Source organism: Pararoseomonas baculiformis (assembly GCF_017813395.1).
Taxonomy (GTDB): domain Bacteria; phylum Pseudomonadota; class Alphaproteobacteria; order Acetobacterales; family Acetobacteraceae; genus Roseomonas; species Roseomonas baculiformis.
The window spans coordinates 1-109630 of record NZ_JAGIZB010000013.1 but is presented as its reverse complement, the minus strand read 5'-3'; the positions used below and the strand labels follow the sequence as shown (position 1 = coordinate 109630).

Sequence of the window (109630 nt, the reverse complement as noted above, 5' to 3'; positions counted from 1 at the left end):
GCCGTGACACCGGCTTCGCAGTGCTGGCCGGCCTTCCTGTCCTCGCCGCGCGCCTTGGGATCCCGCCAGACCAGGTGGTCGAGCTCAGGCCGCTGCAGCCCGCCGACATCCCCGCCTATGTCGCCGCGCGGACCGCCGGCATGGGGCTCGAGCAGGAAAGGTTGACCCAGGAGTCGGTCGCCGCTCTCGCCGATGCGTCCGGCCGCATTCCGCGCCTGCTGAACCTGCTGATCGGTTCCAGCTTCCTGATGGCCGATATGGCGGGATCGCGCGCGGTGAGCCCGGAGCATGTCCGCGAGGCCGCGGCGTTGCGCATGGACATGGCCGGAGCTGACGCCATTCCCGACGCGGCCGCCGGGCCGGAGCCGGGAGGATCGGTGGAGCAGGCGCCGGCCGAGAAGCCCGTGCTCGAAGCGGCAGCCGCGCCGCTTCCTCCCGATCCTCCGCCTGCAGCCCCGGAACCCGGCGGTGCCGAGGCCGTCGCGGCTTCCCCGCGCAGCCATCGCCGCCTGCTCGCTGCTGTGGCGGCGGTCGTGATCGGCGGCGGCATCGCCTGGGTTGGCCTGCAGGGGCAGGTCGAGCGGCCCGCACCTGCCGGATCCCGGGCGAACCAAACGCAGGCGGCCACGCTCGGCTCGTCCACGGAGCGCAGCGGTGCCGAGGCTGCACCCGCTCCCCCGAGAGGAGATGCCACGCCCGATGGCGAAGCGGTCAGCATGCCCGTCGGCGCATCTGAGGCTCCGGCGGCGGTGGCCGATGGGGCAGGGCGCGGGGAGGCGGGCACCGTGCCAGCCTTGCCCGCCGGCGCGATGGTGCGGGTCGTCGTCACCTATCCCCGCGCCGCGCCGGGCGCCGCGCAGCGCGCGGCGGCGCTCTCCTCCGAGCTGGGCCGGGCCGGGCTTGCTGTCGGTGTGCCTTTCCCGATCGCGAACGCCCCCGCGCGGCCCGTGCTGAGCTACTTCTTCCGCGAGGATCGCGCGGCGGCGCTCCGGATCCAGCATCTCGGCGGGGCGGAACTTGTTGGGGCCGCGCCGCGGCTCAGCCCGGCCGGTGCCACGCTGCCGCGGCCGGGGACCGTCGAACTTGGCCTGCCCGGCACGGCCGCCGCGCCCGAAAGCCGCCCGCCCGCCGCACAGGAAGCCGTGCCGGCCGGGCCGGAGCCCGCCATTCTCACGGGCCCGGCGGAAGGTGCCGTGATCCGCTGGGACGGCGGCGCCCGCAGCCTTACCCTTTCATGGAGCGTTCCCGGCGAAGCACGCCCGGATTGTTGCTTCGTGGAGGTGGTGATGCCTGGAGAGGAGAGCGGATTGCGGGAGGTCTTCGCCGCCTATGCCGAGGCGGGCGACCGCCAGCAGATCGGGATCGACCGGCCCGGCCGATATGCCTGGCGCGTGCTGACCGTATCGCGTGCCTCCAGCCGCTACACGGCAAGCGCCTGGCGCCATTTCACCGTCGGAGAGGCGGCCCCATGACCCGCGCGTGGTCGCTCCTGCTGCTGCTCGGGGTCGCGGCCTGCCAGGCGGCGCCGGCGCCTGTGCGGCCTGTCTCCCGCGCCCCGGCGCGGCCGGCCCAGGCTGTGCCGAGCGAAGTGGAGGGCGCCTGGTCCTTCGGCATCGCCGGGGGCCGCTGCACGGCACGGGTGGCGCACCGGGACATGACGCTGGGAATCACGGCTAGCGCTGGCCAGCCGGCGAATCTCTCCGTCACCGCGCCGGGGCGGAGCCTGCCAGCCGGCCGGCCGGTCCGGCTGGCATTCCGCGGCGATGGCGGCAGCTGGGAGCTGCCCGGCCGGACCAACGGGCGGCGCGTGGCCTCCGCCTCCCTGCCACCCGGCGAGGCGGGCCATGGCCGGCTGCGCGACCTGCTCGGCGGAGGCACGCTCAGGCTCCGCGGCGCGGGCGTCTCCGCCCCAGCCCTCGTGCTTCCGGATTCCGGCGTCTCCGGGCGGGACTGGTATGCCTGCGCGGCGCGGCCCGCGGAAAGCGCGCCGCCGCCCGCGGCCCGCGAACCCGGCGACGAGAGCTGAGGGGCACTGTCGGCCATCTCTCCGGCCTGCACAGCCCGGCCCGATCCGCTATAGGGACCGGCCCCGCACTGCGGGCGTGCGGGCGGAGAGGGGCATGACGATCGGTATCGAGCTGGGACGCACGAATACGGGTGTGCCCGGGATGATGGACCTGGAGGAGCTTCTCGCCACCCGCCTCCTGGTCCAGGGAAATTCGGGAAGCGGCAAGTCGCATCTCCTGCGCCGCCTGATGGAGCAATCCGCGCCCTGGGTGCAGCAGGCCGTGATCGACCCGGAAGGCGACTTCACCTCCCTGGCCGACCGTTTCGGGCACCTGGTCATCGATGCCGCCGCCCATACCGAGGACGCGATGACCGCCGCAGGGGACCGCGTGCGCCGGCACCGCGTCTCGGTCGTGCTGAACCTGGAAGGGCTGGAGGTGGACCGCCAGCTTCGCCATGCCGCCGCCTTCCTCAACGGGTTGTTCGACGCGGAGCGCGACCACTGGACCCCGATGCTGGTTGTGGTGGACGAGGCCCAGCTCTTCGCCCCCGCCGCGGGCGGCGACACCTCGGACGATGCCCGCCGCGCCGCCCTCTCCGCCATGACCGACCTGATGTGCCGCGGCCGCAAGCGCGGCCTGGCCGGGATCATCGCGACCCAGCGCCTGGCGAAGCTGGCGAAGAACGTGGCGGCGGAAGCCTCCAACTTCCTCATGGGCCGCACCTTCCTGGACATCGACATGGCCCGCGCCGCCGATCTCCTGGGCATGGAGCGGCGGCAGGCCGAGCAGTTCCGGGACCTGCAGCGCGGCCATTTCATCGGCCTGGGCCCGGCGCTCGCCCGCCGCCCCCTGGCCATCCGGATCGGCGCGGTGGAGACGCAGAGCCGCGGCAGCGGACCTTCCCTGACGCCCCTGCCGCAGACGGCGCCCGAGGAGGCGCGGGAGCTGATCCTGGCCGCGCCGGACCCGGTGGCGCTGCCCCGGCGCGAACGCCGTCCGCCAGCCGCGCCGCCACAGGACATCCTGGCCCAGCTTGCCCAGGCGTCCTCCGGCCCCCGCCCGGCCGCCGCCCGGCCCGCCGAGCCCGAGCCCTCCGCGGAAGAGGTCGCGGAGCGGGAGGCTCGGACGCGCGCCATCCTGCACGACATGCTGGCCGAGGAGGACGCGGCCTTCCGCCCGATCGGCGTGCTTTACCAGGATCTGCTCGTGCGGCTCCGGATCCATGCCGTTGCCGGGAAGCCGCCGGAGCTGCCGGCCTTCCGCCGCATGCTCGCCGTGGCCCGCGCCGGGGTTCCCCCGGAAGCCGCGAATGATCCGGCCTGGCCGGAAGCCGCGGCCCGCGCCGAGGGGCTGCCCGAGGACACCCAGGGCGTGTTCCTCCTGCTCGCCCATGCCGCGCGCCAGGGGCTGCCCTGCCCATCCGACACCGCCATCGCGCGGGCTTATGGCAGCCGCTCCGCCGGGCGTGCGCGGCGCCTTCTCACCTGGATCGAGGAGCAAGGGCTGATTGTGCAGCGCCCGGCCGCGGGTGGCAGGCGCATCGTTGCCCTGGTCGGGCTGGCCTGGGAAACGGCACCGGGCGATCCGGCAGCGGCCTGAATGGCGCCTGCGGGCGCCGGAACGGGTAGCATTTGTGTGATATCGTGGACACGCTGTGTCGCGGGCGCCATAACCCACTCAGCGGCAGGCCGGGGCCGTTCCCGTGCCTTCCCGCCGATGGAGATGTCCCGTGAGGAACCTCGTCTTGGCCCTGCTCGCCGCTGGTGGGCTGGCATGCAACGCCATTCCGACTGCCGTGGCCCAGCAGTACTGGCTACCCAATGGCTCGGGCGGAACCACCTTCAACAACCCCCAGGGTTCCCTGCTCGGCACCGCGAATGAGCGGATGCTGCAGCAGCATATGCAGCGCCAGCAGATGCAGGGCCGTTCCGGCGCCTCATCCTCGGCCGGTGCAGCCACCCAGGCTCCGCAGGCCGCAGCGGCCTCTCAGGATCCGTCCTTCCGCCTGGGCAACCGCGGCAAGCAGACGATTCAGGAGGTCTATGTCTCCTCCGCTTCGGAATCCCATTGGGGCCGTGACCAGCTCGGGCAGGACATCCTGAATCCCGGCGCGCGGGTCATCATCCGCCTGCCGCATGGCCAATGCCTGAATGACATCCGCGTGGTCTATGCCGGCGGCCAGGCCGAGGAGCGCCGCGGCGTGAACACCTGCGCCCTCACGGACCTGTCCTTTCCCTGACGCGATCCCATCGCGCCGCCCCGCCCGGAAGGGCGGGGCGGGGCCGGCTCACCACCGGTAGGAGATGGAGCCGAGCACGTTCAGCCGGTTGCCGTAGAAGCAGCCACCATCGCCCGAGCAGCGGCTGACATAGCGCGTATCCGCCAGGTTGCTCGCGGCCACGGCCAGCTGCAAACCCTTCAGCGCCGGCGTCATCTTCTCCAGGTCATAGCGGATCGTGGCATCGAACAGCGTGGTGGAGGGCACGACATTGCCGCCGGAATTAGCGGTGGTCGTGTTGCCCAGGAAGCGCACGCCCGCCCCGATCGTCAGGCCGGAGAGCGGGCCCGTGGCATGGACGAAGCTGTACTCGCCGTAGAGGCCGGCATTGTGGCGCGCGACGCCCGCCGGGCGGTTGCCGATCTCCGCCGCCGTGTTGCTCTTCGTGATCTCCGGGTCGAGATAGGTGTAGGAGCCGACGAGTGAGACGCCATTGCCCAACTCGGCCACCGCCTCAAGCCCCACGCCCCGCACCCGGACCTGGCCGACCGAAACCTGCTGGAAGACGTTCAGCGGGTCCGGGGTCAGCGTGTTCCGCTGCGTCAGGTGGAAGGCGCTGAGCTGCACGAAACTGCGCATGCCATTGGGCTGGAACTTCAGCCCCACCTCGTACTGCTCGCCCTCCAGCGGATCCCACGGCCTGCCCAGGCCGTCCGTGCCGATCTGCGGCTGGAAGGAGCGCGCATAGGAGGCATAGGGCGCGAGCCCGTTGTCGAAGAGATAAAGCGCGCCCGCGCGCCATGTGAAGGCGCGGTCATTCTGGTAGCGCCGCACGCCGCCGGCGTCCCGGTCATCCACATCCGACAGGGCCCAGTCCTGCCGGACGCCGCCGAGCAGCACGAGCCGGTCCCAGCGGATCTGGTCCTGCAGGTAAAGGCCGTACTGCGTGTTCACCTGCCGGACGCTGTCATAGGGCGTGGTCAGCGCCGGCACCGGGCTGCCATAGGCCGGCGCGAAGACATCCAACCCCTCCGCAAAGGCGAAGTACTGCGCATTGCGATAGTTTACCTGGCTATAGTCGAAGCCGCCCAGCACCGTATGGGCCACGGGGCCGGTGTTGAAATCCGCGCGGAGCTGGTTGTCGATCTGGAAGGTGGCGACATCGATATCGGCACGATAGGCGAAGCGCTTCAGCGTCCGCTGGTCCGCCTCCAGCCCGCCGCCATAGACCTGCCGCCAGGCAATGTCGGTATGGCTGTGGCGGGCATTCTGCTGGAAAGAGAAGACGCTGTTGAACCGGTGGGTGAACTCGTATCCCACCCCGTATTGCGTGCGGTCGAAGCGGTCGTAATCCGTCTCGCCCGTAAAGAGGCTGCGGCCGATCCGCCCGAAGGGCGTCGGCGTGACCGTGCCGTTATAGGGCAGGAACTGGTTCCCCGAGGTCCGGTCCGCCTGATAGTAGCCCAGCACGGTCAGCGATGTGTTCGCATCCGGGCGCCAGGTGAGGGCAGGGGCGATGAAGGCGCGGTCGTCATGCACCTCGTCCACCGCCGTCTGGCTCGCCCGGCCCAGGCCGGTGAGGCTGTAGGACCAGACGCCATCCGCCGTCAGCGGCCCGCTGGAGGTGCCCTGCACCTGCGTGCGGCCATAGGAGCCGGCTGTGAGCCGAACCTCGCCCTGCGCCGTCTCGGTTGGGCGGCGCTGCACCATGTTCACCAGACCGCCCGGCGCGATCTGCCCGTACAGGACCGATGTGGGGCCGCGCAGGATCTCGTAGCGCTCGAGCCCGTAGGTCTCGAACATGCTGCCGGCATAGCCCGTGTTGTAGCGCAAGCCATTGAGGAAGATGCCGTTGTCCTGCGCGTTGAAGCCCCGGATCTGGAACCAGTCCGTGCGGCTGTCCGTGCCGTAGTTCTCGCCCCGAACGCCCGGTGTGTAGCGCAGCGCCTCGCCGAGCGTCTGGGCCTGTCGCGCATCGATCTGGTCGCGCGGGACGACCGAGATGGATTGCGGGTTCTCCACCAGCGGCGTGTCGGTCTTGGTGCCGGTGATTTCCTGCCGGGCCACGAAGCCGCGCACGGGGTCCAGGGCGCGCTCGGCGCTGCCGGCCACGTCCACGCTGGGCACCGCCACCGGCTGGTCAGGCGCCTGTGCGAGGGCGGCTGCCGGCAGGGCGATACCGGACAGGGTAACTCCGGTCAGGGCCGTTGCGCTCATCAACCAGGCAAGCAGGCCGGCAGTGGAGTGGGGCTTGGGGGAACGCATCTTGGTCTCCGCGCGATTCCGGCGATCCGGCTTCGCGACCCGGTAGCCCAGAAACACGCGAATGAGAACGCCTTGCAAGTAAGATGATGCGAATTTTTCGCATTCGCCGGGCTGGAGCATTCCCGATGGCAAGCCCGGGGCCTTGGTCTATCCTTCCCGCAATGTCTAAGGAGGAAGAACCATGACGCTTTCCAGGCGCGCAGCCCTGGCGGGGCTTGCCGTGGCGGGCGTGGCCGGCCGGGCCAGCGCACAGTCGAACAGCATCACGCTCGTGGTTCCCACGGCCCCCGCCGGTACCACCGATTTCGCCGCCCGACTGCTGGCGGAGCCGCTCTCCCGCCAGCTGGGCCAGCCCGTGGTGGTGGAGAACAAGGCCGGCGCCAATGGGGCGCTGGGTACGCAGGACGTGGCCCGCGCGCGGCCGGACGGGACCCGGCTTCTAGTGCAGTATTCCGGCTACCATGTGGGCTCGCCCGCCATCGTGCCGAATATCGGCTATGACGTGCGGAAGGATTTCGCGCCGGTCTCCCTGCTGCTGGACGCGCCGCAGGTCATCTTCCTGCACCCCTCGGTCCCGGCCGCGAACCTGCAGGAACTGGTGGCCTATGCGAAGGCGAATCCGGGCAAGCTGAACTATGCCTCCTCCGGCACCGGCTCCCTCCAGCATCTCGGCACGGAACTGCTGAAGCTGCGCACGGGCACGGACATGATCCATGTTCCCTATCGCGGCACCGGCCCCGCCACGCAGGACCTGGTAGCGGGGCGCGTGCAGATGATGATGACCACCCCGCCGCCGCTGATGCCCTTCGTGCGCGAGGGCAAGCTGAAGGCCATCGCCATCACCGCCGGCACGCGCCACCCGGCCTTGCCGGATGTTCCCACCCTGGCCGAGGCCGGGCTGGCGGATCTGGAGGTAATCGGCTGGTTCGCGGTGTTCGCGCCGGCCGGCACGCCGGAAGCCACCTTGAGGCGCCTCACGGAGGCCTGCAACGCCGTGGTCAACACGCCCGAATTCCGCCGCCGAGCCGAGGAGCAGGGCGCGATCATCCGGATCCTGCAACCCGCCGAGCTCCAGGCGCGCGTCAACCGGGAGCTGGACGAATGGACCCGCGTGGTGCGGGAAGCGAAAATCCAGCCGGACTGAGGCCGGAGAGGCGTGGGGCGCCGCATCGTGCCCCGCCCATGCAGGAAAGGGGGAGCCGCCGGGGCTCCCCTTCAGGGGTGGGTCAGGCGGCCAGGGCGGAGCGCCCCGGAAGGGCGCCACCCCGCACCGCGCCGGGCGCCGTGGAGCCCCACTGCACCGCATGCCCCGCCGGAAGCGCCCGGCTGTTCGGCGTGGCCAGCCAGATCCGCATCAGCACGCGCGAGGCGCCGGACGCCGCGTCATCGGCATAGGCGGTGCGGCCATGATAGGTGACATGCTGGTTCATCAGCTGGATCTGCCCGGCCTCGAAGGGCAGCTGCAGGGACAGTTCGTCCGCGATGGCGGCCAGCATGTCCATCGCCTCGATCTGCTCGGGCCGCAGCGGCGGCACGCCCGGCTCGGCATGCGCCATCTCCACATAGGTGCGGGAATACTGGCTGGTGAAGGCACCGTTCGGCCCGCGCGAAAAGACCGGCATGGTGAAGACGCGTTCCGCATGGCCTTCGCCTTCCTCATCGGCCGGGCGCATGCGGTAAAAATCCTGGTAGAGGACGTCCAGCAGGTCAGGCCGCCGCTCCGCGAAGGCGTCATGGATGGCAACGGTGGAGACGATGCGGCTCTCCCCCCCGGCGATGCCGTTGGAGGCGCAGAGAAGCGCCAGCACGTCGCACTTGTCCGTATGGAAGCGCAGCGGGCCGGTGGAGCGGGAGCGCGCCCGCGCGGAAGGCACAGCGCCGGAAGCGTCCGGGCCCGTGATGGCGGCGCCCGTTCCCGTCTCGTCCTTCACCTCGGCCAGGATCTCGCCCCCGGTATTCTGCGGCAGCGGCGTGCCGAGATGGGCGCACAGTCCCCAGAACACCGTCCTGAGATCCTCAGCGGAATAGCGGTCCGCCGGCAGGCCGGAGATCCGGACCAGGCCGCGCCCTTCCTCCAGCTCCTTCGACACGGCGTCCAGCAGGGGCCGCGCGGAGGGCAGGGGGAAATCGGCCGCGCGAATGCGCGGGAGCGGCAGGCCGCGCTGGCGTATGCCCGCGAGGGCGGCGTCGATCTCGGCCAGCGCCGGCGCATCGAAGCGGAAGACCCAACTCGGGTCCTGGGTGAGTTCGGCGCCGGTCCAGGCGGCGCGGCCACCGATCGGCTTCAGATGTTCGCTCTGCATGGCGGAAACGGTCGCGCGCGCGCCGCGGCCGGTCAACCCGAAATGGCATGGCGGCTGCATCGCAGCGCGTCATCCGCGCTCCGGCGGCCTTGGGCGGCGCCCGCAGGCTGCGGCAAGATGCGCGAAACAGCGCCCATCCAGGGGATTCGATGACCGATCTGCGCCGCCGCGACCTCGCCGCACTTCTCTCTGCCTCCGCGCTGCCACCGGCTCTGGCGCGGCCGGCCCTGGCCCAGGCATCCTGGCCGGCCAAGCCCATTCGCTTCATCGTACCCTGGCCGCCCGGGGGGCTGAACGACCTGCTGGCCCGCGCCTTCAACGACCAGGTTTCCCGCATCCTTGGCGCCTCCGTCGTGAACGACTTCAAGGCGGGGGCGGGCGGGCGCATCGGCGTGGCGGAAATCGCCCGCGCGGCGCCGGATGGCTACACCATCGGCATGGGCAATCTCGGCCCGCTGACCATCTTTCCCAATCTCTATTCCAACCTGCCCTATGACGCACGCCGGGACCTCGTGCCGGTGACGATGTTCGCGGCCTCGCCGCTCGTGCTCGTGGCGAACAAGGACCTGCCGGCGAGCAACGTGGCGGAGCTGGTCGCGCTGGCGAAGCAGCGCCCGGGCCGGATGAACATGGCCTCCGTCGGCGTGGGCACGCCGCAGCACCTCGTTTTCGAGATGATCAAGGAACGGGATGGGTTGCAGATGGAGCATGTGCCCTATCACGGCCCCAACCAGACGCTGCCGGCCATCTTCGCCGGGGATGTGCACGCGATGTTCGACGCGCTCCCCCTGATGCTGCCGCAGATCCGCTCCGGCGCCATCAAGGCACTGGCGGTCACCACGCCGCAGCGCGTGCCGCTCCTGCCGGATGTGCCCACCCTGGCGGAATCCGGCTATCCGGAAGTGGATGTGGTCGGCTGGTACGCCGTCATCGCTCCGGCCGGCACGCCGCGCCCGGTCATCGAGCGGCTCTACACGGCCTATACCGAGGCCGCCGCCACGTCCGAGATCAGGAAGCTGCTGCAGGAGCAGGCGCTGATCTACCTGCCCAACACCCAGGCCGGATTCGCCGAGCGCATCGCGGCGGAGACGGAGCGCTGGGCGCGCATCATCAAGGAGCAGAACATCCGCGTGCAGTAGCCCGGGCGCTCAGCCCGGCGCCCGGACCTCGTTGGCCAGTTCCTCGCCACGCTCGAAGGCCGTGATGCTCTCGAGCGTGGTCGCGCAGATCGTCCCGAAGGCCTCACGCGTGAAGAAGGCCTGGTGGCCGGTCAGCAGCACGTTCGGGAAGGAGACGAGCCGCTGGATCAGGTCGTCATCGATGATGTCGCTGGACCGGTCCTGGAAGAACAGGCTCGCTTCCTGCTCATAGACATCGATGGCCAGCCCGCCGAGGCGGCGCGACTTCAGCGCGGCGATCACCGCCCTTGTGTCCACCAACCCGCCGCGGCTCGTATTGACCAGCAACAGCCCCGGCCTGGTGCTGGCGAGGAACGCCGCATTCACCACATGACGTGTGTCTTCCGTAAGGGGGCAGTGCAGGGATATCACGTCGCTCTCCCTCGCCAGCACCTCCCGCTCCACATAGCGGCCGCCCAGCGCCTCGAACCCGGGGTGGGGGAAGGGATCATGGCCCAGCACCCGGCAGCCGAAGCCTGCCATGATCCGGGCGAAGACGCGCCCGATCTTGCCCGTGCCGATCACACCCACCGTCCGGCCATGCAGGTCGAAGCCCATCAGCCCGTCCAACTCGAAGTTGCCGCTGCGGGTGCGCTCGAAGGCCTTGTGGATGCGCCGGTTCAGCGCCAGGAGCAGTCCCACAGCGAATTCCGCGACGGAATGGGGCGAGTAGTCCGCCACGCGCGTCACCCGGATGCCCAACCGGGCGGCGGCGCGCAGGTCGATCTGGTTGAAGCCGGTGGAGCGCGTGGCCACCAGCCGCGTGCCCCCGGCCGCCAGCGCTTCCAGCACGCCCGCATCCACCTGATCGTTGACGAAGACCGAAACGGCGGGAAAGCCGGATGCCAGGGCCACCGTCTCCGGCTCCAGCCTCGCCTCCTGGAAGGTCAGGGCATGGCCATGCGGTCCGTTCAGCTCCGCGAGCATCTGGCGGTCGTAGCGCTTGGCGCTGAACACGGCGACCTTCATCAGGCGGCTCCCTGGCGATGTCCTCCGCCCCTATCACGCCTCCTCCACCCCATGCGACCCTGCGGCCCCACCATGCGTTCCCCCGCGGTCAGGCTCGCCAAGGGGAGGGACGGGGTTGCCGCTGCTGACGCGTGAGGATGTCCGCCGACAATCCGCCTTCGCCTGGATCTGCATTCTCGCCCTCCTCGCCATGGCCGCGTGGTTCTGGGATCTGGAGAAGCGCAACGCCGCCATGGGCACGCTGCTGGCGCTGCTTGGCTGCCTCGGCCTGATCCTGCCCCCGCGGGAGCGGATGGAGGTCCTGCCCCACCGGATCCGAGCCCTGCCGCGCCGGGTGGATGCGGCCCCGATCCTCGCCACTCTCATCTCCAGCCCGGGCTATGGGCTGAACTGGTTCTATGGGGTGAATCCCTATGACGAGATCGTGCATCTGCTCAGCGGGTTCCTGGCCGGCATGGTCTTCGTCGCGCTGCTCCAGGCGGATGGGCGGCCGAGGGAACGGGCCGGGCTGGTGCTGGCGGCATCCGGCTTCGGCCTTGCCCTGGGGGCGGGATGGGAGGTGTTCGAATGGGCGACCGACCTGATCGGCGACTGGACGGATACCTGGACCGACGTGCTGCTGACGGGGGCAGGCGCCACCATCGCCGGCGCCGTCGCGCGCCGTTCCGTCCCACCGCGCTGAGGGCGATGGATGCTGGTCGCCACCTATAACGTGCACCGGGGCCGCGATGCCGCCGGGCTGTTCCGGCCGGATCGCATCGCCCGCGTGATCGCCGAGATCCGCCCGGACCTGATCGCCCTGCAGGAGGCGCAGCACTACTTCCACCCGGCGCGGCCGATGTTCGATGCGGCATGGCTGGCGCGCGAGACCGGCCTGCATCCGCTTCGCGTGGCGGAGCGGGAAGGGGAGCAGGGCTGGCGCAGCAATGTGGTGCTGCTGCGTGCCGGGGCGCGGCTGCTCGCCCCACCGCACGGGCTGCGCCTGGGCGGCATGGAGCCCCGCGGGGCTATCCTCGCGGAGCTGGACCTGGGCTGGGGCGGCTTCCGGCTGATCGCCACCCATCTCAGCCTCGGCGCCGGCCGCAGGCGGATCCAGGCGGAGAGACTGCTCGGCGCCATGCGGACCGGGGCGGAATCTGGCCTGCCCACCCTCGTCCTCGGCGACTTCAATGAATGGCGGCCGGGCCACTCGGTGCTGGGCGTGCTGGAGCCCGTCTTCGGCACCCCGCCGCCCGCGCCAAGCTTCCCCGCCTTCCGGCCCATGCTCTCGCTCGACCGCATCCTGGGCCATCCGAAAGGGCTGGTCCCGGTGGTGGAGGTGCATGACACGCGCCTGGCGCGCCGTGCATCGGACCACCTGCCGCTGAAGGCGAGGGTGGACACCGCGCTGCTGGCGCCGCGCGCGGCCGGGGTCTGAACCCGGGCCGCGCCGGCCGGAATCAGCCGATCCTGCGCTCGCTGGCGGGAGGCAGGAACCGCTCCGTGAACATCTCCGCCGCCTTGGGCGGGGTGGTGACGCCATAGGCCTCGGCGTTCACACGGATCAGCGTCTCGGCACGGCCCATGTCCACGGCGCCGCTCGCATTCGCCCGCACATGGGGAGTCAGGATCGAACGGTCGCGCGTCATGGCCCAGCGGCGCTTCTCCAGCGCCTCGTCGAAGAGCGGCTCGTGGCGCTTCAGCGCGGCCATGCCGGCATCGGGCTCGTTGAGGAGCATCTTCAGCCCTTCCACCGAAGCCTTCACGAAGGCGGCGGCCTGCTGCGGGTTCCGCTCCAGCCAGTCCACGCGGGCGACCACCGCGCTGCCATAGATGTCCAGCCCGTTCTCGGCATAGGGCCAGGCCATGATGTCCTCCTCCTTCACGCCCAGCCCGACCAGGTTGAAGAAGGTGGTGAAGAGGAAGCCCGTCACGGCATCCACCTGGCCCTGGGCCAGCATGGTGTCGCGAAGATTCGCCGCCATGCTCGTCCAGCGGATGCCCGATGCCTCGATCCCGGCCACGCGCGCGAAGGCGGGGAAGAGCATGCGGCTCGCCTCGCCCTCCGGCGCGCCCAGCCGCTTGCCGGCCACCGCCTTCGGATCGGTGATGCCGCTCTTCCTCAGGGTGATCAGCGCCGTCGCGGTGCGGTCGAGCACCTGGTAGATGGAGACCAGCCGCTTGTCCGGGTTCTCCGCGTTGAACTTCACCATGGTGGAGACGTCGGTGTAGCCGATGTCATAGGCGCCGGCTGCCACCTTCACGGCCGTGTCGCCCGAGCCGAATCCGCGATCCATCCGCACGGCCAGCCCCTCGCGCCGGAAGACGCCGCGGTCCTCCGCCAGGGCGAACATTCCGTGGTTCCCCTGCAGCGCCCAGTCCAGGCAGAAGCGGATCGGCGCCTGGGCGGCGGCGCTTCGGACGGCGGGCAGGGCCAGGGGCAGGCTTGCCCCGGTGGCCAGCAGCGTGCGGCGATGGAGGCTCATGATCAGGCGTTCTCCGGAGGACCGAGGGCACCGGCAAGCCGGCGTGGATGCACCGCCCATGCAGGAAGGATGCCGCGCGACGGCCCGAAGCGCCTAGCCCGGCAGCACCTCCGGCTCGTCCATGTCCACACCGACGGAGACCGAGTGGTGCCCTCCGCCAAGGATGACGCCCAGCAGCGGCGACACATCCCCGAAATCCCGCCCCCAGCCGAGCACCACATGCTCCTCCTCGACGAAGAGGCTGTTGGTCGGGTCCATCTCCACCCAGCCGGCCTCCTCGCCCAGCCAGGCGGCGACCCAGGCATGGGACTGGTCGGCGCCCACGCGCCGCACCCCGCCCGGCGGCGGGTGCGTGCGGACATAGCCGGAGACATAGCGAGCCGGGATGCCGAGCATCCGCAGCCCCGTGATCATCAGATGCGCGAAATCCTGGCAAACCCCGGCGCGGCGGCGCAGCACCTCCTCCACGGGGGTGGAAACAGTGGTCACACCCGCCCGGAAAGCCATGCCGTCCCGGAAGCGCGCGATCATCTCCAGCGCCGCCTGCCCAGCAGGGCGCCCCGGGGCGAAATAGGGGGCGAAGTAGTCGCGCGCTGCCTCAACGGGCGGCAGGGATGGGCTCGGGAACAGGAACTCGGCCACCTCCGGATGGCCAAGCGCCGCCTCTCGGATCGAGGCCCAGGGCGGCGTGACCTCCGGCATCCGGGGCGGGGAAGTCACATCGACGACGGACTCGGCCGTCACGCTGAACCGCGTATGGGGACGGTCCAGGTAGAGCCAGGCCGTGTGGTTGCCGAAATGGTCGGTGCTTTCCTCCCGCCGGGTTGGCACGGGGTCGCTGGTCAGCCTGGCCTTCAGCACGCGCTGGCGCTCCAGCGGGCGCGGCAGCAGGTGCAGGAGATGCGTCGCCATCTCCACGGGTGCCTCATAGGCGTAGGAGGTGACATGCCGGACGCGGTAGATCACGCCGCCCCCCGTTCCGCCGTGTCCACGCCGAGCAGCCGCGGCCCGGCGAGAAGCGTGAAGTAGCGCCGCCCGATCGCGTCCGACAGGGCGCCCACCGCGCCTTCCAGCGCGAGCAGCCGCCCGGCGATGCCATGGGCCGCCGCGGCGCCATCGGCCGCCCCGGCCACCTCCGCCGCCAGCGCCTCCGCATCTGATCGCAGCTGCCGGGCTGTGGCGGAGAGGATCGGGTCGCCCCCGCCCTCAACCCCGGCCAGCAGCATCTCGGCCGCGCCGAGCTGGAAGGAGAGCCCGCGCGGATTGGCCGGGTCCGCCATCACCAGGTCCAGCGCCGCGGCGGGCTGCAGCACATGCAGGTAGCGCGTGCGGTAGGTGATGACCGAATCACAGAGCTCAAGCGCGAGGACCAGAGCGTTCTCCACCCGGGCCGCCGGCTCCTGCAGAAGATGCCCGAGCAGGGCGGCCACGCTCGCCCCCCGTTCCAGCCTCCGGCCGAGATCGAGGAAGGCGTGCGCGCCGCCGCGGACCATGTTCTCCGCGGCCACCCCGGCAACGCCGGCGGCATAGCGCACCAGCCCTCCCAGCGCGGCGCCCAGAGCGGCCGGGTCCTGCGCCTCCACCAGCGCCGCCCGGCTCTCCCGCAGGGGCAGGGTGAAGGCCGCGTGCATGTCGCCGGTCAGGCGGTCGCGCGTGGCTTCCACCAGCCGCGCCACCTCACCGCTCAGCCGGTGCAGCCGCCCGCCCTCATGGCCCGCGGCCAGCAGGGCCCGGCGCAGCGCGGCATCATTGCCGGAGGTCGGCACCTCCTCCGGCAGGATCAGCCGCGCATCCAGCAGGCAGCGCGACAGGGCTGCCACCTCCGCCACGTCATGCGCCAGCATCGAGGCGCGGTTCAGCCGCGAAAGGGTGGCCCGCATCAGCCGGGCCGAATCATCCAGCCGTTCCACATAGCGGCCGAGCCAGAAGAGGTTGTCCGCCACGCGCGAGGGCAGGTCGCCCGAGGCACGGCGGATGGCGAGGGCGGCCATGCGCGGCGCTCCCGGCCCGCGGGTCTCGCCGCGCTCATCCGAGATCACCCAGACATCCTTGCACAACTCGGTCGGCCGCCCCTCCGCGTCCGTCACCCGTGCCAGCCCGCCAGGCAGGCAGCGCCAGGCGTGGCCATCATGCAAAAGAAAGAGGCGAAGGGTGACGGGCCGGGGCTCCAGGCCATTGCCCACGAGGCTGGGTGCGAGGGAGGGCCGGGGCCGGGCGGTTGCGGCCCAGAGCCGCGGGTCGCCCTGCGGCGCTGCGGCTTCCGCGCAGGCGCGGCCGGCGGGCCGGGCAAGATAATCCTCCGGCGCTGCCGCGTAGCGCCCCCGGCTGGCCTCGTTGCCCAACCAGAGCGTCTCCAGGCTGGGAAGGATCAGCCTCTCGCCCAGCACCGCCTGGCAGAGCCTGGGCAGGAAGGCGGGCAGGGCAGGGGCCTCGGCAAGACCGGCGCCGGGATGGTTGTGCAGCACCACGGTGCCTGCCCGCAGCGCGCCGATCAGCCCCGGAATGCCGGCGGAGGGGCGTCCGCCCAGTTCCAGAGGATCGAGCTGCGCGCCCGGCAGGCGCGAGAGCAGTACCCGCACGGGCTGGAGGCCCCGCAGGGTCTTCAGGAACAGCGATCCCCCGCGCGCGGAAAGGTCGCCCACCTCGGCCAGGGCGCAGGACAGCTCCCGGGCCAGGATCACATGCTCGCCCCATGCCGGGTGGCCGACCCCCGGTGTCAGCAGCGCCACCGTGGCCGCGCCGGCCGGCTCCGCCCCGGCGGCGCGCTGCAGCACCTCCCGCCAGGCATCCATGAAGGGCCGCAGCGCGCGCATGGGAACGGCGCGTGTGCCTTCCGGCAGGGCCCGCGCCATATGCGTGCGGTTGGCGAAAACCTGCGCCAGCCCCTCCATCGCCACCACGCTGTCGCCAGCCACGGCCCATGCACCGTCCGGGCCGCGGACAAGGTCCGCCGCATAGGCGTGCAGGTAGCGCCGCGCTGGCAGGTTGCGGCAGGGGCGAAGAAAGGCCGGGTTGGGAAAGACCAGTTCCGGCGGGATCAGCCCATCGGCCAGCAGGCGCTGTGGGCCGTAGAGATCCGCGAGCACGCCCTCCAGCACCTGGGCGCGCTGGGCCAGCCCCTCGGCCAGCGCGGCGAATTCGCGGGCGTCGAGGACCAGGGGCACGGGATCGAGCCGCCTTTGGTCGCGACGCGCGGCGGGGAGGAACCCGGCCGGCCCCTCCTCCTCGAAGGCGCGGTCGAGCAGACGGGCGCGCTGCGCCAGCCCACCTTCCGGCAGGCTGGAAAAGGCGCCGAGAAGCCCGCTCCAATGGGGGCGCACCCGGCCGCGCCCGTCCACCATCTCGTCGGGTGTGGTGAAGCTCACGCCGGCCTCGATGACCGGATGGGCGGGAAGAGGATGGCGGGGAACATGCGGGATGGGCCTGGAAGAGGGCTCTGGCAGAAGCGGGCGCAGCATACTGGCCGCCGCGCCGGGTGAAAGGGCGCTTCTTGCCCCGGCCACCGCCGGCGGCAGGACCTGGCGGCAGCCGGGCCCGCTGCCACCCGAACATGCCGGCCTTGCGACCGAACGGGCGCGATGCATGGCCGTGGGCACCCGCTCCCCGCTGGTGCCATCCCCGCCCGGCATGGCATCAAGGCTCCGGAACGCGCATCGGCGCGGGCATGGGGCCCGCGCGCGGAACCGGCATCAGGACAGAGAGCATCAGCATGGGCACCAGATACCGCATCGAGCGGCGCAGCCTCCTGGCGGGAGGCGCGGCCTTCGCCCTTGTCCCGGTGGCCGGGGCACGGGTTTCGGCGCAGAGCCTGGACAAGGTCGTCTTCCAGACCGACTGGCGCGCCCAGGCGGAGCATGGCGGCTACTACCAGGCCGTGGCCAAGGGCATCTACCGGAAGCACGGCATCGATTGCGACCTGCGCCAGGGCGGGCCGCAGCAGAACCCGGCGCAGATGCTGGTCGGCGGGCGGGCGGACATGATCATGTCCAACCCTTTCCAGGCGCTGAACTACGCGCGGGACAACATCCCCTTCCTCTGCATCGCGGCCATCTTCCAGAAGGATCCCGTCATCCTCATGACCCATGAGGAAGCAGGGATCGACAGCTTCGAGAAGATGCGCGGCAAGCCGATCTCGATCAGTGCCGCCGGGCGCGTGACCCATTGGCCTTTCCTGCGCAGCCGCTTCGGCTTCGACGACAGCCAGATCCGCCCGAAGGCCGTCAGCCTGCAGCCATTCATGGTGGACAGGACGAGCATCTACCAGGGCCTGGTCTCCTCGGAGCCCTTCTCGGCCATCCAGGCCGGCGCCAGGCCGCGCGTGCATCTTCTCGCCGATGCGGGCTACGAGGCCTACAACACCACCATCGACGTCTCGCGGAAGATGATCGCGGAGCGGCGCGAGGTGGTGCAGCGCTTCATCGACGCGACGATGGAGGGCTGGGCCGACTACATGAAGGGCGAGGACGTCGCCGCCGCGAATGCCCTGATCCGGCAGCACAACCCGGAGATGCCGGATGAGCTGATGGCCTATGGGCTCCGTGCGATGAAGGAGCGCGGCATCGTCCAGTCCAACGAGGCGCTGACGCTGGGCATCGGCGCGATGACCAATGAGCGCTGGGACCGCTTCTACGCCATCATGCGCGAGACAGGCGTGTACCCGGCCGGGCTGGACATCCGGCGCGGCTATTCGCTGGACTTCGTGAACCGGAAGGTGGGCCTGGGCTGAGCCCTGCCGGCCCGGGCGGGCCAGCCGCCCGGGCCTACCAGGGCAGGTCGACCCAGGAAAGATGGCCGCCCTTGCCGGCGCCCGTATCCATGAAGACCGCCGCCCCGCCGGCGGCACCGAGCTGCATCAGGGGGCGCCCGTTCCCGCTGCGCATCTCGTGGCCGCAATAGATGGTGAAGCCCTGGGGGATGCGGTCCACCCAGTCATGCAGGCGCTCCGGATAGCCGTTTTCCCGCATCCGGCTCGTCACCTGGCCAAAGAGGGCACGGGGCACCAGCCCTTCCGGCTTGCGGGCCCCGGCATCGGGCGGCGGGGCGGCGTGCAGCATGCGCGGGTGGAAGCCGCCATGGACAAAGAGCCGCTGGTCGATCCGCAGCCAGGCGGGCGCGCGGCCGATCTCCTCCACGGCGCGGCGGCGCAGGGTCCCGGCATCCTTCGTCGCCTCGATCTGCTCCAGCGTGCGGCCCAGCCCGTTCGGCTCGATCCGCAGCGGAGCGCCCTCCAGCGCGCGGCGCAGCTTGTGGTCGTGGTTGCCCAGCACGAAAAGGCCGCGGCCCTCGGCGCGCATCGCGAAGGCGCGGCGAAGCACGCCCGGTGCGTCCGAACCGCCATCCGTCAGGTCGCCCAGCTGTATGACGAAGAGGCGCTCCGACACCGCGCCGTCCACCGCGATATGGAATGCCTCCGCGTCGCCATGGACGTCGCCCACGACGCGGATGCCTTCGAAGCGCTCGCGCAGCTCCCTCAAGCGCCGGCCTCCTCGGGCAGGACGCCGCGGGCGGTGGCGCGCAGCGCGGCCAGGGCGCGCGCCCGGCCGGCGGCATGCTCCACAACGGGCCGGGGATAGGTTCCCTCGGCCAGGCCGGCGCCGGCGCGGATATCGGCGGGCGCATCCCAGGGGCGATGGATGAAGCGCGCGGGCATGGCGGCCAGCTCGGGCACCCAGCGGCGCACATAGGCGCCATCCCGGTCGAACTTCTCCCCCTGGGTCACCGGGTTGAAGACGCGGAAATAGGGCGCCGCATCCGTGCCGCTGCCCGCAATCCACTGCCAGGAGGCGCCGTTATTCGCCGGATCGGCATCCACCAGCGTGTCCATGAACCAGGCGAAGCCATCCTGCCAGGGCTGCAGGAGATGCTTCACCAGGAGCGAGGCCGCGATCATCCGGACACGGTTGTGCATCCAGCCGATCTGCCAGAGCTGCCGCATACCGGCATCGACGATGGGGTAGCCCGTGCGGCCGCGCTGCCACGCCCGCAGCAGGCGCCGGTCCGGCTCGAAGGGAAAGCGCGCGAACGGCGCGCGCAGGGCGGCATGCGGCATCTCCGGCCGGTGCCAGAGCAGGTGATGGGAAAATTCGCGCCACAGGATCTCCCGCAGGAAGGGCAGGGCCTCCTCGGCGCCTCCTTCCCGCGACGCCTGCCAGACCTGCCGCGGCGACACCTCGCCCCAGCGCAGATGGGGCGAAAGGCCGGAGGAACCCTCCACCGACGGGTCGTTGCGGCGGAGCGGATAGTCCGCCAATCCGCTCCGCGCGAAGCGCATCAGCCGCTCCCGCGCCCCGGCCTCACCTGGCTTCCAGGCTGATCCGAAGGCAGCGGCCCAGTCGGGCACGGGCGGGCGCGGGAGCAGGGCCAGCGCGGCGAGTGGCAGGCCGGGGGAGGGCGGGGACACCCCCTCCAGCCGCGCCGGTGCCGCAAGAGGCGGCGGCGGCTCGCCCATGGCGAGCAGCTTGCGTGCGAAAGGAGCATACACCGCATAGGGCCGCCCCGATCCGGCGCGAATGGCATCGGGATGGACCAGATGGGTGGAGGTGTGGAGGACGAGGCGACTTCCCCCCGCGGAGAGCCGCGCGGCCAGGGCCGCCTCCTGTGCCCGGGCCCAGGGCTCCGCCAGCCAGCCCGCATGCACCTCGCCCGCGCCGATCCTCTCGGCAAGGTCGGCAAGCAGGGCGACGGCATCGCCGCGCAGAAGCAGCAGCGGCGCACCCCGCGCGCCGAGATCACGCCCCAGGGCTTCCAGGCTGTGGTGCAGCCACCAGCGGGCAGCGCCGCCATAGGCCAGGTCCCCCGCCGCCGCGTCATCCAGCACGAAGACAGGAAGCACCGGCCGCTGCCGCGCCGCCTCCAGCGCCGGATTATCCGCAAGGCGGAGGTCCTGGCGGAACCAGAGGATGGCGGGCGCCGTCATCCCACCCGCTCCGGGCTGCGCTGAGCCGGGCGGCGCATCGGCGGCATGGGAATGCTGAACAGCCGGCCTTCGCCCAGCATGAAGGCCCTTCCTCCCCGAGGGAAAAGGCCGCCCAGCGCGGGATCGCGCACATCCAGCCCGCCCGTATAGGCGCCGAAGGCGGGCAGGATCACGCGGCGCGCATCGGTGGCGAAGCAGGGCCGGCTGATGGTGCCGGCCCGGGTGGCCAGGGCGGCCTTGGGGTGGAAATGCCCGCTCAACTCGCCCACCGCCCGGAAATCAGCCTCGTGCCGGAAGGTGATCGGCCCATCCGCCAGGCTCGCCGAAGCCATTCCGGGCAGCCCGACCGGCGCGACGGGGTCGTGATTGCCGAGCACCCAGACAACCTCCTCCACCTCGGCAAGCAGCCTGCCCAGCGCCGCGCAATCCGCGGGTGCCATGCGCTCGCATCCGCGCGGGTCATGGAAACTGTCCCCCAGCAGCACGAGGCGTGCCGGGCGATAACGGCGGACGGCCAGGGCGAGCCGGCTCAGGGTCTCCCGTGTGTCGTAGGGCGGAACAAAATGTCCGCGCGCGGCGAAGTGGCTGCCCTTCTCCAGATGCAGGTCGGAGACGACGAGGGTGCGGCGCGCGGGCCAGGAGACAACGCCCATGGGGTCAAGCATGAGCCGTTCCCCCGACAGGTGAAGCGGGGCGGGGGTCATGGCGCCAGCTCCCTGGCGCTGCGGATGAAACGGCGCGGCGGCGGCCTGCGCTTCCTGTCCTGTCTTCTCGGGCGGTCCACCACCCCAGAACGCACGCGGACCCCCTCCGTCACCTCGGCCAGAACATCGGCGAAATGCTCGGCGCCGCCGGTTGCCTCATCCACGAGCGCGGCGGCCTCGGCCAGCAGCGCGTCCTCCGCGCCGCCCGCCACCCATTCCCGGCCTTCCTCGATCAGGGCCGGAACGGCGAGCGGCGAGACGCGGTCCAGCCGCCGCACGCGGATGCTGCCCTGAACCCGGGAGAGGAGAGTGGCGATGCGCCCGACATCGGTCAGCCCGTGGGCGGCCTCCGCCCGGGTGGCGCGGAGGAGGATGTGGTCGGGCTCATGCTTGCGCAGCACGTCGTAGATCAGGTCCGAGTTCATGGTCATCTGGCGGCCGGATTTCTCCTGGCCCGGGTGGTTCTTCTCGATCAGCCCGGCGATCGTCGCGATGTTGCGGAAGGTGCGGCGGAGCATCGAGGATTCGGCGATCCAGTCCTCCAGCTCCTCGCCCAGGATATCCTCCTCGAAGAGGCGCTCGGGCTCGTCCGGCTCGAAGGCGCTCCAGGTCGCCAGCACGTAGTCGGTGCCGAGATAGCCCATGGGGGCGTAGCCCATGCGCTCCATGCGCTTGGTGACCAGCATCCCCAGTGTCTGGTGCGCCAGGCGCCCCTCGAAGCAATAGGCCACCATGAACCAGCGGCCGCCCTTGGGAAAAACCTCGATCAGCATCCCGTCCCGCTGCGGCAGCTCGGAGCGGTGGCGCTGCAGCCGCAGCCAGTCCCGCACCGGCTCGGGAAGGCCGCGCCACCGGCGGGGGTCCGCCAGGATGGAGCGCACGCGCAGGGAAAGACTGGTGGAAAGCGGCATCCGCGCCCCGGCATAGGCGGGCACGCGCGGCTCGCCCTCTCCCCCGCGTGTGACCACCATGGTCAGGGCGTCGATCCCCTCATAGCGCAGCGTCTGGCCCGCGAAGATGAAGCAGTGGCCAGGTTCCAGCGTGGAGGCGAACCACTCCTCCACCTCGCCCAGCACCGGCCCGCCGCGCAGCCGCACCTTCAGCATGGGCGTGTCCACGATGGTGCCGAGATTCATCCGGGCCTGCCGCGCGACGCGGAGATCGCGCACATGCACCATTCCCTCGCTGTCGCGGAACAGCCGCCGGAAACGGTCATAGGCCTGCAGCGCGTAGCCGCCATCCTCGACGAAGCGCAGCACGTCGTCGAAGTCGCGCCGGGACAGGGTGGAATAGGCGCCTGCCCGCGTGACCTCCGCGTAGAGTTCATCCGGGTGGAAGGGCGCCTGGCACGCCATGGCGAGGATATGCTGCGCCAGCACGTCCAGCCCGCCCGGCCGAGGCGGGTCGCCATCCAGCTCATGCGCGCGCACGGCCTCGGTGGCGGCCACGCACTCGATCACCTCGAACCGGTTGGCCGGCACGAGGACGGCGCGGGAGGGTTCGTCCATCCGGTGGTTGGCTCGGCCGATGCGCTGGAGCAGCCGCGAGACGCCCTTCGGCGCGCCCACCTGGATCACCTGGTCCACCGCCCCCCAGTCGATGCCAAGGTCGAGCGAGGCCGTGGCCACCACGGCGCGCAGCTTCCCGGCCGCCATGGCCGCCTCCACCTTCCGCCGCTGCTCGATCTGGAGCGAGCCATGGTGGAGCGCGATGGGCAGGTTCTCCTCGTTGATCTTCCACAGGGCCGCGAAGATCAGCTCCGCCTGGGCGCGGGTGTTCACGAAGACGATGGTCACGCCCGCCCCGGCGATGCGCTCCAGGATCCGCGGCGCGGAAGCCAGGCCCATATGCCCGCCCCATGGCAGGTGTCCCGCCGGCAGCATCAACTCCATCACCGGTTCCGCCCCACCCTTGCCGAGGACGAGGCGCACATCCTCCGCCCGCGCGGTCGGGGAGAGCCAGGCGCGAAGGGCCTCCGGATGGGCCACCGTGGCCGAGAGCCCGACGCGGCGCAGCCCGGGAGCCAGCCGGTCCAGCCGGGCCATGCACAGGGCAAGCTGGTCGCCACGCTTGCTGCCTGCCATGGCATGGGCCTCGTCCACGACGATGGTCCGCAGCCCCGCGAAGAATTCGGGCGCCTCGGGCGAGGCGAGGAGCACTGCCAGGCTTTCCGGCGTGGTCAGCAGGATCTGGGGCGGCATCTCCCGCTGGCGGGCGCGGCGGTTCTGGGGGGTGTCGCCGGTCCGGGTCTCGATGCGGATGGGCAGGTCCATCTCGCGCACCGGGTCCATCAGGTTGCGGGCGATGTCCACCGCCAGCGCCTTCAGCGGCGAGACATAGAGGGTGTGCAGCCCCTCCCGCGGTTCCGCATGCAGGTCCACGAGGCTGGGGAGAAAGCCCGCCAACGTCTTGCCTCCGCCGGTCGGGGCGATGAGGAGGGCGCTTTCGCCCGATATCGCGGCCTTCCAGAGGGCCAACTGATGAGTTCGCGGGGTCCAGCCGCGCGCGGCGAACCAGCCCGCGAAGGGTTCCGGCAATGTTCCCATGGGCCCGCCCTATATGGCATCGCCCGGCGGGATGGCGAGGGCCTTCCGCCCGGAACTCCGGCGGATCAGAGAGGGGTGGCGGGAATGCCCGCCGGAGCCTCCGTCAGCTGCCGCGCACAATCCCCGGCGCCGAAGCGCTGCGCCATGGCGGCGTGGCGCGCGGCGTAGCGCTCGATCAACCGGGTCGCCGCGTTCTCCTGCGGGCCCACTGTCGAAGCCGCCAGACTTTGCGCGGCGCCCATGGCCAGATTCACGGGCAGGCTGACCATGGGTGGAAGCGGCAGCATGGAGAGGCCGAGCTGCGCCACGCTCATCGCCTCGACCGCCACGAGGCCGGGGGGAGGCTCGGCCTGCCGCATCGCCGCTGCCACCTCCGCCCGCTCGCGCGCCATCCGCTCCGGATCGCCGAACTGGGCCAGGATGGCTTCGCAGCTCAGGGCGGAAACCTCCTGCACGGCTTCCGGATGGGCGGCCACCATCTCCTCCGGCGTGGAGGGAAGGCCGACCGGCGGCGAAGCCGAGCAAGCCCCGAGCAGCAGCATCCCGCCGAGAAGAATGCGGGTCGGACGAGGCGTCATCTTCGATCTCCGGTCGGTATCGATGCCCGGCTCTATCCGGCCCCGCCCCTTGCGACCCCCTTCATATGGAGGGGCGCGATGCGTTCGGGCATTGTTCCCAGGCGCGCCACGGTGTGGCATGGCCCGGCGCGCCCCGCCTTGCCGACCGGAGTTCCCCATGGCCGAGATGATGCCCCTGCTGACCCTGGTGCTTGCGGCGCTCGCCCTGGTCGGGCTGCTCCTCATGCTGTTCCGGCGCTCTCCGGGCGGTGGTGGGGAGGCGCTTGCGGCCGTGTCGGGCAAGCTGGATGCGCTGGGCGCCGCCCAGGACCGCCAGGCCGCCGCGGCGGCGGACCGCGCCGCCGCCACGGAGCGCGCGCTGGCGGACCGCCTCGCCGAGGCCCGCCTGGCCACCGATGCTGCCCTGGCCGCCCAGCGGGAACGCCTCGCCGCCACCGAGCAGGCGCTGGCCGACCGCCTGACCGAAGCCACCCGCGCCATGGCCGAGGCGCTTTCCTCCCAGGGCCTGGCCATGGCGAACAGCACGGCCGCGCAGAATGAGCGCCTGGCCGCGCAGGAAAAGGTGCTGGCCGAGCGCCTCGCGGCCTCCAGCCTTGCCCTGACGGAGACGCTGGCCACCGCGCTTTCCAGCCAGAATGAAAGGCTGGCCGCGCAGGAGAAGGCCCTGGCGGACCGGCTCGCGGCGACGCAGGAGTCCCTCGGCGCCGCCGTGGCGGCGCAGAATGAGCGCCTGTCCCGCATCCTGAACGAGAATGCCGTGAAGGCGGAGGAAACAGCGGGCAAGATTCATGAGCGGCTGGCCGTGATCGACGCCGCCCGGGCCAATATGGAAGCCCTGGGCGCCCAGGTCGGCAGCCTCGCCCAGATCCTCGGCAACAAGCAGTCGCGCGGCGCCTTTGGGGAGGTGCAGCTGCGCCAGATCGTCGAGGACCGGCTGCCGGCGGACGGCTTCTCCTGGCAGCATACCCTGGCGAACCGCACGCGCTGCGACGTGCTGATCCGCCTGCCCCATCCGCCCGGCCCGATCGCCGTGGACAGCAAGTTCCCGCTCGAGGCCTGGCTGGCGGCGCGGGACGCGGCGGATGATGCGGCCCGCATCGCGGCCACGAAGCGTTTCGCGTCCGATGTCACGCGCCACGTGGACGATGTGGCCGGCAAGTACATCTGCCCCGGCGAGACGGCCGAGGGCGCGCTGATCTTCGTTCCCAGCGAGGCGATCTACGCCGATCTCCACGCTGCCCATGCGCCGGTGGTGGATCGCGCCGCGCGGATGGGGGTCTATATCGTCTCGCCCAGCACGCTCTGGGCCGTGCTCGGCACCATGCGCGCGCTGATGCAGGATGTGCGCATGCGCGCGGAGGCCGGGCAGATCAAGAACCAGGTGGCGGAGCTGATGAAGGACATCATCCGGCTCGAGGACCGGGTCGGGAAGCTCCGGAAGCACTTCGTCGATATCCAGACGGATGTGCAGCAGATCGAGATCACCACGGGCAAGATCACCCGCCGCGGCGTCGCGATCGAGGCGGTGGAGCTGAGCGACGCCCCGGCGCTGCCGGCGCCCGGCGGGATGCTGGCGCCCGCCGCGGACTGAGCCACAGGGTCCGGAGCGGGGAGGGTGGTCGCCCCCCGCTCCGCCCTTCTCTAGGCAGGCGTCATCCCGATTGCCCGCACGACCGGCTCCCATTTCTCCATCTCGCCCTTCAACCAGGCGGACGCGGTTTCCGGGGTGGTGTCGGAGCGCGGGTCGATGGTCATCTCCACCATGCGCTGCTGGGTGCGCGGGTCCCGCACCACCGCGTTCGCCGCCTCGTTCATCCGCCGAACCACCTCTTCCGGCACGCCCGCCGGGGCGAAGATCATGTGCCAGGTATAGGCCTCGTAGCCCGGCAGCCCGGCTTCGGCGAAGGTCGGCAGGTCCGGAAGCTGGGGGATGCGGCGGGCGGAGCTGATGGCCAGCCCGCGCGTGGCGCCGCGCTTCACGCTCTCCACCCCGTCCGAGGCCACGTTCAGGAACATGGTGAGGTTCCCGTTCAGCAGGTCCGGCATGGCAGGGGCCGAACCACGATAGGGAACATGGTTCATCTTCAGCCCGCCGGCCGCGTGCAGGAACAGCTCCGTCGCCAGATGCACCGCGCCGCCGGCGCCGGAACTGCCATAGTCGTAGCGGCCGGGATTGGCCCGGACCATCGCGATCAGCTCCCCCAGGTTCCGCGCCGGCACATTGTTGTTCAGCTGCAGCAGCATGGGGATCGTGCCCAGCAGCGCGACGGGCTGGAAATCCCGCACGGGGTCGAAGGACAGGTTCGAGAACAGCGCCCGCAGCACCGAATGCGCGACCGTGCTGTAGAGGAAGGTGGAGCCGTCCTTCGGTGCCTTGGCGACGAGTTCCGTCCCGACCACGACACCGGAGCCGGTGCGGTTCTCGACCACCACGCGCTCCGGCAGCATGTTGGACAGCCCCTCGGCCACGAGCCGCGCCGCCACGTCGGTCGGCCCGCCGGCCGCGAAGGGGCAGATCAGCCGGACGGGCTGGCGGGGCCAGCCCCCGGTTCCCTGGGCACGGGCAATGGCCGGGGCGGCGAGCCCCGCGGAGACACCGAGCCGCAGGATTCCGCGGCGCTGCATGAGCATGAGTCTTCCTCCCTGTCCGGTGCTTCGCGCACCGTTATGGAAGGCAGCCTCTCACCCCGGCGGACCGCGCCGCAACAACAATGCGGCGGCTAGCCTTGCGTGACGCCGCCCACGCGCATGAGGTGCTGCATGCCCACTTCCTCGGGCGAGATGCAGCCGAGCAGGGCGAGGTCCCGGTCCACCTCCTGGGACAGGATCTCGATCCCGTGCCGCACCCCGCGTTCACCACCCACCGCGGCCGCATAGAGGAAGGGGCGGCCGACAAAGACGAAATCCGCGCCCATGGCCAGCGCCTTCAGCACATCCGAGCCACGGCGGACACCGCCATCCATCATCACCACCATGTTGCCCGCGGCCGACTTCACCTCCGGCAGCGCGCGGAAGGCGGAGATGGCGCCATCGAGCTGCCGGCCGCCATGGTTCGAAACGATTACGCCATCGGCGCCCTCCTCATGGGCGCGGCGCGCATCCTCCCCGTGCAGGATGCCCTTCACGACCAGCTTGCCCTTCCAACGCTGCCGGATCTGGGCGAGGTGGGTCCAGTTCAGGTGGTCCCGCGCGCCGAAATCGCGCTCCACGTTGCGGGCGATGATGGGGGCGCCGCGCGTCGCATAGGAATTCTCGAAATGCGGCATCCCATGGTTGCGCAGCGTGCGGAACATGGTGTCCCAAAGCCAGAGGGGGCGGAGCGCGCCATCCCAGGCCAGGCGCAGGGAGGGCTTGAGCGGGGTGGAGAACCCGCTGCGCACGTTGTTCTCGCGGTTGCCCATGGTGGTCGTGTCCACCGTCAGCACCAGGGTCTCGAATCCCGCCCGTGCCACCCGGTCCACCAGCCCCGCGATCCGGTCCGGCTCGCCCGGCAGATATGCCTGGAACCAGCTCCCCGGCGCCTCGCGCGCCACCTCCTCCAGCGGGATCAGGGAGGAGCCGCTCATGATCATGGGGATGCCCGCATCCCGCGCCGCGCGGGCCAGCGCCAGATCGCCGCGATAGGCCATCATGGCGCTGATCCCCATGGGCGCGATGCCGAAGGGGGCACGGTATTCCTGGCCGAACAACGTCGTCGCCATGCTACGGCGGGATACATCGATCAGGTAGCGCGGGCGGAAGGCCCAGTCCGCGAAGACGTTGCGGTTGTCCTTCAGCGAGGAATTCGTCTCCGCCGCCCCGGCGACATAGCCGAAGAGCGGTCGCGGCAGCTTGCGGCGCGCGGCAGGCTCGAAATCATCCAGTGCCAGGATCGACCGCAACCGCCGGGGCAGGTCCTTCGAGACGCTGCGATAGACGCTCTTGGCCGGGGGAGGGACGGGGGCGGCGCCATTCGCGTCGGGCGGGGTCATGCAAGTCTCTCCAGCACGCGGTCCACGAAAAGGCCGGCGCTGCCAAGATAGGTTGATGGGTCGGTGATCCGGGCAATGGCGGCGGCATCCATGCGGGAGGCCACAGCATCGTCGCGCCCCAATGCTTCGGCGAGGGATATGCCCTCCGCCAGCGCCACGTCGCAGGCATGGTGCACGGCGTCATGCGCGGCCCCGCGCCCGAGCTTCGGGGCCAGGCCCATCATCACGGCTTCCGCCATGATGGCGCCGCCGGTCGCATCGAGATTCCGGCGCATCCGCGCCGCATCCACGGTCATGCCTTCGGCGATCTGGCGCGCCTGGTCCAGGGCGCCATGGGTCAGCAGCATCGCCTGGGGAATGGCCAGCGGCTCGGCCTGCCAGGGGCCTGTGCCGCGCTCATGGTCCAGCGCCATGGCCGAGAGGACCTGCGGCACCAGCGCATGCACGCCACGGGACTGGGCGAGCACATATTCGCAGGCGATGGGGTTCCGCTTCTGCGGCATGGTGGAGGAGCCGCCGCGCCCGGCCTCGTGCGGCTCGAACACCTCGGCGACCTCCGTCTGCATCAGCAGCATCACATCCGTCGCCATCTTCGAGAGGGCGCCGCAGAGGATGCCGCACCAGCAAACGGCCTCGGTCACGCTGTCCCGCGTCACATGCCAGGGGATTTCCGGCACGGCGAGGTCCAGCTCCCGCGCCAGCGCCTCGGCCACGGCGGGACCCTGCTCCCCCAGCGAGGCCAGCGTGCCCACGGCGCCGCCGAACTGCACCCGCAGCAGCCTGGGCAGCAGGGTGTCCAGCGTCTCCCGCGCGCGGATCAGCGGCGCGAGCCAGACGGCGCATTTGTAGCCGAAGGTGACAGGAAGCGCGTGCTGCAGATGCGTGCGCCCCGCCATCACCGTGCCCCGGTGCTCCCGCGCGCGGGCGGCGAGGGCCGTGATGGTGGCGTCCAGGTCAGCCCGGATAAGGGCGAAGGCGTCGCGCAGGGCCAGCACCAGGGCGGTGTCGAGGATGTCCTGGGTCGTCGCGCCCCAATGGGTCCATCGTGCCGCCTCCTCGCCCGCCAGAGCGCCGAGCTGCTTCACCAGCCCCACCACCGGATAGCCCGTGTTGCGCGTGGCGGCGGCGAGACTGGGCAGGTCCAGTCGTTCCGCCCGTGCCGCCTCGGTGATGGCCCGCGCGGCTTCGGGCGGCACGATGCCCAGCCCGGCCTCGGCCCGGGCCAGCGCCGCCTCCACGTCCAGCATGCGCTGGAGCAGCGCCATCTCCCCCACCACGCGCCGCATGGCCTCGGTGCCGTAGAGAACGCCCCAGACCGCGCCATCCGCCGGGTTGACCACCATGGCCGGCGGGGGCTGGCCGCTCACCGGCCTTCCTCCATCTGGGCCAGGATCTCCTTGGCGATCTTCAGCGCGTGGTTGGCCACGGGCACGCCGGCATAGGCGCCGACCTGAAGCAGCACCTCCGCGATCTCCTCGGGCGTCACGCCCGTGTTCCTTGTCGCGCGCACGTGGAGGCCGAATTCGCCTTCCCGCGCGAGGGCGGCGGTGACCGCCAGGGTCAGGAGCGAGCGCGTGTGGCGCGGCAGGCCCGGGCGGGTCCAGATCTGCCCCCAGACATTGCGGGTGATATAGTCCTGGAAGGGCGCATCCAGCGCTGTGACATTGGCCTGCGCGCGGGCGACATGCGCCGCCCCCAGCACGGCCTTGCGCACCTTCATCCCGGCGGAATGGGCATCGCCTTCCGGCAACGGGGCGAGATGGGCGCGGAGGGCATCCGTCACTGCTTCCGCGGCTTCGAAGGTCGGGATGTGGGAGACACCGGGCAGCACGGTGAGCCGCGCACCGGGAATGGCATCGCGAATGGCCGCCGCCGCCGAGACGGGGGATGCCTGGTCCAGTTCCCCGACAACAACCGTGGCGGGACCGCGCAGCTTGCCCAGGAGTCTCTCCGGGGTGGCGTCCCGCAGCGCCGCCGCCGCGGCGGCATAGCCCTGGGGCGGGGTGGCGAGCAGCATGGCCCGGAGGGCGCGGGACGAAGGCGCATCCTGGTCCACCACCCAGCGCGCCATCACGGCATCCGCCACGGTCTGCATGCCGCCGGCCTGCACGGCTTCGATCCGCGCCTGCCAGTTGGATGGCGGGGGGAACTCCATCGCCGTGTCGAGAAGGAAAAGGGAGAGCACGCGGTCCGGCTGGCTGGCCGCCATCTCCATCGCGATGCGACCGCCGATGGAGATGCCGGCCAGATGGGCGGCGGGGACGCGCAGGGCGTCCATCACCGCGAAGGCGTCCTCGGCCAGCGCGGCCATGCTGGCCTCGCCCGGAACCACGCCTGTCAGCCCATGGCCGCGAAGGTCGAAGCGGATCACGCGATGGGTGCGGGACAGGGCCTCGGCCTGCGGATCCCAGACATGCAGCCCGGTTCCCAGGCTGTGCAGCATGAGCAGCGGTGGCGCGCCGGGCGGGCCTGAGACCTGCACATGCACCGACATGTCGCGGATCGCGATGAACATCCGGCCGTTCTTCTCCCCCGCGGCGCTCCCCCTCGGGCCCCGAACCGGCCGGGGCCGCGATGGATGGAAACGCCTGCCCGAAGGCGTATCACGGCACCCGGGCGGCGCAAACCCGCGCGGCATGGAGGGGAAGGAGGCGCGCAGGCCCCATCCCGTCACACGCCCGCGACGGAAACCTGGCCGGAATCCTGCCCGCGCATCGCCCAGCCTGTCGTGCGGTTCTCGATGGCCACGGCCACCACATACATCAGCACGCCCATCACGCCGGTGACGATGAGGCCGGCGAAGACCAGCGGCACGTCGAAGCGGGAGGAGGCGAGCATCATTAGGTGCCCGATGCCCTTATTCGCCGCCACCGTCTCCGCGATGATGGAGCCGACGAAGGCCACGGTGATCGCGATCTTCAGCGAAGCGAAGAAATAGGGCATCGCCCGCGGCAGCCCGACCTTGCGGATGATGTCGGAGGGCCGGGCGCCAAGGGCGCGCAGCACGTCCCGCAGCTCCGGCTCCACGGTGGCGATGCCGGTGGCAACATTCACCACGATCGGGAAGAAGCTAATCAGGAAGGCCGTGATGACGGCCGGGATCGTACCAATCCCGAACCAGATCACCAGGATGGGCACCACCGCCACCTTCGGCACGGAGTTGAAGGCGATCAGCAGCGGGTAGAGCCCATGATAGAGCAGGGTCGAGGAGCCGATCGCCACCCCGAGCAGCAGCCCGAAGACAATCGCCAGGGCGAAGCCGATCAGCGTCGTCATCAGGGTCTGCCAGGAATTCTCCAGCAGGGGCACCCACCATTTCACCATGCTCTGCGCGATGGCGGAGGGAGCGGGAAGAATGAATGGCGGGATGTCGAACACGCGGCAAACCAGTTCCCACAGCAGGAAGGTGCCGATGATGATGAGCCAGGGCAGCGCCACCTGCAGCCGGCGCCGCCGGCGCGCAGCGGCCGCCATGGCCTCGATGCGGCGCTGCGCCGCACTTGGTCCGGAACTCCGGGAAGGGCTTTCAAACGGCATGGGGGGCCTCCTGCACGGCCGGGGCGGCCAGGGGCGGCTCCTCGCCGCGGCGCGCGGCGCTGATATGCTCGCGCAGGTCATGCACCAGCTGCTGGAAGGGCTGGGTGTAGGTGATCTCAAGGCTGCGCGGGCGTTCGAAGGGAACGCGACGCTCGGCGATGATGCGGCCGGGGCGGGCGGACATGATCAGCACGCGGTCCGCCAGGAACACCGCCTCCTTCAGGTCGTGTGTGACCAGGATCACGGTGGGCTTGAGAATGTTGCACACGCCCTGCAGCTCCACCCAGAGATCCTCGCGCGTGAAGACATCGAGCGCGCCGAAGGGCTCGTCCAGCATCAGCAGCTCGGGGTCGTGGATCAGGGCGCGGCAAAGGCTCGCGCGCTGCTGCATGCCGCCGGAAAGCTGGTGCGGCGTCTTGTCCTCGAAGCCCTTGAGCCCGACCAGGGCCAGGAGCCTGCGCGCCTTTTCCTCGTACATGGCACGCTCCGCCCGGAGGCGGCGGCGATGCGGCTCCACCACCTCCAGCGGGAGCATGACGTTCTGCAGGATCGTCCGCCAGGGCAGCATGGTGGGCGCCTGGAAGGCCATTCCGGCCATGGAGAGCGGCCCGTCCACCTCCTTCCCCGCCACGATCACGCTGCCGGCCGAGCAGGGCCAGAGCCCCGTCACCAGCCGCATCAGCGTGGACTTGCCGCAGCCCGAGGGGCCGACAACCGCCACGAACTCGCCCTTTGCGATCCGCATGGAGGTGCCGCGGAGCGCCAAGGTGCCCTCCGCCCCGCCATACCGCATGGAGACATCGTCGATCTCCACGAAGGGTCTTTCCAACCCACCCATACTCCACCCAGCCTTTCCGTCCGCCGCGCCCTTGCCCGGGGCGGGCCTGCCTGGCGCCCCGAGCCGCCGATTCCGGCGGGTTCCTAGCAAAGCCCGCGCCATGAGGGGTAATCCAAAGCGCTCCGGCGGGCTTGGCAGCGGCCCCAGGCGGACCCAATCTGCCGATACCCCCATACCCGAGGACGCGCCATGCCGGTCGAGGACATCTCCCCCCAGGATAGCTACGAGGTAATCAAGGCCGATCCGGACGCCGTGCTGGTGGATGTGCGCACCGATGCCGAATGGAACTTCGTCGGCATCCCCGACCTGTCCGAGGCGGGCAAGCAGCCCTTGCTGAACCCCTGGCAGCTCTATCCTTCCATGCAGGTGAACGGCGCCTTCGTGGAGGGGCTGCGGCGGGCCGGGGTGACGCCGCTGAGCAAGATCTACTTCCTGTGCCGGTCCGGCGCCCGCTCCCTGGCGGCTGCCCAGGCGGCCCAGGCTGCGGGATTCCCGCACGCCTTCAACGTGTCTGACGGCTTCGAAGGCCCGGTCGATGCGGAAGGACACCGGGGAAGCGTCTCGGGATGGAAGGCCAGCGGCCTGCCCTGGCGGCAGCGCTGAACCCGGCGGCGCTGCTCGGTCCGCGGGGTCGCTGAGGCAGGCCGGGAGGGGGTGTCCCCACCTCCCGGCACGCGCCAGGCGCCCGGATCACTCCACCCGGATATTCGCCCGCCGGGCCACCTCGCCCCAGCGGCGGGTCTGCTCGGCCACGAAGTCCCGGAACTGGTCCGGTGAGAGGGTGCCGGCGGTGATCCCCAGCTCCTCGAAGCGGGCGCGGACTTCGGGGCTCGCCAGCGCCGCCAGGGCCTCGCGGTTCAGGCGCTCCACGATCGGGCGGGGCGTGGCGGCCGGGGCGAAGAGCCCGTGCCAGGAGACGCTCTCGAAGCCCGGCAGGGTCTCGGCGATGGTCGGCACGTCGGGCGCCTGCGGAACGCGCTGCAGGCTTCCCACACCGAGCGGGCGCACGCGGCCCTCCTTGGCATGCGGCCAGCCGGAGGAGAAGTTGTCGAAGGCCATGGGCAGCGTGCCGCCCAGGATGTCGGTCATGATCTGGCCGCTGCCGCGATAGGGCACGTGGACGGCATCGGTCCCGGTCAGCTGGGTGAACAGCTCACCCGCCAGGTGGATGGAGGTGCCGACGCCGGATGAGCCGTAGTTGATCTGCCCCGGGCGCTGCTTCATCAGCGCGATCAGCTCCTGCACGTTCCGCGCGGGCACGTTGTTCGAGACCACCAGCATGTTCGGCTGGCTGCCGAGCAGCGCGAGGGGGGCGAAGTCCTTCAGGTTGTCGAAGGGGATGCGCGGGTAGATCGAGGCATTGATTGCGTGGCTGCTGATCGTGCCCATGCAGATCGTGTAGCCGTCCGGCGCGGCCTTGGCGCAGGCCTCCGCGCCGATATTGCCGCCGGCGCCGGCGCGATTGTCCACCACGAGGGGCTGGCCAAGGCGCTTGGACATCTCCGCACCGACCAGCCGGCCGATGAGGTCCGTGGTGCCACCGGCCGCGAAGGGCACGATCATGCGGATCGGGCGGTTGGGCCAGTTATCCTGGGCAAGCGACGGCAGGGGCGCGAGGGTGAGGGCGCAGGCCATGCCGAGCAGGGCGCGACGAAGCATCGTTCTTCCTTTCCTGGGCGCCCTTCCGGGCGGCGTTCTCCGGCTGCACCCTCATCACCCCGCGGGCTCCACGTCAAGCTCTGCAATGGCAGTTTCGCAGTCAGGCAGATGAACCGGCGGCTTCCGGACGCGTTCCTTCCGGATGCCCGTGGAGAGTTCCGGTGCTCGCCCCTGACCCGACCGCCCTTTCGCCCCAGTCCCGCCTGCTGGAGGCGCATCGGCGGCTCTGCGAGGCCTATGGATGCCCCATCGCCTATTTCCACGCGCTGGAACCACTGGACGAGCTGGTCTCCTCCCTCCTGTCCCACCGGACGCGCAATGCGGACAGCGCTCGTGCCTTCCGGCAGCTTCGGGACGGTTTCCCGGGCTGGGAGGCCGTGCGGGACGCGCCGGTCGAGGCGGTGCAGGATGCGATCGCGCCCTGCACCTGGCCGGAAGCCAAGGCCCCCGCCTTGCAGCGGATCCTGCAGCTGATCACCGCGCGCCGGGGCGCCCTGGACCTGGACCATCTTGCGGATATGCCGGTGCAGCAGGCGCGGGAATGGCTGGAGTCTCTCCCGGGCGTGGGACCGAAGACCAGCGCCGCCGTGCTGTCCTTTTCCATGCTCCGCGCGCGGGCCCTGCCGGTGGACAGCCATCACCACCGGGTGGCGCAGCGCCTCGGCATCATCCCTGGCAACCTCCCGGTCGGCCCCTCGCACCGCGTGATGGAAGCGATGCTGCCGCCGGAGTGGGATGCCCAGCAGGTCTATGACCATCATGAGGTGCTGATGCTGCACGGGCAGCGAGTCTGCCACTTCCGCTCGCCGGCATGCGGGCGCTGCGTCGTGCTGGACCTGTGCCCGACCGGGCAGGCGCGCATGCGGCCTTCGCGCGATGGCGTAACAACCCCGATTGACCGCCAGCCCAACCCTGCCTAGTCCCCCCGCCCTCGGCTGCGGGGCGCTGTGCGTGACGATGAGACTGGTGATCTTCGACTTCGATGGCACGCTGGCCGACAGCGCCGCCTGGACCACACTCGCGCTGATCGACGGTGCGGAGCGGCACAACTACCGCCGCCTGGACGAGGCGGCGGTGGAGGCGCTGCGCGGCATGGACAACCGCCGCATCATCCGCGAACTCGGCGTGCCCTTCTGGAAGCTGCCCCTGATCGCGCGCGACATGCGGCGGCGCATGGCGGAGCAGGCCGGTACCATCCCACTCTTTCCCGGAACGGCCGCGATGATCGAGGCACTGGCGGCGCGCGGCGCCGTGCTCGCCATCGTTTCCTCCAACAGCGAGGAGAATGTGCGCCGCATCCTGGGGGATGCCCTGTCGCGCCGAATGGCGCTGATGGAATGTGGCGCCTCCATCTTCGGCAAGGGGCGCCGCCTGCGCCGGGCCCTGCGCCGCGCCGGCTTCGCACCGGGGCAGGCCATCGGGATCGGCGACGAGGCGCGGGATATCGAGGCCGCCCGCCAGGCCGGCATCGTCGCCGGGGCGGTCAGCTGGGGCTATGCCAGCCGCGGCCTGCTCGAATCCTGCCGCCCGGACATGATCTTCGACCGGATGGAGGAAGTGGCGGAGCGGCTGTACCCGGTCAGCCCCGGGCCGTCAGAACCGCCCGGTTTTCCAGCCGTGACAGGAGCCGCACCACCGGCCAGAGGATGATGAAGTAGGCCAGCGCGGCCGCGACGATGGGTGAGGCATTGTAGGTCACGCTCTGCGCCTGCCTCGCCTGGAACAGGAGCTCCGGCACGGCCACCACCGAGGCGATGGAGGTGAGCTTCACCACCTCCAGCGTGTTTGAGACGAGGTCCGGCAGCACGTTCCGCACGGCCTGCGGGATCACCACGAGCCAGAGCGCCAGCGCGGGGCGCAGCCCCAGGGCGCGCGCGGCCTCCATCTGCCCGGGTGGCACGCTGTCCAGCCCCGCTCGCAGCACCTCGCCGTAATACGATCCGGTGTTGAGGAAGAAGGCGAGGGCCACAGCGCCCCAGGGCCCGAGATCCACACCCAGGAAGGGCAGGCCGGCATAGAGGAAGATGAGCAGCACCAGCGGCGGCAGCGCGCGGAAGGTGTCGGTCCAGACCGCCAGCGGCCATCGCACCCATCGGCTGGAGGCGCGCGAGAGCAGGGCGATGGCCATGCCGTGCAGCAATCCGAGCGGCACCACGATGGCCGCGAGCAGCAGGGTCTGCAGAAGGCCCCGCCACAGGATCGGCATGGCCCGGCGAATGATGTCCAGGTTCAGGAAGGAATCGACGAAGTCCTCGAACACCGTTTTCTCCTCAGCGCCCGGGGATCGTCACGTGCCGCTCGATCCAGCGGCCGGCACCAACCACGGGCAGGAAGAGCAGGGCATAGGCGATGGCGCCGAGCGTGAGCGGCGACGGATTGCCGGAGAAGGCCATGGCGGATTGCGCGGCGCCCAGGATTTCCGCCACCCCGACCACGGAAGCGAGGGCCGTGCCCTTGGTGATCGCGATGGTCCGATTGGTGAGCGGCGGCACCACCATCCGCACGGCCTGGGGCAGCACGATCCGGAACAGGATCGGCAGGAAACGCAGGCCGAGTGCCTTGCCGGCGTCCCACTGCCCCTTGGGCGTGGCCGTGATGCCGGCCCAGAAGATCTCCTCAGAGAAGGCCGCGAGGACGAGGGAGAGCGAGAGCCAGGTCGCCCAGAAGCCCGAAAGCGAGATCCCCATCCCGGGCAGGCCAAAATAGAGCAGGACGATGATCACCAGCGGCGGGAGCGCCCGGAAGAGATCGACGAAGAAGACGATCCCCCAGTTCAGCACGCGCAGCCCCATGGCCCGCAGCACCGCCAGCCCCAGCCCCAGGGCCAGCCCCGCCACCACGATCAGCGCTGCCAGGGCCACGGTGAGCACGAAGCCCTCCGCGATCTTGGGCAGCCACTCTGCCATCACCTTCGCGTTGAGGAAGGTGAAGGCGAATCCGTCCAGTCCCCCCATCTCGGGCTACGCGTCCTCAGCTGCAGCGGGGCTCGTGCGGGGTCGGGTCGTAGCCGGGCAGGCCAGGCACGCCATAGCCGGGGAAGATGGTGTTCTCGGCATCATCCGCGGCCGGCTTCGCGCCGAACCACTTCTCAGAGAGCTGGGCGATGAAGCCGTCCTTCTTCATGCATTCCAGCACGTTCTCCACCTGGTTCCGCAGTTCCACGTTGTCCCGGCGGAACGGGGCGGCCCAATGGGCGCGGGTCTCGCGGATGGAGAAATCGGGAACAAGGTTGCGCTGCTGGCTGGCCGCGTACTTCACCACGGTATTGCCCGCCAGAACCGCATAGGCCCGGCCCGACACCACGGCCTGCACCGCATCCGGGTTTGAATCATAGGTCTGGAAGGTGAAGCCCAGGCGCTCGGCATTCTGCTGGGCCCAGGCGTCATAAGCGCTGCCCTTGTTCACGGCGATCACCTTGCCGCGCAGCTCGTCCAGGCTGCGGATCGGGGCATTGCCGCGGCGGATGCCGAACTGGAACTCGGTGTAGAGATAGCCCTCGGCGAAGAGCATGCCCTCGGCCCGCTCACGCGTCACAGTCACGGGCGCAGCGAGGAAGTCATACCGGCCCGCATTCAGGGCCGGGACAAGGCCCGAGAAGGATGCGCTGTCGATCGTGATCTCGCGGCCCATGCGGCGCGCGACCTCGCGGAACAGGTCCACGTTGAAGCCCTGAACCCCGCCTTCCAGCCGCGGGAAGGCGTGCGGGGCGAAGGTGCCGTCCACCGCGGTGCGGAGCGGCGGGCCGCCCTGGGCCAGCGCGGGTTGGGAGATGGCCGGAAGGGCAGCCAGCACGGTGGCGAGGAGGAGGCGGCGCATTCGGGGATCCTTGCGGGATTCGGCGGTGGCGGACCATGGCATGCGCTACCGCGGCGGGGGAGGGGGCGCGGACGCGAAGATTGCCCCGATCTTGCCACCTTTAGGTCGCCGCTTCGCCGCGGAGCGGGTGTTTAAGCCATGGTGTCGCCCGCCACCAAGCGCGGGCCGGAGGCTCCACCATGGACCGCATCGCTCTGGGCCTGATCGCTTCGGGTCTTTTCCTCATCCTTGGCATCGTCGTCAGCGTGCTCGGTGGCACGCCGACAGGCACAAGTTCGACCTATGCCGCGCTGGGCGCCGCCTTCTCGGGCAGCGCGATCGTCGCGGGCCTCGCCATCCTCGAGCGCCGGGCCTTCGCGCCCGCCGGGCGCATCCGCGCCTGACCCCTGCGGCCCTGGGGCACCGCCCCCGCGGCCCAATCCAGACACCATCGGGCCGCCGGGGAGAGATCCCTAGCGGCCCGAACTGTTTCTGCGGCCGCGTGTTCCGGCCGCTCTCAGGCCTTTTCCGGATACAGGGCGGCCAATCCCGCCTCGCTCGCGTCGCAGCGGCCCCGCTCGGTGATAAGCCCCGTCACCAGCCGGGCCGGGGTCACGTCGAATGCGGGGTTCGCGGCCGGAGTTCCCTCGGCCGCCACGCGGACCGTCACGACGCTGCCGTCCGGCAGGCGCCCGGTCGCATCCGTGACCTCGGTGCCCGAGCGCTCCTCGATGGGGATCTCGGCCATGCCGTCGCGCACGCTCATGTCCAGGGTGGAGTGGGGCAGGGCCACCCAGAAGGGAACGTCATTGTCCCTGGCGGCCAGTGCCTTGAGATAGGTGCCGATCTTGTTGGCCACGTCGCCCTGCCGTGTCACGCGGTCCGTGCCGACCAGCACGATATCCACCAGTCCACGCTGCATCAGATGCCCGCCGGCATTGTCCGCCACCAAGGTGTGGGGCACGCCATGCGCCCCCAGTTCCCAGGCAGTGAGCGCCGCGCCCTGGTTGCGCGGCCGGGTCTCGTCCACCCAGACATGCACGTCCAGGCCAAGGTCATGCGCCTGGTAGATGGGCGAGAGCGCGGTGCCGAAATCCACGGTGGCGATCCAGCCGGCATTGCAATGGGTGAGCACACGAACCGGCTCCCCGGCCGGCTTGCGCGCGGCGATCTCCTGCAGCAGCTCCAGCCCGTGCTGGCCGATCCGCCGGTTCGTCTCCACATCGTCGTCGCAGATGGCCGCGGCCTCGGCATAGGCCGCCTCGGCACGTCGCTCGGGAGGATGGTTGCGCACCGCCGCGCAGATCCGGTCCAGCGCCCATTTCAGGTTCACCGCCGTCGGCCGCGTCTCGTTCAGCATGGCGGCCATCCTCTCGAGATTCTCGATCGAGGGATCGCGGCGCAGCGCCATGGCCAGGCCATAGGCGCCAACTGCCCCGATCAGCGGCGCACCGCGAACCTGCATGGAACGGATGGCATGGGCGACCTGCTCTTCATCCGAGAGGACCAGTTCCTCCACGGCCCAGGGCAGCTTCGTCTGGTCGAAGATGCGGATGGAGTGGCCGTCCGCGTCAAGCCAGACGCTGCGGAAGGGTTTGCCGTTGATCTTCATGGGAAAGGGTCTCTGGGCGTCAGATCCGTTGGTGCAGGGCGCAGACCAGGGTGAAAAGGCGCCGTGCCGTCTCGAAATCGAGCGTGACCCGGCCCTGCAGCCTTTCCTGCAGCAGTTCCGCGGCCTCGTTGTGCAATCCGCGCCGCCCCATGTCGATGGCCTGGATCCGGGCTTCGGCGGCACCCTCCGTCACGGCCTGCTCGTGCCCGTCAATCACCATTTGGTAGTCCTTGATCAGCCGCCGGAAGGGGCCGAGGGCAAGGAGATAGGCGTGCAGGGGGGCATCCCCGGCATCGCGCACATCGAGGAGAAGCCTGCCTTCCCGCAGCGCGAGGTGCAGCACATAGGGCCCGGGCGGCAGCCCGGCGGGGGCGAAGCGATTGCCGGCCAGAAGGTCGGCCACTGCCTGCTGCCGGTCCGCCTCGGCGAAGGCAGAAGGAAGCGGCGCCTGTTCCGGCAATTCGATCCGGACGATGTCGCAGAGAGACAGGGCGGTTTCGGCCAGGGGCGCCTCGCTCATCATGACTGCGGGCCGGGCGGCGGCATCTGGCCGTGATTGGGGTGGTCCCGGTCCGCGAAGCCGAGCCGCATCATCCAGCCGACCACCCCGCCCTTTACCGGGCGAAGGAGAAGGGTGCAGACCACGGCGAAAAGGGGCAGCCACACGACCATGTGCAGCCACATCGGAGGCTCATAGGCCCGTTCGATCCAGAAGATCGGCGGCAGGAGGATATGGCCGGCTATGAAGATGACGATGTAGGGCGGCGCATCGTCGGCCCGCAGCAGGCCGAGCGGCGCATGGCAGACCTCGCATTCCGGCGCCACCGTGAGAAAGCCACTGAATACCCGTCCCTGGCCGCAAACGGGGCAGCGATTGGCCACGCCCCGGCGGATGGCGGTCAGCATGGAGGGCTGCTCGACAGCCTCGGCCTTGAGGGCGGAGTCCGGGCGCCAGGTGGTCGTGGCCTCGGGCTGGCCTTGCTGGGTGGGCATTGAAGCGGTCCTCCCGGGACGGGGTATCAACGTGCCCCGCCAGGCTTTGTTGCGATGCAATATGGGGCCGTGCCCCGACCTGGGCAAGCACCGCAGGGCCGGGCCCGCCCTTGCCCGGCGCGCGGGCGGCCGCCACCATCGCCAGATGGAACGCCGTATCCTCGTCATCAACCCGAACAGGGACCGCGCCTGCACCGCCGGCATCGCTGCCGCTGTCGCACCCTTTGCCCGCCCAGGCCACGCGCGGTTCGACACCATCGCGCTGGAGGAGGGCCCGCCCGCGATCGCGAGCTGGCGGGACTGGTTCTCGGTCGCCCTTCCGCTCTGCGCCGCTGTCCAGGCCGAAGCCGCGGATGCCTATGTGATCGCCTGCGTCTCCGATCCCGGCATCGACGCCGTGCGCGAGGTGACGGACCGGCCGGTGCTCGGGCCCTTCCGTGCGGCCGTGCTGGCGGCCATGGCCCGTGCGGACCGTTTCGGCGTCATCGCCTTCGTGGAAGCGAGCAAGGCCCGGCAACGCCGTGTTCTTCTCTCCCTCGGCGTCGAAGGGCGGATGGCAGGGACGGAGGCACTGAACCTGCCCATGACGGCCTTGACCGATCCCGAAGCTCCCCGCGCCGCGCTGGTGCGGGCGGGGCGGCGCCTGGTGGAGGCGGGGAGCGGCGCCGTGGTGCTGGGCTGCGCCGGTATGGCGGGCCACCAGACCTTCCTGGAAAAGGAACTGGGCGTCCCCGTCATCGAGCCCTGCGCCGCCGCGGCCGCCCAGGCGCTGCTCGCCATCGCCTGAACCAAAAGCGGCCCGGCCGCTTAGGGCAGGGCCGTTCTTCTCATCCGAACCGGGTTCAGCGCACGGCAATGCTGCGGTTCGAAGCCTCCCGCGTGAACTGAGCCTCGGCCAGCCGGGCGCGCTCCCGCTGCCAGTACTCGCGCCGCATGTCGCGTGCCTGGCGCTCGCGCTCCTGGATCACGGCGCCGGCATCGGCCTTTGGAGCATCGGCCCGCGCCAGGCGGGACAGCATGTTGCCGAAGATCCCATCATTCGCCTGCGCCTGCGGGACGGCGAAGCCTACAGAGGCCGCAAGGGCGAGGGCGAAAAGGCCGCGTGTCATGTCAGTGTTCTCCTGCCACCGAAACGCGCGCCTCTCCCTCCAGGTTGCCGCTCAGCGGCGGCGCTGCTCATCCAGGCGGCGGCGCTCCTCCGCGATCCGCCGCTGCTGCTCCTGAAGCTGCCGGTCCCGCTCGGCCAGCTCGCGGTCCCGTCGGGACTCCCGCTCGCGCTCGTAGCGGGCGCGCTCGCGCGGGGACATCTGCTCGTCGCGGCGGTCATAGCCCCGGTCGTCGCGCCGGCGATCATCCGCCCGGCGGTCATCTTCCGCGCGGCGACGCTCTCGCTCATCGGTCCAGCGGCGTTCCTCCCCGCTGTCGCGCCGTGCCTCGTCGCGGCGGCGGCGCTCCTCTTCCTCCGCCCGCCGGCGTTGGTCTTCCGGGCTGTCGGTGAATTGCCGGAGCACGTCGAGAAGCTGGCGGCTGCCATCCTGCGCCCGTGCTTCCGGCGCCGCACCCAGTGCGGCAAGGGCCAATGTGGCGGACAGCAGACCTCGGCGCAGCATGGCATTCTCCAGAGGGATCGGCTCCGGGGCAGAGCCGTCTTCCTGCACAAAACGCCGTGGCGGTGTCCCTGTTGCGGCGGGCACGTGGCCGAAGCGCGGCGCCGTCAGCGCTGCGGGTTGTCGCTGAGCAGCGGGATGCTCGTGGCGCCCGGCGCGTTCGGCGCGACGGCGCGCGGCACCACGCGGTCCGGCGTCAGGGTCGTGCGCTGGCGGTTCATGTCGTCCACCAGAGCCGGCGTCCCGGCCCCACCGGTCTCGAGATCGCGGGCGACATCCGCCACGCGATCCTGGCGCTGGTCCTGCTCAACCTGGCGCGCCGCCTCACGCTGCGCGGGGCTGGCGGCCATGGCAGGGACCAGCGCGGCAGGAGCCGCGAGAAGGGAAAGAACAAGGACGACAGGGCGCATGGGGGTACCTCCACCGCCACAACGCCCCGTGGCGCTCCCGGGTTGTGGGAAGGTTCAGCCCGCGCCGGGGTGCCACTCCGCCGGAGCTTCCGCACCGGTCTGACCGGTGATCCGGCCATAGGCCTCGACCCGCCGGTGGGCCGCGAAGTTGAAGATGGTCTCCCGGCCCAGGCGGCACATCTCCAGGTCGCAATCGGCTGTGATCAGCTCATCGTCCCAGGAGGTCGCCTGGGCCACGATCTCGCCCTGCGGGTTCACGATGATGGAATGGCCGAACAGCTCATGGCCGTCCTCCACCCCGCCCTTCGCGGTGGCGACGGCGAAGGTGGCGTTCTGGTAGCAGCCGGACTGGATCGAGAGATGGGAGTGCAGCACGCGCAGGTGATGCGCCTCGAAGCCGCGATTGTCCTGGTTCAGGCTGGGCGTGTTGTAGCCGAGCATCACCAGCTCCACGCTTTGCAGGCCCAGCACGCGCCAGGCCTCCGGCCAGCGGCGATCATTGCAGATGAGCATGCCGACATTCACCGGCCCCGCGCCGCCCACCGGCGCGCGAACCACGGGGAAGCCGAGATCGCCCACCTCGAAATAGCGCTTCTCCAGGTGCTGGACCTTGCGGTTCGGATCGTATTCCGCATGGCCGGGCAGGTGCACCTTCCGGTACTTCAGCGCGATCTCACCCGAAGGGTGAACGAAGACGGCGGTGTTGAAGCGGCGCCCCTCCGGCGTCTTCTCCGCATAGCCGAGATGGAAGGCGATGCCGTATTTGCGCGCGGCCTCGAAGAGCGGCGCCGTCTCGTTGGAGGGGAGGGCGGATTCGTACCAGTTGTCGGCGGCCGCCACATCCTCCTCGTACCAGCGCGGAAAGAAGGTGGTCAGCGCGAGTTCAGGGAAGACCACCACTTCCACGCCGCGCTGATGCGCGCGCTCCATCAGCCGCACCATGCGCCCGACCGCGACATCGCGGCCCTCCGCCTTCTGGATTGGGCCGAGCTGGGCGGCGGCGACGGTCAGGCGGCGGGCCATGCGATGGTTCCTGTATGATGCCGAGGGAAAGGCGCTGCGCACATTATATATGTGCGATCGCCGGAACAGCCCGGAACGGTCGTTCGACTGGTTGCGCCGGTCGCGGCCATCGCCATTCGACGCGGGCCGGGACGGCGAAGGGCGTGCCTGCCGCTCGTCACTCCTTGCCCTCGGGCTTGCGCCAGGGTTCCGCATCCACCGGCGGCGGCGAGCGCCGGCCGATGGGGCGAGGCGGCGGAGGCGGCGGGCCTGCCTCCGGAGTCGGCGCATCCTCCTCCGCCATGCCGCGCGCGGCGATCCACCATCCCGCGCGCCCGAAGAGGATGCCGCAGAGCAGCGCTAGAAACGCATTGGGCACAGAGGTGCCGGGGCCGGTGAGCCAGGTCCAGAAGGCGAAGCCCAGCAGCGCCGCCATCACGGCGATGATCAATGGCCGGTTCACCGGCGGCCTCCCATGAAGGCGAAGAGCCCGCCCACCACCGCGACGATGAGGCCGGCCAGCATATGCGCCATGCCGAGCCCCCCCATGTTCAGTCCGAAGGCGATGAAAAGGCCGACCCCCAGAAGGATGATCAGCCCGGCCAGGACAACGGGCGATGGCGGTGGGCGATTCCTCATCCGAGTTCGACGGGCCGGCTGTGCTGGCGGGGCACGAAGCGGCCCTGACCCGGGCGGGCCAGCACCTTCTCGCCGTCCCAGATCCTCTCGCCACGCAGATAGGTGGCCGCCACGCGCCCGCGCAGCGCGCGGCCGTGATAGGCGGAATGCTGGAATTCCGGCCGGTCGATGATCTTCGCCTGGTCGAAGGTGAAGTCGCCGCGCTCGATGACGCAGAGATCGGCGTCCGATCCCAGGGCGATGCTGCCCTTCTTCGGGTCCAGCCCGTGATAGCGCGCGGGCTCCTCGGCGCAGTACTTCGCCATGAGGGTGAGCGGCAGGCCGCGCTCCTCCAGCAAGGTGAACATGACCGGCGCGAAGCTCTGCATGCCGGTCAGCCCGGCGCCGAGGGCGAAGATGTCACCCTTGTAGATCTTGCGCTCCCGCTGCCAGGGCGCGTGGTCCGTGGAGATGTAGGCGACCTTGCCCAGGAGGAGGGAGGCCCACATCCGCTCCACCTCGTCCTGGGTGCGGAAGGGCGGGTTGCACTTGCCGAAGCCCTCGAGGCGGATGATGTCCTCCTCGGTCATGCAGAAGTAGTGCAGGCATGCCTCGCCCGAGGAGCGGGCGCCGGCGGCGCGGAAGTCCTCGGCGATGTCAAAGCCGCGCGCCAGGGAGGAATGGGCGATGTGCACATGCGCCCCCGTCTCCAGCCCGATCTCGAAGATGGCCAGGTTCGCCAGGTTCTCGGCCAGGGGCGGGCGGGTGCGGCAATGCCAGATCGGGTCGGTGTGTCCGGCGGCCTTCGCCTCCGCCGTCAGCTTCATCACCAGTTCCTGGTCCTCGTTATGCACGGCGACCATGAGGTTGGTCTTCGCGATCTCGGCGAAGGCCTCGCGCATCAGCCCCGGGTCGATCCGGGGGAAGCGCACCGCGTCATACTCATAGGTGGAGAACTTGAAGGAGCAGGCGCCGGCTTCGGCCAGCTCGGCGATGGCATCCACGCCGCCATCCTTCCTGATGGTACCGTAGAGCGCGACATCCACATGGGCCAGCTTGTGGAGCCACTCCACCTTTTCCTTCAGGATCGCAGCGTCCGTGACGGGCAGGGGAATGTCGTAGGGCATGTCCACGCAGGTCGTCACGCCGCCAGCGGCCGCCGAGGTCGTCGCGCCCTCGATGCCGGGCCAGCCGATGGAACTCGAGGTGTGCATGTGCCCGTCCACCAGGCCCGGGAAGATCAGCCGGCCCGAATGGTCCTCGGTGGCGTTGGACGGCGGCGGCGCGCCCTGGCCGATGGCCGCGATCGTCTCTCCACGCAGGGCGACATAGCCGCCTTCCAGCACGCCGTCCGGCAGGACGAGGTCACCAAGGATGACGCGGTCATAGGGCTGGCTCATGCGAGGTTCCAGGCTGTGCTGAGAGGGGGCGGAGGTTAGGGCAGATCGCCCGGCGCGGGTATCCCGCCCGGGCTCGCGGCGGAGGCCGGGAAGAGTTCGTCCAGCAGGGAGAGCGCGAGGGACGCCGCCTCTCCCTCGCGCTCCGCATTCCAGGCAAGGGCGACGCCGACGGCGCGAATGGGGCCGGCGAGGGCACGAAAGGCGACTCCGGGTGGGCGCAGCCGCGCCATGCCCGAGGAGACGAGGGCGACGCCCAGCCCGGCGGCGACGAAGCCGAGCTGCGCCATGGCCGAGCCCACCTCCCGCATCGCGCGCGGCGCGAATCCGGCATCGCGGCATGCGGCCACCATGGCATCGGCGTAGGCGGGCGAGATGGCGCGCGGCAGCAGAAGCATCGGCTCATCGGCGAGGAGGGCGAGGGGCAGGGGATCCGGCGCGGCGAGCAGCGCATGTCCCTCGGGCAGCGCGACGAGAAGGTGATCCTGCCCGAGCGGGCGGATGCGGATCGGCGGGCGTGCCCGGTCGTCCCGCAGCAGGGCGATATCCACCTCCCCGCGCCGGAGCGCCTCCAGCGCATCCGCCGTGTCCATCTCCCGCACGGAGACGGCGGCCTCCGGGCGGGCCGCGGAGATGGCCCGCACCAGCGGCGGCAGCTCGTCGAACAGGGCCGAGGTGACGCAGGCGATGGCAACCGGCGCATGCCGCCCGGCCCGCAGCTCGCGCGCCAGTGCCTCCAGCGCGCCGGCGTCCTCCGCCAGGCGGCGCGCCAGCGGCAGCAGCGCCTCCCCGGCGCGGGTGGGGCGGGTGCCACGACCGCCGCGTTCCAGCAGCCGCACGCCCAGCTCCTTCTCCAGCGCCTGGATCTGCGCCGTGAGCGGTGGCTGCGAGAGGCCGAGCCGGGCGGCGGCGCGCCCGAAATGCCCTTCCTCCGCGACAGCGAGGAAATGGCCGAGCCGGCGCACGAGGCGGAAATCCATGCGCGATACGGAAACGCTATCACGCGGCGCCGTCAATCGGATTGGACGATCAGCTTCTCCGGGTGCAGAACCGCGGTCCCAAAAGAGTAGAGGGGAGTACGCCGGTGCAGCTGCACGACGTGAAGGTCTATCCGTCCAAGGCCCTGCTGAAGCGCGAGGACCAGCTTGCCTGGAAGATCGCGGGCGTCGCCGCCGATCCGGTCGCGGTGCCCGGGGACACCGAGGCGATGATCATCAACCGGATCATCGACAATGCTGCCGTGGCCATCGCGGCCATCAACCGCTCCGCCCCGACCTCCGCACGGCAGATGGCCATGGGCCATGCGCGCCAGGGCGGCGCGACGGTGTTCGGCCTTGATCCCGCGAAGCGCTTCTCGCCGGAATGGGCGGCATGGGCGAATGGCACCGCGGTGCGCGAACTGGACATGCACGACACCTTCCTGGCGGCCGACTATTCCCACCCCGGCGACAACATCCCGCCCATCCTCGCCGTGGCGCAGACCATGGGAAAGAGCGGCGCGGACCTCCTGCGCGGCCTGGCGACCGGCTATGAGATCCATATCGACCTGGTGCGCGCCATCTGCCTGCATGAGCACAAGGTGGACCATATCGCCCATCTCTGCCCCGCCGCCGCGGCGGGCATCGGCACGCTGCTCGGGCTGGACCAGGCGACGATCTACCAGGCCGTGCAGCAGGCGCTGCATGTGAGCATCACCTTCCGCCAGAGCCGCAAGGGCGAGATCTCCTCCTGGAAGGCCTTCGCCCCGGCCCATGCGGGCAAGCTGGCTGTCGAAGCCGCGGACCGCGCCATGCGCGGCGAGGGTGCGCCGAGCCCGATCTACGAGGGCGAGGATTCCGTCATCGCCTGGGTGCTGGCCGGCCGCACCCAGCGCTACCAGGGCGATGTCTATGAGCCCGTATACTACCAGGTGCCGCTGCCCGGCGCGGGGGAGGGCAAGCGCGCCATCCTCGACAGCTACACCAAGGAGCATTCTGCCGAGTATCAGTCCCAGGCGCTGATCGACCTGGCCTTCCGGATGCGGGAGAAGATCAAGGACCTCGAGCAGGTCGAGAAAATCCTTCTTCATACGTCCCACCACACCCACTACGTGATCGGCACCGGTGCGAACGATCCGCAGAAGATGGACCCCAGGGCCAGCCGCGAGACGCTGGACCACTCCATCATGTACATCTTCACCGTCGCCCTGCAGGACGGGCGCTGGCACCATGTGGACAGCTACGCCCCCGAGCGCGCCGCGCGCCCGGATACCGTCCGCCTCTGGCACAAGATGGAGACCCGCGAGGATCCGGAGTGGACGCGCCGCTACCACTCCCGCGACCCGAACGAGCTGGCCTTCGGTGGGCGGGTGGAGATCACCCTGAAGGATGGCACGGTACTGGTGGATGAGCTGGCGGTCGCCAATGCACATCCGCTGGGCGCCAAGCCCTTCGGCCGGGCGGACTACATCCGCAAGTTCTGCATCCTGACCGAGGGGCTGATCGACAGCGCCGAGGCCGATCGCTTCATCGCCGCGGCCGAGAACCTCGCCTCGCTCAAGGCCGGGGAGCTCGACCAGCTCAATGTCCGCCTGCCCGAAGGGAAGCTGGCCCAGGGCAAGCCCGGCATCTTCTGATCGCGTCCCGCGCCGCCGCGGCTCCTGCCCGGCGGCGCCCCGCGCCCACAGGCGCGCCAAGGGCGTGGCCCGCCGGCCTGCCCTGCGACATGCAACAGAGGAACACCCCATGAGCGAAACCCAGCCCGACATCCGCAAGGGCCTTGTCGGCGTCGTCGCCGATGTCTCCGCCGTCTCCAAGGTGATGCCGGAGACGAACAGCCTGACCTATCGCGGCTACCCCGTGCAGGACCTGGCCGAGAATTGCAGCTTCGAGGAGGTGGCCTATCTCCTCTGGAACGGGGAGCTGCCCAATGCCGGCCAGCTCGCCGATTTCCGGCGCGAGGAGGCCGGCCAGCGCGCCCTGACGCCGGCGCTGCTGGAGGTCATCCGCGCCTTCCCGCGTGACGCTCATCCGATGGACGCCATCCGCACCGCCGTTTCCTTCATGGGCATGGAGGATCCGGAAGCGGCGGACACCTCCGAGCCGGCGACGCGCCGGAAGGCGATGCGGCTGCTGGCGAAGATCCCCACCGCCATCGCCGCCGCCCACCGCGCATCCAAGGGGCTGGATGCCATCGCGCCGGACCCGTCCCTCACCTTCGCGGAGAGCTTCTTCCACCTCGTCTTCGGCAAGGTTCCGCAGCCGGAGGTGGTGAAGGCCTTCGACGTCTCTCTGACCCTTTACGCCGAGCACGGCTTCAACGCCTCCACCTTCACCGCCCGCACCATCACCTCCACGGGCGCGGACCTGCATGGGGCGGTGGTAGGCGGCATCGCCGCGCTGAAGGGGCCGCTGCATGGCGGCGCCAATGAGGCGGTGATGCACATGCTGGCTGAGATCGGGGAGCCGGCCCGCGCGGTGGAGTGGCTCCAGTCCCGCTTCGACCATCGTGCCCTGGTGATGGGCTTCGGCCATCGCGTGTACAAGAACGGCGACAGCCGCGTTCCCACCATGACCCGCTACGCCGAGAAGATGGCCGAGGTGGTGGGCGACCGCCGCTGGATGGAGATGTCACGCCTGCTGGCCGGCGAGATGCTGGCCAAGAAGAACATCCACCCGAACCTCGATTTCCCCGCGGGGCCCGCCTACCACCTCATGGGCTTCGACATCCCGCTCTTCACGCCGATCTTCGTTGCTTCCCGCATCACCGGCTGGTCGGCCCATGTGATCGAGCAGGCGGCGGACAACCGGCTGATCCGCCCGCTATCGCACTACACCGGCGCGACGCAGCGCAGCGTGCCGCCCATGGCGGAGCGCGGCTGAACACCGCGCAGAGGAGGATGCGTCTCGGCGCGCATCCTCTTCACCTGACGGCGCGCTGGCTGGAAGCGCATCGTGTTCCCGCACATCGGCGCACATGGCGGCGCGCAACGCGCATCGCATCGATTCGGATGCACGCGAAAATCTGCACGGATGCGAAGTGTTTTTGTTGACACTGCGGATGCGCGTGCAGATAGCGTGGCGTGCGCATGAACCATTCCGCGCGATTCGCGTGTGAAGCTGTCAAGCACCCTGTGCAGATGGATGCACCCGGCAAGATGGCGACGCGGAGAGCAGACGGAGGGTGATCGGCGCGGCGCCATGTGGAAGCCCGGCTTACGGTGATCCCGGACCGGATGAGAGAGGACGATGCGGGCTTCGGAGACGAAACCCTTCTGGAGCGCGAAGCCGGCGACGGCGGTGCGCAGCCACCGCTTCCTCCCGCATGACGTAGCAGACCCTGTGACGCCTCCCTCCCCAGATGGGCGCGTCGGCGGGTCCGGTTGGACCAAGACGTGACCCCCTCGGCAACAATCCTCAGGAGATCCAGCACGTGAGCGAAGAGAAAACCCCCCGGGCAGCCGCCATGGCGATGAGCACCTCGCGCCGCAGCACCGGTACGCGCAAGGCCAGCACCGCCGGCCGCGCCAAGCCGGCCGCGAAGTCCGCGACGAAGACGGCCGCGAAGAGCACCGCCGCGAAGAAGCCGGCTGCGAAGAAGAGCACCGCGGCCGCCAAGGCCCCGGCCCGCAAGACGGCGGCCAGCAAGACGACCACCGCCCGCAAGAGCAGCGCGACCACGGCCCGCAAGACCAGCACGACCGCCGCCCGCAAGACGACGGCTGCCGCGAAGAAGGCCCCGGCCCGCAAGACGGCCGCGAGCAAGACCAGCACGGCCCGCAAGGCCGCGCCGGCCCGCAAGCCCGCCGCCGCCAAGGCCGCGCCGGCGCGCCGCAGCGCCGCCACCGCCAAGCGCGCCACCGGTGCCAAGACCGCCGCGAAGACCGCGACGGCCCGCCGCCCGGCCGCGAAGCGCACCACCGCCGCCGCGGCCAAGCGCACCACCACCACGGCGAAGCGCAGCACCGCGACGGCCGCCCGCAAGCCCGCCGCCGCGAAGACCAGCACGCGCAGCACCGCGGCCAAGGCCAGCACGGCCCGCAAGGCCCCGACCACGAGCCGCGCTGCTGCTTCCCGCACGGCTGGCGCGCGCAAGAGCGCCGCGCCCTCCGCGCGTAGCGAGGCCGCGAAGAAGGGTGCCCTGACGCGCGCCCGCAAGAAGGCCGAGGCCGCCGCCGCCGCCGCGAACGAGGCCGTGACGGAGATGGAGAACGCCAGCTCCACGACCAACAACAACGACGCGGGCTGAGCGCGTCCGATCCGATGGAAAGGGGGCGCTCCGGCGCCCCCTTTTTTCGTTCAGATCGGCAGGAACGCGCGCAGCAGGATATCGCGCCCGCCCGCGCCGCCGGGCTTGAAGGCGAGCTGGAGGCCGGTCCCCTCCGCGATGCACCAGGGCGTTGCCTGCGCGGCCTCCGGTCCCACCCGCAGCACAGGATGGCCCAGCGCGCGCAGCACCGGCCCGAACAGCGCTTCGCCTGCCACCAGCAGGCGTCCCACGCCGCGCTCCGCAAGCGCCGCGGCAAGCGCCGCCAGCGCCTCTGCGCCCGCCCCTTGCCGCACGAGGCCGGGTGAAGCCGCGAGGATCACCGGATGCTCGTCCGAGAGAAGGGGCACCGCCCATTCCAGGGCATCTGTCGCGTCTTCCACCCTGTCCAGTTCGCGCACCGGGCCGTGCAGCCGCGCAAAGCCGATCTGGGCGAGGGTGGCGCGGGCCTCCGTCGCGGCAAGCACGGCCCAGGCGCCGCGCGGCGCCGGCCATTCCTTCTCCACGGGCTCGGCCAGCATGCCAGCACGGCGAAGCGCCGCCGGCATCACGAGGCCAAGCCCCGCGCCAGCCACGGTCAGCGGCAGCGCGGTGGCGCCTTCGGCGATCGCGCCCAGCTGGATGTCGGTCACGCTATCGGCCACACCGTAGCGGCGCCCCGCTTCGGCCAGTCGCGAGATCTCGCGCCGGATGGTGCCCACGCCCTCCTCCACCATGCCGAAGGGCAGCAGGCCGACCGGCGCATCCGCCCAGGCGGCGAGGCGGCGCGGCAGGTTCGGCTCCTCTCCGGCCAGGGCGGTGCCCATGAAAAGATGGCCCAGATAGACACTGCGCCCGCGTGAAGGGAAACCGGGCGCCACCAGGGCGAAGCCGGACTGCAGCCGCCGCAGCAACGCGTCGGCGACCGGCCCGATGGATGGATCTCCGAAGCCCGCCTCGCTGAGCAGCAGGATGCGCGCCGCGCCGGCCGACAGCAGCGCCTCGCAGGCCGAGACGGCTTCGGCCACGGCAGAGCCGGGCGGCAGCAGGGACAGGAGCGCCTCGGCATCCGCCGCCGTGGGCAGGTGGGACACGGGCCCCATCCATGTCCGCACGCCGTCATTGGCGAGCAGAGCGCCGAATTCCAGCGCCGAGGCCGGATCCGTGGCGATGCAGCCCAGCTTCACCATGGCGCTAGTGCCCATGCCGTGGCGGCAGGGCAAGAAGGTCGGAATGGCCCACCACCGCCCGGAGCCGCCCGCGCTGCGCCTGCGCGGCGCGCAGGGCCGACCAGGCGGCGATCATGGCCGCCGAGCGCGGAGCCTGCCGCATGGCGGCCTGCGCATGGCCGCCGCTCAGTTCCGACAGCATCCGCGTCTCCGCCGGCCCGATCCGCCAGGGGGAGGGCGCGGTGGCCACCTGGAAGCCCTGGGCGCGGAAAGCCGCCGCCATCGCCCGCGTCGCGCCCGGGCCGAGTGCCGGCCCGCCGAAGCCCTTCTCCCGGATCTGGTCGCGCCGGAAGCCACGCGCCACGATCCCGTCCACCGGGTGCGGCGGCAGGAAGCGCGCATCCCCTTCAACATTGAGCGCGGAATAGAAGGGAAGCCGAAGGCCCGACGCCATGCGCGCCACCCAGCCGCGCGAGACGAGGTCGCACAGCGCCGTGCAGACCACCCCATCGGCACGGGAGAGCGGCAGGCCGCTCGGTGCATCGGCCAGGTCCAGCACCAGCCCTTCCACGCGCCAGGCGCCGGACGGCGTGTGCACCAGCAGCGTGCGCTTGTTCGGTGCCGATACCTCGAAGCCGACAGAGGCGGCGCGCATCGCGATGGTGTCGAAGGCGAACTCGATCAGCGTCACATCCGCGTCCACCAGCGTCCAGGCCTGGGGGCGGTTCAGGATGGGCGCGAGCCAGCGGAACAGGCTTCCGGTTCCCGCACCCAGGTCCAGCAGCCGCGGCCGCGCCGGCAGGGCCGCCGAGAGGGCCTCCGCAAGGGCGAAGTTGCGCGCCCGGGCGTCAACGGGCTCGCGCAGCTCCAGCCAGTCCGCATCGAAGCTCTCGGTCATGGGCGGGCTGCCTCGATCTCGCGGGCGAAGGAGGCAGCGCGGTCGGACCAGCGCGGCAGGCGCTGCCCGGCGCGCCAGGCGGCATCCGCCATCATCCGCCGCAGCTCCGCGTCGTAAATGGGGCGCCGCATGGCGCGGGAGAGGCTGTTGGCATCTCCGGGCGCGCAGATCACGGCAGCGTCGCGGGGCGCCAGTTCCGCCAGTGCCCCGCCCGCCGTGACCGCGAGCGGAAGGCCGCGCGCGAGGGCTTCGGCCACCGCCATGCCATATCCTTCCCAGTGAGATGCGGAGGCGAAGAGGTCGGCGCCGGCATAAAGCGCCTCCAGTGCCGCCCCCTCCACCTCGCCGGCGAAGGTGACGCGGCGGGCGATGCCCAGTTCCTCGGCCAGGGCCAGCAGCCCCTGCGCATGCACCGGGTCGCGCGCCCCGCCGGCAATGGTGAGCGTCCACTCCACATCCGTCAGCCGGCCGAGCGCGCGGAGCAGCACGTCATATCCCTTGCGCGGCACCACGGCGCCGACGGAGAGAATGGCGCAGCCCGGGCCGCCGGAGCCATGGGCGCGCGGCGCCTCAACCGTTCCCGGCTCCACCGTGCCGATCCGCGCGGGATCGGCGCCAAATTCCGGCGCCAGCCGCTCGGCGGTGAGCCTTGAGGTGGTGATCAGCCGTGCCATGGCGGGAAACAGCGCCTTCTCGCGCGCCCGCAGGGCCTCGCGTTCCGCCTCCGGATGGCCGGTCTCCAGCGCGGTCGGATGATGGATCAGCCCGACGGCGCGCGAGAGGCCGGGCAGCCCGGCAAAGGCAGGAAGGCCAAGACCATCCACCACCAGCACCTCATCGGGCGAAAGCCGTTCCATCACGCCGGCGGCGGCCGACATGGCGGCTTCATCCGGCAGGGGGTGGCGCCCCGCCATCTCTTCCACCCGCAGGGAATGCCCGAGATCACGCAGCCCCGCGATGATGCGTCGGTCATAGTTGTATCCGCCGCTGATCGCATCCAGTGGCGCGGGGACCGCGAACGCGATCCTCACGCCGACGCGGCCCGCTTCGGCACCTCGGCCTCATAGGCGGCCCAGGCAAGCGGGCTCTCCCGCAGCAGCACCTTCACGCTCGTCACGTCATTCCCGCCCGCGCCGAGCTTGCCCTCGGCCAGGGCCTGGCAGAGCAGCCCATGCACATGGAAGCAGAGGAACTCGGTGGTCGTGTTCTGCCCGGTGAAGGCGGGCAGCGTGTCGAGGTTGTTGTAGTCGAAGCTGTCGAGGATGCGGCGCAGCTCCACCCGCGCGGCGGCGATGTCCACCAGCAGATTTGCCTCGTCCAGCCGCGGCGCGCGGAACTCTGCCTCCACCACGAAGGTCGCGCCATGCACGCGCTGGGCGGGGCCGAAACCCTCACCCCGGAAGGAATGGGCGATCATGACGTGATCGGCGACGGTCAGGCTGTACATGGATGTCTCATTCATCGCTGTCATAGGTGACGACGGGGCAGAGCGGGGCGGGCTTGCCCTCGGCGGCCGGGCCGAGCAGCTCGGCCATCGCGCGCGGGAGCTCGCGGAAGGGCACCATCGGGCCGCAGAGCGCGTCCAGGGCCGGATCGCCGAGCAGGGAAAGGGCGAGGGCAAGCCGCTCGGCATGGGTGCGCCGCCCACGCATCGGACCCGCCACCTGCCCGACCTGCGTGGAGCGCAGCGTCACGCGCCCAGAATGGAAGGCGCCGCCAAGGGGCAGGGAGCATTCGGAGGAGCCGAACCAGGATGCCTCCAGGATGCGTGCCTCGAAGCCCGCGCAGCGCAGCGCGGTGCGGAGCCCGTCCGGATGCCCCGAGGCATGGATGATCAGGTCGCGCCTGTCCGGTGCGTCTCCGGGCGCCACGAGGCGCAGGCCCAGCCGCTGTGCCACCTGGGCGCGCAGGGGATCCGGATCGGCCAGGGCGAGGTCCATGGCGGGAAAGCGCGACAGCAGCCAGGCGCAGAGCAAACCGACGACACCCGCGCCAATCACAAGGGCGCGCTCGCCCGGTAGCGGCTGGGCATCCCAGATCACGTTGAGCGCCGTTTCCATGTTCGCCGCCAGCACGGCCCGCCATTCGGGCACCCTGTCGGGAACGGGAGAGCAGAGAGTGAGAGGCGCGACGAAGCGGTCCTGATGGGGGTGCAGGCAGAAGACGCGTTGCCCGATCCATTCCGCCGGCCCGTCCTCCACCAGCCCCACGGCCGCGTAGCCGTATTTCACCGGCCAGGGGAACTCGCCGGATTGCAGCGGCGCGCGCATCCGCGCCGCCTCGCTCTCGGGCACGCCGCCCTGGAAGACCAGCCGCTCCGTGCCGCGGCTGATGCCGCTGGCCAGGGTGCGCACCAGCACCTCCCCCGGCCCGGGTGGGCGAAGGGTCTCGCCATGGATGGCGCCCTGGCCCGGGCCGGTGGTCCAGAAGGCCGTCGCGGTGAGGGGCGCGGTCATGCACCCTCGCAGACGCGAGGACGCATGCGGCGCAGGGGAATATCGAGCAGGATGTCGCCGCCCTCCAGCGGGTGGATGGTCCATTCGAAGCGCAGCCCATCGGCGATGCGCGACGCCTCGGGCAGCGTGAAGGCCGCACGGCCCGAGCCGAGGATCACCGGCGCGACGGTCACATGCAGCCGGTCCAGCAGGCCCGCCGCCAGGAAGCGCGAGACCGTCATCCCACCACCTTCCACGAAAAGGCGCGAGAGGCCACGAACATGCAGCTCCCGCAGGAGCGCGGCGAGATCCGGCCCGCCGTCCAGGCGGGGGAGGGGCAGGAGCTCCGCCTGCCCGTGCTGCCCGCCATGCGCCAGATCGGCGTAGCAGGCGAGCAGTGTCGGCGGCCCGCCATCCATGAACACGCGATGCGTGGCTGGCAGTCGCCGCTCGGGATCGAGCACCACGCGAACCGGATTTTCGCCCTCCACCTCGCGCGTGGTCAGGCGCGGGTCATCATGCGCGACGGTACCGGCGCCAACCAGCACCGCGTCGCACAGCGCGCGCAGCCGGTGCGTGTGCAGGATGTCTCCGCGCCCGCCGATCCACTGGCTTGAGCCGCCGGAGGTGGCGATGCGTCCGTCCAGGGTCTGCGCCAGCCTTCCGATCACCATGCAGCCATCCGGCGCGGCTCCGGCAAGGAGCAGCGGCGCGAAGAGATGGCAGAGCGGGTCGTCGGGCAACACGGGCTTCTCCCCGGCGCGCTGCCTCAGCAGCGCCGCCCAGGCCTCCGTCGTCGCGCCATCCGCGGTCTCGGCAAGGCTTCCCATGTCCCTGTGCTATGCCCCAGCCGCGCGCAGCGCGCCAGGAGCCCCGTGCCGCCGCACCGACCCGCATCAGGCCCGGGCGGCGAGGGCGAGGGAAGGGGTCTGCCACGGCATGGCGCGCTGTCCCATCGCGGCATAGGTCGCGGGTCGGCTGGCCGGCAGCGCGGCGCCTGCGATGGTCTCGATCACGCGGGACTGGAGGGCGATCGCGTGCTCCAGCAGCCGGCGGTTCTCATCGGTCAGGTCGCGCAGCCGCGTCGCCAGCTGTTCCGCCGCCGCGCGCAGTTCGCCCTGGGCGGTGCTCTCCGTCCGCGTCGCGGCGCCATAGGCGGCCGCAAAGGCGTCGGAGGCCTGCAGCTTGGCGCCGGCAAGGCCCGCGGCGCGGGAGAGGTCGAGGCGCGCGAGGGCCTCATTCTCCTCCCGCAGCGCCTCGGCCAACCGCTGCCCGGCATGCAGCAGCGCCTGAATCATGGTTACCTGACTCATCTGTTCTCTCCGTCTTGGAGGGGGCGGCCCTGCGCCGCCTGGGCGCGCAGCAGCTCGCGATAGACAGCATCGGCGATTCCAACACCGCCCCGGTCCGACCAGGCGCGGGCGTGATGCTCGATCAGCATGGGCCGCCACTGCTCCTCCGCGGACCCGCCGGAGAGAAGGCCCTTCGGCGCGGTTCCGAAGACCGGCTTCAGCAGCGCGCCCAGGGCCTGCGCCTCGAAGCGGCGGGCCAGGCGGGAGAGGGCGGCGTGGTTCGCGGCCGGAACCTCCATCACCGCACCTCCAGCTCGGCCTGGAGCGCGCCGGCCGCCTTGATGGACTGCAGGATGGTGATGAGGTCCCGCGGACCGACGCCGAGCGAGTTCAGCCCGCGCACCAGCTCTTCCAGCGTGACGGAACGCGGAAGGATGCCCAGGCGCCGCTCGCGCTGGTCATCCACCTCGATCCCGGTGCGCGGCACCACCACCGTTTCCCCGTTGCGCGACAGCGGGCCGGGTTGGCTCACCTGCGGCGTCTCCGTCACCCGGATGGTCAGGTTCCCCTGCGCGATGGCGACGGTCGAGACCCGCACATTCGCGCCCATCACGATGGTGCCGGACGCCTCCTCGATGACGACCCGCGCGGCCTGGTCCGGTTCGACCCGCAGTTGCTCGATATCCGTCAGCAGCCGGGCGATGTCGCGCCCGGCGGTCATCAGCACCACCGTGCGCGGGTCCGTGGCCGTGGCGCTGCCGGCCCCCGCGGCCCGGTTGATCACCGCCGCCATGCGCTGCGCCGTGGTGAAGTCGGGGTTGCGGAGGGAAAGCCGGATCCGGTCCCGCCCGCCGAGCTCGAAGGGCAGCTCCCGCTCCACCACCGCGCCGGAGGCGATGCGCGCGGAGGTGGGCACGCCGCGTTGCACGGAGGCCGCCTGGCCGCGCGCCCCGATGGCCCCGGTGGCGACCGCGCCCTGCGCCACCGCATAAACCTCCCCATCGGCCCCGAGCAGCGGCGTGACGAGCAGCGTGCCGCCGGTCAGGTTGGAGGCATCGCCCAGGGAGGAGACAGCGATATCCACCCGGCTTCCCGGCCGCGCGAAGGCTGGGAGATTCGCGGTCACCATCACCGCCGCCACGTTGCGGGTGTCCAGCTGCCGCTCCTGGTCGCGGGTGTTCACGCCCAGCCGTTCCAGCATCCCCACCAGGGACTGCCGCGTGAAGATGGCCGAGCGCAGACGGTCCCCGGTCCCCGGCAGCCCCACCACCAGCCCGTAGCCGACGAGCTGGTTCTCCCGCACGCCCTCGATATCCGCGATGTCCTTAATCCGCACCTGCGCCCCGGCCGGCGCGGCCAGGAGCGAGGCGAGCAGTGCGGCGCACAGGGCCAGCGCGGTCTTCGCGCTTCGGAAACCGGTTTCGGGCAATGTCACCTCCGCCAAGCCGCCCGGCATGGCGCAACCCCCGTGCCAGGGTGGGCCCGGCTCCGGGCGGCAGCTTCTGCCGGGCCGGGACGGCTTCCTGCCGGAGGGCGGCAGGAGCGGGCGGCCGGCACGAGGCGGATCAGGGAGGGCGGAGGTGGCGGCAGGCAGGATCGGCATGGGCGGCATCACCCGCGCGGCTGTCCCGGCGGAGCGCGGCGCGCCACGGGCGAGGGGGGGCTTCAGGCTCCCTCCGGCGGGCACGGCGCCGGCTTCGGGACCTTCTGCTGCTGGGACAGTCCAGCCCCTGGGGCTGATGGCGCTGCAGGAGGTTGAGGATGCGGCCGGGCGCGACCAGCGGGGGGCCGCAAGGGCGCGGGCGCTTCTGCAGGAACTCTCCGCGCTTCAGGCGGAGATGCTGAGGGGCCGGGCCGACTCCGGGCGGCTGCTCCGCCTCGCGGAACTGGCCGAGGGCGAACCGCCTGCCGATCCGGTGCTGGCGGATGCGCTGGCGGGCATCGCCCTGAGGGCGCGCGTGGAACTGGCGCGGCGTGGCATAATGGTTGCAGCGCGGTGAATAGGTGCCGAAGAATCCCCTGATCGCCGCAGGCTTCAGGCACTTGCCCCGGGGTTCCCCTTGTTTTGCGACCGGTAGCATCGCTATACGCGGCTGCCTGGCCGGCCGGGGGGACCGGGGGGTCGGGCCAGGCTATCGGGATGTAAGCCATGCTCATCACCTTGCCGCCGGACTACAAGCCCTCGGATGACGAGGCCTTTATGAACCCCCGGCAGCTCGCCTATTTCCGGCAGAAGCTGCTGCGGTGGCGGGCTGAACTCCTGCGGGAGGCCGGGGAAACCCTGTCCTCGATGGGGCAGGGCGGGATCGTCGAGGCGGACCTGACCGACCGCGCCAGCGTCGAAACAGACCGGGCTCTGGAGCTTCGCACGCGGGACCGTGCCCGCAAGCTGATCGCGAAGATCGATCAGGCGCTGGAACGGGTGGATAACGGCACCTACGGCTATTGCGAGGAAACCGGGGAACCGATCGGGCTCCGCCGCCTGGAGGCTCGCCCGATTGCCACCCTGTCCATCGAGGCGCAGGAGCGCCACGAGCGCATGGAGCGGGTGCACCGCGACGACTGACTGCCCGGGCTACCAAGCCTAGAGGACCTGCGAGGCTTGCCTTCCCACGTCGTGCCGCCTTCCAGAGCCCTGCGGGGCCGGCGCCCGCGCCAGGACTGGACACGAATCGCCCGGCGCCGTCTGACTCCTTCCCTATGGCCGGGGAACCGCGGCGACACTCCGCCCCCCATACCCCTGCGTCCCACGCGGGGGCGCATTCAGGCGGCAAAGCTTGCAAAATGCCGCCCGGCAGAGCATGTGTGCGCCCGCAGCAGGGGCGCGGCAGCGGCGCCCGGCGGCATCGGGCAGGATGGTGCGGAAGCGGGCGGGGCGACAGGGTCGCCGGTGGCCCGCGAAGCCGCATCCGGACTGCCCGCCGCGCGGCAACAGTCGGTGCCCTGGGGTTCTCCCCTGGTCCGGCCGCATCACCCGCGGCGTTGCCGCAAACCCATCTGTGGCGCTGCCGCAGAACCCTTTTGCGGCCCCGGCCGCAGAGCTAAACGCGCGGGCTTCCCCACAGGGAGCCGCGACCGACGGAGGCCCAAGTGGCGCGCACCCCTCTCGAGCGAATTCGCAATATCGGCATCACGGCGCATATCGACGCCGGCAAGACGACCACGACCGAGCGGATCCTCTACTACACCGGCAAGTCCCATAAGATCGGTGAGGTCCATGAGGGCAACACCACCACCGACTACATGGACCAGGAGCGTGAGCGTGGCATCACGATCACCTCCGCGGCCGTGACGGCCGAGTGGAAGGACCACCGGATCAACGTCATCGACACCCCGGGCCACATCGACTTCAACATCGAGGTGAACCGCTCGCTGCGCGTGCTCGACGGCGCCGTCTTCATCATCGAGGGCGTGGCCGGCGTGCAGCCGCAGTCCGAGACGAACTGGCGCCTGGCGGACCGCTACAACGTCCCCCGCATCATCTTCATCAACAAGCTGGACCGCACCGGCGCGGACTTCTACCGCGCCGCCGCGACGCTGACCGAGAAGCTGGGCATCAACTGGGTCGCCCTGCAGCTGCCGATCGGCATCGAGGACACCTTGAAGGGCATCGTCGACCTGGTCGAGATGAAGGCCCTGATCTGGGAAGGCGACGAGCTCGGCGCCAAGTACCACGAGGCCCCGATCCCCGACGACCTGGCCGACAAGGCCGCCGAGTACCGCCAGACCCTGCTCGACGCCGTGCTCGGCGCCGATGACGCGGCCATGGAAGAGTATTTCGAGAAGGGCGACGTCTCGGTCGAGACCCTGAAGCGCGCCATCAAGAAGGGCACGATCTCGGGCGAGTTCCGCCCGGTGTTCTGCGGCTCGGCCTTCAAGAACAAGGGCGTGCAGCCCCTGCTCGACGGCGTGATCGACTACCTGCCCTCCCCGGTGGACATCGAGGGCATCAAGGTTGCCCCGGAAGAGGGTGAGGACGAGACGGCCGACCGCCGCGTCATCCCCGCTGACGAGAACGCCCCCTTCGCCGGCCTCGCCTTCAAGATCATTAACGACAAGTACGGCAACCTGACCTTCGTCCGCGTCTACCGCGGCGTGCTCCGCACCGGCGACACGGTGCTGAACACGACCAAGGAGGGCAAGGAGCGCGTCGGCCGCATGTTCCAGATGCATGCCGACAAGCGCGAGGAGATCAAGGAGGTCTCCGCCGGCGACATCGCGGCCTTCGTGGGCCTGAAGGACACCGGCACGGGTGACACGCTGGCCTCCTCGGAGGACCCGGTGGTGCTCGAGCGCATGGCCTTCCCGGTCCCCGTAATCGACATCTCGGTGGAGCCGAAGACCAAGGAGGGCGTCGAGAAGATGACCCTCGGCCTGCAGAAGCTGGCTGGCGAGGATCCCTCGCTGCGCCTGAAGACCGACCAGGAGACCGGCCAGACCATCCTGTCCGGCATGGGCGAGCTTCACCTGGAGATCATCATCGACCGCCTGCGCCGCGAGTATGGCGTGGACGCCAATATCGGCGCCCCGCAGGTCGCCTACCGCGAGACGATCACCAAGCCGCACACCGAGATCTACACCCACAAGAAGCAGTCGGGTGGCTCGGGCCAGTACGCCGAGGTCAAGATCGTCTTCGAGCCGAAGGAGCGGAACACGGGCATCGAGTTCGTGAACGGCGTCGTCGGCGGCTCGGTGCCGAAGGAGTACATCCCGGCGGTCGAGAAGGGCATCAAGGTCCAGGCGGACACCGGCGTGCTCGCCGGCTTCCCCACCGTGGACTTCAAGTACAGCCTGGTGGACGGCAAGTACCATGACGTCGACTCGAGCGCCCTGGCGTTCGAAATCGCCGCCAAGGCCTGCTTCCGCGAGGGCATGAAGAAGGCCGGCCCGGTCATCCTGGAGCCGATCATGGACGTGGAGGTCACCACCCCCTCCGACCATGTCGGCGATGTCGTCGGCGACCTGAACCGCCGCCGCGGCGTGATCCAGTCCCAGGACATGGCCTCCACCTCGGTCATCATCCGGGCCCATGTCCCGCTGAAGGAGATGTTCGGCTACATCTCCAACCTGCGCGGCATGACGAAGGGGCGCGCCTCCTTCTCCATGCAGTTCCACCACTATGATCCGGTGCCGCGCAACGTGGCGGACGAGATCATGAAGGCCTCGGCCTGATCAGACCGGTCGGCCCCGCTCCAGGCGGGGCCGCCAGGGCAGCTTCGGGCGGCGCGGGCGAATCCTTCGGCCGCGCCGTTTCCGTTTCCGCCCCTCTGTCTATCGCCGCAGGTGGTGCAGCCCCGTCGCGTCCAGCACGACCACCCCGTCCTCGACCCGCCGCGCTACGTAGCGCAGACGTGCGGATCCCCGGTCCTTGCGCGCCCGGGACCGCGTGACCTCGATAACCTCCACGCTGACGGTCACCTCCTCTCCGGGCCGGAGCGGGGCGGGCCAGCGGATATCCATCGCCGAGCCCGCCAGGCTGATCTCCTGCAGCAGGGGGCTGGCCATCAGCATGCCGAAGCAGGCTGACAGCGTGTGCAGTCCGGCGGCCACCACCGTGCCGAACACCGAATCCCGCGCCGCCTCCTCGTCCAGATGGAAGGGCTGCGGATCGTAGCGGCGGGCGAATTCCCGGATGTCCTCCAGGGAAAAGGTGAGGCGCCCCAGCTCGTACCGGTCGCCAGGTTGCAGCTCGTCCAGGGATTTCAGGCGGGGCAGGGTCATTCCGCTCCCTTAGACCCACTGCGCCCCCCCTTGAAGCGGCGCGTCACAGGGGCGACATCCATCATATGATCCAGGATCCGCACCGGCCCCCGGTTCTCGATATGACGCCGGAGGGCGACTTCCGGGATGCACCGCCCCGGCGCGGAGTGTCCTGGCTTGACCGCGCGCTGCTCCGGCTGGGCGGCGTGGCGGTGCTGGCCACCGCTGTCGCGGGTGGGCTGGTACTGGCGGCGCTGGGCGCGCTGCTCCTTGGCCTCCTGATCCCCGTGGTCATCGTGGCAGGGCTGGTGGGCTTCGCTTCCCTCTGGTGGCGCATGCGCCGCGCAGGCCGTGCTGGCATGCCGAGCTTCGTCGTGATGCGCCGCTGAGCCCAAGGCTTGGGCGGCACTGGGTTCACCCCCGATCCGGGCCGCCTCTATGAGGTGGGGCGGGACGGCCGGCCTTATACGCTTGAGCCGGAGCTTCCCGGCGCCGCGGAGGCACGGGAACGCCGTGTCCGCCGCTGGTGGGTCTGCGCGGTCCTGCTGAACGGGATTTCCATGGGCGCTGCGGCGGCGGCGGTTTTCCTGCTGCCCAGGTCGGCCGCGGCCTGGTTCGGTGTCCTGCCCCTTCTTTCGGCACCGCTCCTGCTGGTCCCGCCGCTCATCCGGCGGCGTGGCCTCGGGCCGCCCCGGCGCATCCACCGCCGCCGCCCGGACGGCTTCCCGCCGCCCGAGCTTCCCTGAGGCGCGGCTGCCCGGGCCTAGCGCGGGTTCTCGATACCGTAATTGGTCGGCCGGTGCGGGTCTGACGCGGCACCGGGGGAGCGGTGCTCGCGCTCGCCCTTGCCGCCCTGGGCCTTGGCACGGCTGCCATGCGGCCCGTCCGTCTCCTGCCCGAGCTGTGTCTTCGCATCGGGGTCCAGGGAGAGGCGCTGCTGCATCTCCGCTTCGTCAATGGACGCTTCCCGGGCCTTTTCAGCTGGCATGGAAAGCCGCACCACGCCGCCTTCCAGCCCGGCCACGAGGCTCCGGGGGATGTAGCGGTGAACGCCGCCGGAGGCGGGATCAGTTTTCGTCAGCTTTATGTATTCGCCTTCCACGGAATCGACCGTGCCGAAATGCTGGCCGTCGCTGCCCACGACGGGCGTGTGGTCCGGGATCTTTCCTGCGGCCATGTCGGCGGCGTTCGCCATGCGTGATTCCTCCAATGAAGCGCCCCGGGCCGGCTGGCGCCGCCCGGGAGGCGAACTGTCCGTCTACGAGGTCTGACCGCGCTTGCGGTTGTCGGGGGAGGGATCCTCGCCCTTCAGCCGGGCGTTCCCGACGATGTCCTGGTCGTCGCCCCCGGGCTTGCTGTTGCCGCCGCCCTTGCTGTTGCCGGCATCCGGCATCTTGCCGGCATGTTCCTGGAAGGCGCTCTTCTGCTTGTCAGCCATGGCCGAGCTTTCTCGCCTCGCTGTTGCACCGGGGAAGAACGCCTCGCGCGCGATGCTGTTTCAGGCGGGCCGGTTCAGGCGGGCCGGCCGACGGCCGGAAATGCGCCTTGTCCCTTCCCCTGGCGCGTGGAAGCCTCCGTCACCGGCCGCAGAGCCGCAGGAGGAGACCGCCATGCATCGACGCACCCTCGGGCAGGGGACGCTCGCCGCCGTCCTGGCCCAGGCCATCGCCCCGGGCCTGCACGCCCAGGGCACGCCCGCCGGTGCGGCATGGGCCACCAGCTGGGTCGGGTCGGTGCAAGGGCCCTATCCGGTCGGCAATCCCTCGGCGCAGCCGAACCAGTCCTTCATCTTCCCCGACCCGGCGGAGGGGGCGCGGGACATGACCCTTCGCTTGGTGCTCCGGCCATCCCTTTGGGGGCGGCAGGCACGGCTGCGCTTTTCCAACGCCTTCGGCACCCGGCCCCTCACGCTGGATGGGGTGCATGTCGGGCTGCAGCATGGCGGCGCGACGCTGGTGCCCGGCACCAACCGCCCGGTCCGCTTCGACGGCCAGCCCGCCGTCACCATCCCGCCGGGCGGCCAGGCCTGGTCGGACCCGGTGGAGCTGCCTTTCGCCACCGAACCCGATTCCCCGCTGCTGATGGGCCGGAAGCTTGCCGTCTCCCTTCATGTCGTGGGCTCCAGCGGGCCGATGACCTGGCACGCCAAGGCGCTCCAGACCTCCTATGCCACCGCCCCCGGCGCGGGCGCGCATGGCGGGGAGGAGGGAGAGGAATCCTTCCCCTTCTCCACCGCCTCATGGTTCTTCCTCGACGCGGTGGACATGGCCGCGCCCGCCGGCACGCCGGTGATCATCGGTTTCGGTGATTCGATCACCGACGGCACGGCCTCCACCATGAATGGCGATGATCGCTGGCCCGACGTGCTGGCGCGGCGGCTGAATGCCCGGCTCGGCAACCGCGTGGCGGTGCTGAATGCGGGGATCGGCGGGAACCAGGTGGTCGGCCCGGCGGAGTACGGACCGCAGAAGCCCTTCCCGGGCGGCCCCTCGGCCCTGGCGCGGATGGACAGGGACGTGATCTCCCTTTCCGGCGTCAAGACCGTGATCTGGCTGGAGGGCACCAATGACTTCAGCCGCAATGGCAATGCCTCGCTTGAGGCGGTGCGCGAGGGGATGAAGGCCGGCGTGGCCCGGCTGCGCGCTGGCATACCGGGCGTGAAGGTGATCGGCGCCACCGTCACGCCGGCACTGGGCAGCACCAGCGCGGCGCATGGCCATGCGGAGCAGGACGAGAAGCGGAAGGGCCTCAACGCCTTCATCCGCGACAGTGGACTGTTCGACGCAGTGGCCGAGTTCGATCGCGCGACCCTGGACCCTGCGACGGGTGGGCTGAAGGCGGAGATGATCCCGGATTCCACCACGGGCGGCCCGGGCGACAAGCTGCACCCGAACCGGGCCGGCTACCTGGCGATGGGTTCCGCCATCGATCTCGGCAGCGTCATGCCGGCACGGCGGTGAAAGCCGGGGCCGGGCGGGGATGAACCCGCCCGGCCCGTGGCGTCAGGCTGCCTTGCGGGCGCCCACATCCGCGCGCTTGTCGAAGCGCGCCACGCGGGAGAGCAGGTAGTCCACCTCCTCCCGCGCCTTCGCGCTCAGCCCTGCGCCCGGGCGGCGCTGGGCATCGCTGGCCAGCACGCCGCGGCGCATCAGCACGTATTTCCGAACAGCCAGGCCCGTCGGCCCCTGCTGCTGCTCGTAGCGGAGGAGCGGCAGATGGGCGTCGAACAGGTCATGGGCCTCGTCGCGCTTGCCTTCGGCCTGCAGACGGACGAGATCGGAGAGCATGTCGGGGAAGGCGTAGCCGGTCATCGCGCCATCCGCCCCGCGCTCGCACTCGAAGTCGATGAAGAGCCCGCCATTCCCGCAGAGAATGGAGATGTGCTTCATCGAGCCGTCCTTCTCGAAGCCGCGCAGGGCGGAGATCTTCTCAAGGCCGGGCCAGTCCTCGTGCTTGACCATCACGCAGTTCGGGTTGGCCTGCACGATCCGGCGGATCACGCCGGGGGTCATGATGACGCTGAAGGTCTGCGGGAAGTCCTGCACCACGAAGGGCACGTCCGCCCCGATCGCCTCGGCCGCCTGAGCGTAGTAGCCGACGATCTGGTCATCCGTGCGCAGGGTGTTCGGGGGCGCGATCATCACGCCGGCCGCGCCCGCGTCCATCACCGCCTTGGTGAGGGAGGTCATGGCGGCGAAGCCGGGGGCCGAAACGCCCACGATCACCGGAATGCCGGCACGCTTGATCATGCGCGAGGCGAGCGAGACGCTCTCGGACATGTCCAGCTTCGGCGCCTCGCCCATCACGCCAAGGACGGTAATGCCGGTGCAGCCGCTCTCGACGCAGAAGTCGGTATAGCGGTCGTTCGAGGCCTCATCGAGCCGGCCATCCTCGTGGAAGGCGGTCGGCGCGATGGCGTAGACGCCCTTTGCCTGGGTCAGGTCCATCAGGCGTTCTCCTTCTTCCAGGCCTCGTAGCGGGCCTTGTTCTCGGCATTGGGGGGATAGAGGCCGGGCAGGGAGGCGCCGCCTTCCACCTGCGTCATGATCCAGGTCTCCTGCCGCTCCTGCTCCACCGCGGCCTCAGTCACGGCCTCCAGCAGGGCCTGCGGGATCAGCACGGCGCCGTCCTGGTCCACCACCACCACGTCGCCGGGGAAGACGGCGACGCCGCCGCAGCCGATCGGCTGCTCCCAGGCTACGAAGGTCAGTCCGGCCACGGAGGGCGGGGCGGCCGCGCCGTTGCACCAGACCGGAAGACCCGTGCCGAGCACGCCGGCCAGGTCCCGCACCACGCCATCGGTGATCAGGGCTGCCACGCCCTTCTTCGCCATGCGGGCGCAGAGGATGTCGCCGAAGATGCCGGCGTCCTGCACGCCCATGGAATCGACCACGGCGATGCAGCCCTCCGGCATCGCCTCAATGGCGGCGCGGGTGGAGATGGGGGAGGACCAGCTTTCCGGGGTGGCGAGGTCCTCACGGGCCGGGACGAAGCGCAGGGTGAATGCGCGGCCGACGAGGCGGGGCTGGCCCTCCCGGATGGGCTTGGTGCCGCGCATCCAGACGTTGCGAAGGCCCTTCTTCAGAAGGACCGTCGTAAGGGTGGCGGTGGAGACGCCTTCGAGCGCCTGCTTGATCTTGGGATCGAGGTTCAACCCGGTCTCCTCCGTTCTGTCGTCCGATGCCGGGCTTCGCGCGGCATGGCATGCGCGTCAAGCAGGCCGGGAATCCATGCGAAAGGATTTTTTCAGGGTTGGAGAGCAACCCGGCTCGCCCCATCTGCCGGGCATGATCCGCACCGGTCGAACCATCGGGTTGGGCGCGCTCGCGCTGCTGGCGGGGCTTGCCGCCCCATCAGGGGAGGCCCAGGCGCAGGAGCGCCGCTTCTTTCAGGTGGCACCGGGACCCAGGACAACGGCCCCGGTGCTGGACACGAGGCCGGTGCTCGCCACCAACCAGGCCATCACGGTGATGGACCGCGCGGCCATCAACCGCTGGCTTTGCCCCAATGGCGGCAAGCCCGTTCGCGGCCGTCCTGGCCGCTGCGACGGGCGCGGCATGGCCAGGGGCGGGGGTGGTGGGGCCGATCCCGACGTGGCGGGCTGGCATGCCGATCTTCCGGCGCCCGCTCGTCAGCAGATTGCCTGCCCGGCGGGCACGGTGGCTACCCAGGCCCGGGCAAACCCCGGCACGGTCCGGTGCATGCCGATGGCCGAGGAGGTGCAGCAGGCCAGCGCCCAGCCCAGCCCCGCTGAGGCAAAGCCTGCCGATCCGAAGCCGGCCCCCACCGAAACCGCCGAGGCTCGCGAGTCGGCGGCCCGTCCCGTCTCGGCGCCCGCGGCACCCGCCGCCGCTCCGCCCGCCCAGCCCGGGCCGGAAGCGCCGACCCCGGCGCCCCGCGCCGAGGCCGCTTCGCCGAAGCCTGCCGCACGGGCCAGCGCGGGCTCCTAGCGGCCCCTTCTTCCGAGACGGAAACCCGGCGCCAACCGCACCACCCCGGTCCAGCCGCCTGGGGCGTTCTGCACGCGGAGTTGCGGGAGCAGCCCCCTTGGATGGTCCTCCTACTCGCTCAGGCGCTTGCTGGCCGGGATGTCCATCCGCCCCTGGAAGACCTGCCGGCCCGCCCAGGCGAGCGCCGCCAGGGACAGGACGGCCACTCCGGCAAGCAGGACCCAGACGGCCGGGCGGATCTCGAACTCCAGGTCGAAATTGGCCTGGAGGATTGCGCCGGCAGGCAGGTTCGTCGCCAGGGCATACCAGAGATATTCCAGCCCGCCGGCCCCGACGGCGGCCAGGATGGCGATGGGCAGCAGGGACCAGGGCACCGACCGCCAGCGGGCCGGAACCAGGCGCCACAGCATCAGCCAGAGAAACAGCCCGCTCATCAGCACGGGCTCGGAGACGTTGATCTTCGACTGCATGTAGAAATGCAGGATCCCCAGGGCGACCAGCGGGTAAGCCAGCCGGTGCAGCACCTTCCACTCCCGGCCTAGGCGCCGGAGCCAACCATCGGTCGAGGTCCAGCCCAGGACGGCCAGGCCGATCAGGGCGGTGAAGCCGGTGGAGAGATAGGGCCGCTTCACGATCTCCAGCAGCACATGCCAGAGCCGGAGATGCTCGTTCCCGACATAGAGCGCGAGGTGCACCAGCCCGTAGCCGAGCGCCGCCAGCCCTAGCATCCGCCGAAGCTGCAGCACGCGGGGCCAGTCGAAGATCCAGCGCGCCGGGGTGACGAAGAGGCTCATCAGCAGGAAGCGGACGCACCAGCTGCCTGTCTCGTGCGTGGCCAGGGTCAGCGGCTCCGGCCCGAGCCCGTCGCTTGCCCAAAGCCAGCCGAGCCAGAGCAGCGGCGCCAGGCAGCCCAGCAGCACCGCGGTCTTGAACCAGGAGAAGCGCCCGCCGCGATCCAGCCAGGGCCAGGGGCCTGGACGCGGCGGAGGGGCGCTCCCGCGCCGGGCGCGGCGGGGGCGGGATGGAGAGTCGAGCGTCGCGTCGCTCACATCGGGGGCACCACGCCGTCCCGCGCGACGGTCACGCGGGAGGCGGTCAGGGTACCGTCCGGGCCGGGCGTCGCCACGAGGAAGACCTGCGCGCCGGGCTTCAGGTCCTCCATCGCAGCGGGGATCGGAGTCACCACCGGGACATCGGGCGGAACCATGACCCGGACCTGCTGCCCGCGCGCGGTGAGGAGAAGGCTGCGGCCGTCATTCGCCTCCACGGCCGAATCCACCGTGGCGTTGGTCATGGAGGATGTCGGCGTCAGGTCCCAGGCATAGTGGCCCTCCCCGGTGCCCCGCATCGCCTCGGGGAAAACCAGCACCTCCAGCGCCCGCCATGCGCCGTCCGGCCCGGGTTCGGCGGCAGTGCCGATATAGCTGCCGGGGGCGATGGCAGAGAGCTCCAGCCGCCGCAGCGCGGAAACGCTGGCATTCTCGGCCAGCCGGATCGTCACGCGCTGCCCCTCTCGCGTGGTCACGGCCAGGTCACGGCCGGAAATCCCGTCGATGGTGCCCCGGACCCGACGAGGCGCACCCTGGGCCCAGAGGGGCAGGGGTTCCACCACCGCCAGGGCGGCCGCTGCTGCCAGGAACTGCCGTCGTGTCATCGCCTTGCCTCCATCCGGCCCGGCGATACGCCGGGCGGAGCTATCCGTGCACGATACCGGCCTCCCGCAACCGGGAAACCTCCCCGTCGCCCAGCACGGCACCCAGGATCTCGTCATTATGCTCGCCAAGACCAGGGGCGGGCCGCGCAAGAATTCCTGGGGTGCCGGAAAGCCGGGGCACGTCGCCATGCATGGGCAGCCAGCCCATCTCGGCATCCGGCACCTCGATCAGGCTCTCGCGCTCGGCCACGAAGGCGTCCTCATCCAGCGCCGGGGCATCCATGATCGGGCCGATGGTCACTCCGGCCGCGTCGAAATGCGCCAGGTTCTCCGCCATGCTCCGCTCCGCGACGAAGCCACCGATGATGGCGTCCAGCGACTCCCAGTTCTTCAGCCGGGCGGCATTGGTGGCGTAGCGCTCGTCCTGCAGCAGCTCCGGCCGGCCGATCGAGGCCAGGAGCTTCGCGGTCATTCCCTGGGTGGAGGAGGACAGGCAGACCCACCCGTCATCCCTGGTGCGATAGGCGTTGCGCGGCGCCGTGTTGGTGCTGCGACTGCCCGTGCGCGGCTTGCGCCGCCCGCTCAGGCGCCGATTCGCGATCTGGGGCTCCATCATCGCGAAGATCGGGTCGAAGAGGGAGAGATCGACCACCTGCCCCTTGCCATAGGCACCCTCCGCCGCGCGGAGCGCGATCATGGCGGCCGAGGCGCCATAGAGGCCGGCGAAGGCGTCGCCCAGGAACATGGGCGGCAGCACCGGCTCCCGGTCGGCGAAGCCGTTCACGGCGGCGAAGCCCGAATACCCCTCCACCAGCGTGCCGAAGCCCGGCTTGTGCCGGTAGGGACCGGTCTGGCCCCAGCCTGAAACCCGCACGATCACCAGCCGGGGATTGATCGCGAGCAGGGCTTCCGGGCTGAGCCCCATCGCCTCCAGCACGCCAGGACGGAAGCTCTCGACGAGCATCGCGGCACCCTCGGCCAGGCGGCGCACCACCTCCTGGCCCTCGGGCGCCTTCAGGTTGAGGCAGACGCTCTTCTTGTTGCGGCACCAGGTTTTCCAGGAGGTGGAGACGCCCTCCACCTTCCAGGCGCGGAGCGTGTCGCCCTCGGGCGGCTCCACCTTCACCACCTCGGCACCATGGTCGGCCAGCACCTTGGTCAGGAGATTCCCGGCCACGAGGCGCGAAAGATCCACCACCCGCACCCCGTCCAGCGCGCCCTTGGCGGCTGGGTCGAAGGCGCGGCGGCGAAGGCGGGGCTTTTCGGCTGTGCTGGTCATTCGATTCGGATATTCGCCGTGGAGGCGACCTGCTTCCACTGCGCCAGGTCGCGTTGCAGGAAGGCCTCGCCCTCGGCGGGCGAGAGCGGCGTGGGGGCGGCGCCCTCGCTCTCAAGATAGGTCGCCAGGCGGCCACCCGAGAGCGCCTCGTTCGCGGCTGCGTTCAGCGCCGCGCGGATCTCGGGTGGCGTGCCACGCCGGGCCAGCAGGCCCCACCAGATGCTTGCCTGGTAGTCGGGCAGCCCGCTCTCGCGCGGGGTGGGCGCCTGCGGCCCGCTCGGCGGGCGGTTCTCGCCGGTCCAGCCCAGCACCTTCACCCGCCCGCTGCTGATCACGCCGCGCGCGGAGGGCAGCGTGGTGAAGAGAAGCTGGATGGTGCCGGCGGCAAGGTCGGTGGTGGCGGGCCCCATGCCGCGATAGGGCACATGCTGCATCTGCACGCCCCCCGCCTTCTGGGCGAACAGCTCGGCCGAGAGATGATTGATGCTGCCCGGCCCGGCGGAACCGTAATCCACCTTGCCCGGATTGGCGCGCAGATAGGCGACCAGCTCCGCCATGTTCCCCGGGGGGAAGCCTGGCGCGGCGAGGATCACCAGCGGCGCGGCGGCAAGCATCGCCACCGCCTCGAAATCCGCGGCTGGGTCATAGGGGGTGCGCTGTGTGGCGCCGCTGGTCGCGAAGGTGGAGGAGGTGACCATCAGCGTCAGCCCGTCCGCCGGGCTGCGCACCACCTCCGCCGAGCCGATGGTGCTGCCGGCGCCCGGCCGGTTCTCCACGACGAAGGGCTGGCCGAACTTGCCCTGCAGATGCTCCGCCAGCGGACGGGCCACCGCGTCGTTGCTGCCGCCGGGCGGGAAGGGGACGATGACCCGTACGGGGCGGGAAGGCCAGCCGCCCGGGCCCGTGCCCTGCGCGCGCGCCACGGCGGGAAACGCCAGCGCCATGGCCCCGAAGGCGCGTCTCGTGAAGCTGCTCATCTGTTCCTCCATCCTGTTACGCGCCCTTGTCCCGCGTTGTTATTCCGCACCGGGCAGGCCGAGCTTGCAGGCGAGTGCCAGCACCGCCTCCGCCCCCGCGACGAAGGGGGCGTCCACCATGCTACCATCCACTAGGAAGGCGCCCATTCCGGCGCCAATCCGCTCCCGCGCCACCTCCACGATCCGCCTGGCCCGCGCGATCTCGGCCGGGCTCGGCGCGAAAGCCTCGTTCGCCGGGGCGATCTGGGTGGGGTGGATGCAGCTCTTCCCCGCGAAGCCCATGCGCCGCGCGGCATCCGCCTCCTCGCGATAGGCCTCGGGCTGGCCCACCTTGGCGAAGGCGCCGTCATAGGCGGGCAGGTCGTGCTCGGCGGCGGCCAGCCGGACCGTCATGCGCAGATGGGCGAGCATGGCCGGGTCCATCCGGTCGAAGCCATAGGGTTCGAGCAGGTCGGCATAGCCGATCTGCAAACCGCAGACCCGGGGATGTGCGCCCGCGATCTCATGCGACAGGCGCAGGGCGCGTGGTGTCTCGATGTTGCAGAGGATGCCGATGGGCTCCGCCACGCCGTTGGCGCGTTCGGCCCTCTCCAGTGCCGCCGCGGCCTCCGCCACCTCCGCTGCGTCCCGGATCATGGGCAGGTTGATCATATGCGTGCCGGGAACCGCGACGGCGGCGATATCGGGCGCGAAATGGGGCGTATCCATCCCGTTCACGCGGATGACGATGACCTTCCCGCCGTGCTCGCCGCCCCCCAGGAAGCCCGCGAGCGTCTCGCGCGCCATGTCCTTCCGGTCGGGGGCGACCGCATCCTCCAGATCGAAGGAGAGTGCATCGGCCGCGGAGGTGGCGGCTTTGGCGAAGAGCTCCGGCCGGGAGCCCGGCACGAACAGCTTGCTGCGCATGAGGACAGGGCGCACCGCTTCACTCCCGAATCATCTTGCGGCCAACCACGCATGCACCCCGGCCGATAGGGGGAGCATAGGCCAGGCTTCGGGAAACAGAATGTTGAGAATTGAACGTTCAAACGATAGTTTTTCTTTCGTATGGACACCCGCTTCCTCGAAACCTTCCTGGCCGTCGCGGAGAGCGGTTCGGTCGCCGCGGCGGCGCGCCGGCTGAACCTGACCGCCGCCGGCGTTGCGCAGCGGCTGCGCGCGCTGGAGGCGGAGATCGGGGTCCCGCTCCTCAAGCGCGCCGGCCGGAGCCTTGCCCCCACCCCTGCCGGCGCCCGCATCGCGGCCCGCGCGCCGGAGCTGCTCGTGCAGCTGCGCGACCTCGCCGCCCTCGCCACCGCCGATGCGTTGGCGGGCGAGCTGCGGCTGGGCGCCGTTCCCACCGCCATTATCGGCCTGCTGCCGGACATGATGACCGCCATGCGTGAACGGCATCCGCGGATCGAGATCCGAATTGTGCCCGGCCGTTCCGAGGAACTCTTCGCCCGCGTTGCCGAAGGCGCGCTCGACGCCGCCCTGATCGTGCAGCCACCCTTCGAGATCCCCAAGAGCTGCGGCTGGGCCATGTTGCGGCGCGAGCCGCTGATCGTGCTTGCCCCGGGCCGCCTGGCGGGCGCGGAGCCGCTCCACCTGCTCTCCGCCGAGCCCTTCATCCGCTACGACGAGGCGAGCTGGGGCGGGCAGCTCGCCAGTGCCTATCTGCGCCGCCGCCGAATCCGGCCGCGCGAGGCCTTCGAGCTGGTCACGCTCGACGCGATCGCGGTGCTGGTCGATCGGGGGCTGGGCGTCTCCCTGGTGCCGGACTGGGCGCCGCCCTGGCCGGAGGGGCTGTCCCTGGCCAGGCTGCCAGTGCCGGATGCGCCGGTGCGCTGCATGGGGCTGGCCTGGGGGCGGGCCTCGCCGCGCATCCGGCTGATCGAGGCGCTGGCCGGCCAGGCCATGGCGGGCTGAGGGCTGGACGCGCGGCCCGGCTCATGGAACGCCATGCGCCTCAGAACGGGGAGGCGGCCATGGTCACGGGCATCACGCGGAACGAGGGAAGCGCGGCGCAGCGCGCGGCGGTGCGCGGCTGGCTCGCCGGGCTGGACCGCCTCTCGCCCGCGATGGCGGAGATGGTGGTCACGGCCTGGGTGAGCGCCTGGACCTCCAGCCCCTTCGCCTCGCTGGAGGACATGCCCTATTCGACCCTCGCCCCCGAGCACCGGCTGATGGACCATGTGAACCATGTGACGCGCACCGGCTGGGACCTCGCCGCGCGCGCCGAGGCCGATTGGGGCGTGGCGCCCGAGCCCGACATCCTCGGCGCCATCCTCATGCTGCACGACGTGGACAAGCCGCTGATGTATGTGCGGGAGGACGGAGCGGTCCGTGGGTCGCCGCTGTCGCGCGAGCTGCCCCATGGCGTTCCGGGCGCGATGCTGCTGCGGGAGATGGGCTTCCCACACCTTGTGGTCCACACGGTGGCGACCCATGCCCACAACCAGCCCTTCCACGGCACGAACCCGGAAGCCTGGATCCTGCACTACGCCGATTTCTTCGCCACGGATCGCGCATTGCTGCTGGCGGGCACCCAGCCCTTCTACCAGCGCAGGCACTGAAGCCGCCGCTATTGCGGCCTGCGCGGGATGACAGCAATCGTCCCGCTCACCTCCAGCACGGCCAGCCGGATCTCATCCATCCGGGTGAGACCATGAGATTCGCGCGCACTCTGAAGAATTTCGGACTCGGAAATCCGTGCTTCGCGAATGCGGTCCGGCAGCGGCCGGCCATCGACGACGAGGATGGTCGGCAGGCCTTCGAGGATGCGGTCCACCGGCTCGTGGCGCGCCTTGATCCAGCGGATCGCGACGTCCAGCCCCAGCAGCGTCGCGATCACCAGCACGGCGTTGGTGATCGAGAAGTCCTCCCCCAGCAGGGCCTGCTGCGTTGCCTCGCCGACGACGAGCAGCAGCACGAAGTCGAAGGTGGTGATGTGGCTCATGCTGCGCCGGCCGGTGATGCGGAACATCAGGGTCAGCGCGACATAGATCGCCAGGGCGCGAAGAACGCTCTCCATCGGTGCCTCAGCCCCGCGTCATGGCAGCACCACGATGCGCACCCGCACCCTGGATGCGCCCGCGGCCAGGGTTCCGCTGACCAGGCCGGGGCGGGTGGCGCGCAGGTTCAGCAGGATCTCGGCCCACTGCTCCCCGGGCGGTGGCTCGAAGCGCATCCCGATCCGGCCAGGTGCGCGGGTTTCGGAAACGGGTCTCGGCTGCCCCCCAGCGACCTCGACATCCTCGACCAGTCCCTCTTCGAGCCGCAGTTCCAGCGGCCCCGGAGCTAACTGGCGGATGCGGATGCGAAGCTCGCTGCTGCGCCCAAGACGCTCGATCCGCTCCCACGCAACCTCGAGCGCGCCGTCATCGCTGCGCGCGCTCGCGTAAGAGAGTGGCCCGCCGCCGAAGGCGCCGGCCATCGCCAGGAGAATGAGCACCGCCATGCCGAACCAGCCCAGGCGCTGGAACCGCCAGACCTTGCGCTGGAAGGCGAGGTCCTCGCCGACGATGCGAGAGGCTTCGTCCAAGGCTGGATCGCTCATGATCGCGCAACGCGCAGCACCGGGTGGTGTTTCGCCACCCCTTCACGGCCCGTGGCACCCATGCGAAAGCCTGGGACATGCGCATCCATGTCCAGAACCCCGCCAACGACCCGGAATTCGCGATCACGCAGGCCCAGTGGGACGCCGCGATCGCCCGCAGCCCGGACATGGCCGGGCTCCAGGTCAGCTTCGCCGACAGCGAGGAAGGCTTCGCCAGCGCGCTGCCCGAGGCCGAAATCCTGCTGAGCTGGGTGCGGCCGCTGCGCCAGCGCTTTCCGGCAGGCGCCCTTCCCGGCGTTGCCCCGAGGCTGAAGGTCATCGCCTGCACCTCCGCCGGGGTCGACAGCGCGGCGCCCTTCGACTGGCTGCCCGATTCCGTCGCGCTGCTGAACAACCGCGGCACCCATGCCGAGAAGGCCGGCGAATTCGGGATCATGGCGATCCTGATGCTGCAGACCGGGATGCCCATCTTCGCGGACCAGCAGCGGCGCGGCGAATGGAAGCCCCGCTTCTCCTCCACGCTGGAGGGGCGGCGCGTGGTGATCGTCGGGCTCGGCTCCCTGGGTGGCGGCGTGGCCCGCCGGGCAAAGCAGTTCGGCATGACGGTGATCGGGGTGCGCAACGGGGCCGGCGATCACCCGGATTGCGACGAGACCCACAGCACGGATGCGCTGGACCGCGTGCTGCCGCAGGCGGAGTTCCTGGTGCTCGCCTGTCCGCTCACGGACCGCACGCGCAACCTCCTCTCGCGGGAGAGGATTGCCCTGCTGCCCAGCGGCGCGCGGATCGTGAACATCGCGCGTGGCGCTGTCTGGGATCAGGACGCGGTGTGCGACGCCCTGGATGCCGGCCATCTGGAAGGCTGCGTGACCGATGTGGCCGTGCCCGAGCCCCTGCCGGCCGAGCACCGGCTCTGGCGGACGCCGGGCATGGTCGTCACGCCGCATGTCTCGGCGGATGACCACGCGCGGTACAATGACCGCACGCTGGACATCCTCTTCGAGAACCTGCGCGCCATGCGCGAGGGGCGGCCCATGCCGAACCGGGTGGATCCCGCCAAGGGCTACTGAGGAACGGCCCCGTCCCGCCCCGCCGCTCAGGAGGTAGGGGAGGGCGGCGTGCGTTCGCAGCTCCGGCGGGACGGAATGGGGGATGACTGGGGCGCGGCCGGTGCCTGGGTCGAAGGCGCCGGGGTGGGTGGCGCCGGGCTCGGTGCCGGCGGGGATTGTGCCGCGGCCATGCAGGGGAACAGGGCCGCGGAAAGCAGGGCGACCATGAGCGGGGCGGGGGCTGGCATGCGCGGGCTCCAGGCTTTTCCGCACCAGCTTGCCCGGCCGGGAGGGCCGGGCGCCAGGATTTCCGTCGGGCTCAGCGCCGCGGCGGCATGGGCCAGGCCGCTTCGCGCAGGATCCGGGCCGCGGCCTCGCGGTGTTCGCCATAGCTGGCCACCGGGGTCGCGTCGAAGCGCGGCGTGCCCAGGGCGCGGACCGCTTCCGGCACGGGCGCATCCGGGAGCGTGGCGTAGAAGATTCCGCCGCTGAACTCCGCCTGGGCCTGCTCGGTCATCATGAAGTCGATGAAGCGGGCCGCCGCCTCGCGGTTGGGGGCGTTCCTGATCAGCCCGATGGCGGTCAGGTTCAGCATGGCGCCGGGCTGGCCATCGCCCTGGTCCGGCCAGGCCACGCGCAGCCGTGCGGCGGCCTGGCGCTGTTCCGGCGTGGCGGAAGGAGCGCCGAGCCGCAGCAGGTAGTAGTGGTTGCTGATCGCCACGTCGCAGCGCCCAGCCGCGACGGCCTGGATCTGCGTGAAATCGGAGGCCAGCGGCACATCCGGCGCGAAGTTCGCTGCCACGCCCTTGGCCCAGCGAAGCGCGCCCTCCTCGCCCAGGAGCCCGATCATGCGGGCTGTGACGGAAAGGTTATAGGCGGTGGGAGCGGTGGGGCAGACCTTGCCGCGGAATCGCGGATCCGCCAGCTCCGCCATGCTCCCCGGCGGGTTCTGCTCATCGGCGCGCACCACCGCGATCCGCGCGCGCGCGGAAACACCCGTCCAGAGGCCGGCGGGATGGCGGAACCGCACCGGCACGCGCTGCGTGGCGGCAGAGGAATAGGGTTCGAACACGCCGGCCGCCTCAAGCTGCGCCAGCGCGCTGGCATCCGTGCCCAGCATCACGTCGCCGGGGCCGCGCGGCGTGGTGGAGAGGGCCTGCACGGCCGCGTTGCCGGCAGTGGGCACGAAGGTGATGCGGATGCCGGTTTCCCGCGTGAATCGGGCGAAGGGCTCCTGGTCGGGCGAGGCGGGACGCTGGGCGATGATCGCCAGCTCGCCCTGCGCCAGGGCGGGGCCGGCGAGGGGGAGGGCAAGAAGGCTCGCGGCGAGGAGCCGGCGCGCGATCGGAAGCATGGGCATCTCCGGAGGACAGAGGGGCCGCATAGCGCCTTCCAGCCGATTCGCAAATGCGGATTGTTCGCAAATGCACAGGCGACTTCGGCTCGCGCGGTGCCGGGCCAAACCCCGGCCGCTCCGCCGCGTTCAACCGCGCATGCGAATCCACGCCTTCGAATGCGGATCCATGCGGCCCCTGGGCGGGCGGCTCTGGGATGGCTGGACGGGCGGGCTCGGCCCCGCGCATCTCGCCTGCCGCTGCCTCCTGGCCGAGACAGAGGCCGGGCTGGTGCTGGTCGATACGGGCTTCGGCCTGGAGGACGTGACCGCCCCCGTGCCGCGGCTGAGCCGTGCCTTCTACCATGCGGACCGGGTGCATCTGGAGGCCGATGAAACCGCCATCGCCCGGGTCCGCCAGCTCGGCCTGGACCCGCGGGATGTGCGGCACATCGTGATGACCCACCTGGACTTCGATCATGCCGGGGGGCTGACGGATTTCGCTTGGGCGCAGGTGCATGTGCATGCGGCCGAGATGGCTGCCGCCCGCCGCCGGGAAGGCGCGATCGGCCGCGGCCGCTACCGCCCGCTGCAACTGGCCCATCCCATGCGGGAATACAGCCAGCCCGGCCCGATGTGGTTCGGCCTGCCCACCATCCGGGGGTTGGAAGGCCTGCCGCCCTCCATTTTCTTCATCCCGCTGCCCGGCCATACAGCCGGTCACTGCGGTGTCGCGCTCGGCACGGGGGATGGCTGGGTCCTGCATGCGGGGGATGCCGTGTTCATGCATTCCGAACTCGACACGCCCCTGCGCATGCCGCCGCTCTCCGCCGCCTATGCCAATGTCATGCAGGTGGACCGCGCGGCGCGGCTGCAGAGCCGGGCCATGCTCCAGGAGCTGGCGAGGCAGCATGGGGAGGAGGTGACCATCCTCTGCACCCATGACCCCGCGCTGCCGGCGCAGGCGGGCAGGCGGGTGTCGGTCAGCGCCGGCGAAGGGCCTGTTCCCGCCAGAAGATGAACAGGCCGGCCCCGACGATGATGGCGCCCCCGAGCAGGGTGAGCGGCGTCAAAACCTCGCCGAAGAACAGATAGCCGAACAGCATCCCCCAGGGGATCAGCGTGTAGTGCAGCGGCATGACCGCCGAGGCCGGGGCCAGCCGCAGTGAATGGGTGACGCAGGCATTCCCCGCAAGGGAACCGAGGCCCAGAACCACCAGCATCGCGAAATCCAGCGGCCCTGGCGTGATCCATTCCTGCTTCCCGACCAGCACCAGGCCCAGCAGCATGGCTACCAGGAACTGCCAGCCCAGCAGGGTCGGCGCGGGCGTGCCGGCCAAGCGGCGGGTCGCGATCAGGAACAGCGAGTAGGCGAAGCTGCCCGCGATGGGCACCAGCACGGCGGGCGAGAGATGCCCCTGGGGGTCAACCGCCAGGATGACGCCGCAGAACCCGATGCTCACCGCCGTCCAGCGCCGCCACCCGACGCGTTCGCCCAGAAGGAAGGGCGAAAGCGCCGTCACGAAGATGGGCGAGGCCATGTAGAAGGTGATGACCTCCGCCAGGGGCAGGAGGGCGATCGAGACGAAGAAGATGGTGGATTCGGCCGCGGCCAGCCCGGCGCGAAGCAGGTGCAGCCCGGGCCGGGCCGGCAGCCGCCGCAGCGCGCCCGAGCGCCACAGGCCGGGCAGCAGCACCAGGAACCCCACCGTGCTGCGGAACAGAAGAAGCTGGCCCGCCGCATAGGTCGCGGCGAGCCATTTGCCGAGCGTGTCATTCGCCGCGAAGAGCAGCACGCCCAGGATCATCAGCAGGACGCCCCGGGCGGTGTTCCGGTTGCCCAGGTCGTCCATGATCAAGGGGAAGGGGCGGTGCCGCTCAGCCCTGCTGGAGCGCCGCGACGCCCGGCAGGGTCTTGCCCTCCAGCCATTCGAGGAAGGCGCCGCCGGCGGAGGACACATAGGTCATGCGCTCGGCCACGCCCGCATGGCGCAGGGCCGACACGGTGTCGCCGCCGCCCCCGATGGACTTCAGCCCGGCGGACTGGGTAAGGCCGGCCACGCTCTGGGCCACCGCCACCGTCGCCGCATCGAAGGGCGGCGTCTCGAAGGCGCCCAGGGGACCGTTCCACACCAGGGTGGAGGCCTTGCGGAGCCGGTCCTCGATGGCGGCGATGGTGTCGGGACCGACATCGAGCGCCATCATGTCCGGGGGCACGGAATCGGCCGCCACGGTGCGGGTCGCGGGATTGGCCTTGAACTCGGCCGCCACCACAAGGTCACGCGGAAGCAGGATCTCGCAATTGGCGGCCTTTGCCTCGTCCAGGATCCGCAGGGCAGTGTCGTGCATCTCCGCCTCCTGCAGGGACCGGCCCATGGGATGGCCCTGGGCGGCGAGGAAGGTGTTGGCCATGGCCCCGCCGATCACCAGCACATCGACCTTCCTCGAGAGGTTCCCCAGCAGGTCCAGCTTGGTGGAGACCTTGGCCCCGCCCACGATGGCGACCACGGGGCGGGATGGCGTGCCCAGGGCCGCCTCCAGAGCCTCCAGCTCCGCCTGCATCAGCCGCCCGGCATAGGCGGGGAGCAGCTTCGCCACGCCCTCGGTCGAGGAATGGGCGCGGTGGGCGGCGGAGAACGCGTCGTTCACATAGGCATCGCCGAGCTTCGCCAGATCGGCGGAGAGCTGCGGGTCGTTCTTCTCCTCCCCGGCATGGTAGCGGGTGTTCTCCAGCAGCAGCACCTCGCCGTCCTGCAGCTTCGCCACGGCGGCCTCGGCCTCCGGGCCGATGCAGTCATCGGCGAAGGCCACCGGCTTGCCGAGAACGGAGGAGAGCGCCTCCGCCAGCGGCTTCAGCGACATCTCGGGCACGCGCTTGCCCTTGGGCCGGTCGAAATGGGAGAGGACAACCACCTTCGCACCCTTATCCGACAGCTCCCGGATCGTCGGGGAGAGACGCTCGATCCGCGTGCGGTCCGTGATGGCCCCGTCCCGCACCGGCACGTTCAGGTCGGCGCGCAGCAGCACGCGCTTCCCCTTGGCATCGAGCTGGTCGAGGGTGCGGAAGGAGGCCATCGGTCGTTTCCTGGGGAGGAGGGGGCGTCGAAAATGAACGGGGGCGCCGAAGCGCCCCCGAAAGGTCTCAGAGGTTGCCGAGGAGAGCGGCGGTGTCGCTCATGCGGTTCGAGAAGCCCCACTCGTTGTCATACCAGGACATCACGCGGACCAGCCCGCCATCGACCACCTGCGTCTGCGTCGCGTCGAAGGTGGAGGAGTGGGAGTCGTGGTTGAAGTCGATGGAGACCAGGGGGGCGGTGTTGTAGCCCAGGATGCCCTTCAGCTCTGGCGACTCCGAAGCCTCCTTCATCGCCGCGTTGATCGCCTCCTTGGTCAGGCCCTCGGTCTTGGCCGGCACGAAGTCCAGGCTGACGAGGGAGACGTTCGGGGTCGGGATGCGGATGGCGGTGCCGTCCAGCTTGCCCTTCAGCTCCGGCAGCACGAGGCCGACCGCCTTGGCCGCGCCCGTGGAGGTCGGGATGGCGGAGACCGCCGCCGCGCGGGCGCGGTGCAGGTCCTTGTGCAGCGTGTCCACCGTGTTCTGGTCACCCGTGTAGGCGTGGATGGTGACCATGTAGCCGCGGAGGATGCCGAACTTCTCGTGCAGCACCTTGGCGATCGGCGCCAGGCAGTTCGTGGTGCAGGAGGCGTTGGAGACGATCTGGTGCGAGGGCTTCAGGATCTTGTGGTTCACGCCATAGACGATGGTCGCCTGGGCGGAATCATCCGCATGGGCCTCGGCCCAGGTGACGGGGGCGGAAACCAGAACCTTGCGCGGGCCGGACTGCAGCAGCAGCGCCGCCTTGTCGGAGCTGGTGAAGATGCCCGTGCACTCGGCGGCCACGTCCACGCCCTGCCAGGGGAGCTTGGTCGGGTCGCGCTCGGCCGTCACCTTGATCGGCTTGTAGGTGCGGCCCGCGGCCGAGATGATCATCGTGTCGCCTTCGACACGGACCTCGCCGGGGAAGCGGCCATGGACGCTGTCGTAGCGGAAGAGATGCGCATTCGCCTCGACGGAGCCGAGATCGTTGATATGCGTGAACTCGACATCGTCGCGCCCGCTCTCGAGCGCCGCGCGAAGCACCAGGCGGCCGATGCGCCCGAAGCCGTTGATCGCAACCTTGACCGCCATAGGCTTATCCGTCCCTCTCTCTGGTTCAGTTCACGCGGCGCTTGACCGCCGCCACCACCGCATCCGCGGTGATGCCGAAGTGCCTGTACAGGTCGCTGGCCGGCGCGCTGGCGCCGAATCCCTGCATGCCGATGAAGATGCCATCGGGGCCGAGCCAGCGCGACCACCCGAACTCCAGCGCGGCCTCGATCCCGACGCGAAGCGCGGAGCCGAGCACCTGATCGTGATAGCTGGGGTCCTGCAGCGCGAAGAGCTCCCAGCAGGGCAGGGAGACGACCGCGGTCGGGATTCCCGCCTGCTCCAGCGCCTCGCGGACGGCCAGGGCGATCTCGATCTCGGAGCCGGTGGCGATCAGCGTCGCCTTCCGCTCGCCCGAAGGCTCGGCCAGGACATAGCCGCCGCGCGCCGTGCGGTTCTCGCCCGCATCGCTGCGCACCGTGGGCAGGTTCTGGCGGGACAGGGCCAGCACGCTCGGGCCATCGGCCCGCCGCACGGCCAGCTCCCATGCCTCCGCCGTCTCGATCACATCGGCGGGGCGGAAGACATGCAGGTTCGGGATGGCCCGCAGCGCCGCCAGCGTCTCGACCGGCTGGTGGGTCGGCCCGTCCTCGCCCAGCCCGATGCTGTCATGCGTCAGCACATGCACCACCCGCTGCCGCATGAGCGCCGCCAGGCGGATGGAGGGGCGCATGTAGTCGCTGAACACGAGGAAGGTGCCGGAATAGGGGATGATGCCCCCATGCAGCGCCATGCCGTTCATGGCCGCAGCCATGCCGTGCTCGCGGATGCCCCAGTGGACGAAGCGCCCGCCCCAGTTCTCGGTAGAGAGGGCAGGGACACCCTTCACATTGGTGTTGTTGGAGCCCGTGAGGTCGGCCGAGCCGCCGATCATCTCGGGGATGGCCGGCACCAGCGCCTCCAGCGCCTTCTGCGAGGCGACGCGGGTGGCGAGCTTCGGCTTCTCGGCCACGGCCTTCGCCTTCCACTCGGCGATCGGGGCGTCCCAGCGCTCCGGCAGCTTGCCCGCCATCGCGCGCTCGAAATCACCGCGCTGCGGGTGCTTGGCCAGGCGCTTCAGCCATGAGCGGCGGGTGCCGCCGCCGCGCTTGCCGGCGGCTTCCCAGGACTCCCGGATATCCGCGGGCACCTCGAAGGGCCCGGCATCCCAGCCCAGCGCCGCCTTGGCCGCAGCCGCTTCCTCGGGGCCGAGGGGGGCGCCATGGCTGCCCGCCGTGCCCGCCTTCTTCGGCGCGGAGAAGCCGATGATGGTGCGGCAGGCGATCAGGGTCGGCTTGCGGGACTTGGTGGCCGCGTTCAGCGCCGCCGCGACCGCCTCGTGGTCATGCCCGTCCACGCGGCGCACGGCCCACCCATAGGCCTTGAAGCGCGCGAGCGTGTCCTCCGAGGTGGAGAGCGCCGTGTCGCCATCGATGGAAATGTGGTTGTCGTCCCAGAGGACGGTGAGCTTGCCCAGGCTGAAATGCCCGGCCAGCGACGCGGCCTCGTGGGAGATGCCCTCCTGCAGGTCGCCGTCCGAGGCGATGACCCAGGTCCTGTGGTCCACCAGGCTCTTGCCGAAGCGCGCGGCCAGGTGCCGCTCCGCCATGGCCATGCCAACCGCCGTCGAGATGCCCTGGCCGAGGGGGCCGGTGGTGGTCTCGATGCCCGGATGCTCGCCCAGTTCGGGGTGGCCCGCCGCCGGGGAGTGGAGCTGGCGGAAACGGCGCAGTTCCTCCACGCCCATGCCCGCATGGCCGGTCAGGTGCAGCCATGCATACAGAAGCATGGAGCCATGGCCGGCGCTGAGCACGAAGCGGTCGCGGTCCGGCCAGCGCGGGTCGGCGGCGTCATGCTTCAGGAAACGGGTGAACAGCACGGTGGCGGCATCCGCCATGCCCATTGGCATGCCCGGATGGCCGGACTTCGCGGCTTCCACGCCGTCGATCGCCAGGGCGCGGATCGCATCCGCCATGCGGCGGGCGGGCGTCACGGGGCGGGCAAGGATGGCATCCTGCGCCACCAGAGCGGGGCTGCGCTCCGGGGTGGCGGGTTGCCGGTCGGGTTCCAGGGTGGCCAATTCAGGGTGTCTCCCGCGACGATGCCGGGCATGGCAACGCCCGCCGGCTGCGCAGCGGCGAGGCGGGCGTCCCAGTCGCGTCGCGCGCCGCTATAGAGGCGCCCCGCCCGTATGCCAACCCTGTGGCCGCGCGCCGGGCGGCAGCGTGGGCTGTTACGCGGATTTCAGAACGGGTCGTGCAATTTTGGAGAAACCGGATATAAACTGAGACGATCTGGTGAGAACGCTACTGTTCGCCACCAGGAAAGGGGTATTCCCTTACCGTATGGACGTGGAGGAGAGCCCGATGCCTCCGGAAATGGCTCCGACGCGGCGGCTGCGCCGGGTGGCGGCACTCACGGCCGGCGCCCTGCTCGGATCGCTTTCGCTCGCCCTGGTGCTGGCCCTTCTGCTTCCCGCCTCCCTGTCGGTTCCGCTGGTGCTGGGACTGATGGCGCTGCTCGTGGGCGCGTTGTTGCTGGGGCTCGCCATCGCCTGGCCATCCATCCGCCGCGCCGCGCTCCTGCGCGAGGCGATCGACCGCAGCGCGGTGCGCTACGCTGTTTTCGGCCGAGACCGCACCCTTCTGGACCACAGCCCCGCCCATGACCTCCCCGGCATGGGGTCGGGGCCCGTTCCGGCCGGGACCAGGCTCGATGACCTTCTCGCCGCCTCCTTCCGTGATGATCCCCTGGCCGCCACCGCCATCGCCGGCCAGATCGCGGCGCATGAGGACGATGCCCGGGCGGAGTATGAGCGCAACCTCCCGGATGGCCGGATCATGCAGGTGAGCAAGCGGCGCCTCGCGGGTGGCGAGGTCGCGCGCTTCTCCCTCGACATCACCAGCGCCCGCGCACGCGACCTGCGGGCACGGGCGATCCATGAGGGCGTGCCCGCCGCGATCTGGCACCTGGACCGCGAAGGGCGAACCATCGCCGCCAACCAGCGCCTCACCGATCTGCTCGGCGGGGAGGTTCCCGCCACGCTCACGGAAAGCGGGCTGCAACAGCTTGGCTCGCAGGGGGACGGACCTTTCGGCCTGCCCACGGGCCGCGAGGTGGAGGGCGTGCTGCCCGCGCGGGGCGAGGCGCCGGAGCGCCGTGTCATCGTGACCACCTCCCCATGGCTGCCGGGCGAGAAAGGGGGCGAGCGGGCCGTGCTGATGCTGCTCGATGTCACCCGGCTGCATGCCGCCCAGGCCCAGGCCGTTCACTTCGCCTGGCATGATCCGCTCACCGGCCTGCCCAACCGGTTCCGCTTCCAGCAGGCTATCCTGCAGCTCACCGCGGCGCGCGATGGCGGCTCCGTCCTGCTCGTCGATCTCGCCGGGATCCGGGCCGTGAACGACTCCCTCGGGCAGCGCGCCGGCGACACCATTTTAAGCGAGGCGAGCCGCAGGCTGCGGGAGCAGCTTCGCCCGGGCGATGCGGCCTTCCGACTGGGCGGCGACGAGTTCGCGGTGATCGCGGCCGGGCTGCGCACGCCCCAGGCGGCGGGCGCGATGGCCGGGCGCATCCAGCGGGCCCTCGCGGCGCCGCTCGATCTCGGTGGCGGAGGGGTGCCGTTGCGCGCCTCCATCGGCCACGCGCACCTGCCCGATGACGCGGAGGACGCGGAGGGGCTGCACCGCGCCGCAGCCCTGGCGCTCGCCCAGGCGAAGCGGCAGGGCAATGGCAGCGTGGTTGCCTATGATCCCGAGCTGGGTGAGCGCGTCGCGCGGCGCCTTGCCCTGCGGGAGCAGCTGATGGCGGCCGTTGCCGATGGCAGCTTCGAGCTGGCCTGGCAGGCCCAGGTGGATGCGCGAACCGGCACCTTGCGGGGCGCCGAGGCGCTGCTGCGCTGGCCAGGCGGGCCGGGCGGCCCGATCTCCCCCGGGGAGTTCCTGCCGGAAGCTGAAGCCGCAGGCCTCATGCCGTCGATCGACGCCTGGGTGCTGGAGGAGGCGCTGCGCCAGAAGGCCGCCTGGACGGCGGCGGGCACGGGGCCGGAGGTGGTGGGCATCAACATCTCCCCGGCAACCCTGCGGGATCCGGAATTCCCCGCCCGCGTCCAGGCCACGCTGGTCCGCTATGGCGTGACCCCCGAGGCGCTGGAGGTGGAGATCCCCGAGGACGTCGCGGCGCGCGACATCGACGCCATTGCCCCCGTCCTCAACGAGCTGATCGCAGACGGCGTCCGCCTCTCGCTGGACGATTTCGGCGGCGGCAGCTCGGCGCTCGCCCACCTCCTGCGCCTGCCCGTGGATCAGGTGAAGCTTGACCGCTCCATCGTGGAGGGGCTGCCCGGCGGGGCACGGGAAAGGGCGATCCTCCGCGCCGTCGCCACGCTTGCGCGCGGGATGGAAATCCCGCTCCTGGCGGAGGGTGTCGAGACGGAGGCCCAGCGCGAGGCGTTGCTCGCGGAGGGCTGCACCGTCATGCAGGGCTGGCTCTTCGGCCGGGCCGTGAGGGCGGAGGAGCTGGTCGCCCGCTGAGGCGCAGCCCCGCCCGTCAGAGCGGGCGGTTCGCCCGCGCCAGCACCGCCTCGAACAGCACCTGGCAGCCATCCGCCGCCTCTTCCGGCAGGATGCTCTCCGCCTCGTTGTGGGAGAGGCCATCCTTGCAGGGCGTGAAGATCATGGCGGCGGGGACGCGGCGCGCGACATAGATCGCGTCGTGACCGGCGCCGGAGATGATCTCCCGGGCGGGCAGGCCCAGCCGCTCCGCAGCCTCTCGCACCAGTGCCACGCATTCCGGATCGAAGGGCTGGGCGGGAATGCGGAACAGTTCCCGCAGCTCCAGGCCGAGCCCCGCCTCGTCCGCGATGGCACGGGCGCGGGCGGGGAAGTCCTCCGCCAGGGTTTCGATTTCAGCGCCCGACGGATGGCGGAACTCCACGGAGAAGCGCACCTCGCCGGGGACGACGTTGCAGGAATTCGGGAAGACCTGCAGGCGACCCACCGTGCCGCGGCCATCCTCGCCGCGGGCGCGCATCAGCTCGTCCACCAGCTGCACGATGCGCGCGGCGCCCAGCAAGGCGTCACGCCGCGTGGATGGAGGGGTGGTGCCGGCATGGGCGTCCTGGCCGGTGAGCACGGCGTCGTACCATACCTGTGCCTGACCGCCGGTGACGATGCCGATCCGCTTGCCCTCGTGCTCCAGGATCGGGCCCTGCTCGATATGCAGCTCGAAATAGGAATCCGCCTCGAATGGCTGGGCCGGCTGCTCGCCCCGATAGCCAATGCCTTCCAGCGCATCGAGGACGGTCACCCCGTCCAGGTCCCGCAGGCCATAAGTCGTCTGCTGGTCGTAGACGCCGGACCAGACGCCGCTGCCCATCAGGGAGTGCCCAAAGCGGCTGCCTTCCTCGTCCGTCCAGTTGATCAGCTCCAGCGGAGCCTCGGTCTCGATGTTGAGGTCCTGCAGCGTGCGCATCACCTCCAGCCCGGCGATCACCCCCAGCGCGCCATCGAACTTGCCGCCGGTGGGCTGGCTGTCGAGATGGCTTCCGAAGAGAACGGGCTTGCGGCTCGGGTCCCGGCCCGGGCGCCGGGCGAACATGTTGCCCATGGAATCCACCCGCACCGTCAGCCCCGCCGCGTGGCACCACTGGGCGAACTGGTCGCGGCCGGCGCGGTCCACCTCGGTCAGCGTCAGGCGCTTCACGCCGCCCTTGGGGGTGGCGCCGATCTCGGCCATGGCCATCAGCGCGTCCCAGAGCCGGCCGCTGTCGATGCGCTGGTTCGTTCCGGACATGCTGCTCTCTCCGCCGTGATGCCTCCGGATGAATGCGGCGCGCGGCCGGCTTCGGCAAGGCCCAACCGGCCGCCCTCCCGCCTTGCGATTCCGCCGCATCGGCGCGAGGTTGCGACGCCCGCTGACCGGAACCCGCCATGGCGCACGCCCTTCCTTCCGCCCCGAAGCTGCTCCGCAACAGTGACCTGGACACGCCCGATATCCGGCAGGCCCGGGTGGACCTGGCGGCTTGCTTCCGAATGGCCGCCCGCCTCGGCCTGCAGGAGGGGATCTGCAACCACTTCTCCGTCCAGGTGCCAGGCCGGCCGGATCTGATGCTGGTGAATCCCTATGGCTGGGCTTTCGCCGAGATCACCGCATCCCGCCTGCTGATCTGCGACTTCGGGGGGCATGTCCTGGCCGGGGAGGGCACGCCGGAAGCCACCGCCTTCTACATCCACGCCCGGCTGCATCTGCGGCATCCCCGGGCCGTGGCCGCCTTCCACACCCACATGCCCAACGCGACGGCCCTTTCCATGCTGGAGGGGCCGCCCCTCGTCTGGGCCGGGCAGACAGCCCTGAAGTTCTATGGCCGGACCGCGGTGGACGAGGCCTATAACGGCCTCGCGCTGGACGCCGCCGAAGGCGACCGCATCGCCGCGGCGATGGAAGGCGCGGATATCGGCTTCCTGAAGAACCACGGCGTGATGGTGGTCGGCCCCTCGATCGCCGAGGCCTGGGACGACCTGTACTACCTGGAGCGCGCGGCCGAGGTGCAGCGTCTGGCGCTCGCCACCGGGCGCCCGCTGAAACCCGTGCCGAAGGATGTCGCCGAGCGCACCTACGCGCAGATGCGCGAGGGAGACAGCGAGAGCGCCCGGCTGCATCTGGAAAGCATCAAGCGGATCCTGGCGCGCGAGGAGCCGGATTATCTCGACTGAGGCGAGATCGGAGGCGGGGAGCGGCCAGGGCTACGGCCTGCTGTTCCTTGGCGTCACGGCGTTGGGGTGGGGTCTGAACTGGCCCGTGCTGAAGGCGCTGCTGGGCGAAATGCCACCCCTGGCGGCTCGCGGAGGGGCGGGGCTGCTGGCCGGCTGCGCCCTGGCCGCCTTCGCGGCGCTGCGCGGCGTGCCGCTCGCCGTCCCGGCGGGCCGCTGGGGCCCGCTGATCATGGCCTCCCTGCTCAATGTCACGGCCTGGATGGGGCTTGCCACCATGGGGCTGCTCTATCTCGGCGCCGGTGAAGGGGCGATGATCTGCTACACCATGCCGGCCTGGACAGCCCTGGCTGCCTGGCCCGTGCTGGGGGAACGCCCGACCTTCCGCCGAATTCTCGCCCTGTTCCTGGGAATGGGAGGCGTCGCCATCCTGGTCACCTCCAACGGGTTCGACCTGGACTGGGGCAAGATGCCGGGCGTTCTGATGATCCTCGGCGGCGCCGTGCTCTTCGCGCTCGGGACGGTATGGTTCAAGCGCCATCCGGTCGGGCTCAATCCCCTGGCCTCCGTGGCTTGGCAGGTGGGGCTCGGCTGCCTTCCCCTCGCGATCGCCTCGCCCTTTCTCGAGTATTTCGACCCGGCCGGCGTCTCGCCCCAGGGGTGGGCGGCCTTCATCTACATGGCCGCTGTTCCGCTCTGCCTCTGCTACCTCGCATGGTTCGCGGCGCTGGCCGCCCTGCCGGCCAGCGTGGCGGCGATCGGCACGCTGTTCACGCCGGTGATCGGGGTGATTTCCGGCGCCCTTCTCCTGGGAGAACTACTGGGCGGGCGCCAACTCGCCGCGCTCGTCCTCACCCTCTCCGGGATCGTGCTCGCCATCCGGGGGGAGCCGCGACGGGAAGAGGGCTGATGCTCGCCCGGGCGCGATATCATTTTCGGCTCTCCCCGGACCCCTCACCATCATCTTCTTCTATCAGTTGGGGCGGCTGAACTGACGGTGCGCCTCGGGTCTATGACCCGAGGCGACTGCAAGGGCAGGATTAGGGGCAGAAACCCCTGCTTGCATCGTATCCGCGGCAGCTAGATGGGGTTCCAAGGGCCTCAGGCCCTTGGCGAGCGAGGTCCGGAGAGGGCAGCGCCCTCTTCGGGACACAACCGACGGGAGCGGAAGCCGCAGGAAGCGGGGCGCGATGCCCTGTGCAAGCGCAGCCGATCCGGCCTATGCCGCGCCCCATGCAAGACCTGCCCCTGATCCGCCTGCTGCCCGGCCGCGACCGGCGTGCCAAGGCGGGCCATCCCTGGATCTTCTCCAACGAGGTGGCGATGACCCCGGCGACCCGCGCCATCCCGCCCGGTGCCGCCGTTCGGGTGGAGGGGGATGACGGGTTCCGCCACGGGGTCCATCACTTCAACCCGCATTCCCTCATCGCCGCCCGGCGCCTTTCCCGCGATCCGGCAGCGGTGATCGACGACGCTTTCTGGCAGGCGCGGATCGCCGAAGCCCTGGCACTGCGCACCCGTCTCTTCCCCACGCCTCACTACCGGCTCGCCCATGCCGAGGCCGATGGGCTGCCCGGCCTGATCCTGGATCGCTACGGCGACCTGGTAGCGCTGCAGGCCAACACGGCCGGCATGGAAGCGGCCACGCCGGCCATTCTGCGCGCGCTCGACGCTTTGATCGCCCCCCGGGCGGTGGTGGCGCGGAACGAGGCCTCGGTGCGCGCCCTGGAGGGCCTGCCAGAGGTTACCGCGCTGCTGCGCGGCGAGGAGGCGACCGGCAGCGTCGAGGAGGGCGGCGTTACCTTCACCGTCGATCCGCTGGGCGGGCAGAAGACGGGTTGGTTCTTCGATCAGCGGGAGAACCGGGCCCGCGTGGCCCATCTGTCCCGCGGGGAGACGGTGCTGGACGCCTTCTGCCACACGGGCGGCTTCGGGCTTCAGGCAGCCGCCGCCGGCGCCGCAAGCGTCACGCTGCTTGACCGTTCGGAGCACGCGCTGGCCACCGCCATGGAAACCGCGCGCCGCAACGGGCTGGAGGAGCGGACGGAGACCGTGCGAGGGGAGGCGATGGAGACGCTGGAGCGGATGGGCCAGCAGGGCACCCGCTTCGGCGTGGTGGTCGTCGATCCGCCCGCCTTCGCGAAATCCCGCAAGGACATCCCGCAGGCCATCCGCGCCTATTCCCGCCTGGCGCGGCTGGCGGCGGGGCTGGTTGTGCCGGGCGGCATCCTCTTCATCGCGTCGTGCAGCCACCATGTTCCGGCCGGCGAATTCACCGATACGGTGATCGCAGGGTTGCAGCGCGCCAGGCGGGATGCGCGGATCCTCGCCATCTCCGGCGCTGGGCCGGACCATCCAATTCATCCCATGCTACCCGAAAGCGTATACCTCAAAGCACTGACTTTGCAGCTTTCCTGAAGTCTCCCTCTTGGCGCGGCCGACCCTTTCCGTGGGGCGGTCAGGCGCCAGTAAGGGGTTGCTCATCGGCTCTTTGGCGCTGGCTCCTGCGGGGCTGCGTGAAGGGCCAGGCGCACGGTGGTGCCCTGGCCAGGCGCGCTCTCGATGGAGAAGGAGCCGCCGTGCAGCTCCACCAGGGCCCGGACAAGTGGCAGCCCGAGGCCGGTTCCCCGCTCACCCGTCCCCGCGACCCGGCCGAAGGGCTCCTGGGCGAGGATGAGCTCGCCTTCCGACATGCCCCGTCCCGTATCCGACACCACGATAAGGATCATCGCGCCATCCTCATCTGCCCGCAGCTCGGCCCGCTGCCCGGGCCCGGCATATTTCACGGCGTTGCCAAGCAGGTTGAGCAGGATCTGCAGCATGGCCCGAGGATCGGCCATCACGGCCAGCCCCGCGGGGACATGCTGCTCCACCGTCATCCGGCGGCTCGCCGCCTGGGCCCGGAGAAGGCGCACCGCCCGCTGGGCAATGGGGCCGATCCTCACGGGCTGCCGAACCAACTGCTGCTTGCCTTCCCGCAGAGCCGTGAAGTGCTGCACATCCTCGATCAGGGCCAGCATGTGCTGCCCGCCCTCCGCAATGTCATTCGCGAACTCGGCGTAGCGCTGGTCGCCAAGAGGGCCATGGGGCTGCATCTGGAGCAGCTCCGCGAAGCCGAGCACGGCGTTCAGCGGCGTGCGGAGCTCATGGGTGACCTCGGCCAGGGCTCGCTCGCGCCGCAGGGCGGAGGCGACCGCCTCCTTCTGTGCGCCGCGCGCGGCTAACAAGGCCGTGTCCAGCTGGGCCAGCGTGCTCTGTGTCGCTGCCATCAGCCGCCCGCCCAGGTCCGGGAGGCCGAGCGGAAGCTCGGGCAGTACCTCCTTGTTCGCATAGGCCTGAAGCGCGTGCATGCTCTGCCGCACTGGAGCGAGAAGCCCGTGCACGGCGAAAAGGGCGAAGATGGTGCCGCCCAGCGTTGCCAGGAGCAGCGCGCCCATGAGTTCCCAATCCGCCGGGCGGTCCCGGAACAGCAGGAGCACCGCCGAGATCAGCGGGACATGGGTGGCCAGGAAGGCGACGATGAAGAACTTGCCCGCATAGCCGAAGGGTATGCGGAGCCGGCCGAGAAGCAGGTAGAAGCGCATGAGTCTTTCTACCCTGGGTTGTGCCATCTGATCAAAGAAAGCGCGCGCGCAGATCCACGCTGTCCCGCTGCCCGATGGCGCCCCGGTTCTCCGTCAGCCAGGCATCGGCAGCCGCCCGTCCATCTTCGCGCAAGCCCGTAAGAAATTCCCAGTTACCATTGTATTTCGTAGAAATTCCAAGCCTCCGCATACGCTCCTCGTCCTCGATGAGATGGACGAACAGCCTCTGGTAGCGGGGCGGCTTCAGGACCCCCTGGTCCACGAGACGCTGCACGAACTCGATGGCGCGCATCTCGTACATCAGGGACGCATTGAAGCCGATTTCATTCACCCGTGTGTTAATGTCCTGAACCGTCTGGGGAATATCGGGACGGGAAATCGGGTTGATACCCACCAGCACGATGTCCGGCGGCGCCCCACGCTGTTCGTAGAGTGGCCAGAGCGCCGGATTTCCCAGGAACCCGCCATCCCAATAGGCCTCGCCGTCTATTTCCACCGCGCGGAACAGGTTGGGCAGGCAGGCCGAGGCCAGGAGCGTCTCCCGGGTTAGCTCCTGCCGCTTGAAGATCCTGGGCTTGCCGGTGCGAACATTCGTCGCCGTCACGAAGAACTGCGGGGCGGCGGCGGCACCGCAGAGCGTCGTGAGGTCGAGCACTTCCTCAAGAACCCGCCGCAAAGGGTTCATCTCAATAGGAAAAGGATTCAGCTGGTACGGCGAGAACAGCCGGGTGAGCGCATCGAAGCCCTGCCACGCCAGGCTGTGGCTGAGATCCGGGCCCCAGATGAACTCCTCCAGCGGGCTGTTTCGCAGCGGGCTGAAGGCATAGCGCGCCCCGATCGCAGCCCAGAGCCGGTCCAGCAGCGCGGCCGCGCCGGCGCGGCCGCCCTCGGCCATCCCCTGCACGAAGGCGGCACCGTTGATCGCACCGGCGGAGGTACCGGAAATGGCGGCGACCTCGATCGACTCCTCTTCCAGCAGCCGCAGCAGCACGCCCCAGGTGAAGGCGCCGTGAGTGCCTCCACCCTGCAGGGCAAGGTTCACGCGCCGCGGCCCAGCCTGGCCAATGACAGGCGGGGCCGCGGGCGTGCCCTCGATCGGGTGTACGCCCTCCTCGCTGCCGCCCGGCTTGCGCTCGGTCACGGGCGGATCAGGAGGCAGTCCAGCCGCCGTCGATCGACAGGGCAGCGCCATTCACCGCGCCGCTGTTCGGGCCGCAGAGATAGACGGCCATGCCCGCCACCTCCTCAACCTCGACCCAGCGCTTGCTGGGCTGCTTCTCCAGCAGGTAGTCGGTCAGCGCGGCCTCCTCCGTCACGCCGTGCTTCTTCGCGAGCGGCGCCACCTGGGCCTCGGCCAGGGGCGTGCGGACAAAGCCGGGGCAGATGGCGTTGCAGGTGATCGGGCTGCGGGCGACCTCGATCGCGACCGTCTTCGTCAGCCCGACCACCCCATGCTTGGCGGCCACATAGGCCGCCTTGAACGGGGAGGCCACGAGCCCGTGGGCGGAGGCGACATTCACGATCCGTCCCCAGCCCCGGGCCCGCATGCCGGGCAGCACGGCCTTCGTCGCGTGAAAATTGGAGGAGAGGTTGATCGCGAGGATCGCGTCCCACTTCTCCTCCGGGAACTCCTCGACCGGGCTGACGAACTGGATCCCGGCATTGTTCACCAGGATGTCCACCCTCCCGAGCGCCGCCTCGGCCTCGGCGCACATGGCGCGGACCCCCTCGGCGCGTGACAGGTCGGCCGCCGAATAGGGCGTCTCGCCACCCTGGATTCCGGCCAGTTCGGCGCGCGCGGCGGAGATTGCCTCCGGCGTCCCGAATCCGTTGAGCATGACCTTCGCGCCCTCCCGCGCGAAGGCCAGGGCGATGGCGAGGCCGATTCCGCTGGTGGAGCCGGTGACGAGGGCGGTGCGGCCCTCCAGGAGCTTGGGCATGGACAACCTTCCGGATCTGGCTGGCGCGGAGGAGACGCTCAGGGAAGCCGCTTCGCAATCCCCGCCAGCCAGCGGATGCGCGGATTGGTCACCATGGGCGCCTGATGCTCGAGTGCCGCCCGGGCAATGGCCGCGGACAGGCTGGGATGCGGCAGGGTTGCGCCTGCGAGCTCCGAGACCGGCCGGCCGATGCAGAGGGAGAGCATCCCGGCCATTTCCAGCCCTCCCGGCGCGAGCAGCCCGGCGCCGGCAAGGCGGCCCCGCCGGTCCACGGACAGGGTGACCAGCCCGGAGTCGATTCCCTCCGCCGACCCGCGCGCCGTGTCGGCCAGCGGCCAGCGCAGCGTTTCCAGCTCCGCGCCTCCCGTGGGAACGCCGAGCTCCACAAGGGCAGGCTCAGTGCGGATCACGCGCAGGGCCGGTGGGGCTGCGGGCGTCCCGGGCACGCGGAACAGCATGCTGCGCGCGAGAATCCCGGTATCGGAGCCTCCCGGCCGGCCCAGCACGCCACCTGCGGCCCAGATGCGTCGGGTACCCCGGAGCCGAAGCGTCTCATCGGCCGCCAGGCTGCCATCCGGCAGCCCGGCCGTGACGAGATCCAGCCCTGCCAGGCGCGGCGCACGGCCGAGGGCGAGCAGGAGATGCGATCCCTCGACCCGCGTCCCATCGGCCAGGAGCAGGGCCACGCCGCCCTCGCGCCGCTCCGCGCGTGCCGCCTCCTGGCCCTCCGCCAGCACCACCCCTTCGCGGCGAAGCATCCGGGCCAGGCCCTCGGCCATGGCGGGATCGGCCCCGGGGGCAATGCGAGCGGGCTCGATCACGGTGGCCCGGCTGCCGAGGCGGGTGAAGGCCTGGGCCATTTCCAGCCCGAATCCGGTGCCACCCAGGATCAGGAGGTGCTCCGGCCGTTCCTCCAGCCGGTGGACCGTCTCCTCGGTCATGTAGGGGATGGTCTCCAGCCCCTCGAGCGCGGGGACGACCGGGGCCGCGCCCGTTGCGATCAGGGCGCGGCGGAAGCGCCATTCCCGTCCGGCGGCGGCCACCCTGTCCGGCGCGGAAAAGCGTGCGGCGGCGCGCACCAGCTCCACGCCCATCGCCTCGAAGCGCGCGGCGGTCGATTCGGGCGCGGCATCGGCATCGGCATCGGCGAGATGGCTGCGCAGGGCGAGCCAATCCACCGGAACCTCGCCCGTGCCGATCCCCATCCGCGCCGCGTCGCGCGCCAGGGCGGCCCGTGCCCCGGCCGCGCGGAGGGCCGCCTGGATGACCTCCGGATCCGGTGCCTCGCCGCCCATGGGGCCGCGCTCGAACAGGGTGACGCGCAGCCCGAGCGCCACGGCAAGCGAGGCGAGGCCCCGCCCGGTGGCGCCGGCGCCGATCACGGCGATGTCCGTCTCAGCCATGCTTCCCCTTCCGGCCGCTGCACTCGCGCCACGCATAACGCCGCCACGCGGGAAGGGTAGGGGGCGCGGCCGCCATAAGGCATTGGTTGACGCGGATGGGACCACCTTTCTATACAGCGCCACCCGCGCCGGGCACCCCGCCGCGGCTGCCCGCGTCTGCGCCCATGTGGGCGCGCCGGGCGGCCGGGCTGCCCGGGAAAGACCACTCAACGCCGTCCCGCCCCCTCATCCGGGCGGCTCGCACCTGATACGGAGCGCCTTGCCGTGAAGCGTACCTACCAGCCCTCCAAGCTCGTCCGGAAGCGCCGGCACGGCTTCCGTGCCCGCATGGAGACCGTCGGCGGCCGCAATGTGCTGGCCAACCGCCGCGCCAAGGGCCGCAAGAAGCTCTCGGCCTGAGGCATTCCATGGGGCGCGACCGTCTTCCGCGCCCCTGTTTGCGGTCCGCAGCATGAAACTGCCCCGGATGAAGAAGCGGCGCGATTTTCTTCGTGCCGCCCAGCGCGGCAAGCGCGCCGCCCGGCCGGGGCTGGTGATCCAGGCCCTCCCGGGGACGGGCGGGCCCATGCGCCTCGGCTTCACCGTTACGAAGAAGGTGGGCAATGCCGTGGTGCGCAATCGCACCAAGCGTCGCCTGCGTGAGGCCGCGCGCCTCGTCCTCGGCGATACCCCGCCCGAGGGGTGGGACGTCGTGCTGATCGGCCGGGACGAAACCCGGACCCGCCCCTTCGCCCAGTTGCAGGGCGACCTGCGCGGCGCGTTGAAGCAGGCCGGCTTGCCTCCGCTGGGGGGCACGTGAGCACCGTTGCCGAGGCGCTCAAGCTGGGCGTCCGGACCTACCAGTTCACGCTGCGCCCCTTCATCGGGGCGCATTGCCGTTTTCATCCCCATTGCAGCGCCTATGCGATCGAGGCCCTGACCGAGCACGGGGCGCTGCACGGCAGCGCGCTGACGGTCCGCCGCATCCTTCGCTGCCACCCCTGGAACCCGGGCGGATACGACCCCGTGCCCGCCCCGACACACCGCTGAGCGCCGGATCTGATGGACAACAAGCGACTATTGGCCGCGATCGCGATCTCGATCGGCATCCTGCTGCTGTTCGACGTGTGGAACCGCCCCGCACGCGAGGCACAGCGCCAGGCGGCGCAGGATGTGCAGCAGTCCCAGACCAGCTCGGTTCCGCTTCCCCAGGCGAACACCGCCTTGAACCCGGCTGGCGTCGCGAGCACCGGCGCGAATGATGGCGCCCCCACCGGCCCCGCCCCGCGGCTGCGGATCGAGAGCGCGCGGGTCGAGGGCAGCGTGAACCTGCGCGGTGCGCGCATCGACGACCTGGTGCTGCGCGACTACCGCGAGACGATCCAGCCCGGCAGCCCCAATGTCCGCATCCTCGCCCCGCGGGAGGACAACGCCTCCTATTTCGCGCAGTGGGGCTGGACAGCCGCGGATGGCCACACCGCCGTGCCCGGTCCGAACACCGTGTGGACGGCCGAGGGTGGCCCCCTGACTCCGAACGCCCCCGTGACGCTCCGCTGGGAGAACGGCACGGGCCAGCGCTTCGAGATCGCGCTTTCGCTCGACCAGAACTTCATGGTCACGGCCGAGCAGCGCGTGGTGAACACGGGCAGCGAACCGGTGCAGGTGCTGCCCTGGGCCCGGGTGCGGCGCGAGCACACGCCGCATGTGGCCGGCTACTACATCCTTCATGAGGGCTTCGTGGGCGTGCTGGATGGCCGCCTGCGGGAGGAGAAGTACTCCGACGCCAAGACCGAGGCCGGGCGCCGCAATGGCGGCCCCGCCTTCGAGCAGGAGGGCGCGGGCGGCTGGGCCGGCTTTACGGATAAGTACTGGCTGACCGCCCTTGCGCCGGTCAACCAGTCGGCCCGCGACCGCGCGGCCTTCCGGCATGTGAGCGAGAATGGGCAGGACCGCTGGCAGGTGGACTTCTCGCCCGTCGCGCCCGTGACCGCCGCGCCTGGCGCCACGGCCGGCTTTGCGACCCGCCTCTTCGCCGGGGCCAAGGAGGTGCATCTGCTGGATGCCTATGCCTCCAATCTCGGCATCACGGACTTCGACAAGGCGATCGACTTCGGCTGGTTCTACTTCCTGACGAAGCCGTTCTTCTATGCGCTCGACTGGCTCTTCAAGCTGACCGGCAATTTCGGCGTGGCGATCCTGGTCTTCACCGTCGCGCTGAAGATCCTGTTCTTCCCGCTTGCCAACAAGTCCTACAAGTCCATGGCCCGCATGAAGGTCCTGGGCCCGAAGATGCAGGAGCTGAAGGAGCGGAACAAGGACGACCCTGCGAAGATGCAGCAGGAGATGATGGCCCTTTACAAGGCGGAGAAGATCAACCCCGCCTCGGGCTGCCTTCCCATCCTGGTGCAGATCCCGGTCTTCTTCGCGCTCTACAAGGTGCTCTTCGTCACCATCGAGATGCGGCACGCGCCCTTCTTCGGCTGGATCCGCGACCTTTCGGCGCCGGACCCGACTAACCTGTTCAACCTCTTCGGCCTGATCCCCTGGGATCCGCCCCTGTTCCTGCACATGCCGGCCTGGGCGATCATCATGGGCATCACGATGTATGTTCAGTTCAAGCTGAACCCGACGCCGCCCGACCCGATCCAGGCCAAGCTCTTCGGCTTCATGCCGATCATCTTCACCTTCATGCTGGCCAGCTTCCCGGCCGGCCTGGTGATCTACTGGTCCTGGAACAACCTGCTCTCCGTGGCGCAGCAGTACTACATCACGCGGCATGAGCGGGCGGAGCGGAGCGTCCAGAAGGCGACGGCGAAGACGTGACGATCCTGACGCCTGAGGAGCAGGAGGCTCAGCGCATCGAAGCCGGGCGCCTCCTCTTCGCGCGCCCGGTGCGCTTCTTCTTCGCAGCCCAGAAGCTGGATGGCCTCCCCGCGCCCGAGGCGCCGGAGGTGGCCTTCTGCGGACGTTCCAATGTGGGGAAATCCTCCCTCATCAACGCGGTCGCAGGGCATCACGGGCTGGCCCGCGTCTCCCACACCCCCGGGCGGACGCGGCAGCTCAACTTCTTCGCGGTGGGGGAGGGGACGGAGCACCCGCTCACCCTCGTGGACATGCCCGGCTATGGCTTCGCCCAAGCCAGCAAGGCGGTGAAGGCCGACTGGCAGGGGCTGATGTTCGACTACCTGCGCGGCCGCCCGACGCTCCGGCGCGTCTTCCTGCTGATGGATGCCCGGATCGAGACGAAGGACGGCGACCGCGCCGCCATGGACCTGCTGGGAGAGGCGGCCGTGCCCTTCCAGATCGTGCTGACCAAGTCCGATGACGCCAAGCCGGCCTCCCGCCTGCTGAAGCGGCAGCAGGAGATGGCGGAGATCGTGCGCAAGCGCGTCGCCGCCCATCCGGTGGTGCTGACTACCTCCTCCGCGAAGGGAACGGGCATCCCCGATCTGCGCGCGGCCATCGCCGATATCGCTGCGGGCGGCTGACCCGGCTCCGCACGGAACGGGCTCCCCGGGTTGACCGTGACCGGCGACGCCGCTTACCACCGCCGCCGTTCGGCCATCCCGGAAAGAGCCATGACCACCGACGCGCAAGACCAGATGGCCATCCTCGCCGGGGCACTGCCCTATCTGAAGCGCTATGACGACCAGATCGTCGTCGTGAAGTATGGCGGCCATGCCATGGGCGAGGAGGAGAGCGCCCTGCGCTTCGGCCGGGACATTGCCCTGCTGGAGCAGGTGGGCGTGAACCCGGTTGTGGTGCATGGCGGCGGCCCGCAGATCAACGCGATGCTGAAGCGGCTCAACGTGCAGTCCACCTTCGTGAACGGGCTGCGCGTGACCGACGCCCAGATGGTGGATGTGGTCGAGATGGTCCTTGCCGGGACCGTCAACAAACAGGTTGCCGAGGCGATCACCCGGGCCGGCGTCATCGCGGTGGGCATTTCGGGCAAGGACGGCAATCTCATCCGCGCCCGGAAGGCCGAGCGCACCATCCGCGACCCGGAGACCAACACCGAGCGCGAGATCGATCTCGGCTTCGTGGGCGAGCCGGAGCAGGTGGACACCAAGGTACTGCGGCTTCTTATCGGGGCCGATATCGTGCCCGTGGTCGCGCCGGTCGGCGTGGGCCCGGACGGGCAGACTTACAACATCAACGCGGATACGGTGGCGGGCGCGATCGCGGGCGCCCTGGGTGCCGCGCGCCTTCTCATGCTGACCGATGTGGCCGGGGTTCGTGGGCCCGACGGGGTGCATATTCCCGAGATGACGGTTTCGGATGTCCGTGCCGGGATTGAGGCGGGCTGGATTTCCGGGGGCATGATCCCGAAGGTGGAAACCTGCATCTACGCCATCGAGCGCGGGGTGCAGGGCGCCGTGATCCTGGACGGGCGCGTCCCCCATTCGGTGCTGGCGGAGCTCTTCACCCCGGCCGGCCCGGGGACCCTGATCAAGCCCTGATCCGGGCCATCAGTTCCTGACGAGCAGCCCCTCCACGAGGGCCTGCATGGAATCGGCCGAGAGGGCCCAGTGCCCTCCGGGCAGGATCAGCAGCTCCTCCGGCTTACTGCCGGCCAGGCGCATCTGTGCGAAGGTGGCCGCGCGCGCTGAAAGGCCGGCCTTCCAGCAAAGCGCCACCAGGACCGGCGCCTCCCGCGTCTCGATGGCACGTGCGACCACGCCCGCGGGCAGGCCGCTCAGCGCGGCAAGAATTCGGGCGCATTCGGTGCGGTAGCCCTTTCGCGCGGCGGCGATGAAGCTGTCCTCGGTCATTCCGCCCGGCTGGTCCTCGCCAGGATCGACGCCGCCGCCTTGCCGCAGCGTCTCCAGCGCCGAGGGATCCAGATCCCTCCGGGCAAGAAGAACCCGCAGCGCCTCATCCGCGAGCAGGTCCCGAATGGCACCGAGGATAGCGGCGCTGAGCGCCGGGCGGCGGACCAGGGCGGATTGCCAGGCCGGGTGCGCGGCGGCGCCGGTCGCGATCGCGACCAGGGTCGCCTCCCGGATCCGGGCCGTCGCGTTCGCCAGCAGGGCCGCGACGGACGTCTCCTCCCCCCTTGCGGCGATGGCTTCGCAGGGGCGCTCCGGCAGGTGGGGGCGGCGCGCGATGGCGCCCAGCGTTTCGGGCACGGGCGGGTCGGCGATCAGCCCGAGCAGATCCTCCTCCTGCAGCACCGGCGACCCGCGGAGCACCGGTTCGGCGACCGCCATGGCAATATCCCGCGCCAGGCGCAGGATCAGGGGGCGGGGCACATCGGCCTGTTCAGCCACCCGCTCCGTCACGGCGGCCCGCACCGCGACGGCCTCGTCCTCCGCCAGCAGGCGTAGCGCCTCCCAGCTGGCACGGCGATGACGGTCGCTGCTCTCCGGGTCGAGAAGGGGGGCGAGGGAGGCCAGCTTCCGGGCGAGGACGCGCCGCACCCCCGGTTCCGAGTCGGTGGCGAGGACGTGATCAGCCAGGGGAGGGGTGGCGGCATTGGCCGCGATGGCGGCCCGCACGGAGGTTGCGGGATCATTGGCAAGGAAGAACAGCATCTCGGCCGGGGTATCCCCCCGTTCCGCCAGCCTCGCCCGCGCGGCTTCGTCCATGCGGCGGGGTGAGGCGGCCATCATGGCTTCCATCGTCGCCTCCTGGGTTGAGGCGAGCGCTCCGTTCGAACGGGGCTCGCCGCAGGGAAGGATGCGCCATGCCGGTGAAGGAAGGCTGAATCGCCCTGATGCGCATGCCGCGTTGACAGCACCCGCCGCCCGCGCGATGGGGTCCGCCCCCGGGACAGCCCGAAACGCAGGACGCCGCCATGGATCTCGCCTCCCTCCAGCCCCGCATCGAGGCGCTCTGGGAGCGCCGCGCCGAGCTGACCCCGGCCACCCGCGGCGAGGACCGCGATGCCGTGGAGGCGGCGCTGGAGGCGCTGGATTCCGGCAAGTTCCGCGTTGCGGAGCCGGATGGGAATGGCGGCTGGCGGGTGAACCAGTGGCTGAAGCAGGCCGTGCTGCTCTCCTTCCGGCTGGAGGACAGCGTGCCCATGGACACCGCCGCGGGCGCCTATGACAAGGTGCCGCTGAAGTTCAGCGGCTGGGGCGAGAACCGCTTCAAGGAGGCCGGCTTTCGCGCCGTGCCGGGCGCCGTGGTGCGGCGCTCGGCCTTCATCGCCCCGGGCGTGGTGCTGATGCCGTCCTTCGTCAATCTCGGCGCCTATGTGGACCGGAACACGATGGTGGATACCTGGGCCACGGTCGGCTCCTGCGCCCAGATCGGGAAGAACTGCCATCTCTCCGGCGGCGTCGGCATCGGGGGAGTGCTGGAGCCGCTGCAGGCCAATCCCGTGGTGATCGAGGATGACTGCTTCATCGGCGCCCGTTCAGAGGTGGCCGAGGGCGTGATCGTCGAACGCGGCTCCGTCCTGTCCATGGGCGTGTATCTCGGCGCCTCGACCAAGATCATCGACCGCGCCACCGGGGAGGTCTTCATGGGCCGCGTGCCGGCCTATTCGGTGGTGGTGCCGGGCAGCCTGCCCGGCCGGGCGCTGCCGGACGGCACTCCCGGTCCCAGCCTCTACTGCGCCGTGATCGTGAAGCGCGTGGATGCCCGCACGCGCGAGAAGACCTCGATCAACGAGCTGCTGCGGGACTGAGAGCGCACCCCATGGCCACCGACCCGCTTCCCGTCGCGCAGGAACTCATCCGCTGTGCCTCGGTCACGCCCGCGGATGAGGGCGCGATCGCGGTGCTGGAGCGGGCGCTGGAGCCGCTGGGATTCCATTGCACCCGGCTGCGCTTCGGCGAGATCGAGAACCTCTTCGCCATCCGCCGCTCCGGCGGGAACGGCCCGCATCTCTGCTTCGCCGGCCATACCGATGTGGTGCCGCCCGGCGAAGGCTGGACGCATCCGCCCTTCGCAGCGGCGGTGGCGGACGGCGCGCTCTACGGCCGCGGGGCCGTGGACATGAAGGGCGGCGTGGCCGCCTTCGTGGCGGCCGTGGCCGATGCGGTGGCCGATGGCACGGCCGACAGGGGCACGCTCTCGTTCCTGATCACCGGCGACGAGGAAGCCGAGGCGGTGGACGGGACGACCCGGGTGCTGGACTGGATGGCCGAGAACCATCTGGTCCCCGACATGTGCCTGGTGGGCGAACCCACCAGCAAGGAAAGGCTGGGCGACACGATCAAGATCGGCCGGCGTGGCAGCTTCTCGGCCGAGTTCACGGTTCACGGCATCCAGGGCCACGTCGCCTACCCCGATCGTGCCGACAATCCCGTGCACCGGCTGGCACGGGTGCTCCACCGCCTGACCGCGGAGCCGCTGGACGGCGGCACGGATTGGTTCCAGGCGAGCACGCTGCAGGTGACCACGGTGGATGTGGGGAACCCGACCAACAACATCGTGCCCGCCAAGGCCTTCGCGCGGCTGAATATCCGCTTCAACCCGACCCACACCGCCGCGAGCCTGGAGGCCTGGATCCGCGGCATCCTGGAGGAGGAGGCGCCGCGCCACGAGGCACGCTTCTCCTGTTCGGGAGAGGCCTTCCTCACAGAGCCCGGCCCGTTCGTGGATGCGCTGCGCCGCGCGGTGCGCGCCAGCACGGGCGAGGACGGCGCACTGGACACGGGGGGCGGCACCTCCGATGCCCGCTTCATCACCCGGCTCTGCCCCGTGGCCGAGCTGGGTGCCGTGGGCACCACCATGCACAAGGTGGATGAGCGAACCCCGGTGGAGGAGCTGCGGCGCCTCTCCGGCCTGTATGGCGCCGTCATCCGGGAGTGCCTGGGCTGAGCGCGCCCCGCGTCAGCCTCGAGACGCAGATCGCGGCAGGGCTGCGGGCCGCCTGGCTGCTCGGGCAGGGCCGGGAGGAGGGGCTGCGCTTCACGCTCCTCTCGATCGAGGGGGCGAAGCGCTCCTTCTGGGCCGGCGCCATCTGCCTGCTGCCCTTCCTGCTGATCCGTGCCCTGGCGAGCGGCGTGCTGCTCTCCCACAGCCTTCCGGTCGAGCTGATCGGCTATGTGCTGGGCTGGGTCGTCTTTCCGCTCGCGTCGCTTTCCCTGGCCGATGCATCCGGGCGCGGGCCGCTCTGGCCGGTGTTCGTCGCTGCCTGGAACTGGACCAATATCGCGCAATACGCTGCGCTGCTCCTGGCCACGCTGCTGGGCGGGGTGCTTCCATCCACCCTGGGCGGCACCCTCACCCTCGCGGCTTTCGGCTATGCCCTGTGGATGGAGTGGTTCGTCACGAAGACCGCCCTGCGGGTGAGCGGCGCCCGGGCCGTGCTCTTCGTCCTGCTGGACATGTCCATCGGCCTGTTCATCGCCTCCATCGTCAGCCGGCTGGCGAGCTGAAGCCCGGCCCGGGGGCCCGGCGCAGTTCAGATGTCCTTGGGCTTCGGCTCAGGCGGCGCCGAGACCGTTCGCAGCCCCTGTTCCACCATGCAGTTCCAGGCGCTCTCCGCGTCGTCGGCATAGCGGAACAGGTCCAGGTCGCCCGGCGAGATCATGCCGGCCTCCATGAGGTGCTCGAGATTCATGACGGAGCGCCAGTACTGGCCATCCACCAGCACGATCGGCACCTGCGGTGCCTTGCCCGTCTGGCGCAGGGTGAGGATCTCGAACAGCTCGTCGAAGGTGCCGAAGCCGCCGGGGAAGACCACCAGCGCATTCGCGCGCATCGCCAGGTGCATCTTCCGCATGGCAAAGTAGTGGAACAGGAAGGTCAGCTCCGGCGTGGAATAGGCATTCGGCTCCTGCTCGAAGGGCAGGCGGATGTTGAAGCCGATGGAGGGCGCGCCCGCTTCCATCGCGCCGCGATTCGCCGCTTCCATGATCCCGGGACCGCCACCGGTCGCGACGACATTCTCCCGCACGCCCTCGCCATCCAGAAGGGCGCCGCCACGCTCGGAGGCGATGCGGCCGAATTTCCGTGCCTCCGCGTACCAGAAAGGCTGCCTCCCCGGCCCATGCTCCTGCACCCGGGCGCTGCCGAAGACCACGATGGTGGAACGCACGCGCCACTGCCGCAGGATCTCGTCCGCCTTGGCGAATTCCAGAAGGAAGCGCACCCCGCGCATCGAGGAACCCATGAGGAACTGGGGATCGAGCGCGGGCATCCGGTAGGAGGGGGACGCGATCTGTGCGGCATTGGCTTTGGGCGGCGGGGGAGGGGCGTCGGTCATGGGCACTCCAGGCTACGGTGGGGCCGTGCCGGGCAGCGCAAGCCCTCGGTGAAGCGGTTGGGCCCCGATGCTGTCCCATGGGCCGCCACGGCACGCCCTGCCGGATCAGGAACGCCCGCCCCTGCTCCGGGGCACCACGCGGCGGGCAAGGCCACCGGATCGTGAACAGGCCCGGATCAGCCGGGCATCAGCGCCGGCCGGCCGGGCCAGCCAACCCGCGCCCTGCGCGGACGGCCCCATCCCCGTAGCGGGCGCGCAGGGCTTCCATGGCCGCCCAGCGCGCCGCGCGCCGGGGTGCCTCGGGATCCGCCAGGTCGCCATGGTCGGCCTTCGCGCCCTCCACCAGCGGTTGCGCGCCGATCCCGATCAGCCGGAAGGCCGTGCCGTCCGCCTCCCGCATCAGGAGGGGTAGCACGGCGGCGTAGAGCGTCTCGGGCACCCGGCTCGGCCCGGCGAGCCGGACATGCCGCGTCCGCAGGGCGAAGCGGCTCGTCTTCAGCTTCAGCACGACGCCGCCAGCCGCCAGGCCCTTCTCCGCCAGCCGGCGGGCCAGCTTCTCGCAAAGGCGCCAGAGCAGGGGCTGCATCTCGGCAGGCTGGGCGAGGTCCCGGTCGAAGGTGGTTTCGGCCGAGATGGATTTCGTCTCCCGCTCGGGCCGCACGGGCCGGGAGTCCTCGCCACGGGCGCGGGCGACCAGAAGCGGCCCGTCCTCCCCGAAGCGCCGCATCGCCTCCCTCGCATCCAGGGATTGCAGCTGGCCCAGCGTGGAGAAGCCCATCCCGGCCAGCTTCGCCGCGAAGGCCGGGCCGATGCCGGGCAGGATGGTGACCGGCTCCGGCGCCAGCAGCGCAGCGGCCTCGGCCGCGCCGATGCAGGCCAGGCCCCGGGGCTTGTCGCGCTCCACCGCGATCTTCGCGAGAAGGCGGTTGGGGGCGAGGCCGATGGAGACCGTGACCCCCACCTCCTTTTCCACGCGGCGCGCGAAACGGGCGAGGGCGACCGCCGGGGGGGCGCCGTGCAGCGCCTCCGTGCCCGAGAGGTCCAGCACCGCCTCGTCGATGGACATGGCCTGCACCAACGGGGTCAGCGCCTCCATGAGCGCGCGGACCTGCCGCGAGGCTGCGACGTATTTCGCGAAGTCCGGCTTGATCACCACCGCATCGGGGCAGGCGCTCAACGCCTTGAACATCGGCATGGCGGAGCGGACGCCCCGGGTGCGCGCCACGTAGCAGGCGGCGGAAACGACACCCCGCTGCCCGCCGCCCACGATCACGGGGCGGCTGGCCAGCTCCGGGCGGTCGCGCTTCGCCACGCTGGCGAAGAAGGCATCGCAATCGACATGCGCGATGGCCAGGGTGAAGAGCTCGGCATGGCTGGACATTCGCGCGGAGCCGCAGGCGGCGCAGCGGCGGCGCGGTTCCTCGGTGTGTGCGAAGCAGTCCCGGCAGAGGGAGGGCATGCCGCCTTCTAGCACGGAACGGGAACGATGCCCGAGTCCCGTCAGGGACCACGCCAGACGTCGCCAGAGCCGCGGATCAGCCGCCGTCCCAGAGGCGCGCGGCACCGAAGACACCGGAACTGTCCCCGTGCCGGGCCTTGGCGATGTTCACCCGCTTTGAGTCCCCGAAGATCCACTGGCCGACCATCCCCGGGAGATCGCGGTAGAGATGCGGGAAATTCGAAACCCCGCCGCCCAGGACGATCACGTCCGGGTCCATGATGTTCACCACCATGCCGAGCGCTCGGGCGAGCCGGTCCGCATGGCGGGCCAGCCCAGCCTGGCAGATCGGGTCGCCGGACCGCGCGCGCTCTTCCACCAGGCCGGCATCGCGGTGGCCGGGCCCGAGCGTGTCGGCGGCGAGGGAGGGACCGGCCAGGAAGGCCTCCAGGCACCCGTGCTGCCCGCACCAGCAGCGCGGCCCCGGGAACTCCTCGGGACGCATCCAGGGCAGCGGGGTATGACCCCATTCGCCGGAGACGCGGTTCAACCCGTCCAGCGGGCGGCCATTCACCACCCAGCCCGCGCCAACCCCGGTGCCGAGGATGGCCGCGAAGACCACGGGATACCCCGCCCCGGCGCCATCCGCCGCCTCGCTCATGGCCAGGCAGTTCGCGTCGTTCATCACCCGGACCTCGCGGCCCAGGGCGGCAGCCAGGTCCTTGTCCAGCGGCTGGCCGTTCAGCGCCTGGGAATTCGCGTTCCGGACGAGCCCGGTCTGTGGGTTGATGCTGCCGGGGATCCCGATGCCCAGGGTCCCCTTCGCGCCCAGTTCCGCCTCCGCGTCTCTCACGAGCGCGGCGATGGTCTCGACAATGGCGGCGTAGCCCTGTCCCGTTGGCCTGCGGCGCCGCAGGAGGACCGTTCCGGCCCCATCCAGCGCGGCGATTTCCGTTTTGGTGCCGCCGAGATCCACGCCAAGCTTGATCGCCATGGCGGATGCATGCCGTGGCCCCGGGGCGACGTCCAGCGCCGTGCGGACAAAAGCCGCGTCGGCGGTGCTGGACTTGTGGCCGCGCTGGTGGTGGATTGCCCGGCCCGATGGCCGCCTCGCCCCCAATCCCCAAGAACGAAACCGTCCTCGACGTTCAGGGCCTGACCTGTCCGTTGCCGGTTCTCAAGGCCAACAAGGCCCTTCGCAGCCTGCCCGCGGGGGCAAGATTGACCGTGCTGGCGACCGATGCCGCCAGTGTGATCGATTTCCAGGCCTTCTGCCGGGAGACCGGGCATGCCCTGGTCTCCTTCAGCGAAGATGCCGGCGTGTACCGCTATACGCTGCGGAAGCGGGAAGAACCGGCGGGCAAGGGCCGCTGATGCTCCTCCTGACCCACCCGGCCTGCCTCCGCCACGAGAACGGGCCGCACCATCCGGAATGCCCCGATCGGCTTCGGGCCGTGATACAGGCCCTGGAGGCGCAGGAATTCTCCGCCCTGGTGCGGGCCGAGGCGCCGGAGGCCAGCCGGGAGGCCCTGCTGCGGGTGCATCCGGCCGCGCATATCGACCGGATCCTCGCACTTCGCCCCGGGCCGGGCGAGCTCATCCATCTGGATGCGGACACGGCCATGAACGCCCACTCCGCCGAGGCCGCGCTGCGCGCCGCCGGCGCGGGGGTGGAGGCGGTGGATTGCGTGATGCGGGCCGAGTTCCCCCGCGCCTTCTGCGCGGTGCGCCCACCGGGCCACCATGCGGAGCCCGGCACGCCCATGGGGTTCTGCCTCTTCTCCAATGCTGCCGTCGCTGCCCGCCATGCCCAGGCCGCGCATGGTGTCGAACGGGTGGCGGTGCTGGATTTCGACGTGCATCACGGAAACGGCACCCAGGCCGCCTTCTGGGACGAGCCCTCCCTCATGTTCGCCTCCTCCCACCAGTTCCCGCTCTATCCGGGCACAGGGGATGCGAGCGAAACGGGGGCGGGAAACATCCTCAACGTCCCGCTTGCCGCCGGCACGGACGGGCCCGCCTTCCGCCGCGCATGGGAGCGGGACATCCTGCCCGAGGTCGCGCGCTTCGCACCGGGGCTGATCATCATCTCCGCCGGCTTCGATGCCCATCGAGCAGATCCGCTCGCCGGGCTGCGGCTGGTGGAGGAAGACTTCGCCTGGGTGACGGAAGCCATCTGCGAGGTCGCCAATGCCAGTTGCGGCGGGCGGGTGGTTTCCATGCTCGAAGGCGGCTACGACCTCGGCGCCCTCGCCCGGTCCACGGCGGCGCATCTGCGCGCCCTGGTCCGCGCCTGATCCTTCCGGAGCCCGAATGCCCGACCCGAACCCCCTGCCGGATGTGGACAGCCTCTCCTTTGAGGAGGCCATGGCCGAGCTGGAATCCATCGTCCGCCGCCTTGAGGGCGGCCAGGCCAGGCTGGAGGAGGCCATGGATTCCTACGCGCGCGGCACGGCGCTTCGCGCCCATTGCGAGCGCAAGCTCTCGGAGGCCGAGGCGCGGGTGCAGGCCCTTGTGCCCGGTGCCTCCGGCCCGGCCCTGCGGGATGTGGAATGATGAGCGAGGCTGAGGCGGTGGAGGACCTCTCGATGGAGGGCCTGAAGAAGGCGATGTCCGAGGCCGCCTCCGAGGTGGACGAGGCGCTGGACGCGCTCCTGCCGAAGGAGGAGGGCGAGGAGCGTTCCCTCTTCGCCGCCATGCGCTACGCCACTATGGGGGGCGGCAAGAAGCTGCGTGCCTTCCTGGTGCTGGAGAGCGCCAGGCAGTTCGGCGTCGCCCGGCAATCCGCCCTGCGCGCCGCGGCGGCGGTGGAGATGCTGCACGGCTATTCGCTGGTGCATGACGATCTTCCCGCGATGGACAATGACGACCTTCGCCGGGGCAAGCCGACCGTCCACAAGGCCTGGGACGAGGCGACCGCCATCCTCGTGGGCGACGCGCTGCAGACCCAGGCCTTTGCCGTACTGGCCGCGCCAGAGACCCATCCGGACCCCGCCGTGCGCGCCGATCTCTGTCTTCACCTCGCCCTGGCGTCCGGCGCCCGCGGCATGGTCGGGGGGCAGATGCTCGACATGATGGCCGAGAAGGCGACTGCGCCGCTCGATGAGGCGCAGATCGGCCGTCTGCAGCTTCTCAAGACCGGCAAGCTGATCGAGTTCTCCGCCGAGGCCGGTGCGATCCTCGGCAAGGCCGCCCTTCCGCCGCGCCAATGCCTGACCTTCTACGGCCGGGAGATCGGCGCCGCCTTCCAGATCGCCGATGACCTGCTGGACCTGACCGCGACGCCCGAGGAAGCCGGGAAGGCCACGGGCAAGGATGCCGGCGCGGGCAAGGCGACGCTGCTGGGCCTGCTGGGCCCCGAGCGTGCCCGGGTTCAGGCGGAGCGGCTGGTGGAGCAGGCGAAGCGCCACCTCGACAGCTTCGATGAAAGGGCGGATCACCTGCGCGCCCTGGCGGATCATGTGATCCGCCGCCGGAACTAGCGTTGAAGAATGAACGGTTCGAGGAAGAGCCCATGTCCCCCCCGCCAGTGACGCCGCTGCTCGACCGGGTTCGTGTGCCGTCGGATTTGCGGAATTTCTCACCGGACCAGCTGAAGCAGTTGGCGGATGAGGTTCGGGCCGAGACGGTGCATGCG

Annotated in this window: 114 protein-coding genes (1 of these 114 cut by a window edge); 47 read left to right on the top strand and 67 right to left on the bottom strand. The window is 70.7% G+C overall.

Features of this window, described 5'->3' with window-relative positions; translation table 11 throughout:
* From J8J14_RS14855 to J8J14_RS14840, 4 genes are all read left to right on the top strand, one after another.
* Positions 1–1472, top strand: partial view of an ATP-binding protein gene (locus tag J8J14_RS14855; RefSeq protein WP_209380314.1) — the 3' portion only. 313 nt of this gene lie to the left of the window's left edge; only the last 1472 of its 1785 coding nucleotides appear in the window; its start codon lies off the left edge, out of view; its stop codon occupies positions 1470–1472.
* Positions 1469–2026: a hypothetical protein gene (locus tag J8J14_RS14850; RefSeq protein WP_209380313.1), complete on the top strand. Its 558-nt coding sequence runs from the start codon at positions 1469–1471 to the stop codon at positions 2024–2026. Before J8J14_RS14855 ends, J8J14_RS14850 begins: the two co-directional genes overlap by 4 nt.
* A gap of 94 nt (positions 2027–2120) precedes the next feature.
* Positions 2121–3608 carry an ATP-binding protein gene (locus J8J14_RS14845; RefSeq protein WP_209380312.1) on the top strand — a complete coding sequence of 496 codons (1488 nt, stop codon included), beginning with the start codon at positions 2121–2123 and terminating at the stop codon, positions 3606–3608.
* Between the two features lie 130 nt (positions 3609–3738).
* On the top strand, positions 3739–4248 hold the full coding sequence (locus J8J14_RS14840) for a hypothetical protein (RefSeq protein WP_209380311.1): 510 nt from the start codon (positions 3739–3741) through the stop codon (positions 4246–4248).
* Between the two features lie 48 nt (positions 4249–4296).
* Here J8J14_RS14840 and J8J14_RS14835 read toward each other — a convergent pair whose 3' ends face one another.
* The gene (locus tag J8J14_RS14835; RefSeq protein WP_209380310.1) at positions 4297–6444 is read right to left on the bottom strand and encodes a TonB-dependent siderophore receptor; all 2148 of its coding nucleotides are present in this window, start codon (positions 6442–6444) and stop codon (positions 4297–4299) included.
* 229 nt (positions 6445–6673) lie between these two features.
* Between J8J14_RS14835 and J8J14_RS14830 the strand changes: the two genes are divergently transcribed.
* Positions 6674–7636 (top strand): Bug family tripartite tricarboxylate transporter substrate binding protein, encoded by a 963-nt coding sequence (locus J8J14_RS14830; RefSeq protein WP_209380309.1) that lies wholly within the window; start codon positions 6674–6676, stop codon positions 7634–7636.
* Between the two features lie 82 nt (positions 7637–7718).
* Here the strand turns inward: J8J14_RS14830 and J8J14_RS14825 are convergent, their stop codons facing one another.
* Positions 7719–8795 carry a TauD/TfdA family dioxygenase gene (locus J8J14_RS14825; protein WP_209380308.1) on the bottom strand — a complete coding sequence of 359 codons (1077 nt, stop codon included), beginning with the start codon at positions 8793–8795 and terminating at the stop codon, positions 7719–7721.
* 149 nt (positions 8796–8944) lie between these two features.
* Between J8J14_RS14825 and J8J14_RS14820 the strand changes: the two genes are divergently transcribed.
* The gene (locus J8J14_RS14820; protein WP_209380307.1) at positions 8945–9934 is read left to right on the top strand and encodes a Bug family tripartite tricarboxylate transporter substrate binding protein; all 990 of its coding nucleotides are present in this window, start codon (positions 8945–8947) and stop codon (positions 9932–9934) included.
* 9 nt (positions 9935–9943) lie between these two features.
* Here the strand turns inward: J8J14_RS14820 and J8J14_RS14815 are convergent, their stop codons facing one another.
* The gene (locus J8J14_RS14815) at positions 9944–10942 is read right to left on the bottom strand and encodes a 2-hydroxyacid dehydrogenase (protein ID WP_209380306.1); all 999 of its coding nucleotides are present in this window, start codon (positions 10940–10942) and stop codon (positions 9944–9946) included.
* A 115-nt stretch (positions 10943–11057) separates the two neighbouring features.
* Between J8J14_RS14815 and J8J14_RS14810 the strand changes: the two genes are divergently transcribed.
* Entirely contained in the window at positions 11058–11624 is a 567-nt protein-coding gene (locus J8J14_RS14810) for a DUF2238 domain-containing protein (protein WP_209380305.1), read from the top strand.
* Positions 11625–11633: 9 nt separating this feature from the next.
* Entirely contained in the window at positions 11634–12359 is a 726-nt protein-coding gene (locus J8J14_RS14805; RefSeq protein WP_209380304.1) for an endonuclease/exonuclease/phosphatase family protein, read from the top strand.
* A gap of 22 nt (positions 12360–12381) precedes the next feature.
* On the opposite strand, the gene J8J14_RS14800 is transcribed toward J8J14_RS14805, so the two are convergent.
* From J8J14_RS14800 to J8J14_RS14790, 3 genes are all read right to left on the bottom strand, one after another.
* A complete protein-coding gene (locus tag J8J14_RS14800; protein WP_209380303.1) occupies positions 12382–13407 on the bottom strand; it encodes an ABC transporter substrate-binding protein in 1026 nt (341 codons plus the stop codon).
* 93 nt (positions 13408–13500) lie between these two features.
* Entirely contained in the window at positions 13501–14373 is an 873-nt protein-coding gene (locus tag J8J14_RS14795; protein WP_209380302.1) for a transglutaminase family protein, read from the bottom strand.
* Positions 14370–16772: a circularly permuted type 2 ATP-grasp protein gene (locus tag J8J14_RS14790; RefSeq protein WP_209380301.1), complete on the bottom strand. Its 2403-nt coding sequence runs from the start codon at positions 16770–16772 to the stop codon at positions 14370–14372. The genes J8J14_RS14795 and J8J14_RS14790 overlap by 4 nt, the downstream gene beginning before the upstream one ends.
* A 344-nt stretch (positions 16773–17116) precedes the next feature.
* On the opposite strand from J8J14_RS14790, the gene J8J14_RS14785 reads away from it, so the two are divergent.
* The gene (locus J8J14_RS14785) at positions 17117–18133 is read left to right on the top strand and encodes an ABC transporter substrate-binding protein (protein WP_209380300.1); all 1017 of its coding nucleotides are present in this window, start codon (positions 17117–17119) and stop codon (positions 18131–18133) included.
* Between the two features lie 34 nt (positions 18134–18167).
* Here J8J14_RS14785 and J8J14_RS14780 read toward each other — a convergent pair whose 3' ends face one another.
* The 5 genes from J8J14_RS14780 to J8J14_RS14760 form a co-directional block, all read right to left on the bottom strand.
* Positions 18168–18881 (bottom strand): metallophosphoesterase, encoded by a 714-nt coding sequence (locus tag J8J14_RS14780; RefSeq protein ID WP_209380299.1) that lies wholly within the window; start codon positions 18879–18881, stop codon positions 18168–18170.
* The gene (locus tag J8J14_RS14775) at positions 18878–20323 is read right to left on the bottom strand and encodes a cryptochrome/photolyase family protein (protein ID WP_209380298.1); all 1446 of its coding nucleotides are present in this window, start codon (positions 20321–20323) and stop codon (positions 18878–18880) included. The genes J8J14_RS14780 and J8J14_RS14775 overlap by 4 nt, the downstream gene beginning before the upstream one ends.
* Positions 20320–21027 (bottom strand): ligase-associated DNA damage response endonuclease PdeM, encoded by a 708-nt coding sequence (gene pdeM, locus J8J14_RS14770; RefSeq protein WP_209380297.1) that lies wholly within the window; start codon positions 21025–21027, stop codon positions 20320–20322. Before pdeM ends, J8J14_RS14775 begins: the two co-directional genes overlap by 4 nt.
* Positions 21024–23573, bottom strand: coding sequence for a ligase-associated DNA damage response DEXH box helicase (locus J8J14_RS14765; RefSeq protein ID WP_209380296.1), 2550 nt, complete (start codon positions 23571–23573; stop codon positions 21024–21026). The genes pdeM and J8J14_RS14765 overlap by 4 nt, the downstream gene beginning before the upstream one ends.
* Positions 23574–23638: 65 nt before the next feature.
* Complete coding sequence (locus tag J8J14_RS14760) at positions 23639–24151, bottom strand: hypothetical protein (protein ID WP_209380295.1); 513 nt, start codon at positions 24149–24151, stop codon at positions 23639–23641.
* A 157-nt stretch (positions 24152–24308) separates the two neighbouring features.
* Here J8J14_RS14760 and rmuC point away from each other — a divergent pair, with 157 nt between their 5' ends.
* Complete coding sequence (rmuC, locus tag J8J14_RS14755) at positions 24309–25742, top strand: DNA recombination protein RmuC (RefSeq protein WP_245215798.1); 1434 nt, start codon at positions 24309–24311, stop codon at positions 25740–25742.
* Between the two features lie 50 nt (positions 25743–25792).
* Here rmuC and J8J14_RS14750 read toward each other — a convergent pair whose 3' ends face one another.
* The 6 genes from J8J14_RS14750 to J8J14_RS14725 all read right to left on the bottom strand — a co-directional run bounded on the left by J8J14_RS14750 (position 25793) and on the right by J8J14_RS14725 (position 32497).
* On the bottom strand, positions 25793–26776 hold the full coding sequence (locus J8J14_RS14750; RefSeq protein ID WP_209380294.1) for a Bug family tripartite tricarboxylate transporter substrate binding protein: 984 nt from the start codon (positions 26774–26776) through the stop codon (positions 25793–25795).
* 95 nt (positions 26777–26871) lie between these two features.
* Positions 26872–28122 carry an alpha-hydroxy acid oxidase gene (locus J8J14_RS14745; RefSeq protein ID WP_209380293.1) on the bottom strand — a complete coding sequence of 417 codons (1251 nt, stop codon included), beginning with the start codon at positions 28120–28122 and terminating at the stop codon, positions 26872–26874.
* Positions 28119–29489, bottom strand: a complete 1371-nt coding sequence (pcaB, locus tag J8J14_RS14740; protein ID WP_342452454.1) for a 3-carboxy-cis,cis-muconate cycloisomerase — start codon at positions 29487–29489, stop codon at positions 28119–28121. The genes J8J14_RS14745 and pcaB overlap by 4 nt, the downstream gene beginning before the upstream one ends.
* Entirely contained in the window at positions 29486–30637 is a 1152-nt protein-coding gene (gene pcaDC, locus J8J14_RS14735; RefSeq protein ID WP_209380292.1) for a bifunctional 3-oxoadipate enol-lactonase/4-carboxymuconolactone decarboxylase PcaDC, read from the bottom strand. Before pcaDC ends, pcaB begins: the two co-directional genes overlap by 4 nt.
* A 155-nt stretch (positions 30638–30792) precedes the next feature.
* Positions 30793–31659 (bottom strand): ABC transporter permease, encoded by an 867-nt coding sequence (locus J8J14_RS14730; RefSeq protein ID WP_209380291.1) that lies wholly within the window; start codon positions 31657–31659, stop codon positions 30793–30795.
* Positions 31649–32497, bottom strand: a complete 849-nt coding sequence (locus J8J14_RS14725) for an ABC transporter ATP-binding protein (protein ID WP_209380290.1) — start codon at positions 32495–32497, stop codon at positions 31649–31651. Before J8J14_RS14725 ends, J8J14_RS14730 begins: the two co-directional genes overlap by 11 nt.
* Before the next feature lie 189 nt (positions 32498–32686).
* Between J8J14_RS14725 and J8J14_RS14720 the strand changes: the two genes are divergently transcribed.
* The gene (locus tag J8J14_RS14720; RefSeq protein ID WP_209380289.1) at positions 32687–33100 is read left to right on the top strand and encodes a rhodanese-like domain-containing protein; all 414 of its coding nucleotides are present in this window, start codon (positions 32687–32689) and stop codon (positions 33098–33100) included.
* A gap of 87 nt (positions 33101–33187) precedes the next feature.
* On the opposite strand, the gene J8J14_RS14715 is transcribed toward J8J14_RS14720, so the two are convergent.
* Complete coding sequence (locus J8J14_RS14715) at positions 33188–34156, bottom strand: Bug family tripartite tricarboxylate transporter substrate binding protein (protein WP_209380288.1); 969 nt, start codon at positions 34154–34156, stop codon at positions 33188–33190.
* A 161-nt stretch (positions 34157–34317) separates the two neighbouring features.
* On the opposite strand from J8J14_RS14715, the gene J8J14_RS14710 reads away from it, so the two are divergent.
* The gene (locus tag J8J14_RS14710) at positions 34318–35076 is read left to right on the top strand and encodes an endonuclease III domain-containing protein (protein WP_209380287.1); all 759 of its coding nucleotides are present in this window, start codon (positions 34318–34320) and stop codon (positions 35074–35076) included.
* Positions 35077–35113: 37 nt separating this feature from the next.
* Complete coding sequence (locus J8J14_RS14705) at positions 35114–35806, top strand: HAD hydrolase-like protein (protein WP_209380342.1); 693 nt, start codon at positions 35114–35116, stop codon at positions 35804–35806.
* Here J8J14_RS14705 and J8J14_RS14700 read toward each other — a convergent pair.
* From J8J14_RS14700 to J8J14_RS14690, 3 genes are read right to left on the bottom strand one after another with little or no spacing between them, the layout of a single operon-like run.
* Entirely contained in the window at positions 35736–36416 is a 681-nt protein-coding gene (locus J8J14_RS14700; protein ID WP_342452453.1) for an amino acid ABC transporter permease, read from the bottom strand. The two genes, J8J14_RS14705 and J8J14_RS14700, sit on opposite strands and share 71 nt — an antisense overlap.
* Positions 36417–36426: 10 nt before the next feature.
* Positions 36427–37110, bottom strand: coding sequence for an amino acid ABC transporter permease (locus J8J14_RS14695; protein ID WP_209380286.1), 684 nt, complete (start codon positions 37108–37110; stop codon positions 36427–36429).
* Positions 37111–37126: 16 nt separating this feature from the next.
* Positions 37127–37972: a transporter substrate-binding domain-containing protein gene (locus J8J14_RS14690; protein WP_209380285.1), complete on the bottom strand. Its 846-nt coding sequence runs from the start codon at positions 37970–37972 to the stop codon at positions 37127–37129.
* Between the two features lie 179 nt (positions 37973–38151).
* On the opposite strand from J8J14_RS14690, the gene J8J14_RS14685 reads away from it, so the two are divergent.
* Entirely contained in the window at positions 38152–38355 is a 204-nt protein-coding gene (locus J8J14_RS14685; protein WP_209380284.1) for a hypothetical protein, read from the top strand.
* Positions 38356–38468: 113 nt separating this feature from the next.
* Here the strand turns inward: J8J14_RS14685 and mtnA are convergent, their stop codons facing one another.
* Genes mtnA through J8J14_RS14670 form a run of 3 tightly spaced genes read right to left on the bottom strand, consistent with a single transcriptional unit; the run spans position 38469 to position 40556 of the window.
* On the bottom strand, positions 38469–39563 hold the full coding sequence (gene mtnA, locus J8J14_RS14680; RefSeq protein ID WP_209380283.1) for an S-methyl-5-thioribose-1-phosphate isomerase: 1095 nt from the start codon (positions 39561–39563) through the stop codon (positions 38469–38471).
* Positions 39564–39582: 19 nt separating this feature from the next.
* A complete protein-coding gene (locus J8J14_RS14675; protein WP_209380282.1) occupies positions 39583–40083 on the bottom strand; it encodes a UPF0262 family protein in 501 nt (166 codons plus the stop codon).
* Complete coding sequence (locus J8J14_RS14670) at positions 40083–40556, bottom strand: DUF983 domain-containing protein (protein WP_245215797.1); 474 nt, start codon at positions 40554–40556, stop codon at positions 40083–40085. Before J8J14_RS14670 ends, J8J14_RS14675 begins: the two co-directional genes overlap by 1 nt.
* A gap of 145 nt (positions 40557–40701) precedes the next feature.
* Here J8J14_RS14670 and J8J14_RS14665 point away from each other — a divergent pair, with 145 nt between their 5' ends.
* Complete coding sequence (locus tag J8J14_RS14665) at positions 40702–41343, top strand: aspartate/glutamate racemase family protein (protein ID WP_209380281.1); 642 nt, start codon at positions 40702–40704, stop codon at positions 41341–41343.
* A 55-nt stretch (positions 41344–41398) separates the two neighbouring features.
* Here the strand turns inward: J8J14_RS14665 and J8J14_RS14660 are convergent, their stop codons facing one another.
* The 8 genes from J8J14_RS14660 to J8J14_RS14625 all read right to left on the bottom strand — a co-directional run bounded on the left by J8J14_RS14660 (position 41399) and on the right by J8J14_RS14625 (position 46570).
* Entirely contained in the window at positions 41399–41665 is a 267-nt protein-coding gene (locus J8J14_RS14660; RefSeq protein WP_209380280.1) for a hypothetical protein, read from the bottom strand.
* 51 nt (positions 41666–41716) lie between these two features.
* Positions 41717–42166, bottom strand: coding sequence for a hypothetical protein (locus J8J14_RS14655; RefSeq protein WP_209380279.1), 450 nt, complete (start codon positions 42164–42166; stop codon positions 41717–41719).
* A 104-nt stretch (positions 42167–42270) separates the two neighbouring features.
* The gene (locus tag J8J14_RS14650; RefSeq protein ID WP_209380278.1) at positions 42271–42573 is read right to left on the bottom strand and encodes a hypothetical protein; all 303 of its coding nucleotides are present in this window, start codon (positions 42571–42573) and stop codon (positions 42271–42273) included.
* A 54-nt stretch (positions 42574–42627) separates the two neighbouring features.
* A complete protein-coding gene (locus tag J8J14_RS14645; protein WP_209380277.1) occupies positions 42628–43596 on the bottom strand; it encodes an N-carbamoyl-D-amino-acid hydrolase in 969 nt (322 codons plus the stop codon).
* A gap of 157 nt (positions 43597–43753) precedes the next feature.
* Entirely contained in the window at positions 43754–44038 is a 285-nt protein-coding gene (locus J8J14_RS14640; RefSeq protein WP_209380276.1) for a hypothetical protein, read from the bottom strand.
* Positions 44035–44214, bottom strand: a complete 180-nt coding sequence (locus J8J14_RS14635; RefSeq protein ID WP_209380275.1) for a hypothetical protein — start codon at positions 44212–44214, stop codon at positions 44035–44037. Before J8J14_RS14635 ends, J8J14_RS14640 begins: the two co-directional genes overlap by 4 nt.
* Positions 44211–45593, bottom strand: a complete 1383-nt coding sequence (locus tag J8J14_RS14630) for a dihydroorotase (RefSeq protein ID WP_209380274.1) — start codon at positions 45591–45593, stop codon at positions 44211–44213. Before J8J14_RS14630 ends, J8J14_RS14635 begins: the two co-directional genes overlap by 4 nt.
* Positions 45594–45628: 35 nt before the next feature.
* Positions 45629–46570, bottom strand: a complete 942-nt coding sequence (locus J8J14_RS14625; protein ID WP_209380273.1) for a LysR family transcriptional regulator — start codon at positions 46568–46570, stop codon at positions 45629–45631.
* 104 nt (positions 46571–46674) lie between these two features.
* Between J8J14_RS14625 and J8J14_RS14620 the strand changes: the two genes are divergently transcribed.
* The 4 genes from J8J14_RS14620 to J8J14_RS14605 all read left to right on the top strand — a co-directional run bounded on the left by J8J14_RS14620 (position 46675) and on the right by J8J14_RS14605 (position 50816).
* Positions 46675–48204 (top strand): MmgE/PrpD family protein, encoded by a 1530-nt coding sequence (locus J8J14_RS14620; RefSeq protein ID WP_209380272.1) that lies wholly within the window; start codon positions 46675–46677, stop codon positions 48202–48204.
* A 109-nt stretch (positions 48205–48313) separates the two neighbouring features.
* The gene (locus J8J14_RS14615) at positions 48314–49450 is read left to right on the top strand and encodes a bifunctional 2-methylcitrate synthase/citrate synthase (RefSeq protein WP_209380271.1); all 1137 of its coding nucleotides are present in this window, start codon (positions 48314–48316) and stop codon (positions 49448–49450) included.
* Positions 49451–49544: 94 nt separating this feature from the next.
* Entirely contained in the window at positions 49545–49685 is a 141-nt protein-coding gene (locus J8J14_RS14610; RefSeq protein ID WP_209380270.1) for a hypothetical protein, read from the top strand.
* Between the two features lie 315 nt (positions 49686–50000).
* The gene (locus J8J14_RS14605; RefSeq protein ID WP_209380269.1) at positions 50001–50816 is read left to right on the top strand and encodes a hypothetical protein; all 816 of its coding nucleotides are present in this window, start codon (positions 50001–50003) and stop codon (positions 50814–50816) included.
* 50 nt (positions 50817–50866) lie between these two features.
* Here J8J14_RS14605 and J8J14_RS14600 read toward each other — a convergent pair whose 3' ends face one another.
* The 9 genes from J8J14_RS14600 to J8J14_RS14560 form a co-directional block, all read right to left on the bottom strand.
* A complete protein-coding gene (locus tag J8J14_RS14600) occupies positions 50867–52018 on the bottom strand; it encodes a four-carbon acid sugar kinase family protein (protein ID WP_209380268.1) in 1152 nt (383 codons plus the stop codon).
* Positions 52008–52880 (bottom strand): class I SAM-dependent methyltransferase, encoded by an 873-nt coding sequence (locus tag J8J14_RS14595; RefSeq protein WP_209380267.1) that lies wholly within the window; start codon positions 52878–52880, stop codon positions 52008–52010. The genes J8J14_RS14600 and J8J14_RS14595 overlap by 11 nt, the downstream gene beginning before the upstream one ends.
* On the bottom strand, positions 52877–53911 hold the full coding sequence (locus J8J14_RS14590) for a glycosyltransferase family 4 protein (protein ID WP_209380266.1): 1035 nt from the start codon (positions 53909–53911) through the stop codon (positions 52877–52879). The genes J8J14_RS14595 and J8J14_RS14590 overlap by 4 nt, the downstream gene beginning before the upstream one ends.
* Positions 53908–54342 (bottom strand): 6-pyruvoyl trahydropterin synthase family protein, encoded by a 435-nt coding sequence (locus J8J14_RS14585; RefSeq protein ID WP_456307521.1) that lies wholly within the window; start codon positions 54340–54342, stop codon positions 53908–53910. Before J8J14_RS14585 ends, J8J14_RS14590 begins: the two co-directional genes overlap by 4 nt.
* Positions 54335–55336, bottom strand: a complete 1002-nt coding sequence (locus tag J8J14_RS14580) for a zinc-dependent alcohol dehydrogenase (protein WP_209380265.1) — start codon at positions 55334–55336, stop codon at positions 54335–54337. Before J8J14_RS14580 ends, J8J14_RS14585 begins: the two co-directional genes overlap by 8 nt.
* Positions 55333–56145 carry a RibD family protein gene (locus J8J14_RS14575; RefSeq protein WP_209380264.1) on the bottom strand — a complete coding sequence of 271 codons (813 nt, stop codon included), beginning with the start codon at positions 56143–56145 and terminating at the stop codon, positions 55333–55335. Before J8J14_RS14575 ends, J8J14_RS14580 begins: the two co-directional genes overlap by 4 nt.
* 66 nt (positions 56146–56211) lie before the next feature.
* Positions 56212–56628, bottom strand: coding sequence for a hypothetical protein (locus J8J14_RS14570; protein ID WP_209380263.1), 417 nt, complete (start codon positions 56626–56628; stop codon positions 56212–56214).
* Positions 56625–56906 (bottom strand): rod-binding protein, encoded by a 282-nt coding sequence (locus J8J14_RS14565; RefSeq protein WP_209380262.1) that lies wholly within the window; start codon positions 56904–56906, stop codon positions 56625–56627. The genes J8J14_RS14570 and J8J14_RS14565 overlap by 4 nt, the downstream gene beginning before the upstream one ends.
* Positions 56906–58063 carry a flagellar basal body P-ring protein FlgI gene (locus J8J14_RS14560; protein ID WP_209380261.1) on the bottom strand — a complete coding sequence of 386 codons (1158 nt, stop codon included), beginning with the start codon at positions 58061–58063 and terminating at the stop codon, positions 56906–56908. The genes J8J14_RS14565 and J8J14_RS14560 overlap by 1 nt, the downstream gene beginning before the upstream one ends.
* On the opposite strand from J8J14_RS14560, the gene J8J14_RS14555 reads away from it, so the two are divergent.
* From J8J14_RS14555 to fusA, 3 genes are all read left to right on the top strand, one after another.
* Positions 58062–58607, top strand: coding sequence for a flagellar assembly protein FliX (locus tag J8J14_RS14555; protein ID WP_342452452.1), 546 nt, complete (start codon positions 58062–58064; stop codon positions 58605–58607). The genes J8J14_RS14560 and J8J14_RS14555 overlap by 2 nt on opposite strands.
* A gap of 149 nt (positions 58608–58756) precedes the next feature.
* Positions 58757–59173 carry an RNA polymerase-binding protein DksA gene (dksA, locus tag J8J14_RS14550; protein WP_209380259.1) on the top strand — a complete coding sequence of 139 codons (417 nt, stop codon included), beginning with the start codon at positions 58757–58759 and terminating at the stop codon, positions 59171–59173.
* A gap of 524 nt (positions 59174–59697) precedes the next feature.
* Positions 59698–61779 carry an elongation factor G gene (gene fusA / locus J8J14_RS14545; RefSeq protein ID WP_209380258.1) on the top strand — a complete coding sequence of 694 codons (2082 nt, stop codon included), beginning with the start codon at positions 59698–59700 and terminating at the stop codon, positions 61777–61779.
* 99 nt (positions 61780–61878) lie between these two features.
* On the opposite strand, the gene J8J14_RS14540 is transcribed toward fusA, so the two are convergent.
* The gene (locus J8J14_RS14540; RefSeq protein ID WP_209380257.1) at positions 61879–62328 is read right to left on the bottom strand and encodes a MaoC/PaaZ C-terminal domain-containing protein; all 450 of its coding nucleotides are present in this window, start codon (positions 62326–62328) and stop codon (positions 61879–61881) included.
* Positions 62329–62393: 65 nt separating this feature from the next.
* Here J8J14_RS14540 and J8J14_RS14535 point away from each other — a divergent pair, with 65 nt between their 5' ends.
* On the top strand, positions 62394–62696 hold the full coding sequence (locus tag J8J14_RS14535; RefSeq protein WP_209380256.1) for a hypothetical protein: 303 nt from the start codon (positions 62394–62396) through the stop codon (positions 62694–62696).
* Between the two features lie 9 nt (positions 62697–62705).
* Entirely contained in the window at positions 62706–63053 is a 348-nt protein-coding gene (locus tag J8J14_RS14530) for a hypothetical protein (protein WP_209380255.1), read from the top strand.
* A 17-nt stretch (positions 63054–63070) separates the two neighbouring features.
* Here J8J14_RS14530 and J8J14_RS14525 read toward each other — a convergent pair whose 3' ends face one another.
* Together J8J14_RS14525 and J8J14_RS14520 are read right to left on the bottom strand one after the other, a co-directional pair.
* Positions 63071–63502 carry a DUF2171 domain-containing protein gene (locus J8J14_RS14525; protein ID WP_209380254.1) on the bottom strand — a complete coding sequence of 144 codons (432 nt, stop codon included), beginning with the start codon at positions 63500–63502 and terminating at the stop codon, positions 63071–63073.
* A gap of 63 nt (positions 63503–63565) precedes the next feature.
* Positions 63566–63745 (bottom strand): hypothetical protein, encoded by a 180-nt coding sequence (locus J8J14_RS14520; protein ID WP_209380253.1) that lies wholly within the window; start codon positions 63743–63745, stop codon positions 63566–63568.
* 172 nt (positions 63746–63917) lie between these two features.
* Between J8J14_RS14520 and J8J14_RS14515 the strand changes: the two genes are divergently transcribed.
* The gene (locus J8J14_RS14515; protein ID WP_209380252.1) at positions 63918–65267 is read left to right on the top strand and encodes a GDSL-type esterase/lipase family protein; all 1350 of its coding nucleotides are present in this window, start codon (positions 63918–63920) and stop codon (positions 65265–65267) included.
* 42 nt (positions 65268–65309) lie between these two features.
* Here the strand turns inward: J8J14_RS14515 and J8J14_RS14510 are convergent, their stop codons facing one another.
* Together J8J14_RS14510 and J8J14_RS14505 are read right to left on the bottom strand one after the other, a co-directional pair.
* Positions 65310–66254, bottom strand: coding sequence for a dihydrodipicolinate synthase family protein (locus J8J14_RS14510; protein WP_209380251.1), 945 nt, complete (start codon positions 66252–66254; stop codon positions 65310–65312).
* The gene (locus J8J14_RS14505) at positions 66254–66961 is read right to left on the bottom strand and encodes a ribonuclease activity regulator RraA (protein ID WP_209380250.1); all 708 of its coding nucleotides are present in this window, start codon (positions 66959–66961) and stop codon (positions 66254–66256) included. The genes J8J14_RS14510 and J8J14_RS14505 overlap by 1 nt, the downstream gene beginning before the upstream one ends.
* Before the next feature lie 133 nt (positions 66962–67094).
* Between J8J14_RS14505 and J8J14_RS14500 the strand changes: the two genes are divergently transcribed.
* Positions 67095–67757, top strand: a complete 663-nt coding sequence (locus J8J14_RS14500) for a hypothetical protein (RefSeq protein ID WP_209380249.1) — start codon at positions 67095–67097, stop codon at positions 67755–67757.
* Between the two features lie 110 nt (positions 67758–67867).
* Here the strand turns inward: J8J14_RS14500 and J8J14_RS14495 are convergent, their stop codons facing one another.
* From J8J14_RS14495 to J8J14_RS14475, 5 genes are read right to left on the bottom strand one after another with little or no spacing between them, the layout of a single operon-like run.
* Complete coding sequence (locus J8J14_RS14495; protein ID WP_209380248.1) at positions 67868–68806, bottom strand: protein-methionine-sulfoxide reductase heme-binding subunit MsrQ; 939 nt, start codon at positions 68804–68806, stop codon at positions 67868–67870.
* The gene (locus J8J14_RS14490; protein ID WP_209380247.1) at positions 68803–69411 is read right to left on the bottom strand and encodes a hypothetical protein; all 609 of its coding nucleotides are present in this window, start codon (positions 69409–69411) and stop codon (positions 68803–68805) included. Before J8J14_RS14490 ends, J8J14_RS14495 begins: the two co-directional genes overlap by 4 nt.
* 40 nt (positions 69412–69451) lie before the next feature.
* Positions 69452–70690 (bottom strand): CaiB/BaiF CoA transferase family protein, encoded by a 1239-nt coding sequence (locus tag J8J14_RS14485; protein ID WP_209380246.1) that lies wholly within the window; start codon positions 70688–70690, stop codon positions 69452–69454.
* Positions 70687–71667, bottom strand: a complete 981-nt coding sequence (locus J8J14_RS14480; protein ID WP_209380245.1) for a Bug family tripartite tricarboxylate transporter substrate binding protein — start codon at positions 71665–71667, stop codon at positions 70687–70689. Before J8J14_RS14480 ends, J8J14_RS14485 begins: the two co-directional genes overlap by 4 nt.
* Positions 71668–71706: 39 nt before the next feature.
* Positions 71707–72588 carry an HpcH/HpaI aldolase/citrate lyase family protein gene (locus J8J14_RS14475; RefSeq protein ID WP_209380244.1) on the bottom strand — a complete coding sequence of 294 codons (882 nt, stop codon included), beginning with the start codon at positions 72586–72588 and terminating at the stop codon, positions 71707–71709.
* A gap of 126 nt (positions 72589–72714) precedes the next feature.
* On the opposite strand from J8J14_RS14475, the gene J8J14_RS14470 reads away from it, so the two are divergent.
* Both J8J14_RS14470 and J8J14_RS14465 read left to right on the top strand, forming a co-directional pair.
* A complete protein-coding gene (locus J8J14_RS14470) occupies positions 72715–73575 on the top strand; it encodes a LysR family transcriptional regulator (protein ID WP_209380243.1) in 861 nt (286 codons plus the stop codon).
* Positions 73576–73634: 59 nt separating this feature from the next.
* Positions 73635–74222, top strand: coding sequence for an HD domain-containing protein (locus J8J14_RS14465; protein ID WP_209380242.1), 588 nt, complete (start codon positions 73635–73637; stop codon positions 74220–74222).
* 8 nt (positions 74223–74230) lie between these two features.
* On the opposite strand, the gene J8J14_RS14460 is transcribed toward J8J14_RS14465, so the two are convergent.
* Together J8J14_RS14460 and J8J14_RS14455 are read right to left on the bottom strand one after the other, a co-directional pair.
* Positions 74231–74680, bottom strand: a complete 450-nt coding sequence (locus J8J14_RS14460; protein WP_209380241.1) for a DUF421 domain-containing protein — start codon at positions 74678–74680, stop codon at positions 74231–74233.
* A gap of 18 nt (positions 74681–74698) precedes the next feature.
* The gene (locus tag J8J14_RS14455; RefSeq protein WP_209380240.1) at positions 74699–75205 is read right to left on the bottom strand and encodes a hypothetical protein; all 507 of its coding nucleotides are present in this window, start codon (positions 75203–75205) and stop codon (positions 74699–74701) included.
* Between the two features lie 23 nt (positions 75206–75228).
* Between J8J14_RS14455 and J8J14_RS14450 the strand changes: the two genes are divergently transcribed.
* Positions 75229–76275: a D-2-hydroxyacid dehydrogenase gene (locus tag J8J14_RS14450; RefSeq protein WP_342452451.1), complete on the top strand. Its 1047-nt coding sequence runs from the start codon at positions 75229–75231 to the stop codon at positions 76273–76275.
* 298 nt (positions 76276–76573) lie between these two features.
* On the opposite strand, the gene J8J14_RS14445 is transcribed toward J8J14_RS14450, so the two are convergent.
* Positions 76574–77614: an extracellular solute-binding protein gene (locus tag J8J14_RS14445; RefSeq protein ID WP_209380239.1), complete on the bottom strand. Its 1041-nt coding sequence runs from the start codon at positions 77612–77614 to the stop codon at positions 76574–76576.
* 133 nt (positions 77615–77747) lie between these two features.
* Between J8J14_RS14445 and J8J14_RS14440 the strand changes: the two genes are divergently transcribed.
* The gene (locus J8J14_RS14440) at positions 77748–78608 is read left to right on the top strand and encodes an MBL fold metallo-hydrolase (protein WP_209380238.1); all 861 of its coding nucleotides are present in this window, start codon (positions 77748–77750) and stop codon (positions 78606–78608) included.
* Here the strand turns inward: J8J14_RS14440 and J8J14_RS14435 are convergent.
* The 4 genes from J8J14_RS14435 to tkt all read right to left on the bottom strand — a co-directional run bounded on the left by J8J14_RS14435 (position 78571) and on the right by tkt (position 83748).
* Entirely contained in the window at positions 78571–79440 is an 870-nt protein-coding gene (locus tag J8J14_RS14435; RefSeq protein ID WP_209380237.1) for a DMT family transporter, read from the bottom strand. The two genes, J8J14_RS14440 and J8J14_RS14435, sit on opposite strands and share 38 nt — an antisense overlap.
* A gap of 25 nt (positions 79441–79465) precedes the next feature.
* Complete coding sequence (locus J8J14_RS14430; RefSeq protein ID WP_209380236.1) at positions 79466–80662, bottom strand: phosphoglycerate kinase; 1197 nt, start codon at positions 80660–80662, stop codon at positions 79466–79468.
* A gap of 67 nt (positions 80663–80729) precedes the next feature.
* Entirely contained in the window at positions 80730–81776 is a 1047-nt protein-coding gene (gene gap, locus J8J14_RS14425; protein ID WP_209380235.1) for a type I glyceraldehyde-3-phosphate dehydrogenase, read from the bottom strand.
* Between the two features lie 25 nt (positions 81777–81801).
* Positions 81802–83748, bottom strand: coding sequence for a transketolase (gene tkt, locus J8J14_RS14420; protein WP_209380337.1), 1947 nt, complete (start codon positions 83746–83748; stop codon positions 81802–81804).
* A 391-nt stretch (positions 83749–84139) separates the two neighbouring features.
* On the opposite strand from tkt, the gene J8J14_RS14415 reads away from it, so the two are divergent.
* Positions 84140–86305, top strand: coding sequence for a putative bifunctional diguanylate cyclase/phosphodiesterase (locus tag J8J14_RS14415; RefSeq protein ID WP_209380234.1), 2166 nt, complete (start codon positions 84140–84142; stop codon positions 86303–86305).
* Positions 86306–86321: 16 nt separating this feature from the next.
* Here the strand turns inward: J8J14_RS14415 and J8J14_RS14410 are convergent, their stop codons facing one another.
* On the bottom strand, positions 86322–87566 hold the full coding sequence (locus J8J14_RS14410) for a Zn-dependent hydrolase (RefSeq protein ID WP_209380233.1): 1245 nt from the start codon (positions 87564–87566) through the stop codon (positions 86322–86324).
* Positions 87567–87703: 137 nt separating this feature from the next.
* Here J8J14_RS14410 and J8J14_RS14405 point away from each other — a divergent pair, with 137 nt between their 5' ends.
* The 3 genes from J8J14_RS14405 (at position 87704) to J8J14_RS14395 (ending at position 90901) form a co-directional block, all read left to right on the top strand.
* Positions 87704–88486, top strand: a complete 783-nt coding sequence (locus J8J14_RS14405) for an aldolase (RefSeq protein ID WP_209380232.1) — start codon at positions 87704–87706, stop codon at positions 88484–88486.
* The gene (locus J8J14_RS14400) at positions 88371–89393 is read left to right on the top strand and encodes a DMT family transporter (RefSeq protein ID WP_209380231.1); all 1023 of its coding nucleotides are present in this window, start codon (positions 88371–88373) and stop codon (positions 89391–89393) included. The genes J8J14_RS14405 and J8J14_RS14400 overlap by 116 nt, the downstream gene beginning before the upstream one ends.
* A 323-nt stretch (positions 89394–89716) precedes the next feature.
* Positions 89717–90901 (top strand): class I SAM-dependent rRNA methyltransferase, encoded by a 1185-nt coding sequence (locus tag J8J14_RS14395; protein WP_245215796.1) that lies wholly within the window; start codon positions 89717–89719, stop codon positions 90899–90901.
* Between the two features lie 62 nt (positions 90902–90963).
* Here the strand turns inward: J8J14_RS14395 and J8J14_RS14390 are convergent, their stop codons facing one another.
* The 4 genes from J8J14_RS14390 to J8J14_RS14375 form a co-directional block, all read right to left on the bottom strand.
* A complete protein-coding gene (locus J8J14_RS14390) occupies positions 90964–92067 on the bottom strand; it encodes a sensor histidine kinase (protein WP_209380229.1) in 1104 nt (367 codons plus the stop codon).
* Positions 92068–92098: 31 nt separating this feature from the next.
* The gene (locus J8J14_RS14385) at positions 92099–93109 is read right to left on the bottom strand and encodes a patatin-like phospholipase family protein (protein ID WP_342452455.1); all 1011 of its coding nucleotides are present in this window, start codon (positions 93107–93109) and stop codon (positions 92099–92101) included.
* A 106-nt stretch (positions 93110–93215) separates the two neighbouring features.
* Positions 93216–94007 carry a 3-hydroxybutyrate dehydrogenase gene (locus J8J14_RS14380; RefSeq protein WP_209380227.1) on the bottom strand — a complete coding sequence of 264 codons (792 nt, stop codon included), beginning with the start codon at positions 94005–94007 and terminating at the stop codon, positions 93216–93218.
* A 38-nt stretch (positions 94008–94045) separates the two neighbouring features.
* A complete protein-coding gene (locus J8J14_RS14375; RefSeq protein WP_209380226.1) occupies positions 94046–95410 on the bottom strand; it encodes an FAD-dependent oxidoreductase in 1365 nt (454 codons plus the stop codon).
* 264 nt (positions 95411–95674) lie between these two features.
* Here J8J14_RS14375 and rpmH point away from each other — a divergent pair, with 264 nt between their 5' ends.
* The 6 genes from rpmH (at position 95675) to argB (ending at position 99852) form a co-directional block, all read left to right on the top strand.
* Positions 95675–95809, top strand: a complete 135-nt coding sequence (rpmH, locus tag J8J14_RS14370; RefSeq protein ID WP_099093630.1) for a 50S ribosomal protein L34 — start codon at positions 95675–95677, stop codon at positions 95807–95809.
* A 52-nt stretch (positions 95810–95861) separates the two neighbouring features.
* Entirely contained in the window at positions 95862–96209 is a 348-nt protein-coding gene (gene rnpA, locus J8J14_RS14365; RefSeq protein ID WP_209380225.1) for a ribonuclease P protein component, read from the top strand.
* The gene (gene yidD, locus J8J14_RS14360; RefSeq protein WP_209380224.1) at positions 96206–96439 is read left to right on the top strand and encodes a membrane protein insertion efficiency factor YidD; all 234 of its coding nucleotides are present in this window, start codon (positions 96206–96208) and stop codon (positions 96437–96439) included. The genes rnpA and yidD overlap by 4 nt, the downstream gene beginning before the upstream one ends.
* 12 nt (positions 96440–96451) lie before the next feature.
* Positions 96452–98212 carry a membrane protein insertase YidC gene (gene yidC, locus J8J14_RS14355; RefSeq protein WP_209380223.1) on the top strand — a complete coding sequence of 587 codons (1761 nt, stop codon included), beginning with the start codon at positions 96452–96454 and terminating at the stop codon, positions 98210–98212.
* Entirely contained in the window at positions 98209–98877 is a 669-nt protein-coding gene (gene yihA / locus J8J14_RS14350) for a ribosome biogenesis GTP-binding protein YihA/YsxC (protein WP_209380222.1), read from the top strand. Before yidC ends, yihA begins: the two co-directional genes overlap by 4 nt.
* Before the next feature lie 90 nt (positions 98878–98967).
* Positions 98968–99852 (top strand): acetylglutamate kinase, encoded by an 885-nt coding sequence (gene argB / locus J8J14_RS14345; RefSeq protein WP_209380221.1) that lies wholly within the window; start codon positions 98968–98970, stop codon positions 99850–99852.
* Between the two features lie 9 nt (positions 99853–99861).
* Here argB and J8J14_RS14340 read toward each other — a convergent pair whose 3' ends face one another.
* Positions 99862–101013 (bottom strand): DUF2336 domain-containing protein, encoded by a 1152-nt coding sequence (locus tag J8J14_RS14340; RefSeq protein WP_209380220.1) that lies wholly within the window; start codon positions 101011–101013, stop codon positions 99862–99864.
* Between the two features lie 176 nt (positions 101014–101189).
* On the opposite strand from J8J14_RS14340, the gene dapD reads away from it, so the two are divergent.
* From dapD to J8J14_RS14325, 3 genes are read left to right on the top strand one after another with little or no spacing between them, the layout of a single operon-like run.
* A complete protein-coding gene (dapD, locus tag J8J14_RS14335; RefSeq protein ID WP_209380219.1) occupies positions 101190–102026 on the top strand; it encodes a 2,3,4,5-tetrahydropyridine-2,6-dicarboxylate N-succinyltransferase in 837 nt (278 codons plus the stop codon).
* Between the two features lie 11 nt (positions 102027–102037).
* On the top strand, positions 102038–103165 hold the full coding sequence (gene dapE, locus J8J14_RS14330; protein ID WP_209380218.1) for a succinyl-diaminopimelate desuccinylase: 1128 nt from the start codon (positions 102038–102040) through the stop codon (positions 103163–103165).
* Positions 103153–103725 carry a hypothetical protein gene (locus J8J14_RS14325; protein ID WP_209380217.1) on the top strand — a complete coding sequence of 191 codons (573 nt, stop codon included), beginning with the start codon at positions 103153–103155 and terminating at the stop codon, positions 103723–103725. Before dapE ends, J8J14_RS14325 begins: the two co-directional genes overlap by 13 nt.
* A gap of 26 nt (positions 103726–103751) precedes the next feature.
* Here J8J14_RS14325 and J8J14_RS14320 read toward each other — a convergent pair whose 3' ends face one another.
* From J8J14_RS14320 to J8J14_RS14310, 3 genes are all read right to left on the bottom strand, one after another.
* On the bottom strand, positions 103752–104555 hold the full coding sequence (locus tag J8J14_RS14320) for an LOG family protein (protein ID WP_209380216.1): 804 nt from the start codon (positions 104553–104555) through the stop codon (positions 103752–103754).
* A 187-nt stretch (positions 104556–104742) separates the two neighbouring features.
* A complete protein-coding gene (locus J8J14_RS14315; protein ID WP_209380215.1) occupies positions 104743–106014 on the bottom strand; it encodes a DNA polymerase IV in 1272 nt (423 codons plus the stop codon).
* Between the two features lie 76 nt (positions 106015–106090).
* Positions 106091–106987, bottom strand: coding sequence for an ROK family protein (locus J8J14_RS14310; protein ID WP_209380214.1), 897 nt, complete (start codon positions 106985–106987; stop codon positions 106091–106093).
* A 107-nt stretch (positions 106988–107094) separates the two neighbouring features.
* On the opposite strand from J8J14_RS14310, the gene J8J14_RS14305 reads away from it, so the two are divergent.
* Genes J8J14_RS14305 through J8J14_RS14290 form a run of 4 tightly spaced genes read left to right on the top strand, consistent with a single transcriptional unit; the run spans position 107095 to position 109475 of the window.
* On the top strand, positions 107095–107367 hold the full coding sequence (locus tag J8J14_RS14305; RefSeq protein WP_209380213.1) for a sulfurtransferase TusA family protein: 273 nt from the start codon (positions 107095–107097) through the stop codon (positions 107365–107367).
* The gene (locus tag J8J14_RS14300) at positions 107367–108290 is read left to right on the top strand and encodes a histone deacetylase family protein (RefSeq protein ID WP_209380212.1); all 924 of its coding nucleotides are present in this window, start codon (positions 107367–107369) and stop codon (positions 108288–108290) included. The genes J8J14_RS14305 and J8J14_RS14300 overlap by 1 nt, the downstream gene beginning before the upstream one ends.
* 16 nt (positions 108291–108306) lie before the next feature.
* Positions 108307–108549 carry an exodeoxyribonuclease VII small subunit gene (locus J8J14_RS14295; protein WP_209380211.1) on the top strand — a complete coding sequence of 81 codons (243 nt, stop codon included), beginning with the start codon at positions 108307–108309 and terminating at the stop codon, positions 108547–108549.
* A gap of 32 nt (positions 108550–108581) precedes the next feature.
* Entirely contained in the window at positions 108582–109475 is an 894-nt protein-coding gene (locus tag J8J14_RS14290) for a polyprenyl synthetase family protein (RefSeq protein WP_456307523.1), read from the top strand.
* Positions 109476–109630: the final 155 nt, after the last annotated feature.

What these genes read in the sequence shown, in the direction of transcription:
- J8J14_RS14635 (WP_209380275.1), bottom strand. Translation starts at nt 44,214, where the DNA reads ATGAGGAATCGCCCACCGCCATCGCCCGTTGTCCTGGCCGGGCTGATC.
- J8J14_RS14570 (WP_209380263.1), bottom strand. Translation starts at nt 56,628, where the DNA reads ATGAGTCAGGTAACCATGATTCAGGCGCTGCTGCATGCCGGGCAGCGG.
- J8J14_RS14595 (WP_209380267.1), bottom strand. Translation starts at nt 52,880, where the DNA reads ATGACCGAGAGCTTCGATGCGGACTGGCTGGAGCTGCGCGAGCCCGTT.
- dksA (WP_209380259.1), top strand. Translation starts at nt 58,757, where the DNA reads ATGCTCATCACCTTGCCGCCGGACTACAAGCCCTCGGATGACGAGGCC.
- J8J14_RS14805 (WP_209380304.1), top strand. Translation starts at nt 11,634, where the DNA reads ATGCTGGTCGCCACCTATAACGTGCACCGGGGCCGCGATGCCGCCGGG.
- J8J14_RS14305 (WP_209380213.1), top strand. Translation starts at nt 107,095, where the DNA reads ATGGCCGCCTCGCCCCCAATCCCCAAGAACGAAACCGTCCTCGACGTT.
- J8J14_RS14315 (WP_209380215.1), bottom strand. Translation starts at nt 106,014, where the DNA reads ATGCCCTCCCTCTGCCGGGACTGCTTCGCACACACCGAGGAACCGCGC.
- J8J14_RS14630 (WP_209380274.1), bottom strand. Translation starts at nt 45,593, where the DNA reads ATGAGCCAGCCCTATGACCGCGTCATCCTTGGTGACCTCGTCCTGCCG.
- J8J14_RS14290 (WP_456307523.1), top strand. Translation starts at nt 108,582, where the DNA reads ATGGAGGGCCTGAAGAAGGCGATGTCCGAGGCCGCCTCCGAGGTGGAC.
- J8J14_RS14760 (WP_209380295.1), bottom strand. Translation starts at nt 24,151, where the DNA reads ATGACGCCTCGTCCGACCCGCATTCTTCTCGGCGGGATGCTGCTGCTC.
- J8J14_RS14660 (WP_209380280.1), bottom strand. Translation starts at nt 41,665, where the DNA reads ATGACACGCGGCCTTTTCGCCCTCGCCCTTGCGGCCTCTGTAGGCTTC.
- J8J14_RS14765 (WP_209380296.1), bottom strand. Translation starts at nt 23,573, where the DNA reads ATGGGAACATTGCCGGAACCCTTCGCGGGCTGGTTCGCCGCGCGCGGC.
- mtnA (WP_209380283.1), bottom strand. Translation starts at nt 39,563, where the DNA reads ATGAAGATCAACGGCAAACCCTTCCGCAGCGTCTGGCTTGACGCGGAC.
- J8J14_RS14555 (WP_342452452.1), top strand. Translation starts at nt 58,062, where the DNA reads ATGGCGCAACCCCCGTGCCAGGGTGGGCCCGGCTCCGGGCGGCAGCTT.
- J8J14_RS14745 (WP_209380293.1), bottom strand. Translation starts at nt 28,122, where the DNA reads ATGACCCCGCCCGACGCGAATGGCGCCGCCCCCGTCCCTCCCCCGGCC.
- J8J14_RS14445 (WP_209380239.1), bottom strand. Translation starts at nt 77,614, where the DNA reads ATGCCCATGCTTCCGATCGCGCGCCGGCTCCTCGCCGCGAGCCTTCTT.
- yidC (WP_209380223.1), top strand. Translation starts at nt 96,452, where the DNA reads ATGGACAACAAGCGACTATTGGCCGCGATCGCGATCTCGATCGGCATC.
- J8J14_RS14485 (WP_209380246.1), bottom strand. Translation starts at nt 70,690, where the DNA reads ATGACCAGCACAGCCGAAAAGCCCCGCCTTCGCCGCCGCGCCTTCGAC.
- J8J14_RS14415 (WP_209380234.1), top strand. Translation starts at nt 84,140, where the DNA reads ATGCCTCCGGAAATGGCTCCGACGCGGCGGCTGCGCCGGGTGGCGGCA.
- J8J14_RS14470 (WP_209380243.1), top strand. Translation starts at nt 72,715, where the DNA reads ATGGACACCCGCTTCCTCGAAACCTTCCTGGCCGTCGCGGAGAGCGGT.
- J8J14_RS14705 (WP_209380342.1), top strand. Translation starts at nt 35,114, where the DNA reads ATGAGACTGGTGATCTTCGACTTCGATGGCACGCTGGCCGACAGCGCC.
- J8J14_RS14540 (WP_209380257.1), bottom strand. Translation starts at nt 62,328, where the DNA reads ATGACCCTGCCCCGCCTGAAATCCCTGGACGAGCTGCAACCTGGCGAC.
- J8J14_RS14340 (WP_209380220.1), bottom strand. Translation starts at nt 101,013, where the DNA reads ATGGAAGCCATGATGGCCGCCTCACCCCGCCGCATGGACGAAGCCGCG.
- J8J14_RS14410 (WP_209380233.1), bottom strand. Translation starts at nt 87,566, where the DNA reads ATGTCCGGAACGAACCAGCGCATCGACAGCGGCCGGCTCTGGGACGCG.
- J8J14_RS14580 (WP_209380265.1), bottom strand. Translation starts at nt 55,336, where the DNA reads ATGACCGCGCCCCTCACCGCGACGGCCTTCTGGACCACCGGCCCGGGC.
- J8J14_RS14645 (WP_209380277.1), bottom strand. Translation starts at nt 43,596, where the DNA reads ATGGCCCGCCGCCTGACCGTCGCCGCCGCCCAGCTCGGCCCAATCCAG.
- J8J14_RS14650 (WP_209380278.1), bottom strand. Translation starts at nt 42,573, where the DNA reads ATGCGCCCTGTCGTCCTTGTTCTTTCCCTTCTCGCGGCTCCTGCCGCG.
- J8J14_RS14400 (WP_209380231.1), top strand. Translation starts at nt 88,371, where the DNA reads ATGTCGCCGAGCGCACCTACGCGCAGATGCGCGAGGGAGACAGCGAGA.
- J8J14_RS14560 (WP_209380261.1), bottom strand. Translation starts at nt 58,063, where the DNA reads ATGCCGGGCGGCTTGGCGGAGGTGACATTGCCCGAAACCGGTTTCCGA.
- pdeM (WP_209380297.1), bottom strand. Translation starts at nt 21,027, where the DNA reads ATGACCCCCGCCCCGCTTCACCTGTCGGGGGAACGGCTCATGCTTGAC.
- J8J14_RS14460 (WP_209380241.1), bottom strand. Translation starts at nt 74,680, where the DNA reads ATGGAGAGCGTTCTTCGCGCCCTGGCGATCTATGTCGCGCTGACCCTG.
- J8J14_RS14695 (WP_209380286.1), bottom strand. Translation starts at nt 37,110, where the DNA reads ATGGGGGGACTGGACGGATTCGCCTTCACCTTCCTCAACGCGAAGGTG.
- J8J14_RS14565 (WP_209380262.1), bottom strand. Translation starts at nt 56,906, where the DNA reads ATGGAGGTTCCGGCCGCGAACCACGCCGCCCTCTCCCGCCTGGCCCGC.
- J8J14_RS14730 (WP_209380291.1), bottom strand. Translation starts at nt 31,659, where the DNA reads ATGCCGTTTGAAAGCCCTTCCCGGAGTTCCGGACCAAGTGCGGCGCAG.
- J8J14_RS14320 (WP_209380216.1), bottom strand. Translation starts at nt 104,555, where the DNA reads ATGACCGACGCCCCTCCCCCGCCGCCCAAAGCCAATGCCGCACAGATC.
- J8J14_RS14610 (WP_209380270.1), top strand. Translation starts at nt 49,545, where the DNA reads ATGGCGGCGCGCAACGCGCATCGCATCGATTCGGATGCACGCGAAAAT.
- J8J14_RS14300 (WP_209380212.1), top strand. Translation starts at nt 107,367, where the DNA reads ATGCTCCTCCTGACCCACCCGGCCTGCCTCCGCCACGAGAACGGGCCG.
- J8J14_RS14845 (WP_209380312.1), top strand. Translation starts at nt 2,121, where the DNA reads ATGACGATCGGTATCGAGCTGGGACGCACGAATACGGGTGTGCCCGGG.
- J8J14_RS14835 (WP_209380310.1), bottom strand. Translation starts at nt 6,444, where the DNA reads ATGAGCGCAACGGCCCTGACCGGAGTTACCCTGTCCGGTATCGCCCTG.
- J8J14_RS14830 (WP_209380309.1), top strand. Translation starts at nt 6,674, where the DNA reads ATGACGCTTTCCAGGCGCGCAGCCCTGGCGGGGCTTGCCGTGGCGGGC.
- J8J14_RS14625 (WP_209380273.1), bottom strand. Translation starts at nt 46,570, where the DNA reads ATGGATTTCCGCCTCGTGCGCCGGCTCGGCCATTTCCTCGCTGTCGCG.
- J8J14_RS14675 (WP_209380282.1), bottom strand. Translation starts at nt 40,083, where the DNA reads ATGAGCGAGGCGCCCCTGGCCGAAACCGCCCTGTCTCTCTGCGACATC.
- J8J14_RS14685 (WP_209380284.1), top strand. Translation starts at nt 38,152, where the DNA reads ATGGACCGCATCGCTCTGGGCCTGATCGCTTCGGGTCTTTTCCTCATC.
- J8J14_RS14395 (WP_245215796.1), top strand. Translation starts at nt 89,717, where the DNA reads ATGCAAGACCTGCCCCTGATCCGCCTGCTGCCCGGCCGCGACCGGCGT.
- J8J14_RS14800 (WP_209380303.1), bottom strand. Translation starts at nt 13,407, where the DNA reads ATGAGCCTCCATCGCCGCACGCTGCTGGCCACCGGGGCAAGCCTGCCC.
- J8J14_RS14690 (WP_209380285.1), bottom strand. Translation starts at nt 37,972, where the DNA reads ATGCGCCGCCTCCTCCTCGCCACCGTGCTGGCTGCCCTTCCGGCCATC.
- J8J14_RS14600 (WP_209380268.1), bottom strand. Translation starts at nt 52,018, where the DNA reads ATGGGCACTAGCGCCATGGTGAAGCTGGGCTGCATCGCCACGGATCCG.
- J8J14_RS14435 (WP_209380237.1), bottom strand. Translation starts at nt 79,440, where the DNA reads ATGGACGACCTGGGCAACCGGAACACCGCCCGGGGCGTCCTGCTGATG.
- pcaDC (WP_209380292.1), bottom strand. Translation starts at nt 30,637, where the DNA reads ATGTTCATCGCGATCCGCGACATGTCGGTGCATGTGCAGGTCTCAGGC.
- J8J14_RS14405 (WP_209380232.1), top strand. Translation starts at nt 87,704, where the DNA reads ATGGCGCACGCCCTTCCTTCCGCCCCGAAGCTGCTCCGCAACAGTGAC.
- J8J14_RS14430 (WP_209380236.1), bottom strand. Translation starts at nt 80,662, where the DNA reads ATGGCCTCCTTCCGCACCCTCGACCAGCTCGATGCCAAGGGGAAGCGC.
- J8J14_RS14310 (WP_209380214.1), bottom strand. Translation starts at nt 106,987, where the DNA reads ATGGCGATCAAGCTTGGCGTGGATCTCGGCGGCACCAAAACGGAAATC.
- J8J14_RS14715 (WP_209380288.1), bottom strand. Translation starts at nt 34,156, where the DNA reads ATGCTTCGTCGCGCCCTGCTCGGCATGGCCTGCGCCCTCACCCTCGCG.
- J8J14_RS14455 (WP_209380240.1), bottom strand. Translation starts at nt 75,205, where the DNA reads ATGAGCGATCCAGCCTTGGACGAAGCCTCTCGCATCGTCGGCGAGGAC.
- J8J14_RS14500 (WP_209380249.1), top strand. Translation starts at nt 67,095, where the DNA reads ATGATCCGCACCGGTCGAACCATCGGGTTGGGCGCGCTCGCGCTGCTG.
- J8J14_RS14655 (WP_209380279.1), bottom strand. Translation starts at nt 42,166, where the DNA reads ATGCTGCGCCGAGGTCTGCTGTCCGCCACATTGGCCCTTGCCGCACTG.
- J8J14_RS14535 (WP_209380256.1), top strand. Translation starts at nt 62,394, where the DNA reads ATGATCCAGGATCCGCACCGGCCCCCGGTTCTCGATATGACGCCGGAG.
- argB (WP_209380221.1), top strand. Translation starts at nt 98,968, where the DNA reads ATGACCACCGACGCGCAAGACCAGATGGCCATCCTCGCCGGGGCACTG.
- J8J14_RS14440 (WP_209380238.1), top strand. Translation starts at nt 77,748, where the DNA reads ATGCGAATCCACGCCTTCGAATGCGGATCCATGCGGCCCCTGGGCGGG.
- J8J14_RS14725 (WP_209380290.1), bottom strand. Translation starts at nt 32,497, where the DNA reads ATGGGTGGGTTGGAAAGACCCTTCGTGGAGATCGACGATGTCTCCATG.
- J8J14_RS14390 (WP_209380229.1), bottom strand. Translation starts at nt 92,067, where the DNA reads ATGCGCTTCTACCTGCTTCTCGGCCGGCTCCGCATACCCTTCGGCTAT.
- J8J14_RS14785 (WP_209380300.1), top strand. Translation starts at nt 17,117, where the DNA reads ATGGGCACCAGATACCGCATCGAGCGGCGCAGCCTCCTGGCGGGAGGC.
- dapE (WP_209380218.1), top strand. Translation starts at nt 102,038, where the DNA reads ATGGCCACCGACCCGCTTCCCGTCGCGCAGGAACTCATCCGCTGTGCC.
- tkt (WP_209380337.1), bottom strand. Translation starts at nt 83,748, where the DNA reads ATGGCGGATGCGATCCGCGCCCTGGCGATCGACGGCGTGGAAGCCGCG.
- J8J14_RS14380 (WP_209380227.1), bottom strand. Translation starts at nt 94,007, where the DNA reads ATGCCCAAGCTCCTGGAGGGCCGCACCGCCCTCGTCACCGGCTCCACC.
- J8J14_RS14525 (WP_209380254.1), bottom strand. Translation starts at nt 63,502, where the DNA reads ATGGCGAACGCCGCCGACATGGCCGCAGGAAAGATCCCGGACCACACG.
- J8J14_RS14775 (WP_209380298.1), bottom strand. Translation starts at nt 20,323, where the DNA reads ATGACGGCGCCCGCCATCCTCTGGTTCCGCCAGGACCTCCGCCTTGCG.
- J8J14_RS14615 (WP_209380271.1), top strand. Translation starts at nt 48,314, where the DNA reads ATGAGCGAAACCCAGCCCGACATCCGCAAGGGCCTTGTCGGCGTCGTC.
- J8J14_RS14480 (WP_209380245.1), bottom strand. Translation starts at nt 71,667, where the DNA reads ATGAGCAGCTTCACGAGACGCGCCTTCGGGGCCATGGCGCTGGCGTTT.
- J8J14_RS14585 (WP_456307521.1), bottom strand. Translation starts at nt 54,342, where the DNA reads ATGAATGAGACATCCATGTACAGCCTGACCGTCGCCGATCACGTCATG.
- J8J14_RS14295 (WP_209380211.1), top strand. Translation starts at nt 108,307, where the DNA reads ATGCCCGACCCGAACCCCCTGCCGGATGTGGACAGCCTCTCCTTTGAG.
- J8J14_RS14750 (WP_209380294.1), bottom strand. Translation starts at nt 26,776, where the DNA reads ATGCAGCGCCGCGGAATCCTGCGGCTCGGTGTCTCCGCGGGGCTCGCC.
- J8J14_RS14720 (WP_209380289.1), top strand. Translation starts at nt 32,687, where the DNA reads ATGCCGGTCGAGGACATCTCCCCCCAGGATAGCTACGAGGTAATCAAG.
- J8J14_RS14825 (WP_209380308.1), bottom strand. Translation starts at nt 8,795, where the DNA reads ATGCAGAGCGAACATCTGAAGCCGATCGGTGGCCGCGCCGCCTGGACC.
- J8J14_RS14820 (WP_209380307.1), top strand. Translation starts at nt 8,945, where the DNA reads ATGACCGATCTGCGCCGCCGCGACCTCGCCGCACTTCTCTCTGCCTCC.
- J8J14_RS14850 (WP_209380313.1), top strand. Translation starts at nt 1,469, where the DNA reads ATGACCCGCGCGTGGTCGCTCCTGCTGCTGCTCGGGGTCGCGGCCTGC.
- rnpA (WP_209380225.1), top strand. Translation starts at nt 95,862, where the DNA reads ATGAAACTGCCCCGGATGAAGAAGCGGCGCGATTTTCTTCGTGCCGCC.
- gap (WP_209380235.1), bottom strand. Translation starts at nt 81,776, where the DNA reads ATGGCGGTCAAGGTTGCGATCAACGGCTTCGGGCGCATCGGCCGCCTG.
- dapD (WP_209380219.1), top strand. Translation starts at nt 101,190, where the DNA reads ATGGATCTCGCCTCCCTCCAGCCCCGCATCGAGGCGCTCTGGGAGCGC.
- J8J14_RS14815 (WP_209380306.1), bottom strand. Translation starts at nt 10,942, where the DNA reads ATGAAGGTCGCCGTGTTCAGCGCCAAGCGCTACGACCGCCAGATGCTC.
- J8J14_RS14575 (WP_209380264.1), bottom strand. Translation starts at nt 56,145, where the DNA reads ATGGGAAGCCTTGCCGAGACCGCGGATGGCGCGACGACGGAGGCCTGG.
- J8J14_RS14515 (WP_209380252.1), top strand. Translation starts at nt 63,918, where the DNA reads ATGCATCGACGCACCCTCGGGCAGGGGACGCTCGCCGCCGTCCTGGCC.
- J8J14_RS14490 (WP_209380247.1), bottom strand. Translation starts at nt 69,411, where the DNA reads ATGACACGACGGCAGTTCCTGGCAGCAGCGGCCGCCCTGGCGGTGGTG.
- J8J14_RS14465 (WP_209380242.1), top strand. Translation starts at nt 73,635, where the DNA reads ATGGTCACGGGCATCACGCGGAACGAGGGAAGCGCGGCGCAGCGCGCG.
- J8J14_RS14510 (WP_209380251.1), bottom strand. Translation starts at nt 66,254, where the DNA reads ATGGACCTGACCCAGGCAAAGGGCGTCTACGCCATCGCGCCGACCGCC.
- J8J14_RS14665 (WP_209380281.1), top strand. Translation starts at nt 40,702, where the DNA reads ATGGAACGCCGTATCCTCGTCATCAACCCGAACAGGGACCGCGCCTGC.
- J8J14_RS14670 (WP_245215797.1), bottom strand. Translation starts at nt 40,556, where the DNA reads ATGCCCACCCAGCAAGGCCAGCCCGAGGCCACGACCACCTGGCGCCCG.
- rmuC (WP_245215798.1), top strand. Translation starts at nt 24,309, where the DNA reads ATGGCCGAGATGATGCCCCTGCTGACCCTGGTGCTTGCGGCGCTCGCC.
- J8J14_RS14375 (WP_209380226.1), bottom strand. Translation starts at nt 95,410, where the DNA reads ATGGCTGAGACGGACATCGCCGTGATCGGCGCCGGCGCCACCGGGCGG.
- J8J14_RS14520 (WP_209380253.1), bottom strand. Translation starts at nt 63,745, where the DNA reads ATGGCTGACAAGCAGAAGAGCGCCTTCCAGGAACATGCCGGCAAGATG.